The organism is Streptomyces sp. NPDC088812 (assembly GCF_044750285.1).
Lineage (GTDB): Bacteria > Actinomycetota > Actinomycetes > Streptomycetales > Streptomycetaceae > Streptomyces.
Genome location: NZ_JBIVJP010000001.1, coordinates 341,183 through 456,525 on the forward strand (window position 1 = coordinate 341,183; position 115,343 = coordinate 456,525).

Sequence of the window (115,343 nt, forward strand, 5' to 3'; positions counted from 1 at the left end):
GGCCACCGGCGAGTTCGTCGTGAACCTCGCCCCCGAACCGCTCCTCGAGCAGATCAACGCCAGTGCCGTCAACTTCCCCGCCGAGACGGACGAGTTCGACGCCGTCGGTATCGAGCGGGAGCCCTCGGTGTGCGTCGAACCGCCCCGCGTGGCCGCCTCACCGGTGGCCCTGGAGTGCCGGCTCCACTCCACCCTCGGCATCGGCAACTCCACCCTCGTCCTCGGGCAGGTCGTGCACGCCGCCGTCGACGAGGACGTCGTCGTCGACGGACACCCCGACATCCGCAGGCTCCGGCCGCTGGCCCGGCTCGGCGGCGACGAGTGGAGCACCGTCGGCGACCTCCGGGAACGGGCCCGCATCGCCTACCGGGACTGGCCGCGGACCTGACCGGGCCGGCGGGTGCGCGGGCACCGGCGGGGGGTGCGCCGTCCACTCCGTAGAGTGATCACGTGACGCCACACGACGCTACCGACGCCCACTTGCCCGCTCTCACCGTCGCCCAAGCGGACCGCCTGCGCGGCCTGGTGGCCGACCACTTCGCCGCCCGGCACGGCATACGCCCGGACGTCGCGGGGGACACCGCCGAGCACGACGGACACCGGTACCCGCTCGCCGACCTCGCCCGGCGGTGCCGGGACACCGCCGAGGAGGGCTGGCCCGGCCTCGTCCGGGAGCACTTCACGCGGCTGGAGTCCGTCCCCCGCGGCGACGAGGACCCGCAGGAGCTGTTGCGCCGCACCCACCTGCGCCTGCTGCCGTCCGACGCCCTCCCCGCCGACGCCGCGCGGAACTTCCGCTACGTGCGCCCGGTGGCCGAGGACCTCGTCGCCGCCCTCGCCCTGGACACCCCGGACTTCGTGCGGATCCTCGACGACGCCGATGTGGTGCGGGCCGGTGGCAACGCCCTGTGGGCCGCCGGACGCGCCAACCTGCTGGCCGACCCGGTGGAGTACACGCAGGTGCCGTGCCCGTCGGGGGCACTGCTGCACTCCGTGTACGGGGACTCCCACTCCGTGGCGAGCAGGGCGCTGGTCCTGGAGGAGCTGGTCCGCGACCTCACCGGACGGGAGCTGCCGGCGGCCGGCGCCCTCGTCGCCGTACCGACCCGGCACCTGCTGGCCTTCCACCCGATCGAGGACGGCACCGCCGTGGACGCGGTCAACGACCTGGGCGCCTACGCCCTCGGCGCCCACCAGGACGGTCCCGGCGCGCTCAGCCCGCGTCTGTACTGGTGGCACCAGGGTCGGCTGACCTGCCTCACGGTCTTCGACCACGACAGCCGGATCCTGTCCGTGGCGCCGCCGCCGGAGCTGCTGGACGTGCTGAGGAACCTCAGCGGCGCCGCCGCCCCGCCCCCGGAGGAGCCCGACGTGGACCGGCTCGCGCGGACCGTCGCCGAACTGACCGGGCGGCTCGCCCAGGACCCGGCCGCCTTCACGCCCGCCCTCGAGGCCGCGCTCACCCACGCGCACGTCCGCTGCGCCGACGACCCCGACGCGGCGAAGCCGGAGACCTGGGAGGCCTGGGTCACCGCGATGCAGATCGGCAGCGCCCTGTTCGCCACCACCCTCGCCCACGAGGGCACGGTCGACTGCCGCATCGGCGACCGGGTGCACACCCTGCCCGCCACCGGGCCGGCCCCGCACGCCGGCGCCCGCGCCTGGATCGACGCCCTCTGGCTCGTCCTCGTCTGCCGTGAGACCGAACGGCTGAGGATGCTGTGCCGGGTCCCGGTGGAGGAGCTGCGCCGCGTGAGTCCGCAGACCGACGACTACGTCTTCCACTGGATCGACACGCTGCAGAGCTACTTCGGGAACGTTCCCGCGAACGACATCGTGCCCAAGCTCATCACCACCATGGACACCTCCGCCCCGCACGTGGCGACCCGTACCGAGAAGGAGTGGCTCGAACTCGTCGACTACCAGCCCGTCGCCCTCTTCCACCGTGTCTTCAGGCGCCAGGAGGACCACTTCACGGAGGAGCTCGCCGACGCCCTCCGGTACCACACCACCTACTACCACGGCCTCACCGACCCGCGCGGCCACGTCGCCCTGGGCCCCCTGGCCCTGGCCTGCCTCGCCCACGACTCGGGGTTCACCGTCGACACGAGCTCCCGCTACCTGCCCGAGCACCTCGTCGCACGCTCGTGGTGCGGGGAGTTCGCGACCTGACGGAGGACCCCGGGCGGAGCGGCGGAGGACTCTGGGAGGAGCGGTGGGGCGAGACCGTCGGCGGCGGTGAGACCTGTGGCGGTGGCTGTGGTGGTCGCCGTGGCGGCGGCCTCGGGCGCGGTCGCGGTGGCATGGGCGTCGCCGTCGCCGTCCTGGCCGTTCCATGCGACGGCCCGGTGGGGGTGCGCCCCCACCGGGCCGTCGTGTCAATGGGGGGCGCTCACCGGCGCCGCCGTGCCGGGGACGCTCAGTCCGCGCCGTCGGCCGCCTTCCCGTGACGGCCGGTCAGGACGAACGCCGCGACCGCCGCTACCAGCATGCCGACGCCTCCGACGAGGGCGCAGGTGTGCAGCGCGTCCGTGAAGCCCGCGCCGTAGGCGGTGTGCGCCTTCAGGGTGGTCTCCGCTGAGTCCAGGCGCAGGAAGGCGCCGGCCTGGATGCCGGCGTGGGACACCACGCCGAGGACCTCGCCCTGATCGGCCGGGCTCAGACCGGAGCCGGCCAGGTGGGCGGGGAGCGTGTCCAGGGTGCGGTGGGTGAGCACCACACCGAAGATCGCCGGACCCAGCGCGCTGCCGATCTGCCGGAGGGCGCTGTTGGCCGCGCCCGCCGTGCCCGCCAGCCGATGCGGCAGGCTGTCCATGGCGATCGTCGTGATCGGGGCCATGGCCAGGGCGATGCCGACCCCCAGGACCGCGATGACCAGGGCCGCCGTACCGGTGCCGGTGGACGCCTGGAAGGACGTCACGCACAGCGCCCCGATGCCGCCCAGCACGAGACCGGTGACCAGCAGCAGCCGGGGCGAGAACCGGTTCATCAGCCGGCCGACCAGCGGCCCGAGGACGACGGTGAAGCCGTTGAGGGCGATGAGCCGTACCGCGATGTCCCACGTCGACGCGTGGTGGACCAGACCGAAGTACTCGCTCAGCGCGAACACCAGACCGACCTGCGCGAACAGGGTGACCGCCATGACCAGCGCGGTACCGGAGAACGCGGGGGAGCGGAACAGCCGCATGTCGAGCATCGGGCACGGCGAGCGCAGCTCCACCACGACGAACGCCGGGAGCGCGGCCGCCGTCACCAGGAAGGCGATCACCGCCTCCGGCGAGGACCAGCCGACGCTGCCGCCCTCGATCACGCCGTAGACCAGGCCCGTGACCGCGACGATCGCCAGGATCTGGCCGGGGATGTCCAGGTGCCGTTCGCGGGTCGCCCGCGAGTCCTGGAGCAGGAGCGTTCCGACGACGGCCGTGACCGCGCCGACGACCAGCGACGGCAGGAAGATCCAGCGCCAGCTCGCCTGCTCCACGATCGCCCCGTTGAACAGCGGACCGAGCGTGAGGCCGAGGCCCAGGGACGCCGTCCACAGCGCGATCGCCCGTGCCCGCCTGCGCGGGTCCGGACAGACATGGCCGATCAGCGCGAGGGTCGACGGCAGCAGTGCGGCCGTGCCCACACCGGTCAGCGCCTGCCCCACGCAGACCTGGGCGACGCCGTCGGCGGTGAGACAGACCAGGGAACCGAGGGCGACCAGGGACACGCCGGCCACATAGGTCTTCTTGCGCCCGTACAGGTCACCGATCATTCCGCAGGTCAGCAGGAGGGCGGCGGTCGGCAGGATGAAGGCGTCGGTGATCCACTGCAGGCCGACCGTGGAGGCGTCCAGCGCCTGCTGCATCACCGGCAGCGCGACCGAGACGCCGACGACCGGCAGATAGGAGACGAACACCCCGAGGCAGGCCAGCACGATCGTGGCCGGCACATGACGGGAGGACGTCGGGGACGGGAACGGGGACGGGGTTGCGGAAAGGGTGGTCGACATGGCACCTCACGACGTCGTGCGGGCGCCTATCGGGCACAGGGCGCGCTCGGCTCGAATCTTCATTGACGTAAGCCATTTCTGATCAGGGAATTCGCGCTTCGGACCGTATACCGGCCGACCCGCCGCCGAGATGCCGCCGGACCTGCAAACTTAGGTGAACCGAACCGGTCGCCCGCCCCGTCGGCCGGCCGGCGGCCCGCGACGGGCCCCCGGCCCCCGCCTCCACGGGCACGGGGCCGGGGGCGTCCGCAGCGGTGGGCGAGGGGCGTTGTCAGTGGTCGCCGCTAGTTTCGTTCTTGTCGCGCCGCTCCGGCGGGACAGTCCCCCTGTGCTGCGCCGACACGGCGTGACACTCCCTTGTGCTGCGAAGGAGATGGTGCGTTGTCGGACTGGGAGAAGTCGAGCACGGCCCGGGTGGTGCCGCCCGCCCGGCCCCGCAAGCTCGCCAAGGTGCCCTTCGTCGAACTGGCCGACGGACGCCTGCAGGGCGTGGTGTCCAGCGGATCGGACATCGAGCGCGTCTACGTCTCGTCCGTGGCCTGCACCACCTACGCGTTCGCGTGCAGCACCAACAACAACCGCCCCTGCGGCGGGGCCCGAGGCTCCTTCTGCAACCACATCCGCGCCCTCGTCACCGAGGCCGTCCTCCAGTACGGCGCCGAGCGGGTCGCCCGCTACCTGCGCGTCGACGCCGAGGGCGGCGCGGCGGACGCCGCGGGCCTCACCGCCGCCATGACCGCCACCCGTCCCGCGCAGGCGGACGGCAAGGCCGCGGCGGCCCCCGTCTTCAGCAGGTTCCTGCGCCACCTCGCCTACCTCGAACTCGCCCCCAGCACCGCCCCCCTGCCGGAGATGCAGTGGTTCCCGCCCACCCGGGCGGCGGCGACCGGGGCGCCCCCGAGCGGGCCCGGCCCCGGCGCGGCCCGGCACACCGACGCCCTCGCCCCGGCCGCCGAGGAGCCCACCGGCACACCCGTCGCGGAGGGCGGCGGGCACACCGACGATCTCACCGCGGCCGTCGACGGGCTCGACGAGGCACTGGCCGCGGTCGACGCCTTCGACCGCGCCCTCGTCGCGGGTCTGCTGCGCGTACAGCCCGCCCGCGCCGCCGACCTGACCGTCCTCGCCCGGGCCGTCGCCGGCTCGCCACTGGCCGCCCGGGTCGCCGAGGCGGCCGAGAAGGCGGCGGCCGGAGCGGCGAGCGAGGAGCACTTCACCGCCCTCGCCGCCGCCCGCACCGCCCTCCTGAGCGCCGCCCACGACGCGCTGACCGTCCGCCTCGACGAGACGAGCGGCCGCACCCGCGGCGAACCGACGGCGGCGGCACCCGCCGACGGCCGGGCGCCCAACCTGCTGCAAGCCGCCCGGACCTGGCTCGCCGACCTCGCCCGCACCGGCTGGCAGGGAATCGACCACGAACTCGTCGGCGCGGCCGCCCCCATCGTCTCCGCGATGCTCCCCGACCCCGCGCTGCGCCGCCTGGCCACCCTGCTCGACGGCTTCGCCGCCGAACTCGCCGCCTCCTGCCCCGGCACCGCCGTGGAGCGGTTCCCGGCCCGCCGCTGGGCCGATCTGTGGGCGCGCGCCCTGCTCCTGACCCGGTCCGGGGCCACCGGACCCGCCGCGACCGGCACCGCCACCGGCCGGCTCCTGCCCCTGGGCGTCGACCTCCACGAGCACGCGACCGCGGTCCAGGCCCAGGTCCACGCGGTGTACGAACCCGCCGACGGCGCCACACCCCGCCTGGTCCGCGCGAGCGTCTCCGTGCCGAAGCCGGACACCGTCGTCGCGGCGGGCGTCTGGCAGCTCCTGCGGCCCCGTCTGTCGCTGCTGGCGGCGCTCGGCGAAGGCCGGGCCATGGACCTCACCGACATGCCCCTCACCGAGGAGGGCGACCTCCTCTGGGACGACGAACGGGCCCGCACGGGCGAGCCGGCCGACCCCTTCGCCACCGCCCGCGTCGCCCTGCCCACGGCGACCGCCGCGACCACCGCACCCCTGGACCGGCACCCCGCCCGCCTCGCCGAACCCGTCTTCCTGGAGGGCTACGGCACCCGGCGGGACGGCGACACCCTCACCTTCGCCCTCCCCGGACACTCCCTCGCCGTCGACACCGACCGCGTACCGGCCGCCGGGCCGCTCACCCCCGACGCCGTCGCGGCCTCCAGCGCCTGCATCGGCCTGCTCCGCTGGGACGACGGACGGTTCCGCCTCCAGCCGCTCGCCGTCGAGACGACCGTGCGCAGGAAGACCGTCGCCGTCCAGGCCGGGGCCTGGGCCGGCGGCACCACCGACAAGGCCGGCGCCAAGGCGGAGAAGGCCGCCACGGACGCCGTGACCGTACTGCGGGAGCGGGCGGGAAGGCTGCTGCGCAAATGAGCGACCACGCCACGGATCACACCACGGATCACACCACGGGCCACGCCACGGGCCACACCGGCGTGACGGACCGCCACGACAACCGCCGCCAGGTCCTCTACTGGCGGCTGCTCGCCCGGCTCTTCGACCCCGAGGAGCAGCCCGCGCTGGAGTCCGCGAGCCTCGCCGTCGTCGAGGACGTCGGCCTGCCGCCCGCACTGCTGGACCCGCAGACCTCCGTCGACTCCCTCGTCCAGCGCCACCCCGAACTGGCCGCCGAGTTCGCCGGTCTGATGGTGCCCGAGCCCGCCGGGGACGACCCGGACGGCACCGCCGACGAGGAACCCGGTGACGGACGCGACCGGGCCGCCGAGGTGCGGCGCGCCGCCCTGGTCGCCAAGGTGCTGCTCAACGTCTTCACCACGGGGAGCGGAGCCGTCACCGCCGGACAGCTGTCGCGGTGGCAGTCCGACGCCGGCTGGCTGGAGCGCGCCCTCGGCTGCTCGCCCGGCGACCTGCGCGGCGGCCGCGGACCGGGCGGCCCCCAGGGAGCCTCCCCGGCCGGCTCCGGCGGCAACGGCAGGACACCCGACCTCGGCACCCCGATCCCGGCCATCGGACCGGAACTCGGCGCGCTGGAGGCCGACCTCGTCCGACGCATGCGCCTGCGGGAGGTGCTCGCCGACCCGCAGCTCGCCGCCCGGCTCACCCCGAGCATGTCGCTCATCGAGCAGCTCCTGCGCGACAAGGACAACCTCTCCGGCGTCGCCCTCGCCAACGCCAAGGCCCTCATCCGCCGCTTCGTCGACGAGGTCGCCGACGTCCTGCGCACCCAGGTCGAGAAGGCCACGGTCGGCGCGATCGACCGCTCCGTCCCGCCCAAGCGCGTGTTCCGCAACCTCGATCTCGACCGCACCATCTGGAAGAACCTCACCAACTACAGCCCCGAGGAGGAACGCCTCTACGTCGACCGCCTCTACTACCGCCACACCGCCCGCCGGACGACTCCCCAGCGGCTCATCGTGGTCGTGGACCAGTCGGGCTCGATGGTCGACTCCATGGTCAACTGCACCATCCTGGCGTCGATCTTCGCCGGCCTGCCCAAGGTGGACGTGCACCTGATCGCCTACGACACCCAGGCGCTCGACCTCACCCCCTGGGTCCACGACCCGTTCGAGACGCTGCTGCGCACCAACCTCGGCGGCGGCACCGACGGCACCGTCGCCATGGCCCTGGCCCAGCCGAAGGTCGCCGAGCCGCGCAACACCGTCGTGGTGTGGATCTCCGACTTCTACGAATGGCAGTCCCAGCCGCTGTTCGACAGCATGGCCGCGCTGCACCGCTCAGGGGTCAAGTTCATCCCCGTCGGATCGGTCACCAGCTCCGGACGCGGCAGCGTCAACCCCTGGTTCCGCGAGCGCTTCAAGGACCAGGGCACCCCGGTGATCTCCGGCCACATCCGCAAGCTCGTCCAGGAACTGAAGACGTTCCTCGCCTAGTTCCTCCGGGTTCCGACGGGCTCTGCCTCCCGGCCGGCCTTGCTTCGACAGCCCCTGCTTCCCGGCAGCCCCTGCCTTCTGCCTTCCCTTTTCCCTGATTCCCCGGACGTTCCTCCGACTCCCCGCCATTGCGAGAAAGGCACCGTGATGTCCGACCTGTTGCGCGCCCCCGCCGAGACCAAGTACGCCGAGGAACTGGACTGGCTCGAGTCGATCGACGACCACCCCAAGCCGTTCTCCTGGCGCCTGTCGCCGAAGATGGTCCGCCTGTTCGTCCTCGGCTCCGAGCGCGCCGACGGTGTCGACCGGGACATCGCGCAGAAGTGGTTCGGCGACGCCGCTTTCGTCGAACGCTCCATCGTCACCCTCGCCTCGGACCGCGGCCTGCTGCTCATCGGCGATCCCGGAACCGGCAAGAGCTGGCTGGCCGAGCTGCTCTCCGCGGCGATCTGCCGCAACTCCACCCAGGTGGTGCAGGGCACGGCCGGCACCACCGAGGACCACATCAAGTACTCGTGGAACGTCTCCATGGTCATCGCCAAGGGCCAGTCACGGGAGTCGATGATCCCCTCGCCGATCATGACCGCCATGGAGACCGGCACGATCGGCCGCTTCGAGGAACTCACCCGATCCACCAGCGACGTCCAGGACGCGCTGATCTCGATCCTGTCGGAGAAGTACATCTCCGTCCCCGAACTCGACAGCGACAACATCGTCTTCGCCAAGCCCGGCTTCTCCGTGATCGCCACCGCCAACAGCCGCGACCGGGGCGTCAACGACCTCTCCTCCGCGCTCAAGCGCCGCTTCAACTTCGTCCGCATCCCGGTGGTCACCGACAAGAAGAGCGAGGCGGAGATCGTCCGCTTCCGCACCGAGGAACTGCTGCGCCGCCACCGGATCGACCTGGACGTCCCGCCCACCCTGCTGGACGTGCTGCTGCGGAGCTTCGCCGACCTGCGCGCCTCCGCGGCCGCCGCCGGCAGCGACGACGAGAAACTGGAGTCCGCGCTGTCCACCGCGGAGCAGATCGGCGTCCTGGAGGACGCGATCCTGCACAGCAACTTCTTCGGCGAACGCGCCCTGACCGCGCACACCCTCGCCTCCTCCCTGGTCGGCTCCCTGGCCCGCCGCGAACCCGAGGACCTCGCCATCCTCAACAAGTACCTGCACGGCGTCGTCGAGCCGCGCGGCAAGGAAGAGGGCGGCTCCTGGCCGGAGTTCCTCGAGGGCGGCCGCGACGCCATCGCGACCCTGTCGTGAGCGCCCCGGCCGAGGGCGCGTTCACCGCCCTGCGCACCCAGCTCCAGGAGGCGGCCACCGCCTTCGCCGACGGGCCCGGAGCACTGGAGGGCATCCTGCGGGGCATCGTCGACGACGTCGAGCGTGCGGTGCGCGAGCCGCTGGAGATCTTCCCCGTCTGCCACCACTCACCGGCCTCCGCCCTCGCCATGGCCCGCCGGCTGCGCGAGAGACAGCCGAAGGTGATCTACCTCGAACTGTGCGAGGACATGGCGCCCCTCCTCACCGAGCTGCGCAACTGCCGCCTGCCGGTGGCCGTCCAGGCGTTCGCCAGCGAGATCGACGGCTTCCCCGCCGACTGGTCGCCGCTCTCCGTCGTCGCCCCGGTCACCGAGGCCTCGGCCGAGTACCAGGCGATCGCCTACGCCCTCGACACCCCCGGCGTCGAGCTGGTCCTCGTCGACCGCTCCTCCGACCACGTCTTCCAGTGGGAGACGCCGGCCGCCCAGGAGACCGGCCCCGACGCACCGGCCGCCGACGACGGCAGTGCCCTGCACGGCGACGCCGTCGGCGTGGAGATCGGCGACCTGCGGCCCCGCTTCGCCGAACTGGAGGAGCACCTGCTGCGCCACGGCCGCGTACGGCACTGGTCGGAGTGGTGGCACCAGTACGTCGAAGTGCCGCTCGGCGACAGCGACCACGACACCTACCGGCAGGTCATGCTGCTGATCGGCAGCCTCTTCCGGCGGCTCGCCCCCGGCGACGCACGCCGCGTGCGGGTCGACGAGGACCGCGAGCGGTACATGTGGACGCGGATGCGCGAACACCTCGCCGCCACCGGCGCCGACCCCGCCGACTGCCTCTACGTGTGCGGCGCCTTCCACGCCGCCAGCCGTGTCGAGGAGTTCGGCGTGCACGGCAGCGACACCTTCACCATCACCCCGCGCACCGCCACCACCTGGCGGCACGGCCTGATCCCGTCCAGCCACGCGGCCGTCGAGGCCCAGTTCGGCCTCGTCGCCGGGTCGGTGTCCATCGCCGCGACGGAATGGGCGAAGAACCTCCGGCGCACCGGCGTCCGGCCCTACCGCCTGGAGGGCCAGGCGGGCACGCGGAAGAGCGGCAGGGCCGGGAAGAGCGCCCTGCCCGCCCCGGCGCCCGCGGCGCCGGCCGCCGACCGGCTCACCGGCTTCCTCCAGCGGCCGCCCGCCCTCGACGCCCTCGACGAGGCCGAACTCCTCGGCTGGTCCGTGCAGATCGTGCGGGCGGCACGACGCAACGGCTACCTCGCCTCCACCGCCGACGCGATCGCCGTGTTCGAGACGTCCATCCTCCTGGCCGGGATGCGCGACCGCGTCAAGCCGACGCCGTACGACTTCCAGGACGCGGCCGTCACCTGCATCGAGAAGGACGCCGTGCCGGGGCGGCGGGACGTGCGCCGGCTGGTCGAGATCATGATGGGCGGCGACCGCGTCGGACAGGTCGGCTACGACGCGCTGCCGCCGCTCGCCCGGGACGTGCACGACCGGCTCGCGCCGCTGAACCTCAAGCTCCAGCAGCGCGGTGTGCGACGAGCCCTGCTGGACATCGCCGCCCGGCCCGAACTGGAACGCTACTCCGACGTGCTGTGGATGCTGCACCGTCTGCTGCCGCAGGGCGCCGCACGGCCGATCATGGGCGACCGGAGCCTCGGCGAGCGCCCCATCCAGGAGTCCTGGGACCTGGCCCTCGGCAGCCACCAGCGCGCCCTCGTCGAACTCGGCTACGAGGGCGTCAGCATCGAGCAGGTCCTGGAGCAGCGGCTGCGCCGCACCGCGTACGCGCCGCAGGCCACCGCCGCCCAGGTGTTGGAGACCGTCGAGGACGCCGTCCGCTACCTGCGCAGCCGCCGCCTCGCCGACGAGCTCGGCACCCGCGCCCTCGAGGTCCTGGCGGGCGAACGCACCGTCGACGGCGCGCCGGAGGTCCTGCGCCGCATACGCCGCCTGCTGGCCCACTACCGCACCGCCGAACCGGTGCTGCCGCCCTGGATCGAGTCCTTCGTCAAGACCGGCTACGCGCACTACTGCACCCTGCTGCCGACGGCGTTCACCGACGAGGACGCGACGGTCCGCCAGGTCGCGGCCATGCTGGGCTTCCTCTTCAGCATGGAGGGCCTGGCCCTCTCCCTCGGCTGCGACCGGACCCAGCTCGAACTGGCCCTCGCCCAGTCCCACCCCGCGGAGCCCTCGCGGACGGCCCTGCTGTGGGCGGCGCAGACCCAGCTGGGCACGCTCTCCCGCGCCGCCCTGCGGGAACGCTGCGACGACCTGCTGGCCAACCCGCTGGTGGTGCCCGCCTACCCGCGCTACCTCAGCGGTTTCCTGCACGCCCTGGAGCCGGTGCCGGCTCTCGCCGACTTCGTCGTCGCGGCGGTGTCGAACGCCTTCGCCCGCCTCCCCGACCCGGTGCTGCTGCCCTGGCTGCCGACCCTGATCACCACCCTGCGCTCCGGCGGCGCCGAACTGGCCCCCCTGCTGATCCGGGAGGCGGGCCGCGTCTTCCCGCCCCGGCTGGCGGAACTGGACGCCTGGACACCGCCGTGGCGTCTCGCACAGGAGCGGCCGCCGAGTGCGGCCCCGGCAGGGCGGGCCGCCGCCCGGGGCGTCGCGCTCCTCGCCGCCCGTCCGGCGACCTGCGACGCCCTCGCGGACCTGCTCGGCTGCGACGGCGCCTGGGAGAACGTCGCCCCCGGCCCGCAGGGCACCGTCCTCCTCACCCACCACCCGCACACCGCGACCGCGCTGGAGGCACTGCTGGCAGGAGCCTGAGCCGCACCGAGGGAAACCGCATGGAGGGGCGTCCGTCAATGGTGATCAGGGCGAATCACGCGAACGGGGGATGTGTGCGCGTAGGTCACGTCACACGTCCGGGTGGTCTTGACGGCGCGCCGTCCCCGCTGCCGCATGTCCGCCACGGTGACGGGGATGCCTCGGACAGCGCACAGCGTGCGAGGACGAGGAGGACGCCAGTGACCGACGTCTGCTTCAGAGCCGATTTCGCTTCGTCCAGTCAGTGGGTCGCGGGCCGTTCATGGGCCTATCCCGACGGCGGGCCGACCAACCGCAACGACAACAAACTCGACCACCTGGTGTCCGACCCCGCGTACTCGCGGGGCGGCACCTTCCGCGCCACCCGTCGGGACGACGGACTGTGGGACGCCGGGCTGCTCACCACGGAGGGCAGCGAGGACGGCTTCATGGTCCGCACGGGAGACCGCCTCGACGCCCGGGTCCGGCTGCCCGTCGAGATCGGGGCCTGGCCCGCCATCTGGACCTGGCGGGACGGCGACCAGGAGATCGACGTGTTCGAGTACCACCCGGACAACCCCGACCTGCTGGAACTCTCCAACCATGTGCGCGACGCGCACCGGTACCACCGCGACGAGGCCGTGCGTCCCGGCGGCTGGATCAACCTCAGGGTGGAGTTCGGCTCCCGTACCGTCGTGTGGAGCCTCAACGGCAGACGCGTCTTCGCCGACCACCGGGGCGTGGGGCGCGACTGGCACGCCTATCTGATCGTGAACCTGTCCGTGTGCGCCGGCCGCTACCACCCGGCGCCCGACCCGGAGGCGACGGAGATGTCCTTCGAGGTGTCCGCCCTCACCGTGCGCCGTCCGGCCCGCACCTGAGCGGGCGACGGGCCCGCACCTGGCACGGCGCGGGCGTCCCCGCCACACGGACTGGGCCGTTCGGTGGCGGATCGCCCGCGGAGTCCCCCGAACGGCCCAACCCGACGGGACGCGGGGCGGCGTACGCGGTCTGCTGGAGACATGCCCGGCAGAAGGGAAAAGCCGTGTACGAGATGAAGGTGGGTCTGGCGTCGGGCGGCGGTGAACTGGTGTGGCACGTGGTGTCCCGGCACCACGACAGCAGCCTGTGCGGAACCGCTCTCCTGGCCGCAGGAGCGACGGCCGCACAGGAAACCGACCGCCACTGCGCCCCCTGCATGGTCCGGTTGCAGCAACTGATGGACGCTGCGCGGGACTGACGACCACCGCCGCCTGACCAGTACCCACGGAGACCACAACCACCGACACCGACCACAGACACCGACCACCGACCGGACGTGGCCGTCGTCGGTCGGCCGTGCTGAACGCGGTCGGCCGGCGACGGCCACGTCCGGTCGTGGCACATCGGTCGTCGGACAGCGGCCGTCGGACAGCGGCCGTCGGCCGACCGGCCGGCGCCGGGCGTCAGCCGTCGGCCGGCATCACCTTGGTCACCCGGCCCTTGGTGTCGGCCTCCAGATAACCGCTGTCGTTGTAGGCGTCGCTGAGATAGACGGCCATGCCCGCGGGGGTGTCGAAGATCGTGTTCGGCTGTGTCACCAGCAGGTAGCGGCTCTCCGGGTCGGCCACGTTCAGCTTCTTCTCCGCCTCGGCGAGCAGCGCGGGCACCCGGTCCCAGGCGAAGCCGTCCAGGCTGACGGGCTGCTGGCTGCTGGGCAGCGTGCCCTTGATGATGCCCTTCTGCACGCCCTCGCCGGGACGGTAGGTGTACGAGTCGTACTTGGTGTCACTGCCCTCGACCATGAGATGTGCCGAGATGTACTCGGGATACACGGAGAAGGAGCCGTAGCGGTCGCGACCGGTCTCCTCCTCGAAAGCCTTGATCGCGGTACGGATGCCGTCGGGGGTCAGCAGGTCGGTCGTGCCGGTCCCGGCCGTGGCACCGGTGGTCGACTCCGTGGTCGCCGTGGCCGACGCGGTCGCCCGGCTCCCCGAGCCGGAGCCGTTCCCGCTCCCGGAACCGGCGTCCTGCCCGGACAGCGCCCACACGAGGACACCGGCGAGCAGCAGTCCCGTCCCCGGCAGACCGAGGAGCAGCAGGCGCGGTCGCCGCCCGGGGCGTCGTACGGGCACGCCCACGGGCGGCGTCGAACCGGTCCAGGCAGCCGCCGCCCCGGACGGGGCGGGCCCGTTCCACGCCGCCGGGGTCGCCTGCGCAGGCCCGGACGCGCCTGCCGCCGTCACCGGTTCCCCGACCGGCACTCCCTGCGGCGGGGCCAGAGGATAGGAGGTCCGGGTCTGCGGCCCCGGCTCCTGTCGCGGCCGCCCCTGCGCCTCCGCCCGGTCCCGTCCCTCCGCCCGGTCCCGTCCCTCCGCCCCGGCGCCCTCCGGCATCCGCCCCCGCGCCACGTCCGCCAGCATCCGCTCGAACGCGGCCGCGTCCGGCCGAGCCGAGGGATCCCGGACGAGGACCCGCATCAGCGGGTCCGTCAGCGGTCCGGCCCGCTCCGGGGGCGGCACGTCCTCGCTGAGGACGGCCGCGAGCGTCGCCAGTGTCGTGCCGCGGCGCAGGGGGTGGCGGCCCTCCACGGCCGCGTACAGCATCATCGCCAGCGACCACAGGTCGGAGGCAGGCCCGCCCTCCTGGCCGGACACCCGCTCCGGCGCCATGTAGTCCGGCGTGCCGATGACCGAACCGGTCGCGGTCAGGGCGGTCGCCTCGCGGATCGCGGCGATGCCGAAGTCGGTGAGGACGGGCCGCCCGTCGGGGCGCAGCAGCACGTTGGCGGGTTTGACGTCGCGGTGCTGGATCCCGGCGTCGTGCGCGGCGCGCAGCGCGGCGAGCACGTCCAGGCCGATGCGCGCCGCCTCGACGGGGTCCATCGGCCCACGGGCGAGACGGTCGGCCAGCGAACCGCCGTCGACGAGCTCCATCACGATCCACGGGTAGCTTCCCTCACCGCCGTCGACCACGTGATGGATCGTCACGACGTTGGGGTGGTCGATCCGGGCCAGCGCCCTGGCCTCCCGCAGCACCCGTTCCCGCAGCATCCGGGCCGCCTCCGGGTCGTACTCGGCCAGCCCCGGGTCGGGCGGCCGGACCTCCTTGACGGCCACGCTCCGGTGCAGCACCAGATCCGTGGCCCGCCACACCGTCCCCATGCCGCCGCCACCGAGCCGCGCCCGGAGCTCGAACCGTCCGTCGACGACCCGTCTGTCGCTGTCCGCCTCACTCATGCGCGGGAGCATAGTTGCTCGCACCGACACCCCGATCCGGCCGGCCGGGGCGCCCGTACCCCCGTGGCGGGAGCGTCCTGCGCGGCTCCGTCCGGGCGGAGAACGACCATGGAGTGGCCCGACTCACATGGCACTCCCGGGACGGCATGGACACCATGGTCCCGTCACCGGGCCGGCTGAAGGGATCCAGGATGTTCCGCAAGGTGCTGGTCGCCAACCGTGGTGAGATCGCGATCCGGGCGTTCCGCGCCGGCTACGAGCTGGGCGCGCGCACCGTCGCCGTCTTCCCGCACGAGGACCGCAACTCGCTGCACCGGCTGAAGGCCGACGAAGCCTACGAGATCGGCGAGCCGGGGCATCCCGTGCGGGCGTACCTCTCGGTCGAGGAGATCGTGCGGGCGGCGCGCCGGGCCGGCGCCGACGCCGTCTACCCGGGGTACGGGTTCCTCTCGGAGAACCCCGAACTGGCCCGCGCCTGCGAGGAGGCGGGCATCACCTTCGTCGGCCCCGACGCCCGTACCCTCGAACTGACCGGGAACAAGGCCCGCGCGGTCGCCGCCGCCCGTGAGGCGGGCGTACCCGTGCTGGGCTCGTCGGAGCCGTCCACCGACGTCGACGAGCTGGTCCGCGCGGCCGACGGGATCGGTTTCCCCGTGTTCGTCAAGGCCGTCGCGGGTGGCGGCGGACGCGGCATGCGGCGGGTGGAGGACCCGGCGCACCTGCGGGAGGCGATCGAGGCGGCGTCCCGGGAGGCGGCGTCCGCGTTCGGTGACCCCACGGTCTTCCTGGAGAAGGCCGTCGTCGACCCCCGCCACATCGAGGTGCAGATCCTCGCCGACGGCCAGGGCGAGGTCATCCACCTGTTCGAGCGGGACTGCTCGCTCCAGCGCCGCCACCAGAAGGTCATCGAGCTGGCACCCGCGCCCGGCCTCGACCCGGAGCTGCGCGACCGGATCTGCGCCGACGCCGTCGCCTTCGCCCGCCGGATCGGCTACCGCAACGCGGGCACGGTGGAGTTCCTCCTCGACCGCGACGGCCGGCACGTCTTCATCGAGATGAACCCGCGCATCCAGGTCGAGCACACGGTCACCGAGGAGGTCACCGACGTCGACCTGGTCCAGGCCCAGCTGCGCATCGCCGCCGGCGAGACCCTCGCCGACCTCGGCCTGGCGCAGGACACCGTCACCCTGCGCGGCGCGGCCCTCCAGTGCCGGATCACCACCGAGGACCCCGCCAACGGCTTCCGCCCCGACACCGGACGGATCAGCGCCTACCGTTCCCCCGGCGGCTCCGGCATCCGCCTGGACGGCGGCACCACCCACGCGGGTACGGAGATCAGCGCGCACTTCGACTCGATGCTGGTCAAACTCACCTGCCGGGGCCGGGACTTCCAGGCCGCGATCGGCCGGGCCCGGCGTGCCGTGGCCGAGTTCCGCATCCGCGGCGTCGCCACCAACATCCCGTTCCTCCAGGCCGTCCTGGACGACCCCGACTTCCAGGCCGGGCGCGTCACCACGTCGTTCATCGAGCAGCGCCCGTACCTGCTCACCGCCCGCCACTCCGCCGACCGCGGCACCAAGCTGCTCACCTACCTCGCCGACGTCACGGTGAACAAGCCGCACGGCGAGCGGCCCGAGCTCGTCGACCCCGTCACCAAGCTGCCCCCGCTGCCCGGCACCGAGCCGCCCGCGGGCTCCCGGCAGCGGCTGGTCGGCCTCGGTCCCGAGGGCTTCGCCCGGTGGCTGCGCGAGTCGCCCACCACCGGCGTCACCGACACCACCTTCCGCGACGCCCACCAGTCGCTGCTCGCCACCCGGGTGCGCACCAAGGACCTGCTGGCCGCCGCCCCCGTCGTCGCCCGCACCCTGCCCGGGCTGCTCTCCCTGGAGTGCTGGGGCGGCGCCACCTACGACGTCGCCCTGCGCTTCCTCGCCGAGGACCCGTGGGAGCGGCTGGCCGCCCTGCGCGAGGCCGTCCCCAACATCTGCCTCCAGATGCTGCTGCGCGGCCGCAACACCGTCGGCTACACCCCGTACCCGACCGAGGTCACCGACGCCTTCGTCCAGGAGGCCGCCGCCACCGGCATCGACATCTTCCGCATCTTCGACGCGCTCAACGACGTCGGCCAGATGCGGCCCGCCATCGACGCCGTGCGCGAGACCGGCACGGCGGTCGCCGAGGTGGCCCTCTGCTACACCTCCGACCTGTCCAACCCCGACGAACGCCTCTACACCCTCGACTACTACCTCCGCCTGGCCGAGCAGATCGTCGAGGCGGGCGCCCACGTCCTGGCCGTCAAGGACATGGCCGGCCTGCTGCGCGCCCCGGCCGCCGCCACGCTGGTCTCCGCCCTGCGCCGCGAGTTCGGCCTGCCGGTGCACCTGCACACCCACGACACCGCGGGCGGCCAGCTCGCCACCTACCTCGCCGCGATCCAGGCCGGCGCGGACGCGGTCGACGGCGCCGTGGCGTCGATGGCCGGGACGACCTCGCAGCCGTCGCTGTCGGCGCTGGTCGCCGCCACCGACCACTCCGAGCACCCCACCGGCCTCGACCTCCAGGCCGTCGGCGACCTCGAGCCGTACTGGGAGGGCGTCCGGCGGATCTACGCCCCGTTCGAGGCGGGCCTCGCCTCGCCCACCGGCCGCGTCTACCACCACGAGATCCCCGGCGGCCAGCTGTCCAACCTGCGCACCCAGGCCGTCGCACTCGGCCTCGGCGACCGCTTCGAGGACATCGAGGCGATGTACGCCGCCGCCGACCGCATCCTCGGCCGTCTGGTCAAGGTCACCCCGTCCTCCAAGGTGGTCGGCGACCTCGCCCTGCACCTCGTGGGCGCCGGGGTGAGCCCCGAGGACTTCGAGACGGCACCGGACCGCTACGACATCCCGGACTCCGTCATCGGGTTCCTGCGCGGCGAACTCGGCACCCCGCCCGGCGGCTGGCCCGAGCCGTTCCGCACCAAGGCCCTCCAGGGCCGCGCCGGGCCCAAGCCCGTGACGGAGCTGTCCACGGAGGACCGCGAGGGACTGGAGAAGACCCCCCGCGCCACCCTCAACCGGCTGCTGTTCCCCGGTCCGACCCGCGACTTCGACACCCACCGCCAGGCGTTCGGCGACACCAGCGTCCTGGACAGCAAGGACTTCTTCTACGGACTGCGCCCGGGGAAGGAGTACGCCGTCGACCTCGAGCCCGGTGTACGGCTGCTGATCGAGCTCCAGGCGGTCGGCGAGGCCGACGAGCGCGGCATGCGCACCGTGATGTCGTCGCTCAACGGCCAGCTGCGGCCCATCCAGGTCCGTGACCAAGCGGCCGCCTCGGACGTCCCGGTGACCGAGAAGGCCGACCGGTCCGACCCCGGGCACGTGGCCGCCCCGTTCGCGGGCGTGGTGACGCTGGCGGTCGCCGAGGGCGACCGGGTGGAGGCCGGTGCCACGGTCGCCACCATCGAGGCCATGAAGATGGAGGCCACCATCACCGCCCCGCGGGCCGGCCGGGTCAGCCGGCTGGCCATCAACCGGATCCAGCAGGTGGAGGGCGGTGACCTGCTCGTCGAGGTGGGCTGAGCCGGCGGGGGACGGGGCTCACTCCCCGGCGGCGACGAACCGCATGTCCTCGTCCTCCTCCTCTTCCCGTCCGTCGAGGTTCACCCGCACGCCGTACGGCTCGAGGGACTCCCGCAGACGCAGCGTCATCGCCTCCGACAGGTAGTGGTGGTGCAGGTCCAGCTCCTGGAGGTGGGTGAGGGGCTGCCCGCCCAGCAGGGCCTCGGCACCGGTGTCGGAGAGGGTGCCGCGGCACAGGCGCAGGGTCTCCAGCCGGGCGACGACGGGAGCGGTGGCGACGGCGGCGGCGATCTCGTCCTGGATGTCGGCGTTCTGGAGCCCCAGGTGACGCAGCGCGGGCAGCCGGCCGCCGTCGAGGACGGGCGCGAGGTCGGCCACGGTGGTGTCGCGGCCGTAGTCCTCGACCCCCAGCCACAGGTCCAGGTGCTCCAGCCGGGGCAGGTCCGAGGCGGTGAGGCCGCGGACCGCCGCGGCGGGCAGACCGCCGTTCTCCAGCCGCAGCACGCGCAGGTGCTCATGGCGCAGCGGCGTGAACGTGAGCCCCGGCTCGCCGGCGTACCCGCCGTTGGAGCCGCGCACCGCGAGTTCCTCCAGCCGCGGGTAGGCGGTCAGGAACGGGGTCACGTCGTCCTGGACGATCCAGGAGAGCTCGGACTCCTCGAAGGTGAGGTCGGCGAGGTAGAGGGCCTTCAGCCCGGTGAGGCGGTCGGCGGCGGCCGTGAGCAGGGCCGCCGTCGCCTCCGAGTCGGCGGCGTCCAGTTCGCTGCCGTAGGCGCCGACCCCCAGCACCAGGGCCCGCACCCGTGCCGGATCGACGGTGTCCAGGAAGCGCCGCAGGCCGTCCTCGAAGGTCTCCCCGCCCCGGTCCTCGTCCATGGACAGCCGCCAGGCGACCGTCTCGGCCGCCGGCAACGCGCTCGTCTCCTCGCCGAGCAGCGGGAAGTCGTGCACCGGCAGGCCGTGCAGTTCCGATATGTGGTCCAAGGCCGTGAGCCTTCCGGGTCGGTACGGCGGCCGACCCCGGACGCCCCGGCGTCGGCCCGTGGGCGGCCTTTCTACCAAGGGCCACCGACAGTCACCGCCGCCGCCCTCGCGCCGCGGGGGCGGGCGCGACCCGCCCGGCCCGCCCCCGTACAGCGGCGTCCGGCGCCGCGCCCGCGCCCCCCGCCCCGGCACACGGCTCTCCGTACCCGCCAGGTCTGCCCCCGGGGACAACTTCCTCTGCCCGTCCGTCCGATGACGGGCCGTGGGTTCCGCGCTACCGTCCGCCCGTGAACAACAGCATCTCCCCGCGACGGTCGGCGACGTGAACGACGAGGACACCGTCGGGACACGACCGCACGGGACGCGACTCCACCAGGTGGACACCGTGGAGGCACCGTCCGACGCGCCGGACCCGGCGCCGGACCCGGCCGCCCCGACCCCCGCAGACCCGACGCCCGCGGACGCGCATCCCGCGGACCCGGCGCCCGCGGACCCGCATCCCGCGGACCCGGCGCCCGCAGATCCGGCCCCCGGCCCGGCCCCCGCGTCCGGCCCCGCAGATCCGGAGCCGGCCGCGGCCCGCACCGCCCGACGGGGCCCGGGGCCCTTCACCCTGCTGGTGCTGCCGGGCCTGCTGACCCTGTCGGCGATCGCCGGCTTCCTCGCCCTGACGGGCGGTCTCCCCTCGGACTGGACCGAGGGGGACGAGCCGGGGACGACCACCGTGAACGGCGTCGACGAGAGCTACCTGCCCTGGCTGCGCAAGGCCGCCGCGAGCTGCACGGTCGTCACCCCGTCCGTGCTCGCCGCCCAGATCGACCAGCTCTCCGGCTGGCACAACGACACCGGCGGAGCCTCCGGGGAGCAGGGCATCGCCGGTTTCACGGACGCCGAGTGGCGGACCTGGGGGAAGGACGACGACGGCAACGGCCGCTCCTCGCCCCGCGATCCCGCCGACGCCGTCATGGCCCTGGGCCGGCAGGACTGCTCCCTCGCGGGGAAGGTCACCGACCTGCGCACCGAGGGCACCGTCACCGGCGACCTCGTCGACCTGACCCTCGCGGCGTACGCGGTGGGCACCGATGCCGTGGCCGAGGCCGCGGGCGTGCCCGCCGGAGCGAAGACCTACCTCGCCGAGGTGAAGGAACTCCTGCCGCGCTACGAGGCGTTCGACCAGGAGACCTCGAGCGGCGGCGGCACGGCGGACGCCATCCTGGCCGCCCCCCTCGGCACCACCCTCACCGTCACCTCTCCGTACGGCTCCCGCGAGCACCCCCTCACCGGCGTCACCAAGCTCCACACCGGAGTCGACTTCGCCGCCGCCCAGGGGGCCGCGGTCCTCGCCGCACGCGAGGGCCAGGTCGTCTTCGCGGCCATGACCAAGGCGTACGGCAACCGCGTCGTCGTCGACCACGGCAGCATCGACGGCAAACGCCTGGAGACGACGTACAGCCACCTCTCCGCCCTCGACGTCAGCGTCGGGCAGAGCGTGCAGACCGGGACCCTCCTCGGCCGGGCGGGCTCCACCGGCCTGTCCACCGGCCCGCACCTGCACTTCGAGGTGATCTACGACGGCTACTACACCGATCCGCAGCCCTGGCTGGCCTCGGACGGCTGACCCGACGGACCGGCCGGGCGGCTGACGCGGGGGGCCGGCGATCCGCCCGCGTCCCCGGCGTCAGCGCAGCACCGCCTCCCAGGTGTCGACGGCGTAGTGGACGCTCATCCCGCTCCGCGCGTACAGCCCGGGGGCCCCGGTGGCGTTGGAGGTGTCCACGCCCAGCCCGACCGTGTCCCGCCCGCGCGCGGCGAACGCGGCGAACGCCTGCCGCAGCAGCAGCCCGGCCAGGCCGCGCCCCCGGGCCTCGCGCAGGACGCCGATGCCGCGGATCCAGCCCATGGCCTCGCGGTCGTCCCGCGCGAGCAGGAACCCGGCGTCGCCGAGGCCGTCGGTGCCGGCGATCCACACCAGCGACCGGTCGAGCCCGCCGGCGTCGATGTCGTACAGCCACTGCTCGTAGGCGCGGGGCCGGAAGTCGAAGTGCTCGGCGAAGCTCGACCGGTACAGCGCGTGCACGCGCAGCCGGTCGGCCTCGGTGGTGCAGGGCCGCACCCGGACGCCCGGGGGGAGGGCCGGCGCCGCGTCGGCCGCCGGGTCGAGAGGCCGGCGCAGGACGTGGTGGCGCCGTACGACGGACCAGCCCCGGTCGAGGATCAGGCCGGTGTCGAGCGTGGGCCTCGTGTTGAGGTGCAGGTGCACCACGGCCTGCGCGACGCCGTTCTTGCGCGCCTTGCGCAGCGCGCGTGCCTCCATCGGCTCCAGGACGAGCCGTCCGGCCTGCTGGTGGTCGGGCAGGACGTAGTGGTCGACGTCGATGCGCTCGCCGCCCGACTCGTCCCACAGCAGCCCGTAGGCGACCAGCCGGTCCCCGTCGAAGGCGAGCCAGGAGTCCTGCGCCAGGTCGGTCTCGGGTGTTTCAGGTCGGCCTCGACGGTGTGCGGATCCGTCTCGGGTTGGCCGATTTCGATCACGTCTATCGCCTTGAGCAGGTCGGTGACGGCGGGCGCGTCGGCGAGCATGGCGGGACGCAGGACGTAGGACATGGCGTCAGGTTCCGGGGCGGTGAGCCTACCCGCAACGGAAATTTCCGGGCGGCTCCGGCGCTCGGGGGAACCGCCCTCGACATGAGGGGCGCAGAGATGGCCGTCGTGTGCCCTATACGCGCCCCCTTGAGTATGGGCACAATCCGGTCTGCCAGTGATCACTTGGCGGAGGAATCGGTTCCGTTCCGCCACCTTCCCGGGAAGGCAGGTCGGTTGTCGTGTTGGTGCGTCTTCCCACCTCCATATCCGAAGCGCAGGAGTGCCTCGCGGAAGGGGCCGTCCCGGTGGGCGGTGCCACTCTGGTCTGGGCGACCTGGCAACGGGACGGCTTCCCCGAACTGGCCATGTCCCTGCGCCATCTGCCCGAAGCCACCACCGTCGCCCGCGGGACCCTGGGCTCGGCCGTCCTGCTGAGCCGCGTCGACGACACAGTGCCGGAGGTGCTGCGGCGGGCGGCCGGCACGATCGGCACGGGTGCCGTACGCCGTGCGGCCACGGTCGGCGGCAACATCGTCGGCAGCACCCTGCGCTGTCTGCTGCCCCCCGCTCTCGTCCTCGAAGCCCGCGCCACGGTCCTGGAGGCCGACCGGGTCCACGAGACGGACCTCGCCGAAGTCGTGGCCAAGCGTCAGCTGCTGCTCTCGATCAGCTGGGACGAGCCCCTGGTCACCGGTTACCGCAAGCTGGCCGCCGACCCGGGCGGGGAGCCGCCCTTCGTCGTGGCCGCCGCGGTCCACGCCGACGCCGACGGGCACAGGCGTCTGCGGGTGGCCGCCCGCGACGGCTACGAGGTGCTCAGCGCGACCGTCCCCTGCGACGCCGGCGGCGACGAGGCCCTCGACGCTCTGGAGGCCACGGACCTCGGCGCGCTGGACCCCACCGCCCGGGCGACGGTGCGCGACCAGGCCAAGGAGGTCCTGGACCGCCTAGCCGAGTGACCCTCTCCTCCTCGCCGAGTGACCCCTCCGCCTCGCCGAGTGACCCCCTCCTCCCAGCCGACCGATCCCCTCCTCCCCGCCGCCGGACGAAGGCCTCCCTTCCGGGACGCGCGCCACAGGGCTCTGAGTCGCCGGGGACGCGCCGGGTATACGTACGCCGCCGGCGGGTCGGGGACCCGCCGTGACCCTCATGGACGCATGACGAGGAGGCGGACGTGCTGCACGGACCGGTGGCGGACGGCAAGGTGACCGAGGACGGGGGGACCGGCGGCGGGGTGACCGGCGGCGGGACGGGCGCCGCCGAGGCCCGCAAGCAGCGGCTGCGAAGACGCCTGGAGCGGCTCCTGGGCATCGCGGCGACGGAGGGCAACGAACTCGTCCCGCTGCGCAACGGCGACGCCATCTTCCCCGCGATGCTGTCGGCCATCCGGTCCGCGCGCCACACCGTCGACATGATGACCTTCGTGTACTGGCGCGGCGACATAGCCCGCGAGTTCGCGGACGCGCTGGCCGAACGCGCCCGCGCCGGCGTGCGGGTGCGCCTGCTGCTGGACGGCTTCGGCGCCAAGGAGATCGAACGGCGGCTCCTCGACGCCATGCAGGACGCCGGGGTCCAGGTCGCCTGGTTCCGCCGTCCGGCGCGGCTGTCCCCGCTGAAGCAGAACCACCGCTGCCACCGCAAGGCGCTCGTCGTGGACGAGGACACCGCCTTCACGGGCGGTGTCGGCATCGCCGAGGAGTGGTGCGGGGACGCCCGCACCCCCGCCGAGTGGCGGGACACCCATGTGCGGGTGCGCGGACCGGCCGTCGACGGCATCGCCGCCGCCTTCGCCCAGAACTGGGCCGAGTGCCACGACACGCTCTACGACGAGCGCGACCTGTTCACCGAGCACGAACAGCCGGGCCGCGCCACGGTCCAGGTGGTCCGCGGCTCGGCGAGCTTCGGCTGGCAGGACATGCAGACGCTCGTCCGCGTCGTGCTCACCTCCGTCGAGGAACGCTTCCGGCTGTCCACGGCCTACTTCGCTCCCGACGCCTACTTCGTCGACCTGCTCGCCGCGACCGCACGGCGCGGGGTCGCCGTGCAGATCCTGATCCCCGGCCCGCACACCGACCAGCGGGCCTGCCGGCTCGCCGGACAGCGCCACTACCAGACCCTGCTGGACGCGGGGGTGGAGATCAGGGAGTACCAGCCGACCATGCTGCACACCAAGATCATGACGGTGGACGGCGTCGCCTCGCTGATCGGTTCGACGAACTTCAACCGGCGGTCGATGGAGCACGACGAGGAGGTGATGCTCGCCGTGCTCGACGAGCACTTCACCGCGGAGCTGGACGACGACTTCGACCGGGACTGGGCGCGGGGGGAGGCCGTGGACCCCGTGCGCTGGCGTCGGCGCCCGCTGGCCCAGCGGGTACGGGAGGCCGCGGTGGCGCCCGTCCGGCGGTTCCTGTGACGTCCCGCCCGCCGTAGGGCGTGTCGACAGGCCCGGCGACACCCGCCTCGGCCCGCGCCCGGTCGGCGGGCCCCGTCGCCGCGGCACACGCCCGCCAGAACCCCACACCGTCGGCGGCGGTCCCCGCGTCCGGTCCGGCCGGCACGTCCGTCATGGTCATCGGTTCCTCCGTCACCCTCTGTCCCGTCCCGCTCGGTCCGCCACGATCCGCACGGAACCGGGCACGTACTCCCGCTGCCGGACCACCCGGTACCAGCCCCGGGGGAGGGGGATCGCCGCGTGCTCCTCGTGGACCACCCGGCCGCCCTGCGGCAGATGCAGCGGCAGCGGCCCGAACGGACCCGGCTCCCGCACCAGTTCCCCCGGCCCGACCACCGCGTGGGCATGGCCGGTGACCTCGCCCAGCGCCGGCACCAGCCGCCTTCGCCCGTCGCGCGGCTCCCGGGGAGCGGTGCCCACGTGCGGCGGCACCGCCTCCTCGGCCACGGGCACGATCAGCACGTCTCCCTGCCGGCACACGACGTCCTCCCCTCCGCCGGCACACCGTGCGCCGGACCATGACGACGACCGTAGGGGCCGCCTCTGACAACGCCCCGAACGGCGGCCCCGGCCCGCCCCGTTGTCAGTGCCTGTTGGTAGAACTGCCGTCGTCGCACGAGGCACCCGCATCTCTCCACCGGAGCAGCCGCATGACCATCAATGTCCACCTGCACGAGCTGTACCGGCTGCCCGCGTACACCTTCCCCGGCCCCGACGAGCCGACGGACGACCTGCCCGATCCGGACGCCGTCGCCTGGCGCATCACCAGCGACGTGTACGACGCCGACGAGGAGTGGACGCGGGCCTTCGCCCGGTTCCGCGCCGCCGTCGACACCACCCGCGTGCGCGCCCTGATCGTCGGCGCCTGGCAGGGGGCGTACGAATCCGCCCCCCTCACCGTCATCGAGGCGCTGGTGGCCGCCCGGGACCGCTTCCCCGCCCTGCGGGCGCTGTTCCTCGGCGACATCGTCATGGAGGAGGCCGAGATCTCCTGGATCAGGCAGACCGACGTCACCCCCCTGCTGACCGGCTTCCCCGACCTGGCGGAGTTCGGCGTCCGCGGCGGATGCGATCTGCGCTTCCCCGCCCTGCGCCACACCGGCCTGCGCCGGCTGACCGTGGAGACGGGAGGTCTCCCCGCGGAGGCCGTCCGCGGCATCGCCGCCAGCGACCTGCCCGCGCTGGAGCACCTCGACCTGTGGCTCGGCACCCCCGACTACGGCGGGGACGCCGAGGCCGCCGACCTGGAGCCGATCCTGACGGGCGAACGTCTGCCGCGCCTGCGCCACCTCGCCCTGCGCAACAGCGAGATCCAGGACGCCGTCGCGACCGCCGTGGCCTCGGCCCCCGTGGTCGCCCGCCTGGAGGTGCTGGACCTGTCCATGGGCGTCCTGACCGACGAGGGCGCCGCCGCGCTCCTGGCCGGACAGCCGCTCACCCACCTGAAGAAGCTCGACCTCCACCACCACTACCTCAGCGAGGCCGTCCAGGACCGCCTCCGCCAGTGCCTGGAGCCCGCCGGCGTCGACGTGGACCTCGACCGCGACGACGCCGACGAGGACGAGGACGAGGACGACGACGGCACGGTGTGGCGGTACGTGGCCGTGGGGGAGTGACCACACCGCCCATGCGCCGACCCGCCCCCACCCCGCGCCCCCGCGGCGCCCGCCCGCCGAGGAGACGCCATGCCCCGACCGGTCCCTGACCCCGGGCCGCGTTTCGCGGTCGTGGGCAACCCCGAGAACCGCCGGGTCGCCCTCTTCACGGACGCGGTGCGCGCCGCCGGGCTGCCCGGCCCGCGCGTCGTCCCCTGGACGGACGTGCTGCGCGCCGGCGGCGCCGGGTTCGACGCGGACGAACTCGTCCGTGTCGACTCCCCCGGGGAGAACGCGGACGTCGACCGGCTGCTGCGCGGCGTCCACGACCCCACCCGGGTCGAGGGCTCGGCCCGCTGGTACGCCGGATTCACCGCCGCGCTGCGCGGCCTGCGCGGCGGCATCCGCCTCGCCGACCCCGACGACATCGCCGTGCTGTTCGACAAACGGCGCTGCCACGCCGTCCTCGACACGGCCGGCGTCCCGGTCCCGGCCTCGCCCACCTCGGGCCCGGCGGCCGCACCGGTGCGCGGCTGGGACGACGTACGCGCGCTGATGCGGGAGCACCGGATGCCGAGGCTGTTCGTCAAGCCCGCGCACGGCTCGTCCGGATCGGGCGTGCTCGCCGTGGAAGCGGGCGGGCCCGGGCGGATCCGGGCCACCACCTCCGTCGAACTCACCCCGGACGGACGCCTGTTCAACTCCCTCAAGGTGCGCCGCTACGAGGACGAACGCGACATCGCGGCCGTCGTCGACGCGCTCGCCCCGGACGGGCTGCACCTGGAGCGCTGGCTGCCCAAGGCCTCCCAGCAGGGCCGCGCCGCCGACCTGAGGGTCGTCGTCGTGGCCGGCCGGGCCACCCACGCCGTCGTCCGCACCAGCCGCACCCCGCTGACCAACCTCCACCTCGGCGGCCGCCGCGGCGACCTCGACACGGCCCGGCAGGCCGTCGGGGCGGCGGGCGCGCGCTGGGCCGACCTGCTCGGGGTGTGCGAACAGGCCGCGGCCTGCTTCCCCCGCACCCTGTGCGTCGGCGTCGACCTGCTGCCGGCCGTCGGCTGGCGCAGCGGCGCCGTCGGCGAGGTCAACGCCTTCGGCGACCTGCTGCCCCGTCTCACCGGCCTGCCCGGCAGCGGCGCCGAGGGCCTCGACACCTACGCCGCCCAGGTCGCCGCCGCCCTGCGCGCCCACGCCCCCGCGCACCACCGGCACGGACACAGAACAGGAAGCCCGCATGCCCTCGCCCGCCCCCACACCTGAGCCCTCGCCACCCGCTGCCGCCCGCCGCACGCCCGGCTCCCCCCGGCCCGGTGCCGTCCCCGTGCCCGACACCCCGCCGTCCGCCGCCGTGCCCGAGTGGCCGCCACCCGCTACCGGCCGCACACCCGGCTCCCCCCGGCCCGGTGCCGTCCCCGTGCCCGACTTCCCGCCGTCCGCCGCCGTGCCCGAGTGGCCGCCACCCGCTACCGGCCGCACGCCCGGCTCCCCCCGGCCCGGTGCCGTCCCCGTCCCCGTGCCCGACACCCCGCCGTCCGCCGCCACCCACCCCGTGACGGCACCGGGCGAGCCGGACATGAACGAGATCGTCGGCAGCCACGACCTCCTCCTCGTCACCCTCGACACCCTGCGCCACGACGTCGCCGCCGAACTGGCGGAGGCGGGCCGCATCCCCCACCTCGCCCGCCACCTGCCGGGCGGCCGCTGGGAGGAGCGACACGCCCCCGGCAGCTTCACCTACGCCTCCCACCAGGCGATCTTCGCGGGCTTCCTGCCGACGCCGGCCACCCCCGGCCCCCACCCGCGCCTGTTCGCGGCGAGCTTCGCGGGCAGCGAGACCACCGCCGACCGCACCTTCGTCTACGACACCCCCGACCTCGTCTCCGGCCTCGCGCGGGCCGGCTACCGCACGGTGTGCGTCGGGGGAGTCGGCTTCTTCAACCGGCAGGGCCCCCTCGGCTCGGTGCTGCCCGGCCTCTTCCAGGAGTCCCACTGGGCACCGGAGTTCGGCGTCACCTCGCCGCACTCCTTCGAGAACCAGGTGGCCTGCGCCGAATGGTGCGGGTGGGCCCGGGGGCGGTGGTCATCGGGCGGCCTCGGCGGGGTCGAGGGCTGGCTGACGGACGACGACCCCGGCACCCTCCGGCTCACCCCCGAAGGCCTCGCCCACTCCGACGCCGTCGGCCCCGAGCTGTTCTCCCCGGCCGTCCGGGCCGCCATGGCCGCCTACGAGAGGAAGTGACCGGCCCGCATGGACCTGACCCTCCTCTACCGCGGCCCCCTCGCCTCCTGCGACTACGACTGCCCCTACTGCCCGTTCGCCAAGCGGCGCGACAGCGGTGCTCGGCTCCGCGCCGACCGCGCCGCCCTCGAACGGTTCACCGCCTGGGCCGCCGACCGCACCGACGACCGCCTGTCGATCCTCTTCACCCCCTGGGGCGAGGGCCTGGTCCGCTCCTGGTACCGGCGCGCCCTCACCGAGCTGTCCCACCTGCCGCACGTCCGCCGGGTGGCGATCCAGACCAACCTCAGCTGCCGCACCGACTGGCTCGCGGGCGCCGACCCCGGCACCGTCGCCCTGTGGTGCACCTACCACCCCGGCCAGACCCCCTACGAGCGCTTCCTCACCAAGTGCCGCGACCTCACCGCACGCGGCATCCGCTTCAGCGTCGGCGTCGTCGGCCTCCCCGAGCACCTGGAAGCCGCCCGCCGGCTGCGCGCCGACCTCCCCGACCACGTCTACCTGTGGGTGAACGCCGCCGAGGGCCACACCTACCCGGACGCCGACGCCGCCGAGTGGACGGCCCTGGACCCGCTGTTCCCCTACAGCCGCCACCCGCACCGCAGCGCCGGCCTGCCCTGCCGCACCGGCGAGTCCGTGATCTCCGTCGACGGCGACGGCACCGTACGCCGCTGCCACTTCGTCCCCGCCGCCCTCGGCAACCTCTACGACGGCTCCTACCGCGCCGCCCTGCGCCCCCGCGCCTGCCCCCAGGCCGTCTGCGACTGCCACATCGGCTACGTCCACCTCCGGACGCTGCCCCTGTACGACGTCTTCGCGGGCGGCGTCCTGGAGCGCGTCCCCGCGGCCGGCCCCCGCGGCGGGCGCGTCGACCTGCCGTTCCCCGTGCGGGCGGGCGCCGGGGAGGTTTGATTCCGCGCAGTCGGTCAACCGGGAGAACATGACCCGGTCGACGCAGGAGACGGAACACAAGTACGACGTGCCGGCGTCGGGCGGCTTCCCCCGGCTGTCCGCGCTGACCGGGGCGGGCAACGGCACCTCACTCGTCGACGCGGGCACCCACGACCTGGACGCGGTCTACTACGACACCGCCGACCTGCGGCTCACCCGCGGCTCCGCCACCCTGCGCCGCCGCACGGGCGGCCCGGACGCCGGCTGGCACCTCAAGCTGCCGCTCGGGGACGACACCCGCGACGAGATCCGCGCGCCCCTCCAGGAGGACGTCCCCGGCCGGCTGCGGGACCTGACGCTCTCCCGGACCCGCGGCGCCCCCCTCGCGCCGGTGGTCCGCATCCGCTCCCACCGCACCGCCCGCGACCTCCTGGACGCCGACGGCACCCGCGTCGCCGAGATCGTCCTCGACCGGGTCGAGGCCGACTCGCTGCGCCCCGACGGCGGGCACACGGCGTGGACGGAACTGGAGGTGGAACTCGCCGAGAACACCGACCCGGCCGTCCTGAAGCGCGTCGACAAGGCGCTCGGCAAGGAGGGCTTCACCCTGCTGAAGACCCCGTCCAAGCTGAGCCGCGCCCTCGCGGAGACGGCTCCGCGCGGCGGCGCGGACCCGCGGACGCCGGCGGACGGCGAGCCGGCACCCGACCGGCCCGCCGAGCTGCCCCCGGGGTCGGCCGGCGCACAGGTGCTCACCTATGTCCGCGAGCAGGTCCGCACCCTCGTGGACCTCGATCCGGCGGTCCGGCGCGGACTGCCGGACTCGGTGCACCGGATGCGGGTCGCCTGCCGCCGCCTGCGCAGCTGCCTGCGCTCGTACCGCTCCCTGTTCGACCGCGGGGTCACCGATCCGCTCCGGGAGGAGCTGAAGTGGCTGGGCGGCGAACTCGGCGCCGAACGCGACCAGGAAGTGCTGGTGGAGCGGTTGCGCGCACACGTGGGCGACCTGCCCCTCGAACTGGTCCTCGGCCCGGTCTCCGCCAGCCTCCAGGCCTGGGACGCCCACCGGTCGGCCGAGGCCCGCGCACGCACCCTCGCGGCGCTCTCCTCCGCCCGCCACCTGGCGCTCCTGGAGTCACTGGACCGGCTGGCCACCCACCCGCCCCTGCACGCCGAGGCCTCCCGCAAGGCGGCGAAGGTCCTGCCCGGGGCGATCGGGAAGGAGCACGACCGGCTCGCCCGCCGTGTCGAACGCGCCGGCCGGACGTCCCCGGGCCCGGACCGGGACGCCGCCCTCCACCACGCCCGCAAGGGCGCCAAACGCCTCCGCTACGCGGCCGAGGCGGCCCGTCCCGCCCTCGGCAAGCCCGCACGGCGCATGGCCAAGCACGCCAAGGTGGTGCAGAAGGCGCTCGGCGACCACCACGACAGCGTCGTCGCCCGCGACACCCTGCGCCGGCAGGCGGTGGCCGCCCACGCCGCCGGCGAACCCGGCTTCACCTGGGGCCTGTTGCACGGCCGCGAACAGGCCGTCGCCACCGAGCGCGAACAGCAGCTGCCGGATCTCTGGCGACGCGCCTCCCGGCCCCGTCTGCGCAAAGCACTGCGCTCCTGACGGGCCGCACGCGTGCCTCCGCCCGCACCGGGACGACCCGGCGCGGGCGGAGGCACGCGGGGACTGCCGGACGGGTCAGGCGGTGTCCTGGACGGCCGCCGCGGCGGTCACGTCCGTCACCTTCCAGCGCTGGTTGGAGCCGGAGTTGGGCGGCCACGTCGTGACGGCTGCACCCTCGTTCGTCGCCTGGCCGCCGACCTCGAGGAGCCGGCCGGTGGCGGCGTTCACCAGGGTCCAGGTGCCGTCGCCGGTGGTCGACAGGATCCACTCGGTGGCCGGGTCCCGTTCGCCGGTGTCGGGCTCGACCACGGGCACGTCGTCCCGTACGGCCAGCCGCTTGCCCTCCGCCGGATTGGCGAACACGTACCGCTGACGGGCGCCGGTCTTCCCGTACCGGGCGTCCAGCCGCCACTGCTGCGCGGTGGTGCCGGCGCCCGTGCCGATGACCAGGTGCGTGCCGTCGGCGGCGACGGTGACGGCCTTGCCGCTCTGGACGCCGGTCAGCGTGTACGAGTGCCCCTTGCTGAACAGCCCGGCGTCCTTCGCGACGCCGGAGACACCCTTGACGGAGAAGGACGTCACGGACTGGGCCGGCACGGTGAAGGTGGCCCGGCCGTCGACGACCTTGACGGGCGCCTGCTCCTGGAGCTTGCCGTCGGCGCTGGTCACGGTCGGGGTGACGGTCGCGTTGCCCTTGACCGTGCGGAACTTGGCGAGGTCGATGGTGACGGTACGGGCCGCGGTGGTGCTGTTGACGTGGACGAGCGAGGCGCCCTTGCCGTCCTCGGTCACGGCGGCGGCGCTGGAGGTGTCGTCCACCTTGATCAGCTTGTCGCCGGGCTTGATGAAGTGCGTGAAGTTGCGTGCCGTGTCGAACTTGGTGTTCGTGTAGATCGGGCACGACCGGAGCGTGTCCGTGGAGGTGCAGCTGAACGGTATCTGGATGGAGCCCCAGTTGCCGCCCTCGGCGGATTCGCCGCCGGGCTTCATGTTGTCGTAGTCCTCGACCGGCTGCCAGAACACCCAGGCCGTGGGCTCCAGTTCGCGCAGGTCGTTGACGATCTGCTGGGCCAGTCCGAGCCCGGGGCGCATGTCGGTGAAGCTCTGTCCGTCACCCCAGTCGCCCTCGACCTCGCTCATCCACAGCGGCTTGTCCGCGGCCTTCGCCAGGTCGCGTACGGTGGTGCGCTGCCCGGTGCCGTAGGTGTGGACGTTCATCTGGTCGACGAGGTCCTTGGAGGCCTGCGAGTAGGCGTTCCAGTTGGTGGCGAAGATGCCCGGGTTGGTCTCGTCCATCGCGGAGATCCCCGCCTTGACCTTCGCCTCCTTCAGCGCGGGCGCCAGCGCGGCGAGCACCTTCTGCTGGAGCTCGGGCCCGATGTGGGCGCCCTCCTGGCGGCCGCCGACCGGCTCGCCGTCGCTGCCCAGGCGGGTGCTCCAGTAGCCGGTGTTGGGCTCGTTGAACGGGTCGACCGTGTCGACCTCGATCCCCTCGGCCTTCTCCAGGCGCTTGGTCGCGCCCGCGAGGTAGGCGGCGAAGTCGTCGACCGAGTCGGCCTTCAGCTGGTCGGCGCCCGCGTCGAACCCGCCGGAGACGTATCCGCTCTCGGTCATGAACCACGGCGGGGAGTTGCTGAACGTCTCCCAGTGGTCGATGTCGTTCTTGATGCGCTCCACCCACCACCGCTGGGTGGCGTCGGCGTCCTTGTTCCAGTCGACCGGGTCGTCGGCGCTCCACCAGTCGGTGTCGGTGCGGGTGGTGCCCTCGGGCGCCTTCCACCAGCCTTCGACCGCGCCGCCGGCCCGCAGGTAGTCCGTGACGTCCGGGGCGTTGCCCCCGCCGATGTTGTACCGGGCGATGTTCAGCGCCAGTCCGTCGTCGTCGAAGAGGAGCTGCGCGAGCTTCTCCCGGATCGCGGGCGGATAGTCGCCGGTGGCGTTGGCGAACCAGACCAGACTGGTGCCCCAGCCCTCGAACTCCTGCTGCTGGTACGACGGGTCCGGCGTCACGGTGACGGCGGTCTCGGCGTGTGCCTGGACGGGGACGCCCAGCAGGGCGGCCCCGGTGGCCAGAGCGGTCAGCGCGGCGGCGGTGAGTCTCCGTCTGCTGCGGGTACGGCGTGCCATCGATGCTCCCAACTGCGGTGCGGTCGCTGTGGTGGGCCCCTCCCGCCGCGCGGGCGGGAGGGGATGGCCCCCGGCGCGGGCGCGGGCGCGTGCCGTGCCGTGCCGAGGAGTCGTGGGGGTGTTCTTCTCAGCCGGCCGGCTGCCGGAGCACGGCGACCTCCCGCGGCCCGAGGACGACGCCGCCGGCCTCGGTGCCGGTGCCGGCCAGGACGTCTCCGGCCGGGCCGGACACCTCCACCGTGTCGTCGGTCCGGTTGACCAGGAACAGGAAGCGGGCGCCGGCGTCGCGCCGGACGGTCAGCTCGACCTTGCCGCGCACGTCGGCGGGGAGTTCGCCGCGCACCCCGGCCGGCTCCAGCAGCCGAGGCAGCAGCGCGGCGAGCCCGTCCACGCCGAGCCGCGTGGAGACGTAGGAGGCCGACCCGCCGCCCGTGGGCCGCCGGGTGACCGCCGGACGGCCGGCGTGGACACCCGTGCGGTAGTGGGACAGAACCTCGGTGTCGGGGTCGGCGAGGGTGATCCGGTCGGTCCACAGGGTGCCCGTGGCCGTGCCGTCCAGCTCCACGCTCTCCCCGGGCAGGAGCGGCCCGAACTCCTCGATGCGGATGCCGAGCAGCTCGCGCAGCGCGCCCGGGTAGCCGCCGAGCCAGACGTGGTCGTTCTCGTCGACGATCCCGGAGAAGTAGGTGGTGACGAGGTGGCCGCCCTGCTCGGCGTAGCGGGTCAGCTCCTTGGCGAGCTCGGCGGGGACGACGTGCAGCACCGGCGCGATCAGCACCCGGTGGCGGGAGAGGTCGGCCCGGGAGGTGACGAGGTCGGCCCGGACGCCGAGGGCCAGCAGCGCGGAGTACCAGTCGAGCGCCTCCTGCCGGTAGTCCAGCAGGGAGGTGGGGTGGGAGTCCTGCTCACTGGCCCACCACGACTCCCAGTCGTAGAGGATGCCGACCGGGGCGGGCTCCCGCTCGCTGCCGGCGACCGGCGCGAGCGCCTTCAGGGTGGCGCCGAGGGCGGCCACCGCGCGGAAGAGGTCGCTGTCGGGGCCCGCGTGCGGCACCATCGCCGAGTGGTACTTCTCGGCGCCGGCCGCCGACTGCCGCCACTGGAAGAAGCAGACCGCGTCGGCGCCGTGCGCGACGTGCAGCAGCGCGTCGCGGGCCAGGTCGCCGGGCCGCTTGGCCACGTTGACGGGCTGCCAGTTGACGGCGCTGGTGGAGTGCTCCATCAGGAACCAGGGCCGCCCGCCCGCGATGCCGCTGGTGAGGTTGGCGGAGAAGGACAGCTCGTCGCGGTCCTGCGGGCCGGGGTGGACGTAGTGGTCGTTGGAGACGAAGTCGATCTCGTCGGCCCAGTCCGGATAGTTCATGCCCCTGGTGCCGCCCATCACCATGAAGTTGGTGGTGACGGGCACGTCGGGCGTGATCTCCCGCAGGATCTCCCGCTCCGCGCGCAGATGGTCCTTCAGGGCGTCCGAGGAGAAGCGCTTGAAGTCCAGCTGCTGCGTCGGGTTGGGGTGCGAGGCGGCGAGCCGCGGCGGCAGGATCTGCTTCCAGTCGGTGTAGCGCTGCGACCAGAACGCCGTCCCCCAGGCGTGGTTGAGCGCGTCGAGCGAGCCGTGGCGGGCGCGCAGCCAGCCGCGGAAGGCGCGGGCCGCGTCGTCGGAGTGGTCGTACACGTTGTGGCAGCCCAGCTCGTTGTTGACGTGCCAGGCGACGAGCGCCGGGTGGTCCCGGTAGCGGGTGGCGATCTCCCGGACCAGCCGCAGGGCGTGCGCACGGAACACGGGCGAGGTGGGGCGCCAGTGCTGCCGGGCTCCCGGCCAGAGCGTCTCGCCGTTCGCGGTCACCGGGAGGATCTCCGGGTGGGCGGTGGTCAGCCAGGGCGGCGGGGAGGCGGTCGCGGTGGCCAGGTCGACGCCGATGCCGCCCGCGTGCAGCAGGTCCATGACCTCGTCGAGCCAGCCGAAGTCCCAGGTGTCGGGGCCGGGCTGGAGCCGCGCCCAGGAGAAGATCCCCACGGAGACGACGGTGACGCCGGCCTCCCGCATCAGCCGGACGTCCTCCTCCCACACGTCCCGGGGCCACTGCTCGGGGTTGTAGTCGGCGCCGTAGGCGAGGCGCGGGGCGGGGTCACCGTCCGCCCCGCCGCGGCGGGAGTGGAGGGTGGAGATCATGGCGGTCCTTCCGGTGTGGTGCACGAGGGCGGCGCGGAGTCGTCCGCGCCGCCCGGGGTGTGTCGCGTGATCAGTTCTCGACCGTGAAGCCCTGCTCCTCGCCGTACTTCACGGAGGCGTCCTGCCAGGCCTTCAGACCGTCCGCGAGCTTCGTGCCGGAGACGTAGGCCTTGCCGACGGTGTCGTTGAAGATCGAGTTGGCGTACTGCTGGAAGGGCAGGTACGACCAGTCGTCCGAGACGTTGGCGGCGGACTCGGCGAAGATCTTGTTCGCCTCCTGCCCGCCGAAGTAGTCGAACTTGGTGCTCTGGAACTCGGTGGACTGGAGCTCCGCGGTGGTCGCGGGGAAGGCACCCTCCTTGACGCGGGACTGCACACCGGCCCCGGCGTTCGCGTACTCGACGAAGGCGTAGGCGAGTTCCTTGTTCTTGCCCAGGGTGGGCAGGGTCAGGGAGCTGCCGCCGTTCTCCGCGCTCGCCTTGTCGCCCGCGGTCCAGGCCGGCAGGGGTGCGGCACGCCAGTCACCGGCGGCGTTCGGCACGCCCGTGACGAAGTTGGCGGGCATCCAGGCGCCGATCGCCAGGGTGGCGATGCTGCCGTCGCCGAGGCCCTTGTACCAGTCGTCGGTCCAGCCGTTGATGGGCGCGAGGAGCTTCTCGTCGATCAGCTTCTGCCAGGTCTCGGTGAACTTCGTGGCGCCCGCGTCCGAGAAGTCGATCTTCACATTGGTGCCGTCGACCGTGTAGGGACGCGAACCGGCCTGCCACAGCAGGCTGGTGGTGAAGCCCGCGTCGCCGGCGTCGTTGGCGATGTACACCTTCGGGTCGGCCTTGTGCAGCTTGCGCGCCGCCTCGAGGTACTCGTCCCAGGTGGTGGGGACGGCGATCTTGTACTTGTCGAAGACCGACTTGTTGTAGAACAGCGCCATCGGGCCGGAGTCCATCGGCAGGCCGTAGACGGCGTCACCCTCGCTCACCGCGTTCCACGGACCCGGGGTGTACTTGTCGGCGAGCTTGTCCGCGCCGAACGGCTTCAGGTCGGTGAGGCCCTTGGTCAGGGCGTACTGGCTCACCGCGAAGTACTCCACCTGGGCGACGTCGGGCACGCCCTTCTCGGCCGATATCGCGTTCGACAGGGCGGTGTAGTGCTTGTCGCCGGACCGCTCGCTGACCAGGTTGATCTTGACCTTGGGGTACTTCTTCTCGAAGTCGGCGGCGACCGTCTTCAGCGTGGGTTCCCAGGCCCACACCGTGACCTCGCCGCCCTTCTTCAGGGCCGCCTGGATGTCCGCGGCGGAGACCGCCTTCTGGGCGGAGTCGTCGTCCGAGCCGCCGCAGGCGGTGGCGCCCAGGGCGAGGGCCGAGAGGAGGGCGAGGCCGCGCAGCAGGCGGCCGGTCTTTCTGCGCATGGAGGTGCTTCCACTTCTTCGTGGGCGGGACAGGGTGAGGGTGGTCGTGCGCGGTGTGGGGGTGAGGGGGCGGCCGGAGGGCCGCGGGGTCACTCCTTGACGCTTCCGGCGGCGAGGCCGGACTGCCAGTACTTCTGGAGCAGCAGGAACGCGGCGATCAGCGGCAGGATGGTGAGCAGCGAACCGGTGATCACCAGGTTGAAGATGACATCGCCGCCGACCGTCTCCGCCTGCGAGTTCCACGCGCTCAGGCCCAGCGTCAGGGGATACCAGTCCGGATCCTTCAGCATGATCAGCGGCAGGAAGTAGTTGTTCCAGGTGGCGACCGTGGTGAACAGCAGCACCGTCACGAGGCCGGGGGCGAGCAGGGGCAGCGCGACCCGGAAGAAGGTGCGCGCCTCGCCGGCCCCGTCGATGCGGGCGGCCTCGAGGAGTTCGGTGGGGATGGCTTCGCTGGCGAACACCCACATCAGGTAGAGGCCGAACGGCGACACCAGCGAGGGGATGATCACCGCCCACGGGGTGTCGGTGAGACCCATCTTGCTGAACATCAGGAAGGTGGGCACCGCGAGGGCCGTACCGGGAACGGCCACGGCGCCGATGACGACGGCGAAGACGCCGCGCCGGCCGGGGAAGTCGAACTTCGCCAACGCGTACCCGCCCAGGACCGCGAGGAGGGTGGCGCCGCCGGCGCCGAGCACCACGTACAGCAGGGTGTTCAGCAGCCAGCGCGTGAACACGCCGTCGTCGTAGGTGAACGTGTCACGGAGGTTGTCCCAGAGGGCGAAGTCGTCGCTGAACCACAGCCCGCTCGAATCGGCGAGCCCGGCCTGGGTCTTGGTGGCGTTGATGGCCAGCCAGATCAGCGGCACCACGGTGTAGAGGACGACCAGGGAGGTCAGCACCGTCAGCAGCACGCTGCGCCGGGGCTTGCCGGGGGTGTGCCGGCGCGGGCCGCGCAGCCGGGGCGTGCTCCCGGCGGCACCGGAGACCTTGGCGGGCGCGGCGGGGGAGTCGGTGGTCAGGGGGCTGCTCATCGGGTCACGCTCCCTTGCGCATGCCGCGCAGCTGCACGACGTAGGCGATCACCATCGTGATCAGGCCCATGATGATGGCCACCGTCGCGGAGTAGTTGTGCTGCTGGCCGTTGAAGGACAGCGAGTACGTGTAGAAGTTCGGGGTGTAGTCGGTCGTGAGGGCGTTGCGCGCCAGCGGCCGCAGGATGTTCGGCTCGTTGAAGAGCTGGAAGCTGCCGATGATGGAGAAGATCGTCGCGATGACGAGGGCGCCGCGGATCGCGGGCAGCTTGATGGCGGTGATCACGCGGATCTGTCCGGCGCCGTCGATCTCGGCCGCCTCGTACAGCGAGTGCGGGACGACCCGCAGCGCCGAGTAGAAGATCAGCATGTTGTAACCGATGAACTCCCAGGTGACGATGTTGCCGATCGACGCCAGCACCAGGTCGGGGGAGAGCGGGTCGGGCAGGGAGACGCCGAACGCCTCGTCGATGTCGCCCACCAGCCCGTACTTCGTGCCGTACATGAAGCCCCACATCAGGGTGGCGACCACGGCGGGCACGGCGTACGGCAGGAAGATCGTGATGCGGAAGAAGCTCTTGCCGTAGAGCCGTCCGCTGTCCAGGACCAGGGCGATCAGCAGGGCGAGGCCCAGCATGACCGGTACCTGGACGGCGAGGAACAGCGACACCCGGCCGAGCGAGGCCCAGAACCGGTCGTCCTGCAGCGCCTCGGTGTAGTTGTCGAGGCCGACGAAGGTGGTGCCGCCGATGAGCTGGTCGCGGAAGAGGCTGAGGTAGATCGAATACACGATCGGCGCCAGGAACACCAGGGTGAACACGGCCACGAACGGGCCGATGAAACCCCACCCCGTCCAGGAGCGGCGGTCCCTCCTCGACGGAGGGGGCGCCGGCCGCGGTTCGGCGGCCGCCGGCGATTGCAGCGTCGTCATGTCGTTCCTCGCTCGTCCAGTCCCGGAACCGGGCGGGGCGGGGCCGGCGTACCGGGCCGCACCGCCATGATGTTTACGTAAACATCGGCCATCGCGGCAGGTTGGCGAGCTGTTATGTTTACGTAAACATCTGATGGCGGCATGTCTACACTGCCCCGATGACCACGGTCAAGGGTCCTCGGGGCACCCGTGGAACCCGCGGTGACGGAGAGGTGGGGGCTGCGCGTGGAGATGGCTGAAAGAGCCCCGGTGACGGGCACCGGGACCGCCGGGGAGCACGCCGGGGACGCCTCCGGGACCGGCGGCGCGGCCCGGCGCGCCCGGACCCGCGGCCGGGCCACCGCCTCCATGGCGGACGTGGCCCGGCTGGCGGGCGTCTCGTCGCAGACGGTCTCCCGGGTGTCCAACGGGTACGCCGGGGTGAACGAGGAGACCCGGCAGCAGGTGCTGGCCGCCATGAAGGAGCTCGGCTACCGCCCCAACAGCGCCGCCCGCGCGCTGAAACGCGGCGAGTTCCGCACCATCGGCGTCATCACCTTCACGCTCTCCACGACCGGCAACGTGCGCACGCTGGAGGCGATCGCCACCTCCGCCGCCGAGGAGGGGTACGCGGTGACACTGCTGCCGGTCGCCGTCCCCACCCAGGACGAGGTGCGCGGGGCGTTCTCCCGGCTGGAGGAGCTCGCCGTCGACGCGGTGATCGTCATCATGGAGGTCCACCTGCTGGACGCGGCGACCGTCACCCTCCCGCCGCACGTGCAGGTCGTGGTGGTCGACTCCGACGCCGGCGACCACTACACGGTCGTCGACACCGACCAGTCCGGCGGCACCCGCACCGCCGTCCGGCACCTCCTCGACCTCGGCCACCGTACGGTCTGGCACCTGGGCGGCCCGGAGGACTCCTTCGCCGCCCAACGGCGCGCGGACGCCTGGCGCGGTGCCCTCGTCGAGGCCGGCCGCACCCCGCCGCCCCCGGTCCGCGGCGACTGGTCGGCGGAGTCCGGCTACCACGCGGGCCTCGAACTCGCCGCCCGCGAGGAGTGCACCGCCGTCTTCGCGGCCAACGACCAGATGGCCCTGGGCCTGCTGCGCGCCCTGCACGAACGCGGCCGGCGCGTCCCCGAGGACGTCAGCGTCATCGGCTTCGACGACATCCCCGAGGCGAGCTCCTTCCTGCCGCCGCTGACCACCCTGCACCAGGACTTCGCGGAGGTCGGCCGCCTCTGCGTCCAGGCCGTCCTGCGCAAGATGCGCCGCGAGGGCCCGGAGCGCGGCACCACCCTCGTGCCGACCCGGCTCGTCCTGCGCCGGAGCACGGCGCCGCCGCCCGCGGGCGGATGAGCGGGGCGGATGCGCGCGGCGGATGAGCGGGGCGCAAGAACGGGGCGGAAGAACGGGTCCGTCCCGGTCCGTCACACCGGGTGCCGCTCCGCGCCCCGTTCGCCCACGGCACGTACCGCCGTCCGCCAGGCCACCCAGACGGCGCGGCGGGCGGCCGCGGTACCGGTCGCCGTCTCCGCGGGCAGACGCAGCGGTGCGCCGACGTGGACGTGGCAGCGCGGGCGGCGCACGGGTGCCGTCAGGGCGCCCGCCAGTTGCTTGGTCGTGGACCCGGAGGTGATGCGCCGGGCGCCGGCGTGGCCCACCGGGACGACCATGGCGCCGGACGCGTGGGCGAGGCGGGCGAGTCCGGTACGGAACGTCTCGGGCGGACCGGGGGTCGCGTCCGTGCGGTCCGGCAGCCCGCCCTCCCCGTAGAGCAGGACGTGCCGGCCGCCGGCGAGGACCTCGGCGGCGGCGTCGAGCGCCTGCGCGGCGCGCGCCGAGCGGCGGTGGACCGCGATGTGCCCCTCGCGGGCCAGCGCCCGACCGAGCAGCGGGACGCGCCAGAGCCCGGCGGTCGCCATGACCACCGGCTCCACGCCCAGCCCCCGCAGGGCGGCCAGGACGACGGCGGGGTCGGCGAGGGAGTCGTGGTTGGCCGCGAAGATGGTGCCCCCGGGCAGGCGCATCCGCAGCTCGCTGGTGACGGTGAGGCGTCCGAGGACGGGCATCAGGGCGGCGGCGGCACGGCTCAGCACGAGGGGGCCTTTCTCCGGGAGGGACGGTGTGCACCACAGTGTCGCGGCGGCACGGGCGCCGCGCCTGAGTACGGCTACTCAGACCTCGGCGCCGTTCTCGACGTTCCGTGCGGCCCGCCGTGTTCGGGGCGCCGTAGGGGGCATCCGGAGGAGAGCGAACCCGACGACCCGACACACCGAAGGGACGGACCTCGTGCTGGCCATCATCGCGGCGGTGGCGTTCTTCATCGCCTTCCTGATCAACGCGGCGGAGATCTCCACCAACGACACCTTCACGTCCACGAACATCATGCTCCTGGGCCTGACCCTGCTCGCCCTCCATGTGGCGGGCATCGGCAGCGGCTGGGCGGTGCGCGGCCGCAGACGCTGATTCTCCGGGCACACGGGCGACGAGCAGAGCAGGGAGGACTTCGTGAGCGAGTCCCGAGGACAGCAAGGACACCACGGACACCACGGACACCACGGACACCACGTGCCGACCGCCGGTCACACCCCGGACGACGACCTGACGGGGTATCAGGTGGACGCCACGGACGGCCACGCCGGGAAGGTCACCAAGTACTCCAGGGACCTGGGCCCGCGGTTCCTCGTGGTGCACACCGGGTTCTGGGTCCTGGGAAGGAAGGTGGTCCTGCCGTCGGAGGTGGTCATGGGCGTCGACCACGACGCGCGGACCGTGCAGGTGGCGCGGACGAAGGACGAGATCAGGTCGGCTCCGCCGTTCGACGCGGAGACCTACCTGGGCGATCCGCGCCACCGCGACCAGCTCGGCGGCCGGCACGGCTCGGGCCACTGAGCGGTCCCGGCGGCGACGCCCCGGCTGCCCGTACCGTCCGGTGCGGGCAGCCGTCGTGTGCGTTCTCCGGAGTCGAACTCGTCGCCGCACGCGGGCAGCAGCGCACCGGGCCGTGGGTCCGCGCCCCGCTGGGTGACCGGCGTGTACAGCTTCACGGCGCCCACGTCGTCGGCCGCGGCTCCGGCGCCCCGGGCGGCCACGCCCACCTTCCCGGCCGGGTTCCGGGTGCCGTAGGCGTACCAGGAGCCGTCCTCGCGGATTACCGCCGGGTCGGGGAAGGTGTCGACGGTACCGGCGGTCACCGGGTTGGTGTACGTCGGTGTCCGCCCGGGCGCGGCCGTGGCCTGTCCGGCGGGCGGGAGCACGGCGAGGGCGGTGACGACGTGGGCGGCGCGTTCTTCGGTGCACGGTCGGCGGACCTCTCTACTCGAAGGAGCTCAGGGTCGGGTCGTAGTCGGAGGTGCCGATGTCGAACATGGGCGTCATCCAGTGGTAGAAGTTGTCGCCGCGCTCCCGGAGCAGGTCGTAGAGGCGGCGCATCAGCCGGCGCCGTACGGGTGCCAGTTCGGGGTGTGCGTAGCGGTTGGTGAGCTCGTGCGGGTCCGCCTCGAGGTCGTAGAGCTCGTTCACCGACTCCGGGTTCACGATCAGCTTGTAGCGGTCGTCGCGGAGCATGCGCTGCGGGTAGGGGAAGTGGTGGCCGTGGAACTCGGCGAGCAACTCGTCGGGCCAGTCGGGGTGTTCGCCGCGCACCAGCGGCAGCAGGCTGCGGCTGTCGGTCGCGGGCGCGGGGTCGCAGCCCGCCAGGTCCAGGATCGTCGCCGTGCAGTCGGTGAGGCTGACGAACTCCTTCCGGACCTGCGGGGGTTGCCCGGGAACGCGGACGATCCCGGGGATGCGGTAGATGTCCTCGTACATGGCCGGGCCCTTGTCGTGCAGCCGGTGGGCGCCGGTGAACTCGCCGTGGTCGGCGGTGAAGAAGACGGAGGTGTCGTCGGTGAGCCCTAGTTCGTCGAGCCGGGTGAGGATGCGGCCGATCTGTTCGTCGACGAGGGTGACGTAGCCCCAGTAGACGGCGATGAGTTTGCGGGTGACCTCCAGCGGCATGGTGTCGAAGGTCCAGTGCGCGCTGTAGTTGCGCTGCACCGGCGGCTTGCCCTCGAAGGTCTCGGCGATCGAGGGCGGCAGTTCGACGAGTTCGGGGTCGTACAGGTCGTAGTAGGCGTCCGGCAGCAGGTACGGCAGGTGCGGGCCGAAGAAGTGGGTGGCGAGGAAGAAGGGCCGGCCGTCGGCGGCGTACGTGTCCAGCAGCTCGATGGCGCGGGTGGCGAGGTAGTGCTCGAACGTCGCCTCCACCGGCTGCTGGAGACGTGCGGCGAGCAGGTTGCCCGGATTGCCGTTGGGTGTGGTGCCGCGCACCGGATCGGTGATGCGGTACGGCGGCAGCCCGCGTTCCTCCAGGTAGGAGAGGTAGTCGGGGTGGTCGACCGGGTTGTGCCAGCCGGGCAGGTCCGGGCCGTCGAAGCCGTGGGAGGCGGCGTTGCGGCGGGTGCCGACGTGCCACTTGCCCACCAGCCCCAGCTGGTAGTCGCGTTCGGCCAGCGCGGCGGGGAAGGTGAAGGCGTCCTCGCGCAGGTCTTCCAGGTAGCCGACGTTGCGCTCGTAGTTGGCGAGCAGCCGGTGGCGGAAGGGCGCCTGGCCGGTGAGCAGGCTGGCGCGGGCCGGGGTGCAGATGGCGGTGGGGGTGTAGAAGCGGTCGAAGCGGGTGCCGGTGGCCGCGAGCCGGTCCAGGTTCGGGGTGGCGACGTGCGGATTGCCGTAACAGCCGAGCGAGTCCACCCGGTGCTGGTCGGTCATGAGGAAGAGGAGGTTCACGAGGCCGCCTTCGTGTAGACGTCGCCCGTGTAGAAGGTGTCGGCGGAGGGCGCCTTCTTCAACTGGCCGGTGCTGACGAAGAACTCCGTCATGCCGTCCAGCCATTCGGCGACGGTGCCGTCCTCGGTCCGGGCGACCAGTTCGGCGGTCGTGAGCGTCTTGACGTGGCTCGCGTCCGCCTCGACCTTGTCCTCGGAGACCTTCAGGAGCTTCGCGGTGAGCTTCACGGACGCGGCCGGGTTCGCCGCCCGCCAGTCGTTGGCCTCCTGGAGCACCTTGACCACCTTCGCCCGGGCGGTCGCGTCCGTCTTCTCGCCCGAGACGAACGCGGTGGGGAAGGAACCGCCGATGTCCTCGGCGCTCGCCAGCTCCACCAGGTCGGGCACCTTCTGCTTGATGGTGTCGATCAGGGGGTAGTTGATGCCGGCGCCGTCGATCTGTCCGGCGGAGAAGGCCGAGACGACGGTGGGCGCGTCCATCGCGACCTTCTCGATGTCGTCCATGGTCATCCCGGCCTCGCGCAGCGCGAGGTTGAGGATCATCTCGCCGGACGTGCCCTCGGGAACGCCGACCTTCTTGCCCTTGAGACCGGCCATGGAGGTGATCCCCGGCTTGGCGATGACCCGGTCGGCGTAGGTCAGGGTGTCGATCGCGACGATCTTCGCCTTGCCGGAGGCGGGCAGCCAGATGGCGCCCGGACCGATGTAGCCGTAGTCGAGGTCGCCGCTGCCCAGTGCCTGGATCTGGATGGGGCCGTTGACGAAGGTCTTGTAGGAGGCGGACAGGCCGTGCTTCTTCCACAGGCCCTGGTCGTCGGCGATGGCCAGCAGGCTGGCTCCGTTGTAGTCGGCTATGTAGCCGAAGCGGATCGTCGTCGTGCCGCTGCCGCCGCTGCCACCGTCCTCGTCCGAGGAGCAGGCGGACACGGAGAGCGCCAGCGCGGTGGCGGAGAGTGATGCCAGGAAGGTGCGTCGGGGCATGCTCATGACATGGTGCCTTTCGGGTGTGCGCGCAGTGCGGGACCGCGAGGTGGGATGAGGGGCTGTCAGGCCGGGGGACGGGGTGTCACCGCGAGGCGGGGCGGGGGCCGTCCGGCCGCGGGGACGGGGTGTCGGGCCGAGGGGCGGGGTGCCTCAGGCCGAGGGACGGGTTGTCGGGACGCGGGGCTGGGTGCCTCAGGCCGACGGGGCGGGCTGTCGGGTCGAAGGGGCGGGCTGTCGGGTCGGAGGGCTGGGCTGTCTCTCCAGCGGAGGGGCGGGGGGTGTCAGGCCGAGGGGCGGGGGGTGTCAGGCCGAGGGGCGGGGGGTGTCAGGCCGAGGGGTCTGCGGACGGCTGGTGGTACACGGAGTGCCACACTTCGTTGCGGATCTGCGCGAACTCGGCGGACAGCCGCAGTTCCTCGGTCCGCGGGTAGGGCAGGTCCACGTCGACGACGCGGTGGACGCGGCCCGGCCGGGCGGCCATCACGACGACGCGGCGCGCCAGGTAGACGGCCTCGTCGACATCGTGCGTGACGAACATGACCGTACGGCGCTCCCGGGTCCAGGTGTGCAGCAACTGGTCCTGCAACTGCACCCGGGTGAGGGCGTCCAGCGCGCCGAACGGCTCGTCCATCAGCAGCACTTCGGGATCGACGGCGTACGCCCGGGCGATCGCGCACCGCTGCTTCATACCGCCGGACAGCGTCTTGGGCAGGGCGTCGGCGAAGTCGGTGAGCCCGACCAGCTCGATCGCCCGGTCGGCCCGGCTGCGGCGTTCGGCGGCGGACAGGGACCTGAGCTTCAGCCCGAACTCGACGTTCCCGCGCACGGTGAGCCAGGGGAAGAGCGCGTACTGCTGGAAGATGACCCCGCGCTCGGGACCGGGCCCCCGCACGGCGTCCCCGTCCACCAGGACCCGGCCCGTGGTCGGCTCGACCAGGCCGGCCGCCATGTTGAGCAGGGTCGACTTGCCGCAGCCCGAAGGGCCGACGACGGTGACGAACTCACGGTCGGCCACGTCCAGCGACACGCGGTCGAGCGCGGTGAACTCGCCGCCCTTCACGGGGAAGCTCTTCCCGGCCTCCCGGAAGGAGATCTTGGCCTCGGTGAGGGTGGGTACGTCGGTCATCGCCGCTCCTGCCAGGCCGTCAGATGCCGTTCCGCCCGAAGCAGCAGGCGGTCCATCACGAGCCCGATCACCCCGATGGTGATCAGCCCGACGAAGATCGTCGGCAGGTCGTAGTAGGTCTGCGCGTGCATCATCTCGTAGCCGAGGCCCTTGTCGGCGGCGATGAGTTCGGCGGCGACCACGGTCGCCCAGGACGCCCCGAGCCCGATGCGCATGCCGACGAGCAGGAACGGCGTGGCGGCCGGGACCACCACCTTCAGGAAGATCACGCGGTCCGGGGCACCCAGCACGCGGGCCGCGTTCACGAGCGTGCCGTCCACGCCCACCACGCCCTGGAACGCGGCGACCACACCGGACAGGAACGCGGCCAGGAAGATGACGAAGACCTTCGGGGTCTCGCCGATGCCCATGAGCACGATCGCCAGCGGGATGATCGCCAGCGGCGGCACGGTCCGGAAGAACTGCACGTACGGTTCGAGCAGGCCGCGGGCGAGCGGGTACCAGCCCATCAGGAAGCCGACGGGAACGGCGAGGAGCGTGCCGAGCGCGAAGCCCAGGAAGACCCGGCGCAGGCTCGCCAGCGTGTCGTCGGCCAGGGTGCCGTCGCCCAGCATCTCCCAGGCCCGCGCGGCCACCGCCGGCGGGCCCGGGACGTCGGCCAGGTGGGTCGCGGCGGCGATCCCCCACACGGCGACCCCCGCGATCAGCGCGACCAGGTTCAGCAGGAGCGTGGGAACGGTACGGCGCCGCCGTCGCGCGGTGGACGCGGCGGGCGTCTTCTCGGGTGCGGTGATCACGGCCATGGTGGCCTCGACGGGACGGGGGCGGTCACGTTCCCTCCACGGGATCGGGTGCTGGATAGCGGGTGAGCAGGGGCGATTCGTGCAGGACGAGTGCGATGGCGCCGAGTGCGCCGCCCGCCTCGCCCAGGGAGGCGGGCCGCAGGTCGATCCGCGGCCGGGAGACCGGCATCAGGTGCGCCGACAGGGCGCGTTCGACGGGCGCGAACAACGCCGGTCCGGCGTCGGCGAGTTCACCGCCCAGCACCGTGACGTCGGGGCCGATCGCGTTGCACACGGCCGCGAGCACGGTGCCCACCCGGGCGCCGGCCTCGGCCAGCACGCGGCGTGCGCCGGGATCGCCGGGAAGCGCGGCGAGGAAGGCCCCCAGATCGTCGGAGCCGGGGTGGGCGTCGAGTACCGCGCCGATGGAGGCGACGGTCTCCAGACAGCCGTCCTTGCCGCAGGAACATCGCCGGCCGCCGGGCTCTGCCGTGATGTGGCCGAACTCCCCGGACAGCCCGTGCGCACCCCGGTGCAGGGCGCCGCCGACCACCAGACCGCCGCCCACGCCGTGCGACAGCCGCAGGTACAGGACGTCCTGCACGCCGGCCGCGGCCCCCCACGTCGCCTCGGCCAGCGCCGCCAGCCGGGTGTTGTTGTCGAGCAGGACGGGAACCCCGAAGCGCTTGCGCAGCAGCACCGACAGGTCGCCGTGGCGCAGCGGTGCCCCGTCGTCGCGGGCCGGTGAGCCCCCCGGCGGGGTGGCCGCCGCGCCGTTCACCGGTCCGACGACCCCGACTCCGACGCCGCTGAGCGCCCCCAGCCGGAGCGTGCCGCCGGCCAGCCCGCCGACCAGCCGCCCGGCGAGGTCGACGCGCTCCTGCCAGCCGAGGCCTTCGGTGTGCGGCGCGCTCGCGGAACCGATCACCTCGTGGGCGACGTTGACCGCGGCGACGTGCACCGCGCGCCGGGCGAAGTCGATGCCGATGGCCTGCCCGGCGCCGGGGTGCAGGCTCAGCGTCTCCACCGGACGGCCCCGGCGCCGCTCGGTGCCGGCGGGCGGCGCGGCCACGACGGCGCCGCTGTCCACGAGGACGGCGACGATGTCGTACAGGGTCGTGCGGGACAGGCCGGTCAGCCTGCCCAGCTCTCCCCTGCTGAGTGGACCGTGGGTGCGCAGGAGCCCGAGGACGAGTTCCTCGTGACCCCGGCGCAGCCGTGCCAGCGGGCTTTCCTGATCGTGCGGCATGGGGCTCAGGATGCGGAGCCGGAGTAATTACGTCAACAGCCCGGAAAAAACCGGTGAAGTGCCCAGCGGCTCCCGAGGGGGAGGGAAGGTGCAGGCCAGGCGGGGTGGGGTGGCTGTCGGTGGAGCCGGTGACCTTTCATGAGGCTGCAATGTTCCCGTGACGGACGGGGCGCGGCGGAGCGGTGCGGGGAGGTGGGGACGGTGCGGGGTGGTGGGGGACGGTGCGGGGTCGTGCCGGGACGGGGTGCTGCGGTGGGCCTCAGGCGTCCCACGCGCACCGGAACCCGAGGTTGCCGGTGCTGCTGTCCGGGGTGTTCGCCGTGCGGGCCGCGACGCGGTAGCGGTTGCAGTACGAGTGGTGGCACAGGTAGGAGCCGCCGCGCATGACACGCGACGAGCCGTGCGCCGGGCCCTTCGGATCGGTCCGCGGACGGTCCGGGTGCCGGGTGCCCCACCGGTCCGCGCACCACTCCCACACGTTGCCGGACACGTTGTACAGCCCGTAGCCGTTGGGCTTGTACGCGGTCACCGGTGCCGTGCCCCGGTGGCCGTCCTCGGCGGTGTTCTTGGTGGGGAACCGGCCCTGCCAGATGTTGCAGCGGTGCTCGCCGTCCGGCGTGAGCTCGTCCCCCCACGGATAGCGGCGCTGCACCAGGCCGCCCCGCGCGGCGTACTCCCACTCCGCCTCGGTGGGCAGCCGGGCGCCGGCCCACCGGCAGTAGGCGGCGGCGTCGTTCCAGGAGACGTGGATCACGGGGTGGTCGCCGCGCGGGCCGACCGAACTGCCCGGACCCTCGGGGGCGTGCCAGGAGGCCCCTTCGACCCCGCACCACCACGGTGTCCCCGGCGGCCGCGGTGCCCCGCGGCGCAGCGCGGCGGGCAGGAAACCGGCGAACACGAAGGACCAGCCGAATCGTTCCGCCTCGGTGACGTACCCGGTCGCGTCGACGAACCGCGCGAACCGGTCGTTGGTCACCGCGCAGGCGTCGATCCGGAACGGCGACAGGGTGACCTCCCGGACCGGTCCCTCACCGTCCTCCGGGAAGCCGTCGGCGTCCCGCGTCCCCATCAGGAACGAGCCGCCTTCCAGCAGGACGCTGTGATCAGGGAGGCTGTGATCAGGGAGGCTGTGATCAGGGCCGGGGGCCAGGCCCTTTCCTCGGCTTCCGTCCGGGAGGCGGTGCCGGTCCTGGTCCTGGTCCTGGTCATGGTTCCGGTCTCGGTCCTGGTTCCGGTCCTGGTTCCGGTCCCGGTCCTGATCCCGGTCCTTCGGCCGTCCCGTCGCGGTGGGCCCCTGGGCGGGGACGGTCGGCCCCAAGGTGAGGTCCGCCCCGCCCCGGCCGGCGGAGGGCGCACAACAACCCCCGGACTCGGCCTCGTTCATCCGGCCTCCTCTCGACAAGTGATCTTCGCTTCGAGGCTACGGCACCCGCGGACCGTGGACGGCGGCGTTCGCTTCGCCGGGCCCTACCAGACCGGGACACCGGCTCCCTCACAGACCAGCTCCGCCCAGACGGTGTGCCCGTGGAAGCTGCCGAGATCACCCCACCCGCAGGTGAGGGCGTCGACCATGAGCAGACCGCGGCCCGATTCGCCGGCCGTGAAGGACGGATGCCGCCAGCGGGCGCGGACGAGGCGCACGTCGAAAGCGGCGCCCGCGTCCGTGACCTCGATCCGCACCGTGTTCCGCACCCCCGGCTGGTGCCGCAGGCTCAGGGAGACCCGCACCGGCGGCCTCCCGTGCCGCAGGGCGTTGGTGACGAGCTCGCCGACCACGATCTCGGCGTCATCGGCGAGAGCCTCCTGCCGCCAGGCCCGCAGTTGTGCGCGCACATGGCCGCGCAGCCCTCGGAGGGAACCGTCCGTCCGGACGACAGGGCAGGTGGACGACCTTCTCATCGCTGTTCACCTTCTCACTCCTCTTCACTGGCTATTCGGACGCTGGGGCCCCTACGGATGGGCTCGGAGCCGACATATGGGAACGGAGGCATACTTCGGCGCCCGGGGCGGTCCCGGATCCGCTTTCCCCGGGCCCCGGCGGCGTGCCCCCGCATGTCCCCCTTACGGCATCTGACCAGCGACGATGTTGATGGTGCCGGCGAGGAGGTCCACGCCTTCGCGGGCCCGCGTTCGCCGTGGGGCGCCCGCCTCGCGCGTGCCGTCCACCGCGCGGTTCTCGCCGCCGTGCCGGGGCCCTCGCCGTGCCCTCGCCCGCGCCGTGCGACGGGCCTCACGTGCCGTCACGGTGGAGTCCCCTCGCGTACCGGCGCCTCGAAGAGGAAAGATGAGACGGCGAGTGACGGATCAACCCATGCGGAGGAACGGACCATGACGCACGAACGAGCGGGCCGGCCGGCCGGCCCCGAGGACCTCGTCGACGTCGCCAGGCTGGTCACCGCGTACTACGCGCTGCACCCCGACCCTGCCGACCCGGCACAGCGCGTCGCGTTCGGCACGTCAGGCCATCGCGGGTCGTCCCTGAACACGGCGTTCAATGAGGACCACATCGCCGCCACCAGCCAGGCGATCTGCGAGTACCGCACCGCCCAGGGCACCGACGGCCCCCTCTTCCTCGGGGCCGACACCCACGCCCTGTCCGAGCCCGCCCGGGTCACGGCGCTGGAGGTGTTCGCCGCCAACGACGTCACCGTGCTCATCGACAGCGCCGACGGCTACACGCCCACCCCGGCCGTCTCGCACGCCATCCTCACCCACAATCGGGGCCGTACCACCGGCCGCGCGGACGGCGTGGTCGTCACCCCGTCCCACAACCCGCCCGCCGACGGCGGCTTCAAGTACAACCCGCCCAGCGGCGGCCCCGCAGGCTCCGACGCCACCTCCTGGATCCAGGACCGCGCCAACGAGATCATCGCGGGCGGCCTCAAGGACGTACGCCGCATTCCGTACGCCCAGGCGCTCACCGCCCCGGGCACCAGCCGCCACGACTTCCTCGGCACCTACGTCGCCGACCTGCCGAGCGTCCTCGACCTGGACGCGATCCGCGCCGCCGGCGTCCGGATCGGCGCCGATCCGCTCGGCGGGGCGTCCGTCGCCTACTGGGGCCGGATCGCCGAGGAGCACCGCCTCGACCTGACCGTCGTCAATCCGCGCACCGACCCCACCTGGCGGTTCATGACGCTGGACTGGGACGGCAAGATCCGGATGGACTGCTCCTCGCCCTACGCGATGGCCTCGCTGATCGAGCAGCGCGACCGGTTCCGGATCGCCACGGGCAACGACGCCGACGCCGACCGGCACGGCATCGTCACCCCCGACGCGGGCCTGATGAACCCCAACCACTACCTGGCCGCCGCCATCGCCTACCTCTTCGCCCACCGCGAGCGGTGGCCCGACGGCACGGGCATCGGCAAGACCCTGGTGTCGTCCTCGATGATCGACCGCGTCGCCGCCGACCTCGGCCGACGGCTCGTCGAAGTGCCCGTCGGCTTCAAGTGGTTCGTGGACGGGCTGGTCGACGGCTCGCTCGGCTTCGGCGGGGAGGAGTCGGCCGGCGCGTCCTTCCTGCGCCGCGACGGCTCGGTGTGGACCACGGACAAGGACGGCATCATCCTGGCACTGCTCGCCTCCGAGATCACCGCGGTGACCGGGAAGACCCCGTCGGAGCACTACGCCGCCCTGACGGCCCGCTTCGGTGAACCCGCCTACGCCCGCATCGACGCGCCCGCGACCCGCGAGGAGAAGGCGCTGCTCGCCAGGCTCTCGCCCGCCCAGGTCACCGCGGACACCCTCGCCGGGGAAGCGGTCACCGGCGTGCTCACCGAGGCGCCCGGCAACGGGGCGGGCATCGGCGGCATCAAGGTGACCACGGCCAACGCCTGGTTCGCCGCCCGCCCCTCGGGCACCGAGGACGTCTACAAGATCTACGCCGAGTCCTTCCAGGGGCCCGACCACCTGCGCCGGGTCCAGGACGAGGCCAGGGCGGTGGTGAGCGCGGCGCTCGGCGGCTGAGCGCCTGCGGCTGTCGCGCACGGGCGGCCTCGGACGGCGGCGGGGCTATGGGTGACGGCCGGGCTACGGACGGCGGCGGGGGTGACGGCCGGGGGCTTCGGTGAAGGCCGGGGGCTGTGGGTGACGGCGGGGGCAGGCCCCCGCCGTCACCCACGCCCACCCACGCCCACCCACGCCCACCCACGCCCACCCACGCCCGCCCCCGCCGCCCCCGCCGCCCCCACCGGGCCACCGGCCGTCTCGCCCGCCTGTCAGACCCCACCCCAGGTCGATATCATCCTCTAAACGCGGTATGCGACATTCGCCCCGAAGGGGCTACCGTCCTCTCCGGAGTGATCCATGTCCCGCAAGCGCCCCACGGACGACGGCGACGAGCTGCTGGCCAGACTCGGTTCGCTCACCGCCCAGGCGCGCGAACGCGCGGAGGTGCAGCGCTCCCACGTCGAGCTGGCCATCGCCCTGCAGCGCGGCATGCTGCCCCGTGACCTCCCGGCGGCCCGCGGCTTCCGGGTGGCCGTCCAGTACGCGCCCGCCTGCCACGGACTCAACGTGGGCGGCGACTGGTACGACGCCTTCACCCTGCCCGACGGCCGTATCGGGCTGTCCATCGGCGACGTCCAGGGACACAACATGGAGGCGACCGCGTTCATGGGGCAGGTCCGGGTCGGACTGCGCGCCCTGGCCTCCGTCACCGGCGAACCGGGCGAGCTCCTCGCCCGCACCAACGACCTGCTGCTCTCCCTCGGCGGCGACCTCTTCGCCACCTGCACCTTCATGCGCCTCGACCCGGCCAACGGCGTCCTGGAGAGCGCCCGGGCCGGCCACATCCCCTGCGTGTGGGCCACCGCCGACGGCAGATCGGGCATCGCCCAGGACCAGGGCGGACCGCCCCTCGGCGTCCAGGAGGGCATGGACTACCCCGTCACCCGCTACCGGCTCACCCAGGGCGGTGTGTTCGTCCTGCTCACGGACGGTGTGGTGGAGGGGCCGTCGATGAGCGTCGAGGAGGGCCTCGACCAGGTGGTCCGGCTGGCGGGCATCGCCGCCGTCGCGGGCCTGGAGGCCGGCGCGCTCGCCGCCGCCGTGCTCAAGGGCGCCGAGCGCGTGGGACACGACGACGACGCGGCCGTCCTCGTCGTCGGACACGACGGGACTCCGGGCGGACCCGAGCCCCAGGTCCCGCCGTAGGACCGGACGGCGTTCAGTCGAAGGATCGGGCGGCGCTTGGGCCGTAGGACCGGACGGCGTTCAGCCATAGGGCCGGACCACGCGTCTCTCACCTCGCCGACGGCGCCGCACCGGTGTCTGATGGCTGCTGTGGTGCGTACCAGCGAGCTGCGCAGGCCGGCGGCCGTTTTCGCCGTCGAGACGGCGGCGGTCGCCGCCTGCTACTACGCCGCCGGACAGCTCGGCCTGCTGCGGCAGCTCGTCGTCGAGGGCGCGGTGTTCACCCCCGTCTGGCCACCCTCCGGCCTCGCGGTGGCGTGTCTGCTGCTCCTGGGGATGCGGGCGTCGGCGGGCATCGCCCTGGGTGCGCTGTTCGTCATCATGTCGATCACCACCGAGCTCGGGCCCTTCGTGATCGTCAATCTGGCGGGAAACACGGCCGCTCCCGTCTGTGCCTACCTCATGCTGCGCACGGTGGGCTTCCGCACCGACCTGACCCGTATGCGCGACACCCTCGCCCTGGTGTTCCTGGGCGCCCTGACCGCCATGCTGATCAGCTCCACGGTCGGCGTCGGCGTCCTCGTCCTGGCCGGCCGGCTGGACGCGGACGGCTTCTGGCCCGTCTGGCTGGGCTGGTGGGTCGGCGACGCGATGGGGGTCCTGCTCGTCACGCCGCTCCTGCTGCTCCTGTTCACCCAGCGCAGCCCGCCGCCCGTGCGCCGCTGGAAGGAGGCCGCGGGCCTGGCGCTGGTCACCGTCACCTTCGTCACCGTGGCCACCCGAAGCAACATAAGCCTCCTCTTCCTCGTCTACCCCCTGCTGATCTGGGCAGCTCTCCGCTTCCGTCTCGCGGGCGGCATGCTGTGCGCCCTGTTCACCTCGGTCATGGCCACCGTCGCGGCCACCGAAGGGCTCGGCCCGTTCGCCGGGCGCACGCGCGTCGAAGTCATGATCAACCTCCAGGCCTTCAACGGCACGATGGCCCTGACCGCCCTGCTGCTCTCGGCCGTCATCACCGAACAGCGCAACACCCGGCGCTCGGTGGAACGCGCCTGCCAGGAACTGGTGGAGGTCCTCGAACACCTCACGGCCGGCGACGCCCCCCAAGGCCGGCCGCCGCCCGAGGACCGGAACGGCCTGCCCGGCGCGGGTGGCTTCCCCGACGACACGGACGGCTCTCCTCCGGCGAAGCGGGGAGGGACGTGAGTGAATGAGGGGTGCCGGGTACCCGGACGGTCCCTCAGCGGTCCGGCGGCGGCTGCCGTGCGGCCCCGCACCCTCGCAAGCGTGGGGGGACGATCCCCAAGGAGCTCAAGGACATGACGGACGTATCGAGCAGCGGATCCGGCCCGGGAGACGGCCGGAAGGTGCTCACCAACCGGCAGGGCCACCCCGTCCACGACAACCAGAACCAGCGCACCGTCGGCGCCCGCGGCCCGGCCACGCTGGAGAACTACCAGTTCCTCGAGAAGATCAGCCACTTCGACCGGGAGCGCATCCCCGAGCGCGTCGTCCACGCCCGGGGCGTCACGGCGTACGGCTACTTCGAGGCGTACGGCAGCTGGGGCGACGAGCCGATCAGCCGCTACACCCGCGCCGCCCTGTTCCAGGAGCGCGGCAAGCGCACCGACCTGGCCGTCCGCTTCTCCACGGTCATCGGCGGGCGCGACTCCTCCGAGGCCGCCCGCGACCCGCGCGGGTTCGCCGTGAAGTTCTACACCGAGGACGGCAACTGGGACCTCGTCGGCAACAATCTGGGCGTCTTCTTCATCCGGGACGCGATCAAGTTCCCGGACGTCATCCACGCCCTGAAGCCGGACCCGGTCACCTTCCAGCAGCAGCCGCGCCGCATCTTCGACTTCATGTCGCAGACGCCCGAGGCCATGCACATGCTCGTCAACCTCTTCAGCCCCCGCGGCATCCCCGCCGACTACCGCCACATGCAGGGCTTCGGCGTCAACACCTACAAGTGGGTGACCGAGCAGGGTGAGACCAAGCTGGTCAAGTACCACTGGATGCCCAAGGCGGGCGTGCGCAGCATGACCGAGGAGGACGCCGCGAACGTCCAGGCGGACTCCCTCGGCCATGCCACCAAGGACCTGTACGAGGCGGTGGCGCGCGGTGACCACCCCGAATGGGAACTCCTGGTCCAGATGATGGACGACCACGAGCACCCGGAGCTGGACTTCGACCCGCTGGACGACACCAAGACCTGGCCGGAGCAGGAGTTCCCGCCCAAGCCGGTCGGCAAGATGGTGCTCAACCGCATGCCGGAGGACTTCTTCGCCGAGAACGAGCAGATCTCCTTCGGCACCGGGGTCCTCGTCGACGGGCTGGACTTCTCCGACGACAAGATGCTGGTCGGCCGGACGTTCTCCTACAGCGACACCCAGCGCCACCGGGTCGGCGCGAACTACCTCCAGCTGCCGGTCAACCAGGCCAAGAACGCCGAGGTCCGCACCAACCAGCGCGACGGGCAGATGGCCTATCACGTGGACGGCGGCGGGGTGAACCCGATCGTCAACTACGAGCCCTCCATCATGGGCGGACTGCACGAGGACGAGTACCCCGCCCACGACGAGCAGGGCCCGGAGATCACCGGCCGGCTCACGCGCAAGCGCATCCCCCGCACCAACGACTACCTCCAGGCGGGCCAGCGCTACGCGCTGATGGAGCAGTGGGAGCGCGACGACCTGGTGAAGAACCTCACCGCCGCGCTCGCCCAGTGTGACCGGCCGGTGCAGGAGCGCATGGTCTGGCACTTCCTCCTGGTCGACAACGATCTCGGCCTCAGGGTCGGTGAGGGCATCGGTGTCAGCTCGGAGGACGTCGCCGGGCTGGAGCCCCTGGCCGGGCAGTCGCTGACCGACGAGGACCGTGAGCGGCTCGCCCACCTGGGCAAGAACCCGCCGCGCGACGTGCAGGGCCTCACGATGACGCACTGCGTCCCGAACGAACGGCACGTCGTCACCCGCTGACCCCGCGGCTTCCCGTCGACCCGCGGCTCCCCGTCGACCCGCGGCTCCCCGTCTACCCGCGGGTCAGCGGGGCCCTGACCGCTCTCCGGCCCCGATCGCTCCGGCAGTGCGCCGGGGAGGCCGGGGCCGTGGCGCCGGGCGGCTCGGCGGCCTGCGCGGGGCCGTGGCGCCCGGGCGGGTCGGCGGGCGGGTCGGCGGTCAGCGGTCTGTGATCTGCCCGCGGGACGGCTGACGGTCTGCGCGCCGGGCGGCGGTCCGCGTACGGCGGTCTGTGCGCAATGACTTGACGTGTACTTGGCATAGTGGCTTCATGGGAGCGCTCCCACTCCCTTCCGATGCCGGAGTTCCTTCCTGGCGCTCACTCCCTGGAGCCGCAGTGAGAAGAGCACGCAGCACGACACGAAAGAGGTTCCTGCCCACCCTGGCCGCCCTGCTCGGTCTGGGCGTGGCCGTCGGCCTCCTGGCCCCGGCCGCCGCGCAGGCGGCGGAACCGGCCTCCGTCCGGGCGGCCGAGGCCCCCTCCGCCCAGGCCGTCGGCCTCCACATCGACGACGGCCGCCTGCTGGAGGCCAACGGCAACGATTTCGTCATGCGGGGCGTCAACCACGCCCACACCTGGTACCCGGGCGAGCTCCAGTCGCTGGCCGACATCAAGGCGCTCGGCGCCAACTCCGTCCGCGTGGTCCTCTCCGACGGCTACCGCTGGAGCGAGAACAGCGCGGCCGACGTGGCGAACGTTGTCACCCAGTGCAAGGCCAACCGCCTGATCTGCGTCCTGGAGGTGCACGACACCACCGGCTACGGCGAGGACGCCGCGGCCGGCACCCTCGACCACGCCGCCGACTACTGGATCGGCCTCAAGGACGTGCTCGCCGGCGAGGAGAACCACGTCGTCATCAACATCGGCAACGAGCCCTGGGGCAACACCGACCCCGCGGGCTGGACCGCGCCGACCATCGCCGCGATCCAGAAGCTGCGCGCCGCCGGGTTCGAACACACGATCATGGTGGACGCCCCCAACTGGGGTCAGGACTGGCAGGGCGTCATGCGTGCCAACGCCCAGAGCGTCTACGACGCCGACACCACCGGCAACCTGATCTTCTCGATCCACATGTACAGCGTCTTCGACACGGCGGCGGAGATCACGGACTACCTCAACGCCTTCGTCGCCGCCGGACTGCCCATCCTGATCGGTGAGTTCGGGGGGCCCGCCGACCAGTGGGGCGACCCGGACGAGGACACCATGATGGCCACCGCCGAGGAACTCGACCTCGGCTACCTGGCCTGGTCCTGGAGCGGCAACACCGACCCGATCCTCGACCTGGCGATCGGCTTCGACCCGACGCAGCTCAGCTCCTGGGGCCAGCGCATCTTCAACGGGGCCGACGGCATCGCCCAGACCGCCGAGGAGGCCACCGTCTACAGCGGTACTCCCGGCGACACCCAGGCACCGACGGCGCCCGGTACCCCGGCGGCCTCGGCCGTGACGTCCACCTCCGCCACCCTGACCTGGACCGCGTCCACCGACGACGTCGGCGTGGCCGGCTACGACGTCGTCCGCGTCGACGGCGGCACCGAGACCAGGGTCGCCGTCTCCACGACGAACACCGCCACCGTGACCGGCCTCACCGCCGACACCGCGTACACGTTCGCCGTCTACGCCCGGGACGCGGCCGGCAACCGTTCACCGCGCTCGGCCACGGTCGGCGTCACCACCGCGGAGGACGGCGGAACGCCGGGCGCGTCCTGCTCCGTCGGCTACCGCGTCGTCGGCGAGTGGCCGGGCGGCTTCCAGGGCGAGATCGCGCTCCGCAACACCGGTACCGCCGCCGTCAACGGCTGGACGCTGGTCTTCGCCTTCGCGGACGGCCAGACGGTCACCAACATGTGGGGCGGCACCGCCACCCAGAGCGGCGGCACGGTCAGCGTCACCCCGGCCTCGTACACCACGGCCATCCCCGCCGGCGGCTCGGTCACCGTCGGATTCATCGGAGCCAAGGGCACCACCAACACCGCTCCGACCGCGTTCACCCTCAACGGCACCGCCTGCACCACTGCCTGACCTGCCGTCACCGACGGCTCACGGCAGGCGCGGTCGGCTCGCACCCGGCCGCCGTCCGGAGGCACCCGGTCCGCCCCGGCCGGGTGCCTCATGCGGGTCCGGGCGCCTCAACCACCGTGCGTCAGGAGCCCGATCGCGCCGCTTTTCGCCATCCGAACGCCCATCGAACGAAATTCATGGGTGTGAGCGCCGAGAGTGCGGGCAGGCGGGCGGTGTGCAGATATCGGTCCACCTGGGAGGGAACATGATGACGGAGACGGCGCTGCGGACCGCAACGCACACCGCCGGACTGCCGGAGGTCGCGGATCCGTCGAAGGTGGCTCCGAAGGACGCGCGGCAGCTGACCCGCTTGTTCTTCGCGCAGTTGGCGGTTCTGGAAGAGGGGACGGAGGAATTCCAGTACGCGCGCAACACGCTGATCGAGATGAACATCTCCCTGGTGCGCTACGCGGCCTCGCGGTTCCGCAGCCGTGACCCGGAGGAGATGGAGGACATCGTCCAGGTCGGCGTGATCGGTCTGATCAAGGCGATCGACCGGTTCGAGCTGTCGCGCGAGGTGGAGTTCACCTCCTTCTCGATCCCCTACATCGTGGGCGAGATCAAGCGGTTCTTCCGGGACACCACCTGGGCCGTGCACGTTCCGCGCCGCCTTCAGGAGGCCCGGGTGCAGCTGGCGCGGGCGACGGAGGAACTGAGCAGCCGGCTGGGCCGGACGCCGACGGTGAGCGAGCTGGCGCAGCTCATGAACCTCCCGGAGGAGGAGGTCATCGAGGCGCGCCTGGCGTCCAACGGCTACCGGTCGTCGTCCCTGGACGCCGCCATCGGCGGCAGCGAGGACGGCGAGACCGCCCTGGCCGACTTCATCGGCGACGAGGACGGCGCGCTGGAGCTCGTGGAGGACTTCCACGCCCTCGCCCCGATGATCGCCGAGCTCGACGAACGCTCCCGCCGCATCCTGCACTGGCGGTTCGTGGAGGAAATGACGCAGGCTCAGATAGGCGAGCGTCTCGGGGTGTCGCAGATGCACGTCTCGCGGCTGCTGTCGCGCACGCTGGCCCGACTGCGTGAGGGCATGCTCACCACCGAGTGACCCGCCCCGCCGGGACAACAGGTCTGATACGGCGGCCCGCGCACCGTTCACAGGTGCGCGGGCCGTGGTGCTGTGTCACGGTCGCGGGCCGTCGTGCCGTGTCACGCGCGTGCGGGCCGTCGTGCCGTGTGATGCGTGGGTGCGGCCGTGCTGTGTGACGCGCGTGCGGGCCGTCGTGCCGTGTGACGCGGCGTGTGCTGCCGTGCTGTGTGACGCGCGTGGGGGGCGCCCGTGCTGTGTCAGGCGCGTGCGGCCGTAGTGCCGTGTCACACGCGTGTCACACGTGCGTGGGCCGCAGCGCCGAGTCGTCCCGGACGGCCGGCAGCCCCAGGGGCCCGAGCGGGGGCGTCCCCGGGGCGTCCCGTGAGGTGAGCGCCCGCACCGCATCGCGCAGGCCGGGCGGGCGCAGCAGCCCGGGTCCCCCGGAGCGCCGGCTCCAGCCGGGGCCGCACAACAGCACCAGGCTCTGCGTCCGGGCGCCGCGCACCCCCCACCGGCTGGCGGCGACGTGCTGGGCGAGCGGCAGGCTCGCCGTGGACCGCGACTGCGACCACAGTGCCACCGCCGCGGGACCGACCCGCCGCACCGTCGCGATCACCGCCTCGGCCGGGACCGCGCCGCCGAGCATGAGCGCGGGCACGCCCAGCTCCGCCAGCGCGGCGCCGAGCGCCTCCAGGGGCAGTGTGTGCTGTTCGCCCGGGAGACAGGCCAGCAGCACCGGTGAGGTGCCCGGCCGGTGGTTCTGCCGCGCCCATGACACGTACAGGTGGCGCAGGGTGGCGGAGATGTGCCAGGACAGCAGGTGCTCCACCTCCACGTACCGGTCGCCCGACGACTCCCACTTCCGGCCGACCGCGCGGAGCGTGGGCACCATCACCTCCTCCCAGGCCGTGACCAGCCCGTGGGTGCGGACCGCGGCCGCCAGCTGCTCCTGGACCGCCGACGCGTCGAGCCGGACGGCCGCGCGCGCCAGGCCCCGGCACTCCTGGCGCACGCCCCCCAGCGGCAGACCGCTGGGGGAGCCCGCGTCCAGCTCCGGATCCGGCCCCCGGCCCGCGTCCGGCGCCGGCGGCGGTGCCGGACGCGCCCCGGGACCCCGGGCCGCCTGCCCGTCCACCGTCGCGAGGGCTGCCGTGCCACGGCCGCGGGCGCGTTCCTTCGCGGCGCGCGCTGCCTCGGCGGGACGCACGCCCGAGGCCGTCAGCCGGCACATCTCCTGCACCATGGCCACGTCCTCCGGCGACCAGCGGCGGTGCCTGCCGTCGACCCGTACGGCGGGCCCCAGCCCGTAGCGGCGGTCCCAGGAACGCAGGGTCGTGGGTGACACGCCCACCCTCCGGGCGAGGAAACCGGTCGTCACCCCCACCTCGGCCGTCCCCGGCGTCGGCACGCCGGGGCTCACCTTCACCGGGCACCTCCGCGCCGTACGGCATCTGGAGCGGCGCCGCTTCCCCCGAGGGGGCGGGGCGCCGGGAATCCGCGGCTCACCACAGGTCCTCGCCTCGTCTCGCACGCCGAACGGGCTCCTGGCGGCCCGCGTGGCTCTTACGGTGTTCTCCCGGACGCCGCCGAACGGATGCGGAGCGTTGATCAGGCCGGTGGCGAACTCTCCTCACGCCGGTCGCGCCACGCGTCCGTACCTTCGCCCGTCCTGCCGGACAAACCTGGTGCAAACGGTGGAAGAGTGCCTATATTTCTCCGTACCTCTGCCGGGTCGGCGGTGCTCCGGGCACCGCGGTACCGGGCTGCCCGACGGCACGTCCGGCCGACTGCGGAGGTTGTGATGAAGTCTTCTCCCCGTGACGGCCCTCGCGCGCCGCTCCTCGGCGACGCCCCGGGCCCCGGACGGGACGGGAGGTGGCGCGTGAACTGGCGTGAGGCCGCGGCCTGCCGCTCCGAGGACCCCGAGCTCTTCTTCCCGGTCGGTGAGGACGGCCCGGCACGCCGGCAGATCGAGCAGGCACGCGCGGTCTGCCGACGCTGTCCCGTCCTCGTGCCCTGCGCCTCCTGGGCGCTGCGCAACGCCGAGCGGGACGGTGTGTGGGGCGCGATGACGGCCGGCGAACGCCGGGACGTGCTCTTCCGGCGCAGAACCGGCAGCGGTCCCTGAGCCGGGGTGGCCCTGAGCCGGGGTGGCCTTGAGCCGGGGTGGCCCTGAGCCGGGGCGGCCCGCGCCGCCTTGTCCGGCGGCCCTGTCCGGGCTGTACCCTCCGGCCGTCCCCGCGATCGCCCTGCCCAGCCGCCGTCCCCGCCGCCGGCCCGAGGCCATTCGCCGAACCAGGCCGGCTGCCCCTGCCCGACCCGTCCCTGCCCGACCCGTCCCTGCCCACTCCGGCCGCCCCCGGTTTGGCCCGACCTCGGCCCGGCTTCGGTCCCGGCCGGGCCCCCGGCGTGCCCGTGGGGTGCGGATGGCGCCCGGACCGCGGTGGCTCAGCCGGGGAACCGGCCCGTGGACCGCAGGTGCCAGCGTCGTTCGGCGTAGGCCAGGTCGTCCCGCCACAGGCGGCCGGCGGCGGCCCGTACGAGGGGCCGCAGCAGCGGGGCCATCGCGCGGGCCGCGGCGAAGCCGGGACGGTCCGAGGCGGCCACGACCGCCTCGACGACCGCCGTCCGCGGCCGGCCCAGGGCGTCCGGGCCCAGCGGGGTGGCGTGTGTCTCGACCACCGACCCCTGCCCCTCGCCCTCCGTGATGTGCATGACGACCGTGCGCGGCTCGGGCGCGGTGAACACCGCCCGGACCGGTACGACGAGCCGTCCGGCCAGCTTGAAGGAGACGTCGACGGCGAAGCCGTCCCCGTCCGCCACCCCGTCCCCGGCCTCCTGCCCGCCCGCGCCGGCCGGGGAGGTCCCGGGAGCGTCGACGACGGTCAGGTCGACGAAGGAGTACGGGTGGAACCAGGCGCCGTGCCAGGGATCCAGCCGGTTGGCGACGACGTCCTCCGGTTCGCAGGTGCCGACGCCCACGTAGACGGCCGACACCGCGTCCGACAGGGCGGGCCTGACCGGTACGACCGGCTCGTCCAGGGGCGGCTCGCCGCCCACGGCGTCCAGCCGTACCCACACCAGCACGCCGTCGTCGTGCACCGGCAGCGGCTCCCAGCCCGCGAACGGGCCGCCGCGCAGGGCGAGCCCGTGCCAGTGGCAGACCAGGGTTCCGCAGCGCACCGGGCTGTCCCGGAGCGGCGCGCCGAGGTGGGGGCAGACGCCGGGCCCGGCGACCAGCCGGCGGGCCCCGTCGCGCCAGACGACGACCTCCCGGCCGGCGACCGTCCGGCCGAGGGGCCGGTCGTCGCGCACGTCGCGGGTGGCCCCGACGACGTACCAGTTGCCCGAGGGGCGTGCCTGGGCGCGCTTGAGCGCCCGGGCGATCACGGCCGGGCGCGCCTCGCGCCAGGTCGGGCGCTGCCGTTCCCAGCCCACCGGGTTCCTGCGCAGCGACAGCGGGAACCGTCCGCGCCGGACGGGACGGTCGGGGCTCACGCGGCCTCCTCGGGCAGCCGTTCGGACGAGGCCGGGAAGCCGGACGACGGCCCCCGGGACGGCCCGGTCACACCGACGGGCGGCCGCCCCGGCTCGGGCGGCGGTGTCCGGCGTGCCCCGGTACGCGCCACCGTGCGGGCGGCGGCCAGGCGCAGCAGTCCGTCGGCGGCCACCGCGGCCCGCCGTCGGCGGGACACCACGGCACGGCGGTGCAGCACCGCGTACCCGCCGTCGGCGACCGCGTCCAGGATGCCCCCGTACAGCACGAAGGCCGTGCGGATGCACGGGCGGGACACCGGGTCGAGCAGGGCCAGCCCGGGCGCCGCCTCGCGGTAGACGCCGCGGGTCAGTTCCTCGAAGGCCCTGAGCGCCTCGGTGATCCGCCGGTCGGGCCGGCCGGTGGCGCGGCTCCAGGCCAGCAGCCCGCGGTCCACGCCGTGCGCGCCCAGCAGGTCGGCGGGCAGGTAGACACGGCCGCGGTCGAGGTCCTCGCCCACGTCCCGCAGGAAGTTGGTCAGCTGGAAGGCGACGCCCAGGGCCGCCGCGTGGGGGGCGGCCTCCTCGCGCGGGACGACGGTTCCGAGGACCGGCAGCATCTGCAACCCGATCACCGCGGCGGAGCCGTGCATGTACGCGCGCAGGTCGTCGTAGGTCGGATAGTCGGTGACCTCCAGGTCGCTGCGCATGGCGGCCATGAAGTCGGTGAAGTGCCGGTGGTCGATGGCGTACCGGCGGGCCGTGTCGGCGAGCGCCAGGACCACCGGTTCGGTGCTGCCGCCGTCGCGCAGCCCCCGCTCCAGGCCCGCCTGGAGACGCCCGAGGTCCTTCGCGCGGCGCTGGCGCGGCACGCCGTCGTCCAGGGAGTCGACGATGTCGTCCGCCCAGCGGGCGAAGCCGTAGAGGGCGTGGACGGCGGGCCGCCGTTCGACGGGCAGCAGCCGGGTGGCGAGGAAGTACGTCCTGCCGTGGCGGGCGTTGAGCGCGCGGCAGCGCGTGTAGGCGTCGCGCAGCGCCGGATCCGTGATGCCCGCCGCGTCGAGTTCACGGCCGGTCATGAGTGCGTTCCTTCCGGTGTGGCCCGCGCGCCGGGGCGGCGGCCGGGGGCGGGGGAGGGGCGCCCGGTGATGCGGGCCGCGGCGAGCTTGCCGGACAGCAGGACGGTCGGCACGCCGACGCCCGGGGTGGTGCCGCACCCGGCGAGCACGGCGTTCTCGGTGCCGCGGACCAGGTTGCGCGGGCGGAACGGGCCGGTCTGGGCGAAGGTGTGGGCCGCCGAGAAGGGCGTGCCCGCCGTGTGCCCCCTGGCCTGCCAGTCGGCGGGGGTGACGAGGGTCTGGTCCTCGACGGACGCGGCGAGGCCGTCGAGCCCGCGCCGCTCCAGCTCCCCCAGGAGGCTGTCGCGGTACCGCGGTGCCAGCTCGCCCCAGGCGGCCGCGTCCGGCCCGATGTCGGTGTTCGGGCAGGGGGCGAGGATGTAGTGCAGGTGGTGGCCGGGCGGCGCGAGCGTAGGGTCGGTGGCCGTGGGGCGGGTGACGAGCAGCGACGGGTCGCTCATCAGGCGGCCGGTGCGGGTGAGTTCGTCGAAGGTGCCGTGCCACCGTGCGCCGAACGACAGCGTGTGGTGCGCGAGGCGGGGCCACGTCCGGTCCGTCCCCGCGTGCAGGACGACGGCCGACGGCGCGTGCCGGAGGCGCAGGGGGCGGCGCGGCGTTCGGCCGAGGAGGCGGTAGGCGACCGGCAGGTCCGGGGTGAGGACGACCGCGTCGCACGGGATGCGCTCGTGGGCGGTGACGACGGCGGTGATCCGGTCGCCGTCGCCAGAGCGCTCCAGCCGGGTGACGTCCCGTCCGAACCGCAGGTCGGCGCCCGCGTCCGCGGCGGCGTCCGCCATGGCCCGCGGCAGCGCGTGCATGCCGCCGCGCGGGAAGTACACGCCGGCGACGGTGTCCATGTAGGCGATGACGGCGTACGCGGCGAGGGCGCGGGCGGGCGGGACACCCGCGTACAGCGACTGGAAGGAGAAGACGCGGCGCAGGCGTTCGTCGCGCAGGTGGCGGCCGATCCGCGCGTCCAGCCGGCCGAACCCGCCGAGCGCGGCCAGCCGGGCCAGGTCGGGGGTGAGCAGGTGCAGGGGCGAGTCGAAGTTGGTGTCGATGAAGCGCCGCATCTGGACCCGGTACAGCTGCTCCAGCCAGTGCCGCAGCCGCCGGTAGCCGGCGGCCTCCGCGCCGCCCGCGAACCGCTCGACCTCCGCCTCCATCGCGTCCGCGTCGGTGTGCACGTCGACGCTGCTGCCGTCGGCGAAGAGGGCCCGGTAGGCCGGGTGCAGGGGGACGAGGTCGACGCGGGCGCGCAGGCTGTCGCCGACCGCGGCGAACGCCTCGTCGGCGAGGTCCGGCATGGTGAGCACGGTGGGACCGGTGTCGATGCGGTAGCCGCCGCGCACCAGGCGCCCGGCGCGGCCGCCGGGCAGCGGGTCGCGCTCGACGACGGTGACCCGTCGTCCGGCGCCGAGCAGGTGCAGCGCCGCGGCCAGGCCGGAGAGCCCGGCGCCCACCACCACGACGTGGTCCGTGCGCCCGGGGACGGTCCGCGTCATCGCGCGGCTCCCTCGGCGCCGATGCGCAGCAGGAGGGCGTAGGACGCGTCGTCCTCGGGCCGCACGGGGGAGCACGTGGGCCGGGCGGCGCCGGGCGGTGACGCCGGGGGCTGGGTGGAGGCGGGGGGCGGTGGGGCGGCGGAGGGTCCTGAGGACTGCGGGGAGGGGGCCGCGGTGGTGGCGGGCCGTGGGGCCGGCGAGGGCGGGGAAGCGTCCTGGGGGCCCGCCCCCGCCGGGGGAGTGTCCTGGGGGCCCGCCCCCGCCGGGGGAGTGTCCTGGGGGCCCGATGCCGCCGGGGGAGCGTCCCGGGGGCCCGATGCCGCCGGGGGAGCGTCCCGGGGGCCCGATGCCGCCGGGGTGGCTCCGGCGGTCGCCGGAGGGGCGCCGGCGGTTTCGGGGGTGGCGCCCGCCGTTTCCGCGATGGTGCCGGCCGTTTCCGGGGTGGTGCCGGCCGTTTCCGGGGTGGCGCCGGCCGTGGCGTGGAGCAGCTCCCGCAGGCGCGCGCGGCCCTCCGGCTCCAGTGCCGCGGAGTCGAGGTGACGCATGCCCCGGGCGACCAGCCGGTCGATCCTCGCCTCGACGGCGTCGCGCGCGCCGGTCGTGACGAGGACGTCGCGCACCTCGGCGAGCCGGCTGTCGGACAGGTCGGCACGGCCGAGGGAGTGCCGCAGCAGCGCGAGCGCGCGCCGGTCGCCGGCCGCCTCGGCCCGGGCCCGCGCCACGGCGGTCAGGTAGGTGGGCTTGCCGGTCCGGATGTCGCCGCCGGAGGGCTTGCCGGTGTGCCGAGGGTCGCCGAAGACGTCGCGGAGGTCGTCACGGAGCTGGAAGGCGATCCCGACGCACCGGCCCGCCGCGCACAGGGCCCCGGCCCGCGCGGGATCGGCGCCCGCCAGGGCGGCTCCGAGGGCCAGCGGACGCTCCACCGAGTACAGGGCGCTCTTGAGGCAGGCGGCGCGGATCGCGCGGGCCGCGGAGCGGGCGCCCGTGGCCTGCCCCTGGACGTCCAGGTACTGGCCGGCCACCATCTCGGTGCGCATGGCGCTCCACAGCTCGCGCACCGCGCGGGCCGTGACCGGCGCCAGCTCGGTGGCCGCGACGACGTCGTCGGCCCATGCCAGCGCCAGGTCCCCGGCGAGCACGGCCGCGGCCTCGCCGAAGCGCGGGCCGTGCTCCGGCGGGACGGTGCCGGCGTACTGGGCGGCGACGTCGGCGTGCAGGGCGAGCCGGCCGCGCCGCAGCCGCGAGCCGTCCATCACGTCGTCATGGACCAGTGCGCACGTCTGGATCAGTTCGAGGGCGGCGCCGACGCGCAGCGCGGCCTCCGCGGCGCCGGGCCCGCCGCCGCAGGCGCGCAGCGCCCACCACACGAAGCGCGGCCGCATGCGCTTGCCGCCCTCCAGGGTGCAGCGGACGACGCGTTCGGCCAGGTCGCGGGCGAACACCGGGTCCAGGGCGGCGGCGTGCTCGGAGCGTTCGGCCAGGAGGTGGTCGAGGACGCGTCCCACGGCTCCGGGCACGTCGCCGTCGATGGCGGGCAGGTCGTTCACGTCCAGGGGGAAGAGGGCGGGCATGGCGCCTTCCGGTCGGCTGTCGGGGGAGGGGCCGCGCTCACCCGCGCGGGACGAGGGGGCGCCCATCAGGGGCGAGGGGTCGCCCGCGCGGGACGAGGGGTTGCCCATCAGGGGCGAGGGGTCGCCCGCGCGGGACGAGGCCACCAGGGACGGGCGGTGGCCCGCGCGGTGTCGCGGGGGCACGAGCGGAGCGCCGGGCGGCGGCCCGGCCAGGGGGTGTTCCTTCGCCTTGCTCGGGCGCATCCCGGTTCCTCTCGTCGTGATCGGAGTCGGCCCACACTGAACGCATTCCGCGTCGGAGACGGGCACGGATGCGCCAACCGGGGGACAGCCGTGCTTCGTTCCCGCCCGGCGACGGGCGGCCGGGACGGCGAGAGCGGGGCGACGCGGCGTACCGGACCAGCCGACGCGCGCGATAACGATGCACAGTCGACGCAAGTTGATGCATCGATTGCCCGCTTCGCAGGGTGGAGGAGCCGCGGTCGCTCCGTGCGACCGGCACCCCGGAACCGGCGAGGTGGACGGCCCCGGCTAGGGGCCGCGCCTCAGGGACGGGCCGGACACCGCCCGCACGAGGAGCAGACACCATGACCGCACAGCAGGCCGCCCGGCCCACCATCGACACCGTTCCGCTGTGGGCCCCGACCGAGGACGCCCTCGCCGACGACGAACTCGCCGCGGGCTTCGCCGCCGGTGACGAGGCCTGCCTGGCCGCCGCCTACCACCGGTACGGGTCCCTGGTCCTCACCCTGGCGCGACGCTCACTCGGGGACGCCCGGGAGGCGGAGGACGTGACGCAGACCGTGTTCCTGGCCGCCTGGCGGGGACGCGCCGGGTTCCTGCCGGACCGAGGCGCCCTCTCCGCCTGGCTCGTCGGCATCACCCGCCGCAAGGTCGCCGACGCGCTGTCGGCCCGGACGCGCCGCGCCGAACTCGTCGCGGCGGCCGGCGCGCGGATGTCCGTCACCACAGGTGACCGCCACATCCCCGACGCCGTGCTCGACCGCGTCCTGCTCGGACACGAACTCGCCAAGCTGCCCGCCCCGCAACGCCGTGTCCTCACCCTCGCCTTCTACGACGACCTGACGCAGACCCAGATCGCCGAACTCACCGGCTGGCCCCTGGGCACGGTCAAGAGCCACGCCCGGCGCGGACTGCACCGGCTCGGCCGCTGCCTGGAGCACGACGGCCTGTACGCGAACGCCGGGTGACCCGCGTGGGCGGTGACCCACGTGGGCGGGGACGATGCGACGCGGAAACGATGCGGTAACGATGCGACAGGGGCAGCTGTTCGGCCGGGCACCCGCACGGCGGCGGGCCGACGCGCCTCGGCCCGAGCCGCGAGACGACCGCCGGACGGCACGACACCTCGGCCACCGGCGACCAGAGCCGCCACGACGACCTGCCGTGGCGACCTGAGCCGCCACGACGACCTGGCGTGGCGACCCGAGCCGCCACGACGACCTGGCGTGGCGACCCGAGCCGCCACGACGACCTGGCGTGGCGACCCGAGCCGCCACGACGACGGCGAGCCTTCACGGCGACGGCGGCCTTCACGGCGACGGCGGGCCTTCACGGCGACTTGCCATGGCGACGGCGAGCCGGCCACCGGCAACACGGGCGTACGGCCGGAAGCGACACCCCGGCCACCGGCAGCACAGCCCCGGGCACCGGCAGCGCAACCCCGACGGCCCAGCGTGGCCCGCATCCGGACGGGGTGCCGAGCAGGAATGCTTCCCACGGGAGCACACCGGACGACGCGCGCAGGGAGGGAGCGGCTCGTGCTGGAGGCGGAGGTCGCCATCGTGGGCGCGGGAGCCGCGGGGCTGTCCCTCGCCCACCGGCTGTCGCGCCCCGCCCCCGGGGCAGGCCGCCCGTCGGTGGTCCTGGTGGACGCCCCGCCGGGACCGCTGCGCCCGCCGCGACGGACCTGGTGCTTCTGGGAGGCGGGCCCGGGACCGTACGACGCCGCGCTGACCACGCAGTGGGAGCGGCTGCGGATCCACACCCCCGAGGGCCGGACCGTCGAGGACGGCATCGCACCGCTGCGCTACAAGATGCTCCGCTCCGACGACTTCGAGGCGCTCGTCGCCCGCGATCTCGCGGGCAGCGACGACGTCCGCCGCCTGGAGGCGACCGTCGAGACGGTGCGCGCGGCGGCCGACGGAGCCGAGGTCCGTGCCCGCGCCGACGACGGCCGCCCGCTGACCGTACGCGCCCGCTGGGTCTTCGACTCCCGGCCTCCCGGCAGCCTCCCGGCGGCCCGCACCACCCTGTTGCAGCACTTCCACGGCTGGTTCGTGCGCACCGCCCGGCCCGTCTTCGACCCCGGCACGGTCGGGCTCATGGACTTCCGGGTCCCGCAGCCGTCCCACGGACTGGCCTTCGGCTACGTCCTGCCGACCGGCCGCCGTGACGCGCTCGTGGAGTACACCGAGTTCTCCCGCGCCGTCCTGCCCCGTCAGGACTACGAGGCCGCGCTGCGCCACTACACCGAGGACGTGCTCCGCCTCGGCCCGGTCCACGTCGCCTCGACGGAGACCGGGGTGATCCCCATGACCGACGCGCGGTTCCCCCGCCGCGCCGCACCGTCGGTCTTCCGCATCGGCGCCGCCGGCGGGGCCACCCGGCCGTCGACGGGCTACACCTTCTCCGCCGTCCAGCGGCAGACGAGGGCCGTCGCGGAAGCCCTCCGGGCGGGCCGCCACCCGCTGCCGCCCGCACCCCACTCGGCCCGCTCCCGCGCGATGGACGCCGTGATGCTGCGCGCCCTGGACAGCGGCCGGGTCGACGGCGCCGCGTTCTTCGCGAGGCTCTTCTCGCACGTCCCGATGGAGCGGCTGCTGCGCTTCCTCGACGGCCGCACCCGCCTCCACGAGGACCTCGCCGTCGGCGCCCGCACCCCCGTTCTGCCGATGCTCCGCTCCGCCGCCGAGCTGCCCTTCCTGCCCCGCAGGCCCTTTCCCGGCCCCGGCCCCGGCCCCGGCCCGTGACCGCCGCCGGGGAAGCGCTCGTGCACCGGCTGGGCCCCGGCCCGGCCGGGTTCCCGCTCCGGTGGGGCCCCGGCCCCGGCCGGGTTCCCGCACCGGCGGCGGGCCCCTGCCCCCGCCGGGCCCCTGCCCCGCCCGCCCCCGCCGCCCCCGCCCCCGACCGAGGAGACCGCATGACCCTGCTGCGCGACGCGGAGCTGGCCGCCGCGTTCGACCATGCCGCTCGCAGCTACGACACCCTGGTCGCCGTCAACCCCGGCTACCACGCCCATCTGCGCCGCTCCGCACGCCGTCTCGGTCTGCCCCACGGCGGCAGAGGGCTGCGCGTCCTGGACCTCGGCTGCGGTACCGGCGCCTCGACGGCCGCGCTCGCCGCCGTCCTGCCCGGCGCCCGGATCACCGGCGTGGACGCCTCCGCCGGCATGCTGCACCGGGCGGCCGGCAAACGGTGGCGGGCGGGGGTGACCTTCGTGCACGCCCCTGTGGAACGCCTGGCGGAGGCGGGCCTGGCGGGGCCGTTCGACGCCGTGTTCGCGGCCTACCTCTTCCGCAACGCAGCCGACCCCGACGCGGTGCTGGCGGCGGTGCGCGACGTGCTGGCGCCGAACGGACGGCTGGCCGTGCACGAGTACACCCTCAGCGGTCGGCCCGCGCACCGCGCGGTGTGGACGGCGGTGTGCCGCGGGCTGGTCCTGCCCGTCGCGACCCTCCTGGACGACGGCGCCCTGTACCGCCACCTGTGGCACAGCGTGCTGCGGTTCGACACGGCGGCCGGCTTCGCCGACCGGGTCCGCTCGGCCGGGTTCGGGCACGTACGGGTGCTCCCCCTGCCGGGATGGCAGACCGGCATCACCCATACGGTCGTCGCCCGCCGCCCCGGCCTCCGCTCGGCGGGCGAGCGATGACCGGGCCCCGGCGTCCGGACGCGACGCGCCACGGCAGGGACCGGCGGGCACGGAGGCTGTCCCCTGCCGGGGGCATGCCGCGCGTCACCGGTGACCGCCGCCCGACGACCGCCGTCGTGGGCGGCGGCATCGCCGGCCTGGCGGCCGCGACCGCCCTGGCCGAACGGGGCGTGCACGTCACGCTCCACGAACGCGAACCCGCCCTCGGGGGACGGCTGGCGGGCCGGCCGACCACCCTCGCCGACGGCTCCACCGTCACCATGAGCCGCGGCTTCCACGCGTTCTTCCGTCAGTACTACAACCTGCGCGGCCTGTTGCGGCGCACCGATCCCGGACTCGCCCGCCTGAGGGCGCTGCCCGACTACCCGCTGCGGCACAGCGACGGGCTGCACGACAGCTTCCGGCACGTCCCGCGCACCCCGCCGTGGAGCGCGCTCGGATTCGTCGCCCTGAGCCCCACCTTCCGGCCGCGCGACCTCGCCCGGATGGACCCGGTCGCGGCGCTGCCCCTCCTCGACGTCCGCGTGCCCGACGTGTACGAGCGGTTCGACGGCGTCAGCGCCCACGACTTCCTCCGGTCGATCCGCTTCCCCGAGGCCGCGCACCACCTCGCCTTCGAGGTGTTCTCCCGCAGCTTCTTCGCCGATCCCCGGGAACTGTCGGCGGCGGAGATGGTGCTGATGTTCCACATCTACTTCCTCGGCTCCGCCGAGGGCCTGCTCTTCGACGTACCCGGCGACCCCTTCCCCGCCGCCCTGTGGGACCCCCTCGCCGGCTATCTGCGCGGCCACGGCGCCGACCTGCGCACCGCCACCCCCGTCGAGAGCGTCGAACCCACCCCGGACGGCGGTTTCGTCGTGGCCACGGACGAGGAGGAGCGGCGGTACGACACCGTGGTGCTGGCCCTGGACACGGGCGGCCTGCGCGCCCTCGTCGGCCGCTCCCCGCGCCTGGCCGACGCCGCGTGGCGGGAACGCGTCGCCCGGCTGCGCACCGCGCCGCCGTTCCTCGTGAGCCGCCTGTGGCTGGACCGTCGCGTCGCCGCCGACCGGCCCGGCTTCCTGGGCACCAGCGGCTACGGCACCCTCGACAACGTCAGTGTGCTGGAGCGCTGGGAGTCGGAGGCGGCCCGCTGGAGCGCCCGCCGCGGCGGATCCGTCGTGGAACTGCACGCGTACGCCCTGCCGGACGGCGCGGTCCGCGACGTCGAGCAGAAGCGGCTGCTCGCGCAACTGCACCGGGTGTACCCGGAGACCCACGCGGCGACGGTCGTCGACGAACGCCACGAGTGGCGGGCCGACTGCCCGCTGTTCCCGGTCGGCGGCCACGGCGACCGGCCGACCGTACGCACCGGCGACCCGGGCCTGGTGGTGGCCGGCGACCTGGTCCGCACGGATCTGCCGGTGGCCCTCATGGAACGCGCGGCCACCAGCGGCTTCCTCGCCGCCAACGCCCTGCTGGAGCGCTGGGGCGTCCGGGGCCAGACCCTGTGGACCGTTCCCGACCGCGGACGCGGAGCGGCACTGCGGCTGCTCGCGCGGTGGGGCGCCGACCGGTCCAGGCCGGTCGGCGGCGACACACAGGGAACACCGTGACCGGCCACCCCACACCCCCGGACGCGCTTCCTGGCACGCCGTCACACCGGAGCCGCCGCATAGGAGCCGACGCACTGGAGCCGACGCACTGGAGTCGACGCACTGGAGTCGTCGTACCGGAGTCGTCACGCCGGAGGGGCGTCGGCGCCCGCAGGGATGAGGTGACGGGACCGGGGTAGACGCGTCGGTACACAGGCCTTGCCGAACCGGCCTCGCCGTCGACCGTTCCAGGAGGCAGCCGTGCCAGGGATGTTGGAGAAGATCAAGCAGTTCAGCAGGAGCCCGCAGGGGCGTCGTGCGGTGGAGCAGGTGCGCCGCGCCTCCGCCGACCCGCGCCGCCGGGCCCAGGCCCAGCGGCTGCTGGGCAGGCTGCGGGGCCGGCGCTGACCCGCGGACCGGACACGCCACCGGGATGACGCCGTATCAGGGGCCGGTGGCCGCCCGCACGAGCCGGGCGGCCACCGGCCCCTGACACGCGGGACGCGGACACACGTGCACCAGGTTGCACGTGCACCCGGTCACCCACGCGCCCGGACAGCCGTGCGCCCGGTCACCCATGCGCTCGGACAGCCGTGCGCCCGGTCATCCATGTGCCCGGGTAGGCAGCGCCCGGCCCGACGTCCGCAACCCCGGGCAGCCCCGGCCCGAGCCCCGGCCGACCGGGCGTGATGGCCGGGGAGGCGGGTACCCGAGGCCTCATGGCGGGCGGGCGCGGCCCGACGACGCCCCGCACCGCACGAGCGGTGGGCGTCACCGCTCCCGGACCCGCCCGCCGCCTCGCCGAATCCGCCGATCCGCCGCATCCATCCGCGGCCGTTCACGCCCGCGCACACCCGTCCCTTTGGGGGAACACATGCCGGTACGCCCATGGCCTTCAGTGCCGGACTCCCTAGGCGGACGCGTCCTGGCGGGCCGTTACCGGTTGGACGCCCCGCTCGGCCGGGGCGGTGCCGCCGACGTCCACGAGGCGTTCGACCTGCGGCTCGGGCGCCCGGTGGCGGTGAAGCTGCTGAGGGGCGGCGAGGAACAGGCAGAGGAACGATTCAGCGATGAGGCTCTGCTGCTGGCCCGGCTCCACCACCCCGGACTCGTCACCGTCTACGACGTCGGGCGCGACGAGAACCTGCCCTTCCTCGTCATGCAGCTCGTCCGGGGCTCCACCCTGCGCGCCCGCATCGCCGCCGGACCGCTGACCCCCGCCGCCGTGTGCGCCCTCGGCGCGGACCTGGCGACGGCGCTCGCGCACGTACACGCCGCCGGAGTGGTGCACCGCGACGTCAAGCCGTCCAACATCCTTCTCGACGAGCAGGAAGCCCCGCACCTGACGGACTTCGGCATCTCCCGGCGGATCGACGACAGCGCCCGCACCGCGACCGGAGTGCTGGTGGGCACGGCGGCGTACCTGGCCCCCGAACAGGTCACCGGCGACGGGACGGGCCCCGCCGTGGACGTGTACGCCCTCGGACTGACGCTGCTGGAGTGCCTCAAGGGCGAACTGGAGTACCCCGGTGTCCCCTTGGAGGCGGCGATGGCCCGGCTCCACCGACGGCCGGCCGTCCCCGCCGGCCTCGACGGGGAACTGGCCGGTCTGGCCGGTCTGCTGGAGGCCATGACCGCCTTCGACACCTGCGGCCGCCCCGACGCCCTCACGTGCGCCCGGGCGTTGACGGCCCTGGAGGCGGCCGCGACACCCGCCGGGCGCCCGACGGGGCAGCACCGGGGCGGCCGGCGGGTGGGGGAGCGTGCCGCCACCGCGTTCCGCTCCCGCTTCGGCCGGACCGCGCGGGCGACCGGTGCCGGTCGCCGGGGCCCCGCCGCCCGGCGGCCGGGCCGGCGCAGGCCGGCGACCGCCGGCGCCGCGCTGCTCGCCGCCCTGCTGGGCGTCTCCCTCTCCGGTTCCGCCGCCGTCGGTGACCTGCCCGACCGCGACGCCGACGCCGGCGCCGGTACCGACAGCGCCGCGGCGGCCCGCGAGCCCGTTCCGGCTGCCCAGACCGTTCCGGCCGGGCCCGCCGTTCCGGCGAGCCGTACCTCCGCTCCGTCGGGCGGCGAACGGGCCGACGACGGCGCGTCGGAACCGGCCCCGGGAACCCGCCGGGCCGCCGGTGACCGGGCGCCGGACCCTTGGACGCCGGACACCCGCACGTCGGACACCCGCACGTCGGGTCCCCGGCCGTCGGGCCATCGCACACCCGCTCCCCGGGCGTCGGGCCCCCGGACGTCGGGTCCCGCCCCCGCTCACGCCGCCCGGACACGGACCGAGGCCGAGAGGGGCCGGCCCGCCGACGGGGCGGAGCGGTCCCGCGGACAGGTCCCTCGGCAAGGGCGCGGTCAGGGCCGGTGAGCAGGCCCTGCCGTCGGGACGCCCCGCCCGTGCACGACCGCCGCCGGGGGAGGAGCGTGGCGCACCGGGAAGCGTGGCGGATTCGTGTACAACCCGTCACGAGGTTGCGCGGGCCGCACCGAGTGCGAGACGGTTGTCGAACGTCAACAGTTTCGAGCTGTAGAGAGGGGGTGGGGTGCGCACCATGCGTTCCCCTGCTTGTGATTCCTTCGCCTGGCCCCCCTGCCCGTCCGCACGGCGGCGCCGCGAGCGTCGGCGCGTCGTGGAATAGCGCTCCCTACCCGGTCCTCGTCGTGGGCCGCGACGGGGGCGTCGTCGAGATCAACGAAGCCGCACGCACCCTCTTCCCCGACGCGTCCGGGGGTGACTGGTTCGAGCGGACCGCCCCGCGCTGGCTGTCCGACGCGCACCACCGACTGGGCCGGTCCGGCACGGACGGCCGGTCCCCGCGCCCCGCGTCGGGCGCGATCACCGGGCGCACCTTCCAGGCCCATCCCACCCGCGGCCCCGGCGTACACGGCGACGTGGTGTGGTGGCTGGTGGAGGACACCGAGCTCCGGCACACCGAGCAGGCCCTCAAGGACTCCCAGGAACGGGCCGCCGTCCTCGCCGAGGTCTCCAGCGCCCTCCTGTCGTCCCTGAACGTCGACCACTGTCTCGAGGTGACCGCCCGCATGGCCGCCCGTCACATCGCGGACGCCGCCGTCATCGTCGCCCCGGCCCAGGGACGTCACCACCCGCTGACGTACGCCCAGAGCGGCGGCCCCGTCATCCAGACGATGCGGCTGATCGACACCGGGGAGGTGCCGGGACTGACCGAGGCGATCCAGGGATTCCCGCCCGTACCGGCCCGCTGGATCAGCCCCGACGACATCCCCGACTGGGCGATCCCGCCCGGCTTCACCGGTCCCATCGGCTCCGTCATCGTCACCCCGCTGCCCGGGCACGGAGTCCCGGCCGGCGCCCTCGTCCTGCTGCGGTCCAGCAGCCAACGGGCGTTCGACGAGGGCGAGGAGATCTTCGCGCGCCTGTTCGCAGCCCGCGCGGGAGCCGCCCTCTCCGCGGCCCGCCTCTACGCCGAACAGTCCACCATCACCGCGGTGCTGATGCGCGAACTGCTCCCGCCGACGCTGCGGCACGTCAACGGAGTGGGCTACGCCGGCCGCTACCGCGCCGCAGGCGACCACGAACGCGTCGGCGGCGACTTCTACGACGTCCACCCCGGCACGGACCCCTCGCAGGAGACGTTCGTCGTCCTGGGCGACGTCGCCGGCAAGGGCCTGGAGGCCGCCGTGCTCACCGGCAAGATCCGCAGCGTCCTCCAGGCCCTGCTGCCGCTCTCCGGCGACCACCAGCAGGTCCTCACCCTGCTCAACGACGCCCTGCTGAACTCCCACCACACCCGGTTCGCCACCCTGGTCCTCGCCTCCGCCCGGCGCCGTGCCGGACAGGTCCACCTGCGGCTGACCAGCGCCGGCCACCTGCCGCCGCTGATCGTGCGACGGCACGGACAGGTGGAGGAGGCCGACACCTCCGGCCAGCTGATCGGCGCCATCCCCCAGGCACGCGCCCGCACCGCACGCGCCGTACTGGCCCCCGGCGAGACGTGCCTGCTCTACACCGACGGCATCACCGAGGCCCGTGGCGGCCCCCTCGGCGACCAGCTCTACGGCGAACGCCGCCTGCGCGAGGCGCTCGCCGCCTGCGCGCGGATGCCCGCGGAGGCCGTGGTCGAACGCGTCCAGCTGCTCGTCGCCCAGTGGCTCGGCCCGGGCCGGCACGACGACATGGCCACCCTCGCCATCACCAACCCGACGAGCGGCCGGGGCCCGCTCCACCTCGTCGACGGACGCACCCGGACAGCCGCCGCACACGGCGGGAGCGGAAAGGACGGCGCATGACAGGTGGCCGAACGGCCGACCACCAGGTGTCCCGGCTGCGGGACCGGCTGTGGGCGGCGGCTCTGGACGCCGACGAGACAGGCGCGATCGACGTGGTGAGCGCGGCCGCGCGGGACGGGTGGCCCGCCGAGAGCCTGCTCCTCGACGTCATCGCGGCCGTACAACGGCGGGTGGGCGAGGAATGGGCGGCCGGCCGGATCACCGTGGCCGACGAACACGTGGCCACCGCCATCAACGACCGCGCCGTGGCGGCGCTCGCCCGGCGCGCGTCGCCGCCGTCGGGGAAGAGACCCCGGGTGACGGTGGCGTGCGTGGACGGGGAGTGGCACGCCCTGCCGGCCCGTCTGGTGGCGGAGACCCTCAGGGGCCGCGGCTGGCACGTGGACTTCCTCGGCGCGCACGTACCGACGCCCCACCTGATCGCCCATCTGCACGCCACCGGACCCGAGGCCGTCCTGCTGTCGGCGTCGATCCCCACCCACCTGCCCACCGCCCACGCGGCGCTGACCGCCTGTCAGTCGACAGGGCGACCCGTCCTGGTGGGCGGTGCCGCGTTCGGCCCCGACGGCCGTCAGGCCCGCGCCGTGCGCGCCGACGCCTGGGCACGGGACGCCAGGGACGCCGCCGACCTGCTCGACGCCGGCATCGAGGCACGGCAGGCCTCCGTGCCACGGCACCAGATCGACGACCTGCCCCATCTGGCCGACCAGGAGTACACGTTCGTCACCCGCAACCGGCCGTCCCTGGTCAAACAAGTGCTGCACGACCTGGAGGAGCAGTACCCGGCCATGCGGTCGTACACCCCCGCCCAGCACGAGCGCACCGCCGAGGACCTCTGCCACATCCTCGACTTCCTGGCCACCGCGCTGTACTTCGACGATCCGGACATCTTCGGCAGGTTCGTCGCCTGGACGGCCGGCATCCTCACCGTCCGCCGGGTGCCCGCCGACGCGCTGCGTCTCGGACTGACCGTGCTCGCCGGACACCTGCACGACTTCCCGCGCGCCCAGAGTTCCCTGAAGGAGACGGCCGCCACCCTCGACGACCCTTCCTCTCCCTCGGTCCCCGGCACAGGAACACCCGCATGAGCACGCACCCCTCCTTCCACGTCACCACGCGGACCTCCCGCCCGGGCGCCCTCACCGTGGCGATCGGCGGTGAACTCGACTACGACACCAGCGACTTCTTCCTCGCCCTGGTGACGAGCGCCCTCGACGAGCACGCCCGGGAGCACGGAGCCGCACCGCGTGACCTGCACCTGGACTGCGCGGCGCTGACCGTGCTCGACTCCATGGGGCTGTCCGCGCTGCTCATGCTCCGCCGGCGCACCCAGCCGGCGGGGATCGCCCTGCACCTCGACAACCGGCCCGCCCACCTCGTGCGCATGCTGGACGTCACCGGTACCGCCGACCACCTCACCGGCCGGTCCCGCGACTCCTCACCGCCGCTCACCGGGCGGCACGCAGACGAGCCGGGCACCGCCCCCGCGACCTGACCCGGCGGCTGCGGACCCCCGGGTCAGGACGCGGCGGACGACGGCCGGAAGCACGCGGTGACCGTCTTGCCGTGCGGGCAGGGACGGGTCTCCCAGCTGTCGGCCAGCGCGTCGACGAGCAGCATGCCGCGCCCGCCGATGCTCTCCGTGCTGGGCGCACGCGGGGTCGGCAGGTCGGCCGACGCGTCGTGGACGGAGATGTGCAGGCAGCGGCTGTCCCAGGCCAGGACCAGCTGAGCGCTGCTGCGCGCGTGCCGGTGAGCGTTGGTGACCAGCTCGGAGACGGTGAGCAGAACGGCGTCCACCGTCTCCGGGTCGCTGCTGCTCCAGCCCAGGGTGTCGAGATGCCGGCGGGCCCAGTCGCGAGCCTCCTTGACGGTACTGTTCATCGGCAGTGTGCGGGCCCAGCCCACGGCCCGTACCGCTGATCCGTCCACGGTGTTCCCCTTCCCGATCGATGCCGCCGAGGCAGCGTCTACCCCCCGGAAGCGGGGTGAAGCCGTACGACCCGGCCGGAAAGGGGCGGGCGGCAGCGCCCGGGGGAGCGCACGCACGGCCCACGCACGCACCCCGCACCCCTGCGGGCTCCGGCCGGGCGGCGGACCACGTGTCCCCTCAGCCGAGCTCGGCGCCCCGCGCGGCCGCCTCCTTCTCGGTGTCGGCGTCGGCCGTCACCAGGGTGCCGCTGCTGCTCTCGAGGTGGGCCCGGACGAACCACTGGAACTGCTCCAGGTCCCTGAGCTGCTCGATCAGCAGGTCCTCGGTCGCGGGGTCGATCTCCCCGACCTCCTTGATCGCGTCCCGGACGCCCTCGATGAGGCCCGTGTAGACGAGGTCCAGGGCGCCGAGGTGCGCGATCGCGCCGTCCCGGCCGATGGAGTAGTCCTGCCAGGTCCGCTCCTCCACCAGGGCGCCGGGCGTGCCCTGGGCGACCCCGCCCAGCGCGGCGATGCGCTCCGCCACGTCGTCCGCCATGTCGCGGACGCGGTCCACCTGGGGGTCGACCATCTCGTGCACGGCGATGAAGTGGGGGCCCACCACGTTCCAGTGCACGTGCTTCAGCGTGAGGTGCAGGTCGTTCAGGGCGTGCAGGCGCAGCCGCAGCACGCCGATGAGCCGGCCGGCCGCCTCCCGCTCGATGCCCGGGACGGTGTACTTGGGGGTCAGGTTCTTCGTCATCGGCGCAGCTCCTTCACGGTCGGATGCGGTCGGTGCCCGGATGCCCCGTCCGCGCGCCGGCAGACCTGTGACGCGCGTCCCGTGCCGGCCCGGACGACATGCGGTCCCCACGGCAGGTCGCGCGTCCCGTGCCGGCCCGGACGACATGCCGTCCCCACGGCAGGCCCGCACCGGGGTGGGAGGGCGCGCCGCCGCCGACTCGCTGTCGTGACCGCGCGTCAGGGCCGCCGGGCCGTCGCGCCGTCCTGGTCAAGAGCGACGTGACCGAGACCGGAACCCGCACCGGTCGAGTGGTTCGCGGACCTCCCCGAACGCGTCGCCGCCGTCCGGGCCGCCCCCGCCGGCCACCTGCGCGTCGACCCCGGTGACCTCGCCCTCGTCCCGAACGCCCGAGCCGGGGCCGGCGTCGTACGTCCTCACCGGCGGGGCGTGACGGGCGGGCCCCGCCGGCGCATCCGCCGGACCGGGCGGGCGAGGAGCGCACGCGGTCCCGTGAGGACCGAGCGGGTCCGGCGGGATCGAGCGAGTACAGCGGGATCAAGCGAGTACGGACAACTGGCAAGTCGGGATCGAGCGAGTACGGACAACTGGCAAGTTGGGCATAGCCATTGTCACCGGTGTGCACAAGAATGGCAGGAGAGAGATCAACACCGGCCCGAACGGGTAAGCGGTGTCGAGTCCCCGTTCCCGGAAAGGCCAACCGATGCCGCTCACCCTCGATCAGGTCCAGCCCCTCCACTCCGGCACCGTCGACGCCCAGCGCGCCGCCTGCTCGCTTCAGCGCCGCCGCGAACCCGCCCGCCCCGCGGGGCGGTTCCTCGCTCCCCGCACACCACCGGACCGTCAGCCCGGAGGTGTCGCGGGCCGGCCGGCCGTGACCCGGACCTTCACGGCGGACGCCCCCGCTCCGTACCCGGCGCGTTCCTCGGCCTCCCTCCGCACGCCCGAGGCGGAGGTCATGCGGGTGCTCTCCGACACCCGCACCGCCGTGTTCGCGACCGAGTACGCGAGCGGACGCCGGCGGTACAGCTACTGGCGGCCGGTCGACTCCGACACCGGCCGCGGCGGCTGTTACGTCGCCCTGCCGACCGACGCGTGCGAGCAGTTGCGCGCCACCGGCCGCATCACGCTCAGCGAGCCCGTCCACGACCCGTCGAAGACCACCTACCGGGTCAGGTCCACCCGTGCGTCCACGACGTCGGCGCGGGCGGCGCGCCCCCGGGACCGCGCCCCCCGGGACCGCGCCGCGTGACCGGGGCGTCCGTCCTTCGGCCACCGCATCCGTCCGGATTCGTGCGGATGCGGTGACCGGCTGTTTTACAGTGCTGCCGTCCGTCAGTTCCGGACGTCGCCAAGGGACGGAGAGGTAGTCGCGAACATGCCGACCGAAACGTTTGAGTTCCAGGTGGAGGCCCGTCAGCTCCTGCAGCTGATGATCCACTCGATCTACTCGAACAAGGATGTCTTCCTGCGTGAGCTCGTCTCCAACGCGTCCGACGCGTTGGACAAGCTGCGCCTCGAGTCCCTGCGGGACGACACGCTGGACGCCGACGTGTCCGACCTGCACATCGAGATCGAGGCCGACGGCGACGCCCGCACGCTCACCGTGCGGGACAACGGCATCGGGATGTCGTACGACGAGGTCTCCCGTCTCATCGGCACGATCGCCAACTCGGGCACGGCCGCGTTCCTGGAGGAGCTGCGGCAGGCCGAGGACGCCGGTGCCGCGGAGGGGCTCATCGGACAGTTCGGCGTCGGCTTCTACTCCGGGTTCATGGTGGCCGACGAGATCGTCCTGGTGACCCGGCGGGCCGGTGAGAGCCGGGGCACGCGCTGGTCGTCGCGCGGTGAGGGCACGTACACCCTGGAGACGGTCGACGAGGCCCCCCAGGGCACCGCCATCACCCTGCACCTCAAGCCGGCCGACCCCGACAACCAGCTCCACGACTACACCTCCCCGTGGAAGATCCGGGAGATCGTCAAGCGGTACTCCGACTTCATCACCTGGCCCGTCCGGATGGTCCCCCGGCAGCGCACCGCGGCGGCCGGCGGCGACGGGGACGGCGGGGACGAGCACGGCGGCGCACCGGCCGAGCCCGAGACGCTGAACTCCATGAAGGCCCTGTGGGCCCGGTCCCGCGACGAGGTGAGGGACGAGGAGTACCACGAGCTCTACAAGCACATCAGCCACGACTGGACGGACCCGCTGGACACCGTCCGGCTCCAGGCGGAGGGCACCTTCGAGTACCAGGCCCTGCTGTTCCTCCCCGCGCACGCCCCGCACGACCTGTTCACCCAGGGCCACAAGCGGGGACTCCAGCTGTACGTCCGGCGTGTCTTCATCATGGACGACTGCGAGGCGCTGCTGCCGCCGTACCTGCGGTTCGTCAAGGGTGTCGTGGACGCCCAGGACCTCTCGCTCAACGTCTCCCGCGAGATCCTCCAGCAGGACCGGCACATCCAGCTGATGCACCGCCGGCTGGCGAAGAAGGTCCTGTCCTCGGTCAAGGACATGATGACCGCGGCTCCCGACCGGTACGCGACGTTCTGGCGGGAGTTCGGTGCCGTCCTGAAGGAGGGACTGGTCACCGACACGGAGAACCGCGACACGCTCCTCGCCGTCTCGTCGTTCGCCACCACGCACCACGACACCGAGCCGACGACGCTCCGGCAGTACGTGGAGCGGATGGCGGACGGCCAGGACACCATCTACTACATGACCGGCGAGTCCCGCACGGGCATCGAGAACTCGCCGCACATGGAGGCCTTCCGGGCCAGGGGCATCGAGGTCCTGCTGCTCACCGACCCGGTCGACGAGGTGTGGACCGACGCGGTGGGCGAGTACGAGGGCAAGCAGCTGCGGTCCGTGGTCAAGGGAGAGATCGACCTCGACCCCGACGGGGAGACGGCGTCCGAGGAGGACCGTGAGAAGCGGGGCGAGGAGTACGCCGGTCTGCTCGACTGGATGAGGGAACGGCTCGGCGAGGAGATCAAGGAGGTACGCCTGTCCTCCCGCCTCACCGTCTCCCCGGCCTGCCTGGTCTCCGACACGCACGACCTGACTCCGGCGCTGGAGAACCTGTACCGCGCGATGGGCCAGGAGGTCCCCCGCACCCGGCGCATCCTGGAGCTGAACCCCGGCCACACCCTCGTCAAGGGGCTCAACGAGGCGTTCAGGGACGGCAAGGACCGCACCGCCCTCGCGGAGAGCGTGGAGCTCCTGCACGGCCTCGCGCTGCTGGCCGAGGGAGGCCGGCCGGCCGAGCCCGCGAGGTTCGTGCAGCTGCTGGCGGACCGCTTGGAGCGGGCGCTGTAGGCCCACCCCGGCGGTGCGGACGGTGTCCCGGTGGTACGCGGCCGTCCGCACCGCCGGCGTGCGTACGGGCGAGGGTGCGGGCGAGCGGCGGGCGGGCGAGCGGCGGGGCCGCCGTCGCGCCCGTTCCGCCAGGCCCGTTTCGCCAGGCCAGTCCCGCCAGGCCCGTTCCGTCGTGCCGGTCCCGACGTGCCCTTCCCACCGACGTGCCCGTCCCGACGTGCGGGCCGCAGGGGCAGGCCGCAGGGTGGTGCGCAGGGGGCGCCGCACCGGAGCCCGTGAGGAGTTCGACCATGGCGAAGGACAGTTCCCGGAAGAAGGATCCGAAGAAGGAGCCGGCCAAGGGCGACGAGGTCGCCTGGAGCAGTCACGGCAGCGAGACCACGGGCACCGTGGAGAAGAAGATCACCAAGCGGACGAAGGCCGCCGGCCGCACGGTGGACGCGTCCCCGGAGGAGCCCCAGTACGAGGTCCGCAGCGACAAGTCCGGCCGCTCGGCCGTGCACAAGCCGTCCGCGCTCAAGAAGAAGAAGTGAGGCCCGGTGCCGTCCGACGACGACCGGCGTGAGACCTGGGACGACTTCCGGGAGCTGGTCAACATGACGCCGTCCGAGCTGGAGAAGTGGCTGGCCTCCGACGCGTCGCAGGAGGCGGGGCAGCACAAGGACGGCGGCGAGTCCACCGGGCACGCCTCGGGCCGCAGGATCGTCTCCATCCTCCGCAAGAAGAAGGGCGACCTGTCCGACGAGGACTACGCCCATATGCGCAAGGTGATCGGTTACATCCGGCGGCACTCGGCACAGCGGCCGTCGGGGGACGTCGAGGACTCGCGCTGGCGGCACTCGCTGATGAACTGGGGGCACGACCCGCTGGCCAAGGGGGCGTGACGGGGCCGGCCGATGCCTTGCAGCGTCCGTCCCCACGCCTCTCGGGCCGTGGGGACGGACGCGACCGGGCCGGACCGTGACCCGCCCGCCGCGAGGGCGGGCGGGGCGACGCGACGCCCGCCGCCCTGCTCAGGGCAGCGGTGTACCGCCGGTGGCGTTGAGGATCTCCGCGGTGACGAAGCTCGCGTCCTGGGAGGCGAGGTAGACGTAGGCGGGCGCCAGCTCGGCCGGCTGCGCGGGCCGGCCCAGCGGGCTCTGCTTGCCGAACTCGGTGGTGTCGGGCATGGTCGCGGGGATCAGCGGTGTCCACACCGGTCCCGGCGCGACCGCGTTCACGCGGATGCCCCGGTCGGCGACCATCTGGGCGAGTCCCTGGGTGAACGTGACGATCGCGCCCTTCGTCGTCGCGTAGTCCAGCAGGTGGGGGCTGGGCTTGTAGGCCTGCACGGACGTGGTGTTGATGATGCTCCCGCCCTCCGGAATGTGCGGCAGGGCGAACTTCGTCAGCCAGAACATGCCGTAGAGGTTCGTCCTCATCACCCGGTCGAACTGCTCGGTCGTGATGGCCTCGATGCCGTCCGGCTGTGCCATCTGGTACGCCGCGTTGTTCACCAGGACGTCGACGGTGCCGAATTCGGCGACGGCCCGGTCGATCAGCGCCCGGCAGGCGCTCTCCTCACGGATGTCGCACGACACGGCGACCGCCTGGCGCCCGGCCTCCTCCACCAGGCGTGACGTCTCGCGTGCGTCGTCCTCCTCCGCGCCGAGGTGGGTGAAGAGCACATCGGCTCCCTCGCGGGCGAAGGCCAGCGCCACCGCCCGGCCGATTCCCGAGTCCCCGCCGGTGATCACCGTCTTGCGGGCCTCCAGGCGGCCGGAACCCCGGTAGGACTCCTCGCCGTGGTCCGGCGGCGGGTCCATGGGGCCGGTCCAGCCGGGATGCGGCTGGTCCTGCTGCGGGAAGTCGGGACGCGGGTGCTGCGTGGTCGGGTCCTGCCGGGGGTTCGGCTCGTCCCGGGTGTTCGGCTCGTCCCGGGTGTTCCGCTCGTCCCGGGTGTTCCGCTCGTCCCGGGTGTTCGGCTCGTCCGTCACGTCGGCCTCCTGCCGGTCGGTGGTGCGCGCGAAAGACCGGGTTCCCCGGCCGGGACCGGCCGAACGAAGCGCGTCGGGACCGTCCCCGTCCGACGCCGTGGCCGCCGCCGGGCCGCCGCTCCGGCGGCGGCCCCCGTGCGGGCGGACCCGCACCCGAGGCGGACACGACACGGGGCCGTACCGGGCGCGACGCGCCCGGTACGGCCCCGCGATCGTCCGTGCGGCGCCCGGCGTCAGCCGCCCACGTACCAGCCGACCCCGCCGTTGCCGGCGGCGACGGCGAGGAAGATCACCCAGAGGACCACGTCGACGACGCCCAGGGCGATGCCGGCCTTCGCCATTCCGGCGCCGTTCTTCGCCGCCTGCCGGAGCGCGACGGCGCCGAAGACGATCGCCAGCGGGCCGAGGACGATGCTCAGGAGGAAGAGTCCGACGATGCCGCAGCAGAGGCTCGCGATCGCCAGGCCGTTCGTGCGCGAGGTGGAAGAGGCAGAGGGGCTGCCGTAACTCGTCATGGGGAACTCCCGGTCGACGTCTGTGCCGTCCGAACGGTCCGGACGGTCCGCTCTTCTTCGTGCCTTTCACCTGACCGTCCGGATGCCCCTTAGTGGCGCACTCATGTCAACGGGCCGTCACCTTCCGGCCGGCGGTGCCCGCGGCCCGGGGCGGGTGCTCGGCGTGCGCGGGCGGCTGCCCGACGTGCGCGGCGGGTCGTACGGGCGGACCGTGGTGGCAGGGCGTCGGTGCGCGGGCAGGCGCCGAGGCCCCCGGTCCGCGCGAGGGAGAGGGGAGAGGGGCCGTGTCCGATGTCGAGGCCGAGCTGGCCCGTTCGATGCTCGAACTGCTGTCCCGGCGCGCGCCTGGGGCGTCCATCTGTCCGTCGGAGGCGGCCCGGGCCGTCCGTCCGGGCGGCGGCGAGGACTGGCGCGCACTCATGGAGCCCACCCGCAGGGCGGCCCGCCGCCTCGCGGCCGAGGGACTCGTCGAGATCACGCGGGGCGGACGCGTCGTCGACCCGTCGGAGGAGGGCGGAGGGCCGGTGCGCATACGGCGCGTCCCCTGACGGGACGGGGTGCCCGCACCCTCCGTCTTCCGTCCCCGGCCTCGGGCGTCAGGCGGTCCCCGCGGACGGCAGGTGGGGGAGCGTGCCGCGGCCGGAGGACCGCTGGAGTTCCCGAACCGCGACGGTCGCCTCCGCCAGGGTCTCCGTCGTGACGAGGAACTGCTCGATCCCGAGGATCTGCAGCATCCGCCGCACATGCCCCGGCGGTCCCGCCAGGACGAGCGCGCCGCCCTCGGCGTCGAGACGACGCCAGAAGCCGAGCAGTGTGCTCACACCGCTGGAGTCCAGGGTCTCGGTGGAGGACGCGTTCAGGATCAGATAGCGGCAGCCGGCCGACAGCAGACGGTGCCCGGCCGAGGAGATCGCCGGACTGGTGTCGAAGTCGACCTCCGCGGGCAGATCGGCGATCACTACCGGCCCCTGGTCGTGGACGACCTGCAGCATCCGACCCCCTCCGCGTCGACTGACAACTCCTGCGCCCGTGCGGACGGGTCCGGTCAGGACCGACCACCCGCCCGCATCATGCGCCTACCCGGAGTGCTCCGGAGGACGCTTGCGGCTTTCGACCCGGTTCCCCCGGGTAACGCGCCGCGACCCCGGTGGACGACCCGGGAGACGCCTCACTTGCTCCATCTATCGACAATCGATAGATTCCCATCGTTGCTCGATTATGGGAGGGGCTATGGGAAAGCTCACGGTGCTCGCGCTGCGCGCCGTGCTCGGCGTACTGCTCGCCGGCTCGGTGTTCGTGCAAGCGGTGATGGTGCTGTTGCTGGCCGTCGATCTGGACGGGCTCGCGGCGGACGTGGCGTACCTGCGCACTCCGCTCCTCGTCATCGTGGTGCTGGGTGTCCTCGCCCTGGAGGTCGTCCTGGTCTGCGTGTGGCGGCTGGTGACGATGGTGCGGCGCGGCACGGTGTTCTCCGACGCCGCGTTCCGCTACGTCGACGTCGTGACCGGCGCGTTCGTCGCGGCAGCGCTGCTCGTGTTCGCGCTGGCGGTCGTCCTGGCGCCGGGGGAGGCCGTCGCCCCGGGCGTGGTGCTCCTCGTGTGCGGGGCGTCCCTCGCGGTCCTGGGGGTCGCGCTCATCGTGCTCGTGCTGCGGATGCTGCTCGCGCAGGCCGTCGCCCGCGACGTCGAGGCGTCCCGGATGCAGGCCGAGCTCGCCGAGGTGATCTGATGCCGATCGCCGTCGACATCGACGTGATGCTGGCCAAGCGCAAGATGTCCGTGGGCGAGCTGGCGGAGCGCGTCGGGATCACCCCGGCCAACCTCGCGGTGCTCAAGAACGGCCGGGCCAAGGCGGTGCGCTTCACCACGCTCGCCGCGCTCTGCGAAGTGCTCGAATGCCAGCCGGGCGACCTGCTGCGCTGGGAGGCTGAGGGCGGCGCGGGCGGATGACGCCGGGCGCGCCGCCCCGCCCGTGCCCGGCGTCCGGGCGTCGCGACCGCCGGGCGCAGGCGGGGCGGCGTCCGGGCGTCGCGGCTGCCGGGTCTAGGAGGGCCGGACCTCCTCGTACGCGGCGCGGGTGAAGGGTGCCGGCACGGTCGGGGAGGGCGGCGGACCGCCGCCGGCCGCGCCGGTGTCCGTGCACGCGCGGCCGCCCCCGCGCTCGTCCTCCGCCCTGTGCCACAGCTGCCACGTCGTCCACAGCAGCAAGCTCAGCAGCGCCGCCAGGATCAGCAGCTGGAACACCGTCTGCCGGGCCGATCCGCTGCCCTGGACCACCGTCAGCAGCAGTGAGGCGCCCCACAGCGCCGTACCCGTCGCGTAGGCGGTCCTGAGCCGCCGGAGTTGACTTGCCCCACCCATCGTCGTCCTCTCACGGAGTGCCGGTGAACCACCCCGGTACCCGCATCGAGCGGTCTCACCGCCCCGGCACGGTACGGCCGGTACGGAAAGAGAACGCGCGAGGCAGGTGTGAAGTGCCCCGGCCGGGGCAGACGGGACGACGTCGGAGAGAAGCGGGGCGGCGCTGCCTGGGGAGGTCTGCGCCGCCCCGTCGCCGTCCGTCCGTGACGTCGGACACCTTCGGGCGTGAAATCACCCGCTCCGGGAAGCGGCGTCGCAGTGCGCCAGTGTGTCGATACGGGGCAAAATCCGCGCGCACATCGAACAGGGCGCGTCGCACGCGGCGCGCCGCACGGACGAGGAAAGGCGCTTGGCTACCGTGGCCGACGTACTGCCCGAAGGCTCCCCGAGGCCGCACAGCCCGCGAGATCAGCACACCCCGGCGGATCTCCCCGACCACGTACGCAAGGACCTGCTCCGCAGACTGAGGCGGAACAGGCGCGCCTTCCGCGAGGACGACGTCCAGGTCGTGGAGCGCCCGTTGCTGCGCCGCGCGGTCGGCGCCTCGGCGCTCGGCAACTGCATGGAGTGGTTCGACTTCGGCGTCTACAGCTACATGGCCGCCACCATCGGCAAGGTGTTCTTCCCCGGAGCGTCCCCGACCGCCCAGCTGATCTCCTCGTTCGCCACCTTCGCCGCGGCCTTCGTGGTGCGCCCGCTCGGCGGTCTCGTCTTCGGACCGCTCGGCGACCGGCTCGGCCGCCAGAAGGTGCTCGCCACCACCATGATCATGATGGCTGTCGGCACCTTCGCCATCGGCCTCATCCCCAGCTACGCGACGATCGGGATCGCCGCCCCCGTCCTGCTCCTGCTCGCCCGCATGGTGCAGGGCTTCTCCACCGGCGGCGAGTACGGCGGGGCGACGACCTTCGTCGCCGAGTACTCACCCGACCGCCGCCGCGGTTTCCTCTCCAGCTGGCTCGACTTCGGCACCTTCGTGGGCTACGCCCTCGGCTCGGCCCTCGTCACCGTGCTGAACGTCGCCCTCACCGACGACCAGATGCTGGCCTGGGGCTGGCGTCTCCCGTTCCTGATCGCCGGCCCGCTGGGCGTGATCGGTCTGTACATGCGGCTGAAGCTGAAGGAGTCCCCCGCCTTCCAGCAGCAGCTCGACGCACACGAGCGGGGCCTGGCGCAGGCGTCGGCGGGCAGCGAGCTGCGCACCATCGTCAAGAACCACTGGCGCGCCCTGCTGGTGTGCGCGGGACTGGTGCTCCTCTACAACGTCACCAACTACATGGTCACCGGGTTCCTGCCGACCTATCAGACGGAGACGCTGCACCGTTCGAGCGGCTCCGCCGACACACTGGTGCTGGTGGGCATGGTGTGGATCGTGCTGCTGATCACCTTCATCGGCCGGCTCAGCGACCGTGTCGGCCGCCGCCCGGTGTACGGTGCCGCGGCCGCCGCGATGATCGTCCTCGCCGTGCCGTCCTTCCACCTGATCAAGGCGGACGGCACCTGGCCGCCCGTCCTCGGCGTCCTGATCCTGTCCACCCTGCTGGCCTGCTTCGCCGCGCCGAGCGCCGCCACGCTGCCGGCCCTCTTCCCGACGGCCGTCCGCTACGCCGCCATGGGCATCGGCTTCAACTTCGCCGTCGCCGCGTTCGGCGGCACCACCCCGCTGGTCACCGAGGCGCTGGTCCACGTCACCGGCGACGACATGATGCCCGCCTACTACCTGATGGCCGCCGGCGTCATCGGTCTGGTGACGGTCCGGTTCCTCCCCGAGAGCGCCCAGGTGCCGTTGCACGGCTCGCCGCCGATGGTCGGTTCGGCGGCGGAGCGCAAGGAGCTGATCGTCACCTCCGGCCGGCTCTACGCGGCGACCCGCGCGGCCTCCGGCAGCGGCTGACCGCCCGCCGGCGGGTGCCTCTCCGGGCGCCGGCCGGCGAGCGTCACGCCGTCAGCCGGTGCTGCCCCAGGAGTGGGCGACGTCGATGACGAGGTGGTCCGCCAGGCGCAGCACCCGGAACGGCAGCCGGGCGCGCACCCCCAGTCCGAGCTGTGTGTCCCCTTCGAAGCTGCCGACGAACCTGGCGTCGCGGAAGGTGTCGTAGCCGGTGAGGTCCACGCCCGGCAGCGGCTGACCCGACGTGGCGGGGTACGTCGCCTCGCCGGTCTGCGGGTCGTAGGCGGGCGCGTGCACCCGGACCTCCAGGATCGCTCCGCCGCCGACCGGGACGGGGTGGCCCGAACCGTCCTGGTAGATCTGGTCGACGTAGCCGACGGAGAAGCCCAGGGCGTCGGCGTTCGCGCCGGGGACGTCGACGACCAGCCGGTCGTAACAGTCGTGGCGGCCGGTCCGTACGTCCCGCACCGACTCCGCCGAGGAGGCGGTGAACGCCTTGTCGAGGCTGCCCCAGCCGGTGGGGCAGGCGGCGACCTGCGAAGCGGCGGCCGGCGCGGCCTGCGCCGGTACGGCGGCCACACCCAGTGCGGCGGTCATGAGGGCGGCGATCGCCCCGACGGTTCTGCTGCGCACCATGATCTCCCCCGAAGAGTCCAAGTGACTGATGTCAGGTGAGACAGTCCGGCGCGCCCGATGGTTGCACGGGGCCGGGCCGAAACGGCGGCACGGCGGACGGTGAACGCGGGCCGGGCCGCCACGGGGATGTGTCGTGGCGGCCCGGGCTGCTATCGCGTCGGGCATGGTCAGGCCGGTCCGCCGGCGGTCTTGCGGCGGCGGGCGGCGTAGAGCCCGGTGCCGGCGAGGGCGAGGGCGGCGAGGCCGCCCGCGGTCACGTCGGTGCCGGCGAGGGCGCCGCCGCCGGTGTGCACTCCGCCGTTGGGCTTGTCGTATCCGCCGCCGTAGGAGTCCTTGTCCTTGTCCTCGTCCTTGCTCCAGGAGTCCTTGTCCTCGTCCTCGTCCTTGCTCCAGGAGCCCTTCTCCTTGTCCTCGTCCTTGGACCAGGAGTCCTTGCTCTCGCCGTCCTTGTCCTTGTAGGACTCGGGGTCGTGCTTGGGGTCGGGGGTGGAGTAGTCGTCGTTCAGGAGGGCGAGGGCGCCGCCGCCGGTGTGGACGCCGCCGTCGGGCTTGTCGCCGTGGTCCTTCTTGCCGTATCCGCCGTGGTCCTTCTTGCCGTAGCCGTGGTCGTCCTTGTCGCCGTAGCCGTTGTCGTCCTTCTTGTCGGAGTCCTCGTCCTTCGATCCGGAGGTGTCGTCCTTGGAGCCGGAGGTGTCCTCGTCCTTCTTCTCGGACGAGGTGTCGTCCTGGTTCTGGCTGTAGGACGATCCGTCGGGCTCGGCCTCGTCGCCGGTGGCGTGGGCGCCGGTGGCGGCGAGGGCGAGGGTGGCCGAGGCGGCCGCGGTTGCCAGGAGCAAGCGAGCAGAGCGCATGGGAGAGTCCTTCCGCCAGGGCCGAGCAGCTGGCGTCTCGTCAGCTGAACCGACTCGGGCCCCGACGTGATCCACCGTCAGCCAGCACCCGGACCGCCACCACTCCAGGCGCTCAGGTGGGTGAACACCGTTCCGCTGCACGGCGGAGAGCTGCTCCGCGCCGGGACTCCGCCGCCGGCCGCTCCCGCCGACGGTCCATCAGAACGGGCGCCGCCGGACCGGCCGGAGCCGCCCGCCCGGTGCCGCGCCGGCCGCAGCGCGGACGCCGACGCGCGCCGGGACGCCGACGCTCCCGCCGCCCGGCGGTCGCCCCGCCATCCGCGCGCGGTCGCCCCGCCATCCCGCGCGCGGTCGCCTCGCCCCCGGTGCAGGTAGGTGACGTGATTGGCCCCGGCCCGCGTGGTTACTCCGTTCCCATGAACGACCACAGGCCGCTCGCCCCGGTGACCGCGGCATCGAGCGGAACGCCGCCCCACAGCGCGAAGGCCGCCCTGCACGGCAGGCCGGCCCGGCCGGGGACGGCGCCCGGCGATGAGGACCGGTAGTCCCCGGCGGGCGTCCCCGGGCGGTCGCGAAAGACCGGGCGCTCCCGGAGGACAGAGCGCTCGTGACGGGCAGAGCACTCGTGGACGACCGAGGACTCGTGGACGACCGAGGACTCGTGGACGACCGTGTGCCGGAAACGGCCGGTGTCCACGGCGGCCGGCGCCGGTGCCGACGGCCCGGTCGGTTAACCCTCCCGTCACGCGTGGCGTGCGCGGTCCGCCCGGCCGACGGAGGGTGGGGGAGAGCTGTGCTCCGCGAGGACGGTCCGACCGTTCGACGCGTCGTGCGAACGCCTGTTGCAAAGCGGGCTGTGCGGGAAGTCGGCAGGTTACGTACGCGTCCGCGGCCGAGCGGCCCAGGACGCCGAGGAGGACATAGATGAGCGAGCCTAACCCGGTGAAGAAGGCGGTGCGGAAGGTGGCGGAGAGCGTGCTGGGAGACGAGCAGGGGCCGGAAGAGGGGGTCCCCGGCAAGCCGGCGCCCGAGTCGCCGTCCGTCGCGGAGCCGACGCACCCCCGCGAGCCGCTGCCGCCGAAGCCGGACCAGACCGGCCCCGACACCGTGTCGCCGACGGGGCAGCCGACGGGCGCCGAGCAGGCGCGGATGGCGCAGTCCGGCAGCTACCTGACCAACGCCCAGGGCACCCGGCTGTACGACACCGACCACTCGCTCAAGGCCGGGCCGCGCGGTCCCGTGCTGCTGCAGGACCACCACCTGCGCGAGAAGATCATGCACTTCGACCACGAGCGCATCCCGGAGCGCGTGGTCCACGCCCGCGGCGCGGCGGCGCACGGCGTCTTCCGCAGCTACGGCACGGCCGCTGCCGTGACGAAGGCGGCGTTCCTCGCGGAGGACGAGGAGACGCCGGTGTTCGTGCGTTTCTCCACGGTGCTGGGGTCGCGGGGCTCGTCCGACACCGTGCGCGACACCCGCGGATTCGCGACGAAGTTCTACACCAGCGAGGGCGTCTTCGACCTGGTCGGCAACAACATCCCCGTCTTCTTCATCCAGGACGCGATCAAGTTCCCCGACGTCATCCACGCCGGCAAACCGCACCCGGACCGGGAGATCCCGCAGGCGCAGAGCGCCCACGACACGTTCTGGGACTTCGTCACCCTCCACACCGAGGCCACCCACCACACCCTGTGGAACATGTCCGACCGGGGCATCCCCCGCTCGTTCCGGACGATGGAGGGCTTCGGCGTCCACACGTTCCGCCTGGTCAACGCCGAGGGCGCCACGACACTGGTGAAGTTCCACTGGAAGCCCAAGCTGGGCGTGCACTCCCTGGTGTGGGAGGAGGCGCAGATCATCAACGGCGTCGACCCCGACTTCCACCGCCGGGACCTCGCCGACGCCATCGAGGCGGGCGCCCACCCCCAGTGGGAGCTGGGCATCCAGACGTTCCCCGACACCCCGGAGCAGACCTTCGAGGGCATCGACCTGCTGGACCCGACCAACATCGTGCCCGAGGAGCTCGCCCCGGTGCAGCCGATCGGTCTGCTCACCCTCGACCGCAACCCCTCGAACTTCTTCGCCGAGACGGAACAGGTCGCCTTCCACGTCGGCCACCTCGTCCCCGGCATCGACGTCACCGACGACCCGCTGCTGGCGGGGCGTCTCTTCTCCTACCTGGACACCCAGATCACGCGGCTGGGCGGCCCCAACTTCCCGCAGCTCCCCATCAACCGGCCCCACGCGCCGGTCAACGACATGCTCCGTGACGGCATGCACCAGACCGCCGTCCACCGGGGCGTCGCCCCGTACCGCCCCAACTCGCTGGACGGCGGCTGCCCCTTCACCGCCGGCGCGGACACGGGCGCCTTCATCGAGACGCCCGTGCGGGTCCCGGAGGCCACCAAGGTGCGCGAGGCACCCGAGTCGTTCGACGACCACTTCAGCCAGCCCCGGCGCTTCTGGTTGAGCATGAGCCCCGTGGAGCGCGAGCACATCATCGGCGCCTACACCTTCGAGCTCGGCAAGTGCTACGAGCAGGCGATCAAGGAGCGGGCCCTGGAGGTCCTCGCCAACATCGATCCGCAGCTGTGCGAGCAGGTCGCGAACGGCCTCGGCCTGCCGGCGCCGAAGCCCACCGTGCCCCTCGCGGACGTCGAGCCCAGCCCGGCACTGTCCCAGGTCGGCCGCACCTGGCCCACCGACGGCCGCGTCATCGGCATCGTCACCGGCGCGGACGGCGACCTCGACGGCGTGAGCGCCGTGCGCGAGGCCGTGCTGGGAGCGGGGATGGTCCCCCTCGTCGTCGCGCCGACCGGAGGCAAGCTCGGAGCGGACGGCGGTGCGCTGACGGTCCAGCGCACGTACGCCACCGCCCGGTCGGTCGAGTTCGACGGCCTGCTGGTCGTCGGCACCCCCGCCGCGGGCAGCGACGCGTTCGGCGCCCGTGACGCCAAGGCCGCCCCGGCCCCCGGCGGACCGGACACCACCGATCCCCGGGTCGCCCTGCTCCTGGCGGAGGCCTTCCGGCACGGCAAGGCCATCGGCGCCTGGGCGGGCGGCGAGGCCGCCCTCGAAGCGGCCGGCGTGCCCACCGGCGCGCCCGGTGTCGTCGTCGCCGACAGCGGCACCGGAGCGCTCGAGCAGCTGACCGGCCTGCTCGGTTCGCACCGGGTCTGGGAACGGTTCCCCACCACCGTCTGAGACCGGGTCTGGGAACGGTTCCCCACCACCGTCTGAGACCGGGTCTGGGAACGGTTCCCCACCACCGTCTGAGACCGGGCCTGGGAACGGTTCCCCACCACCGTCCGAGACCGGGTCTGGGAACGGTTCCCCACCACCGTCCGAGACGGACGGCCGCCGCTTCCCCCGGTGCCCCGGCCGCGGGAGGAGCGCTGTGATCACCGGGCCCCGGCGGGCACAGCCCGCCGGGGCCCGACGCGGCACCGGGGTACCCGGAGTGCAGGCCAGAATGGAAGTACGCCGGCACGACGGGTGCGGCGAACGCGGGTCGAGGAGGCAAGGACGTGACGGAGCCCGAGACCACTGAGGCCGGCCGGAAGGGCTTCCCGCGCGAGGTCGCCGACCGGCTCGCCGACGCGCTGGCGGCCCTGGGCACCGGCGCCTATCTGGTGGACGAGAAGGGCCACATCGTCGCCGTCAACCCGCCTGCCGAACGCCTGCTGGACCGCCCCTCCGCCGATCTCCTGGGTCATGACGCGCACGACCGGCTCCACCGCACCTCCCGAGGGGAGCCGATGGCCAGGTCCCAGTGCGGCATGCGGCAGACGTTCCACGCGGGCGAGACGTCCCAGGGCGAACAGGAGTGGTTCGAGCGGGGAGACGGCTCCCTGCTCTCCATATCCTGGTTGATCACCCCCTACGACATCGGCGACGGGCATCGGGGCACCCTCGTGCTCTTCCGTCCGTCCGACAGCGCCCCCACCGCACGGGACCGGGCCGACGACTCACTCTCGCCGTTCGAACGCCTGGCCCTGCTGGCCGAGACCACCACCCGGCTCACCTCCACCCTCGACGTCGACGAGGCGCTGGACCGCCTGGTCGCGCTGGTGGTGCCCCGGCTCGCGGACTGGGCCGTCGTCGACCTGATCACCGAGCGCGACGAGGTGCGGCGGGCCGTCGTCGTCCACCACGAGGAGGGAGCCCTGGTGACCCACGAGGAACTCCAGGGCCCCATGCCGCCCGTGCCCGAAGAGTCCCCGATGCCGCTCTCCCGGGCCCTGCGGGGCGTCGCCTCCACCCTGGCCGGCCCCCGCACCTACCAGGGGCCGCCCGACTCCGGCATCGCCGTCGAACAGCGCCGCCTCTTCGAGGCCACCGGCATCCACTCGGCGGCCATCGCCCCCCTCCGCAGCACCCGGGAGGTGCTGGGGGCGCTCACCCTGGGCCGCTCCGAGAGACCGGCGGAGTTCACCACCGCCGACCTGGCGCTGCTGGAGGACATCGCGCGCCGCGCCGGTCTCGCCGTGGACAACGCACGCCTCTACCAGCGGCAGCGCGCGGTCGCCGAGACGATGCAGCGGCATCTGCTGCCCCAGATGCCGGGCGTACCGGGCGTGGAGATGGCCGTCCGCTACCTGCCCGCGCCCGACGCGTCCCACGTCGGGGGCGACTGGTACGACGCCTTCACCCTGGCCGACGGCGCCACCGCCCTGGCCGTCGGCGACGTCGTCGGACACGACCTGGACGCCGCCGCCGGAATGGCCCAGGTGCGCAACATGCTCCGCGCCTACGCCTGGTCCCAGGAGGAACCGCCCAGCCGTATCGTCGAACGGCTGGACGACGCGGTCCTGCACATCACCGAGGTCCCCATGGCCACCATGATCTTCGCCCGGATGGCCGAAGGGAGCGGCGGGCGGTACGAACTGTCGTGGACCAACGCCGGCCATCCGCCCCCGCTCCTGGTCACCCGCTCCGGCCTGGCCCGGTACCTCACCGACGGACACGACATCCTCCTGGGCACCGGTGCCCGCCGCAGCCGCCCGGACGCGACGCTCACGCTGCCGCCCGGCTCCACCCTCGTGCTGTACACCGACGGGCTGATCGAGTCCCCCCGCCGCTCCCTCGACGAGGGGCTCGACCGGCTCCGCCGGCACGCCGCCTCCCTGGCGCACCGGCCCCTGGAGTCCTTCACCGACCGCCTGCTGGAGCGGAGCCGGCCGGCCGACAACGACGACGACGTCGCCGTCCTCGCCCTGCGCACGCCGGGTGAGGTCCGGGAGGGCGCGGCGGGCGGCCGCTGACGTCGCCCCGGCCGCCCGGCAGGCCCCGCCGGACGGCCGCGCTCTGCTCAGGCCTGCCCGGGGGGCCGGCCGGGGGCGTCCGGATGGATGCCGGGGCCCCTGCGGTGTCCGGCCAGGGGTGTGGGGGAGAGGTCGGTGGGCTCCTCGCCCGCCTCCAGCAGGGTGTCCGCGACGCCCACGATCAGGGGGTCGGGCTTGCCCATGGCCTCGTGGTCCTTCGCCGGGTAGTCGCAGCGGTCGAGCAGGCTGCGCATCGCCTCCAGCCGGCCCCGCCGCTTGTCGTTGTTCTTGACCACCGTCCACGGGGCGTGCGGCGTGTCGGTGGCACGGAACATGTCGACCTTGGCGGCCGTGTAGTCGTCCCACCGGTCGAGCGAGGCCACGTCGGTGGGGGAGAGCTTCCAGCGGCGCACGGGGTCGACCTGGCGGATGGCGAACCGGGTGCGCTGCTCCGCCTGGGACACGGAGAACCAGAACTTCACCAGCACGATGCCGTCGTCGGTGAGGAGCCGCTCGAACAGCGGGGCCTGGGCGAGGAAGGTGCGGTACTCGTCCTCCGAGCAGAACCCCATCACGCGTTCGACGCCGGCCCGGTTGTACCAGGAGCGGTCGAAGAAGACGATCTCACCGCAGGCCGGCAGATGCGCCACGTAGCGCTGGAAGTACCACTGGCTCGCCTCCCGCTCGGTCGGCTTCTCCAACGCCACGACGCGGGCGCCGCGCGGGTTGAGCCGTTCGGTGAAGCGCTGGATGGTGCCGCCCTTGCCGGCCGCGTCGCGGCCCTCGCAGAGCACGACGATCCGCTGACCGGTCTCCTTCACCCAGCGCTGCATCTTGAGCAGCTCGATCTGGAGGATGCGCTTGGTCCGCTCGTACTCGGGCCGGCGCATCTTCCGGTCGTAGGGGTAGTTCTCCCGCCACGTCCGCACGGGGCTTCCGTCGGCGTCCAGGAGGATCGGCTTCTCGGGCCGGCGCTCGTCCACGCTCAGGCCGTCGAGCAGCCCGTCGGGCTCCCCGACGTCGTCGTGCGGGCCGGCGTTCTCCGGGCCCCGTGGTGTCTCGGCCATCTCCCCATCGTCTCCTCGGCCAGTGCTGACGGTCGCCGGCGACGCGCGCCGGAGTGCGGCTAGAACGGCATGCGGCCGCGCGCCCGCCGTCCCGCGGAGCCGCTGCGTCCGACCGCTCGGGAGCTGGAGCTGAACGGCTTGCTGAACAGCCGCCCCAGCGGGCCGGGCGCCTTCGCTCCGGCCCGCGACCCGGCGCCCAGGGTGCGCTGCGCGCCGTTCTGCGGACGGCGCGAGAGGCGGGGCAGGAAGAAGGCCAGCACGGCGAGGACGACGCAGGCGGCGATGACGATTCCGATGATCATCGGGATCTCCCGGAGGGTCGGCGGAGGGGCACGTTCTCGGTTCCTGTTGACCGCGTGCCCCCTCCCTCCGTCCGGACACACGCGGTCGCTTCCGACGTGACACGGGGGTGCCGTCTTCGGGGTGACTTTCCTGCCTCGGCCGGGTCGAGATCCGCACCGGGCGGCTCCGCCCCGCTCCCGCCCGGGGACCTGTCGGGGCATGAACCATCACGACGACGGCCCCGACCCCGCCCACCGCCGTCCCCCGGGGGTCAGCGGGACCACGGTGGAGGCGCTCGGTTCCCTGTCGAAGGCCCTGGAGACCACCGAGCGGGCCCGCGGCCACCTGTACGCCTTCCACCAGCTGACGGGCGGCGCGGACCTGGAGCTGGACCGGACGGTGGCCCTGCTGCGCGAGGCCGGTCACACCGAGTGGGCCGACCGGGTGCAGCGCGAGATCCTGGGCCGCAACGTCATCCCTGGGCACTGGACGTTCCAGATCGTCGAGGCCTACAACGGCACCTACTACGAACCGTTCCGGGACCTGGAACGGCAGGCCCTCGCCGCCCTGGCGGAGGGCCGCGACCACCTGTACGAGGCCGAGATGAAGGAGGCCCGCCGGACCGCGGGCCACCCCGACCACACCGCCGGCCCGGACTGACCGGGGCCCGTGACACGGGGGCGCCGGGCCGCGCCGGCGGGCGGGGTGCTCAGTCCACCGTGTAGCAGCGGATCACGATGTGCCCGTCCTCCTCGCGGGCCAGGCCGACGAAGACCGTGCGGGCCAGCCACAGGTGGGCGGCGGCGTCGGTGCGGAAGACCGGAGCGGTGCGGAAGTACCGGCCGGCCTCGGCGACCCGGAGCGAGCCGTCGTACTGGTCGGAGCCCGGCGCGCCTTCGTGGTAGTAGCCGCGGTTGACGATGTCGATCACGGCGCCGTCGTCGGCCCGGAGGAGGTAGCGGGCCTCCAGTGCGCAGACGGCGCCCCGGGTGCTGGACCAGTCGCCGCCCCCTGGCAGGACGGTGCCGTTCAGCCGGGGGCCGCTCACGGTGCCGCCGGTGATCGGCGTGAACTCGGTGCGCTCGCCGGCTCCGTGGCCGACGTGCAGGCTCGGGGCGACGGCGGCGCGGATCTCGAAGGCGTGGGTGAGGGACGGGGAGAAGGTCATCGGGACGGTCCGTTCGGTGTCGTACGTCGGGTCGGCTTCCACCCGTGGCGGGGGACGCTGTCGAGCAGTTCACGGGTGTACGGGTGGCGCGGCGCCCGCAGGACGGCCTCGGCCGGACCGCGTTCGACGACGACGCCGTGCCGCATGACCAGCACGTCGTCGCAGACGTGCCGCACCACGCCGAGGTCGTGGGTGATGAACAGGTAGGCCACGCCGGTGCGTTCGCGGATGCGGGCCAGCAGGGTGATGATCTGGGCCTGCACGGAGACGTCCAGGGCGGCCACCGCCTCGTCGAGGACCAGGACCCGTGGGCGGACCGCCAGGGCGCGGGCGAGCGCGGCGCGCTGGCGCTGGCCCCCGGACAGCGCCCGGGGCAGCGCGACCGCCTGCCGCTCGTCCAGGCCGACCTGGTCGAGCAGCGCGGCCACCCGCTCGCGCAGCGCCGGGCCGCGCAGCGCGGTGTGCAGGGCGAGGGCCTCGGCCACGCAGTCGCCGATGCGCTGGCGCCCGTCGAGGGAGGAGTAGGGGTCCTGGAAGACCATCTGCACTTCCTTCGCCCACCTGAGGCGTGCACCGCCGCGGACGCGTCGGGCGGGGCGGCTGTGCCCGCCCAGGCGGATCGTCCCGGCGGTGGGCCGCTCCAGGCCGGCGATCAGGCGTGCCGTCGTGGTCTTGCCCGAGCCGGACTCGCCGACGACGGCGAGGGAGCCGCCGGCGGCGAGGGTCAGGTCGACGCCGTCGACGGCGGTGAAGCCGCCGAACTCCTTGCGCAGACCGCTCACGTCGAGCGCGGGCGGGGCGGTCGGGTCAGCCATGGGCGGAGCTCCTGTCGGGGGCGGGCGGACCGCTGCGGGCGGCGGCCGGGAAGTGGCAGGCGGCGCGGCCCTCGCCGGCCGGGCGCGGCACCGGCCGCTCGGTGCGGCAGACGTCCTCGGCGCACGGGCAGCGCGGCGCGAAGGCGCAGCCCGGGCCCGCCTCGAACGCCGACAGCGGGCGGCCCGCGACGGCGCGGAGCGTTCCGCGCTCGGCGTCCGGACCGGGACGGGAGGCCAGCAGCGCCCGGGTGTAGGGGTGACGGGCGGCCATGTGCAGGCGCTCGGCGGGGAGTTCCTCGACCACGGCGCCGGCGTACATGACGGCGATGCGGTCGCAGACGGCCGCCGCGAGCGCCAGGTCGTGGGTGATGAACAGCAGGGCCAGGCCGCGGGAGGTCCGTGCCTCGTCGATGACGGCCATGACCTCGGCCTGGGTGGTGACGTCCAGCGCGGTGGTGGGCTCGTCGGCCAGCAGCAGCCGGGGCTCGCCGGCCAGCGCGGCGGCGATCATCACCCGTTGCAGCAGGCCGCCGGAGAGCTCGGCCGGCCGCTGCCGCAGCCGCCGCGGCGCGTCGGGCACCCCGACGTCGCCCAGCAGGGCGGTGACCTTGGCCTCGGCGGCCCGCGGGCGCATCCCGCGGGTGTGGACGAGCCCTTCGGTCAGGAAGTCGCCGATGGTGCGGACCGGGTTGATGTGGGCGCGCGGGTCCTGGAACACCATCGCCACGTCGTGGGTGCGCAGCCGGCGCAGGGCCGCGGGGTCGCGGTCGCCGAGGGGGACGCCGTCGAAGCGGATCTCCCCCTCCGTGCGGGCGCCGGCGGGCAGCAGGTCCAGGACGGCGCGGGCGGTCATCGACTTGCCCGATCCGGACTCGCCGACCAGCCCCACCGCCGACCCGGCCGGCACCCCCAGGCCGACCTGGTGCAGGACGGTGCGCCGGCGGCCGTCCACGGGCAGCGTCAGGCGCAGGTCCCGCAGTTCCAGCAGGGGGGTCGCCTCGGTCATCGGTCCTCTCCCAGGAGCCGTCGGGACAGGCCGGCGCCGAGCAGGTTGCAGGCGACCACGAAGACGACGATCACCAGGCCGGCGTACAGGGACTGCTCGGGGCGGCCGGCGAGGATGCCGGTCGAGCCGTTGGCGACCATCAGGCCCCACTCGGCGGTCGGCGGCTGGGCGCCCAGGCCGATGAACGAGAACGCGGCCACGTCGAGCAGCGTGTAGCCGAACGACGTCGCGACCTGCACCAGCACCAGCGGCAGCAGATGGGGCGTCAGATGCCGCAGGCAGATCCGCGGTCCGGACATGCCCAGCATGCGCAGCGCGGCGATGTAGGGCAGGTTGCGCTCGCGCAGGGCCGCGCCGCGCACCACGCGTCCGACGTAGGGCAGGTAGGCGAGGGACAGCGTCACCACCGCGACCCGGAGGCCGGCCCCGAAGACGGCCGCCGCGACCACCGCGAGCACCAGGCCCGGGAAGCCGAACACGACGTCCAGCAGACCGGAGACGAACCGGTCGTACCAGCCGCCGGTCCAGGCCGCGCTGATGCCCAGGGCGGTGCCGACGAGACCGGCGGTGACGGTGACCAGCGCGGGCGCCACAAGGCTCGGCCGGGCGCCGTACAGCAGCCGGGAGAGGATGTCCCGGCCGGTGTCGTCGGTGCCGAGCCAGTGCGCGGGCGAACCGCCCTGCGAGACCGCCGCCGGGTCGACGGCGTTCGGGTCGTACGGGGCGACGAGCGGGGCGAGGACGGCGGCCAGGACCGCCACCGCCACGACCGCCGCGGCGGCGATCAGCGTGCCCCGGCCCCGGGCGAGCGCCCGCAGCCGGCCGAAGCGGACGCCGCCGCCGAGCGCGGCCGCGATCTGATGGCTGCTCATGCGCTGCCCTCCAGGGAGACGCGGTGGTCGAGCGCGGCGGTGACCACGTCCACGAGCGTGTTGACGGTGACGAAGACGACGACGGTGACCAGGGCCAGCGCCTGTACCACCGCGAGGTCCTGTTGCGCGGCGCTCTGGACGAGCAGGGCGCCGACGCCGTTGACGCCGAAGGCCTGCTCGACCACCGAGCAGCCGGCGATCAGGCCGGCGACGGCCACGCCGGACACGGAGAAGATCGGACCCGAGGCGTTGCGCAGCACGTGCTTGCGCACCACGACCCGGCGCGGGATGCCGCGGGCGTGCGCCGTCTGCACGTGCTCCGAGCCGAGCTCGGCGCGCACCGCGGACCGGGTGACCTGGGCGACGTAGGCGAGCCAGGCCGCGGCCAGCGCGAGCGCGGGCAGCGTCAGGTGCGCCGCCCGCCCGGCGAGGCCGTCGCCCGCCCCGTAGGCCGGGAACCAGCCCCACTGCACCGACAGCCACCAGATCAGCAGCACCGACGTGACGAAGGTCGGCACCGCCATCAGGGCGGTCGTCGCCACGGTCACCAGGGTGTCCGCGAGACCGCCGCGCAGCGCGGCGAGGGTGCCCAGGGCGACGCCGGGGACGATGACGAGGACGGCGGCGTAGGCGACGAGGAACAGGGTGTTGCCGGCGCGGGCCGCCAGCAGGTGGGCGACGGAGTCCCGGTAGGTGAGGGACCGGCCCGCGTCACCGTGCAGCATGCCGGTCAGCCAGCGCCAGTAGCTCTGCAGGAACGGGTCGTCGAGGTGGTACTCGCGGTGGATCTCCGCCAGCAGGCGGGGGCTCGGCGGTTTGCCGCCGCCGACCAGCAGGGTGGCGGGGTCGCCGGGGGCGACGAACAGGGCGCCGTGGACGGCGATGCTCGCGACGAGCGCCGTCACCACCAGCATGGCCGCGCGCCGGGCGGCGAACCGGGCGATCACGACGCCGCCCCGCCGGTGCCGCCGAGGCGTGCCGCCCACGGCATGTTGATGTAGGCGAAGGACGCCGGGGCCCCGCTCAGACGCTTGTTCAGGAACATCCGCTCGTACGGGCAGACGATCGGGACGATCGGCAGGTCCTCGGTGTACAGGGCCTGGGCCTGGGTGAAGGAGGAGGCCGACGCCCGCGGGTCGAGCGATGCCTGGGACTGCGCCAGCAGCTTCGTCACCCGGGGGTTGTCGTACCCGCTCCAGTTGAGCGGTGAGGTGGGTGAGGTGAACATCTGGGCGTACGACAGCGGGTCGGGGATCTCGACGTAGCCGAGGGCCATCGTCGCGTCGAGGCCCTCGCGCAGGGACGGGTCGTAGAAGAGGCCGGACATCTGGGTGGGCTGGAGCTGTCGGATGACGAGGGTCAGGCCGATCTTCTTCGCGGCGGCCTGGAGGAAGGTGAGGGTCTGGAGCGACTGCTGGTCCCCGGCGGCCATGGCCACGGTGACGGTGCGCCGTGCGGGCGCGGCCTCGTCGACGAGTTTCCCGGCCCGCGCCACGTCGACCTCGGGGACGGCGGGCAATCGGTCGTAGCCCTCGGCGTAGACGTCGGCGGCCTCGGACTTCTGCCACACCAGGGACGGGATGAACGTCTTCTGCTGCTGCGCGGCGCCGTCGTACACGTTCTTCACCAGGGCGTCGCGGTCGAGGACCAGGGACAGGGCCCGGGTGACGCGCGGGTCGGCGAGCGGGGAGTCGGGGCCGGTGGGCGAGATGAAGACGGTCTGGGTGGAGGGGCCGTGGTAGAGGGTGCCGGCGCCGGAGGAGCGCAGGGCCCTGGCGACGGTGGAGGGGATCTCGTAACTGCCGTCGATCTGACCGGACAGCAGGGCGCTGGTGAGGGTGCTGGGGTCGGTGACGAAGGTGAAGGTCAGCTTCTTCACCTTCGGCCGCAGGGAGGCGTCCCAGTAGGCGGTGTTGCGGACGGCGGTGACCGATTCCCCCGGCTTCCAGCTCGTCAGCCGGAAGGGGCCGGTGCACATCAGGCCGCCCTCGGCGGTGCCGTAGGAGGTGCCGGCCTTCTTCAGGTACGACGCCTGGCTGACCGCGCCGAAGCCGCCCGCCAGGTATTTCAGGAACAGCTCGTCGGGGGTGTCGAAGCGGACCGTCACCTGGTGGTCGCCGGTCGCGGTGACGGCTGCGACGCTCGCCATGACCTGGGTGTTGACGCTCTGGGTGGCGGGGTCGCCCTGCCGGGTCAGGCTGGCGACGACGTCCCGGGCGGTCATCGGGGTGCCGTCCCAGAAGGTGACGTCCGTGCGCAGGTCGAGGACGAGGGTCCGGTCGTCCGGGTGGCGCCAGGCGGTGGCCAGGCCGGGGGCGAGGGAGTAGTCGGGCTGGAGCCGCAGCAGCGGGTCGCAGAGGTTGGCCTCCACGGTGTTGGGCGAGTAGTCGCCGACCTTCGCCGGGTCCAGGGTGGTGGGTTCGCCCGTCGGAAGGTTCCAGGTGACCTCGTCGAGGGTGCCGGTGGCGGCCGGTGTGGTGGCCGTGAGCTTCAGGGGCTCGGCCGGGGAGGTACCGGTGCCGCCGCCCGCCGTACAGGCGGACAGGGCCAGCAACGCCGTGACGGCGAGGGCGGTTCGGGGAGCGTGCATGGTGGTGCTCCTGAGGGAGGGATGCGGTGGGGCGGTGAGGGTTCCTTCGGGTGGGGGGAAGGCGCGGGGTGCGGGTGCGCGGGTACAGAGGGGGCACGGCGCAGGACGGGGCCGTGGGGTCGTGACGGTCAGGCGGGCGGGGCGGGGCAGACCGTCACGGTCAGGCGGGAGGGGCGGGGCAGACCGTCACGGTCAGGCGGGAGGGGCGGGGCAGACCGTCACGGTCAGGCGGGAGGGGTGGGCGGGGCCGGTGTGGACCGTCTGTGTGCTCGGCTTCGGCGCGAGGGTCGTCCACGGGTTGTCGTCACTGCCGGAGGACGGCAGGAACATCGGGTAGTCACTGCTCGCGAGGAGCAGCGCCAGCCGGTGCCCCGCGCGCAACCGGTATCCCGTGTGGCCGCACGCCACATGAACGGTGCGCGGGGTGTGTCCGTCCCGGACCGCGGCCTCGCCGCGCACGATCAGGCGGGCGCCTCCCTCCGGGTCCACGTCGAGCACCTTGACGAAGACGTCGAACACCGGCGCGGTCGTGCTCACATGGAGGTCCACGCCCACCGGCCCGGCCAGGTCGAGGGGCTCGGGGAGGGGCGGGGTGGCGAAGGAGAGGACGTCGCCGCGGGCCGCGAGGCCGCTGACGTCGGGGTGGACGCTGAGGTAGGAGAAGGAGTCGGGGACGAGGGAGGGCACCAGGTCGTCGGGGTCGTAGGCCCACTGCGCGCCGCCGTCGCGCGGGCCGGGCGCGTCGGCGAGGAGGCCACCGGGCAGGGGCCCCGAAGCGTCTTCCGGCGCGGCGAGCCACCAGGTGCGCTCCGCGCTGCCGGGCGGCGGCCAGGCGGGGGCGGTGCGCCGCCCGGCGTGGCCCAGTTCCCAGGACACCTTGGGCAGGCTCGCCACCGGCCGTACGCCCTTGAGGAACACGTCGAAGAACTCCAGCGCCGGTCCCGCGTAGCCGGGCAGCATCCGCTCCAGGGCGGCCTCGCTGGTCGCGTGGTCGGTGGCGTCGGTGACCGGAGCCAGGTCCAGGTGGTAGTTCTCGTGGTCCACGGCGCCGGCCCACAGGTACTGGACCGCGTCCCAGCCGGGCCGGGAGGCGAGCTCCAGATAGTCGCGCATGTGCGGCAGGCCGATGTTGTCGTACCAGCCGACGCAGTGCAGCACCGGTACCGGGCGGGCGTCGAACGGGTGCCGGCCCAGGGCGTGCAGGACGTCGGTGAAGCGGGGAGCGAGCAGGTCGAACCAGGCGGAGCGCGCGCCGATGGCGCGGAAGGCCCTCTCGTACTGCTCGATGACCGGGCGCAGGGAGCGGTCGGGCGTGAAGTCGTAGGCGCCGTTGTCGATCCAGTGGTGGGCGTAGTACTCGATGCCCTCCAGCCAGACCGGACGGCCGACGCCGGTGCGCTCCTCGTCCGGGTCGCGCAGGGTCGCGTTGAAGTCGACCGTGGTCACCCGGGGCACGATCGCGCGCAGCGCCGGGTGCTGGGCGGCGACGGCGGCCCACTGGGTGAAGCCGTAGTAGGAGTCGCCGAACATGCCGACCGCGCCGTCGGACCAGGGCTGGTGGGTGATCCAGTCGAGGGTGTCGTACCCGTCCTCGGGCTCGCGCAGGAACGGCAGGGTGCGTCCGCCCGACCGGTACTTGCCGCGCACGTCCTGCACGACGAGGGCGTAGCCGCGGTCGGTGAACAGCCGGGCGGCCCGGTCGAAGAAGACGTATCGGCTGTTCTTGTCGTAGGGCAGCCGCACCAGGACCGCGGGCAGCGGTGCGTCGGCGCGGGCGGGCAGGTAGACGTCGGTGGCCAGGCGGGTTCCGTCGCGCATGCGCACCCGGTGCTGCCGGGCGTGGTCGGGAACGGGGCCGGCACCGGTTCGTTCGAAACGAACGCTCATCAGGTGTTCTCCGGGGAGCATGAGATGTAACGCCGTCATGTAACAGCGTTGTATGACAACATTGCAGCTCCATGTGAACGGGGTCAACCCATTGCGTTAAGGTCACCGACATGCCGATCGAGGTAGACGAGGCGCGGCGGCTCGACGAGATCGCGGCCGCCACCATCGAGGTCGCCCGCCGGCGGGGGGTGCGCGCGGTGACCATCCGCGCCGTCGCCGCCGAGCTCGGCGGCTCCACCGCCATGGTCACCAACTACGTCGCCAGCCGTTCCGCCCTCATGGTCAACGCCCTGCGCCGGGCCGAGGAGGAGTGGGGCCGGGAGATGGACGGCGCGCTGGAGGGACTCGCGGGCGAGGAGCGGCTGGAGGCGGCGGTCCGCTGGATGTGCACCACGCAGGACGACGACGAGGTGCTGCGGCGCCTGCTGATGGAGATCGCCAGTGAGGGGCCCGGTGCCGGGCCGGCGGTCGAGGAGGTCCGGCGCGCCACCTCGCGGCGCTATCGCGAGGAACTGCGGACGCTGGCCGCCCGGGCCGGGCTGCCCGACCCGGAACTCGGGGCGGACGTGCTCCACCTGCTGATGCGGGGGTACTGGCTGACCACCCTGGAGGACCCCGAGTCCTGGCCCGACGAGCGGGGCGTGCGCGCCGCACTGGCCGTCGTCGACGTCCTGCGCGGTGGTCGTGGCGGTCGTGGCGGTCGCGGCGGTCGCGGCGGGGATGGCGGTGGTGGCGGAGGCGGTGCGGCGGCCGGTTGAGCCCACTCCCGCACCGGAAGGGCCGGGAGGACCCGAGGGCCGGAGGGCCGGAAGGGTGGGCGGGTGGTGCGGCGGAAGGGGGTTGACAGCCGGCCTGTCGGGGGCGGAGGCTGACCGCGAAATAAAACACTGTTGTACGACAGTGATGTGTCCGGCTCCGCCACGGCCGTCCGCCGGCGGACCCGCGCCGCAGCCCCCTCTCGCCCCGCCCCCCGCGTTCTCCCCCGGCGGTCCCGCCGTCCACCGCGGGCGCGTCGGGGTCCCGCCGTCAGAACGCGCTCACGAAGAGGTGACCCATGGCGTCCTCCGCCCGTCCCGCCGAACCGTGGCAGCACAGCGCCACCCAGCTCGCCGCCGCCATCAGGGCCGGTGAGATCTCCTCCACCGAGGCGGTCCGGTCCTGCCTGGACCGGATCGAGGAGACCAACCCCACCCTCAACGCCCTGGTCGACGTGCGTCCGGACGAGGCGCTCGCCGCGGCACGGGAGGCCGACGCCGCCCTCGCCGCCGGCGCCGACGTCGGACCCCTGCACGGCGTCCCGGTCTCCATCAAGATCAATACCGAGCAGCGGGGCTACGCCACCAGCAACGGTCTGCCCGCCCTGGCCCACCGCGCTGCCGAACAGGACGCCGCCTGCGTCACCGCCCTGCGCGCGGCCGGTGCCCTGCCCCTGGGGCGCAACAACGCGCCCGCGTTCTCCCTGCGCTGGTTCACCGCGAACGCGCTGCACGGACGCACACTGAACCCCTGGGACCACGGACGGACCCCCGGCGGCTCCAGCGGCGGCGCGGCCAGCGCCCTCGCCGCCGGGATGACCCCGCTGGCCCAGGGCAACGACATCGGCGGCTCCATCCGCTTCCCGGCCGCCTGCTGCGGCGTCGTCGGCGTGCGCCCCACCGTCGGCCGGATCTCCGACTGGGCGCCGCCCGCCCACGCCGACACCCCCGCCGGACGGGTGGAGCTGGACTTCCCGCCCACCGTCCACGCCTGCGCGGTGCAGGGCCCGCTCGCCCGGACCGTGAGCGACGCGCGGCTGGCGCTGCGGGTGATGACCACGCCCGACCTCCGCGACCCCAGCGGCGTTCCGGCGGTCCCGGACCGGGGCACACCCGCGGGGCCCGTCACCGTGACGCTGGTGCGCACCCTCGGGGACGTCAAGAACCACCCGTCCGTGGACCGGGCCCTCGACGCGGCCGCCGCGCACCTCGTGGACGCCGGCCACCGGGTCGAGGAGGTGCCGGACATGCCGCTGCTCGCCGAGGCCGCCCGCCTGTGGGCGCTGCTGATCACCGAGGACCTGCGCTCGCTCCTGCCCACGGTGCGCCACCTGGGCGACGATGCCATCCGCACCGCCCTCGGCCACCACTTCGAGGCCGCCGCCGAGCTGTGGGGCGAGGCCCCCGCGCTCCAGACCTACATCGACGGCTGGGCCCGCCGCGCCACCCTCGTCACCCGTCTCCAGGAACTCCTCGGCCGTGACGGGCTCCTCCTCACGCCCGTGTGCGCCGAGCCGCCGTTCGAACAGGACGCCGACATCAGCGGTCGGGACCGGGCCCTGGAGCTGTTCGCCGCCATGTGGCCCATGACCTCGGTGCCGATCCTCGGCTTCCCCGCGGTGACGGTCCCCGCCCTCGTCGACGAGGGCCTGCCGCTGAGCGTGCAGCTGATCGGCGGCCGCTTCGAGGAGGAACTCGTCCTCGACGCGGCCCAGGCCGTCGAGGACCGTGCGGGATTCCCCGGGCTGCGGCTGTGAGGGACCGCGGCCGGTGCCCTTGACGTGCCTGCATGCGCGCGTGGCCGTGACGCATCACGCAGGCACGCGTGCCGACGACGCCTCCGCACGCGCGCGTGGCGGCGAGGTTCGCAGCGTCGGCGTGCCCGCGGCGTCGGCGTGCTGGGGTGCCCGCGGTGCCCGCGCGCCCGCCACGTCCGCGCCCCCCCGCACCGACCACACCCCCGCGCCTCCCCTCGCCCCCGCGCCCGTCACCCCGCCCAGTCCGACGCCTCGCCCAGAAGGCGGCGCACCGCCTCCAGGGCCGGAGCGCGGTCGTCCGGTACCAGTCCGATGCGGGTGCGCCGGTCGAGCAGGTCCGCCTCGTCGAGTGCCCCTTCGTGGCGGACCGCCCAGAGGAGCTCGGCCCCGGTGACGGGGTGGCCCGGCAGGACGGGCGCGGCGAGGCGCGGGTCCCGGGCGCCGAGCGCCTGGACGGCGCCGGCCTCGGTGCCGTAGCGCCGGACGAGACGGCGCGGCGCGGGGACCGTGCGCAGCAGCCGGGCGGGAGCCGCGCCGACCAGCGGCAGGGCGCCCGTGCGGCAGGGGGCCGCGGCGAGGCGGCCCGCCGTGACCGCCGCGTCGACGGCGTCCTCGGCCATCCGCCGGTACGTGGTGAGCTTGCCGCCGACCACCGTGACCACACCGTCGCCCCCGGCGACGACCGCGTGCCGCCGGGAGAGGTCGGCGGTCCCGCCGCCGCCCCCGCCGGGGGCGGTGTCCAGCAGGGGGCGCAGCCCGGCGAAGGCGCCGGCCACGTCCGACCGGTGGACCGGGACGTCCAGCACGGAGCCGAGGACGTCGAGGAGGAAGCCGATGTCCGTCTCGGGAGCGGCCGGGACGTCGGGGAGGTCGCCGTCGACGGGCTCGTCGGTGAGACCGACGTAGACGCGGCCGTCGCCCTGGGGGAGGACGAGGACGAAGCGGTTGGTCTCGCCGGGGACCGGGATGTGCAGGCCGGCGGGGAGCGCGCCGAGGCGCTCGGAGCGCAGGACGAGGTGGGTGCCCCGTGACGGCCGGACCCGGATGCCGTCGACCAGCCGGCCCGCCCAGACGCCGGAGGCGTTGATCACCGTACGGGCGCGGATCTCGCCCTCCTCGCCGGTGAGTTCGTCGCGGACCAGGGCGCCGGAGCCGGTCAGCCGCAGGGCCCTGACCCGGGTGAGGATCCGTGCGCCGTGGCCGGCGGCGGTGCGGGCCAGGGCGGTCACCAGGCGGGCGTCGTCGGTGACCTTGCCGTCCCAGGACAGCAGCCCGCCGCGCAGCCCCCCGGCGCGTACGGCCGGTGCCAGGACGCGGGTCTCCGCCGCGGCGAGCCGGCGGGGCGCGGGCAGCGTGGCCCGGGAGGTGCGGGCCGCCAGGCGCAGTGCGTCCCCGGCCCGGAAACCGGCCCAGGCCAGGGCGGCCTGGCCGCGGGAGACCAGCGGGGTGAGGGGCAGGACGAAGGGCTCGGCGCTCACCAGGTGCGGGGCGGTGCGCTCCATGAGCAGTCCGCGCTCCACCGCGCTCTCGTGGGCGACGTCGAACTGCGCGGACGCGAGGTAGCGCAGGCCGCCGTGGATCAGCTTGGAGCTCCAGCGGGAGGTGCCGAAGGCGAGGTCGTGGGCGTCGACGGCGGCGACGGTCAGTCCCCGGGCGGCCGCGTCGAGGGCGGCTCCGGCGCCGGTCGCGCCCAGTCCGACGACCAGGACGTCGACCGCCGGACCGCCCACGGCGGCGGCCAGTTCGCGCGAGCGGCGGGCGGCCGACAGCGACGAGGCGGCGGCCGGCGGGACGGGTGCGGCGGGGCTGCCGGTCGGGCTCATGGTGTCAGGGTCCTCTCACTCATGCCGTCAGGGTCCTCTCCAGGACGGTCCGCAGCTCCGTGAGGAAGGCGGCGGAGTCGAGTTCCGGGTCGTCCTCGTCGGTCATGGTCCGCAGCGACAGGGTGAACGACTGGACCACCAGGAGCAGGGAGCGGGCCTGCCGCTCCGGGTGGCCCGGCCGTACCGAGCCGTCGGCGTGGCCCTCCCGCAGGCCGTCGGCGAGCAGCTCCAGCAGCGCCTCCTGGCTGGCCCCGCGCCGGTCGAGGACGTAGGGGAGGAGCAGCTCGGGATCGACGTCGACGATCTTGCGGAAGAGCGGATGGGCGCGGAAGGCGGCCACGCCCGCCACCAGGCCGTCGACCAGCAGCGCCCGGGCCCGCGTGCCCGGGCGGCGCTCCGGCAGGGCGGCCGTGGCCACGCCGACCCACTCACGGGTCATCAGATCGCCGACCAGGGAACGGACATCGGGCCAGCGCCGGTAGAGGGTCATCCGTGAGACCCCCGCCCGGCGGGCCACGTCGGTGAGGGTCGTACGGCGGACCCCGACGGCCAGGACGCAGTCGCGGACCGCGTCGAGCACCGCGTCGCCGTCCGACTGGTTGTGACGAATAGGCGTCATGTGTCACAGTGTAACGCCCGGTGGGGCCGTGCCGAGACGGCGTCCCGCACACCGACCTGGAGGACGACACCGATGGACATGCTGTGGAGCGGCTGGGGCGACCCCGCCGCGGCGACGCCGCTGCCCGCCCCGGTGACCGGGCTGCTGCGCGACCTGCTCGGCGTCACACCGCGCGGCACCGGACCGGTCGCCCTGGAGGAGATCGCCGTCCCCGCCTCCCCGCTCGGCACCGAGGCGCGCCGCGCCCTGCTGTCCGCCGTCGGCGGACAGGCGGAGCACGTGCGCACCGACGCCGAGTCCCGCATCCGGCACACGCGCGGCAAGTCCACCTCCGACCTGCTGCGGATCCGGGGCGGCGAGGTCGACGACGTCCCGGCGGCCGTGGTGCTCCCGGCCGGGCACGACGAGGTCCTCGCCGTCCTGCGGGCGTGTGCCGCGCACGGGCTGACGGCCGTGCCGTTCGGCGGCGGCACCTCCGTCGTCGGCGGCCTCACCCCCGCCCGGCGCGGCGCCGCCGTCGCCCTCGACCTGCGCCGTCTGAACGGCCTGCTCGCCGTCGACCAGGTCTCGCGGACCGCCACCCTCCAGGCCGGACTGCGCGCCCCGCACGCCGAGGCGCTGCTGGCCGGACACGGCTTCACGCTCGGCCACTTCCCCCAGTCCTACGAGTGGGCCACCCTCGGCGGGTTCGCCGCCACCCGCTCCAGCGGGCAGGCCTCCGCCGGCTACGGCCGGTTCGACGACATGGTGCTGGGCCTGACCCTCGCCACCCCCGAGGGCACCGTCGAGACGGGCCGCGCCCCGCGCTCGGCCGCCGGCCCGGACCTGCGCCAGCTGCTGCTCGGCTCGGAGGGCGCGTTCGGCGTGATCACCTCCGTCACCGTGCGCGTCCGCCCCGTCCCCCCGGCCCGCGTCTACGAGGGCTGGCGCTTCCCGTCCTTCCGGGAGGGCGCCGACGCGCTGCGCCGGCTGGCCCAGGACGGGCCCCGACCGACGGTGCTGCGCCTGTCCGACGAGACCGAGACCCTCGTCGGCCTGGCCCGTCCCGAGGCCATCGGCTCCGCCTCCGCGCGGGAGAACGCCGGATGCCTGGCCGTGGTGGGCTTCGAGGGCGGCGCCGAGGACACCGCCCACCGCCGCGACCGGGCGGCGGCGGTGCTGCGCGGGGCCGGCGGAGCGCCGCTGGGGGAGGAGCCGGGCCGGCACTGGGCGCGCGGCCGCTACTCCGCCCCGTACCTGAGGGACGCGCTGCTCGACGCCGGCGCCCTCGCCGAGACCCTCGAGACCGCCGCCTTCTGGTCCCGCCTGCCGGAGCTGTACGCCGCCGTACGGAACGCCCTGACCTCTACCCTGACCGACGCGGGCACCCCGCCCCTGGTCATGTGCCACATCTCGCACGTCTACGAGAACGGCGCCTCCCTGTACTTCACCGTCGTCAGCGCCCAGGGCGACGACCCCCTCGCCCACTGGACCCGCGCCAAGCACGCCGCCAACGACGCGATCCTCGCCGCGGGCGGCACCATCAGCCACCACCACGGCGTGGGTGCCGACCACCGCGACTGGTACGCGCGGGAGGCCGGCCCCCTCGCGGTCGACGCCCTGCGCGCCGTCAAACGACGGCTGGACCCGGCCGGAGTGCTCAACCCCGGAGTCCTGCTGCCCACGGACTGACAGCTGCTCCCACCACACGCACCTTTTTGCTGCCCGCCCGCCATCCCGCCATCCCGCCCGCCATCCCGCCCGTCCAGCCCGTCCAGCCGCCCGTCCGCCGACAGCCCGGAGGCCCCCGATGCGACAGTTCACCGCCGTCGTCAACCCCACCGCAGGCGGAGCCACGGGCGCGGCGGCGCTCCTCGCCGTGGCCCGGCTGCTGCGCGGGGCGGGCGCCGAACTCGACACCGTCTACAGCCACAGCCTCGCGCACGCCCGGGACCTCGCGCGGGAGGCCGGTGACCGTGGCCGGGTGGTGCTGGCGGTCGGCGGGGACGGTATCGCGGGCGCGATCGGCGGTGCCCTCAGCGGGACCGGCGCGGTCCTCGGACTCGTACCGGCAGGGCGCGGTAACGACTTCGCCCGGGCCCTGCGCCTGCCCACCGGGGCGGACGCCCTGGCCCGCGTGCTGCTCGACGCCGAGCCGCGGCCCGTCGACACCATCGAGGTGCGCTCCGCGGCGCACGACCGCACCGTCGTCCTCGGCAGCGTCTACGCGGGCGTCGACGCGCTCGCCAACCGCCACGCCAACCACGCCCGACTCCTGCGGGGCGCCGCCGCCTACTACGCCGGCGGGCTCCGCGCGGTCGGCACCTGGCGCCCGGCCCGGTACCGGGTGACGGTCGACGGCGTGGAGCACGCGCACCGCGGATACACGGTCGTGGCCGCCAATTCCGGCTTCTACGGCTCGGGCCGCGTCATCGCCCCCGACGCCAGGATCGACGACGGCCTGCTGGAGGTCGTCATGATCCGGCACGCCCCGCGGCGCCTGTTCTTCGCCCTGATGAACGAACTCAAGTCGGGCGCCCACGTCCGCCGCCCCGAGGTGAGCGTCCTGCGCGGGGCGCAGGTCCGCATCGAGGCCGACCGGCGCGTGCCCTACGGCGCCGACGGCGAGGTCGAGGCCGACCTGCCCGTCACCGCCACCGTGCTGCCCGGCGCCCTGCGCACGCTGTGCTGAGCGCACCGCCGGGCCCCGACGCCCCGGACGCGGCCCGGCGGTGCGCTCAGCGGCGCGACGGGGGCTGCCACTCCAGCAGCAGGATCGTGGCGTCGTCGCGGAGATCGCTGCCCTGGGAGTCGAGGATGGAGTGGATGAGCCGGCGCAGGGTCTCCGGGCCCGGCTCGCCGGTGGCCGCGGCGCGGATGACGTAGTCGGCGAAGCGCTCCAGGCCCATCAGGGAGCCGTCGTGCATCCGGGCCTCCGTCACCCCGTCCGTGTACAGCAGCACCCGGTCGCCGGGGTCGAGCTGGATGTCCTGGGTGAGGCGGGGCCGCGTCAGCAGGTTCACCAGCCCCATCGGCGGGTCCGCCTCGCCCGTCATGGCGTCGGCGAGGAGCTGCTGGTCGCGGATCAACAGAGGTGGGGGATGACCGCAGTTGGCCCACCGCAGCACGCCGGTGCGCAGGTCGAGCTGGGTGAGGACGGCCGTGCAGAACTGGTCCGGCAGCCACTGCGCCAGCGCGTCGTCCACGTTCTCCACCAGCCCCGGCAGGTCCACCCCGGTACGGCGGGCGTTGCGGCAGGCGGCCAGTGCCACCGCGGTGGTCAGCCCCGACGCCAGGTTGTGGCCCATCGAGTCGAAGACGGAGGCGTGCAGCGTGGTGTCGGTGAGCGAGTGGTCGAAGGCGTCGCCGCCCAGCGCGTAGGCGGGTTCCAGGACTGCCGTCGACACGGCGCCGGCGTTGCCGATGGTGCGCGGCGGGAGGAAGGCCCGCAGCATCTCCGACGGCAGTTCCATGCGCTCGGTGCGGGTCCGCCGGACGAAGGTGTCCTTGTACGTCCGCCGCGAGGTGATCATCATGGCGAGGAGCCCGGCCAGCGCCTTGCCGCGGACCAGCGTTGCGGCGGTGAGCGCCGGGGTGTGGACGGCCAGTACGCCCAGCCGCTCCGCCCCGTCCAGCAGGGGGATCCAGGCGGTGACGGAGTCCTCGTCCTCGGACTCCTGCACGCGCAGGGACTCGGTGCGGTAGGCCCACCCGGCCAGTGAGCCGTCGACGGGCAGCGTGGACGCCACGTCGGTGAGCGGCACGAGGTGACGCTGCTGGAGATCGGTGAGGTAGACCACGCAGTGGTGCAGTCCCAGCGCCTTGGAGCACCGTGCGACCGCCGTGGACAGGTCGACGGTCAGATTCCGCCGGTCGGCGAGGAAGTCCTCCAGTGGTTCCTCCCGGGGCTGAGCCGACACGCCGTCACCACCTCGCCTCCGGGTCATCCCGACAGCAGTCTCACACCGCTCCCGTCCGCGCGCACGCTCGGCGGGACGTCCGGGGCGCCGCCGCGGGGCGGCGCCCGCCGCCGGCGCGGACCTGGGGGAACACCACGTCGTCGGGGACGCGCGCGCTGTCGCGACGGGGCCCGCCCGCGCGATCGGCGCGGGCGGGCCCCGTCGGGGTGAGGGCGCTACTTCATGGGCGCTACTTCATGGGTGGTATTTCACGGGTGCTGTTCCATGGGCGCTACTTCACGGAGCGGACGAGCTGGACGGCGCCCGCGCCCAGTGCGGCGGCGATCCCGCCGAAGAGGAACAGCGCGCCGTAGTTGCCGCCTCCGCCGATCGCCAGGAAGGCGGGAGCGACGATCGGGACGAGGGACTGGGGGAGCGCGTTGCCGATGTTGAGCACGCCCATGTCCTTCGCGGACTCCTCGGGGTTGGGCAGCACCGCGGCGGCGAGTGCCATGTCGACGGCGAGGTAGAGCCCCTGGCCGAACCCGAAGACGGCCAGGGAGACGGCGTACAGGGTGAAGGACTGCGCGGTGGCGAGCAGGGCCAGGCTGATGCCCATGACGAGGGACGAGCCCAGCACGTAGGGCTTGCGCCGGCCGGAGCGGTCGGAGAGCTGGCCGCCGAGGAGGGAGCCCACGATGGTGGCGGCGACCATGACGACGGTGCCGACGAGCACCTTGTCGGTGACGGCGTCCGCGTCGTAGCCGAGGCGGTCCATCAGGAAGTACACCTGGTAGCTGGTGACGCAGGAGGCGCCGGTGAAGACCAGGAAGCGGCCGGCGAAGTTCCAGGCGAAGTCGGGGTGCCGGCGCGGGTTGACCCAGAAGCTGCGCAGGAAGGTCCGGACCGTGTACGGCGCGAAGGCGCCGGGGCGGGCGGGCCGGTCCTTGATCGTCACGGCGAGCAGGACGACGGTGACGAGGCCGATGGCGCCGGGGACCAGGAAGGCCAGGGCGAGCGAGTCGCTGAAGACCTGCGCGAGGACCGTGCCCGCCACCATGGCCAGGGAGATGGTGAGGCCGATGACGCCCGAGACGCGG

The 115,343-nt window shown here is 73.8% G+C and carries 94 protein-coding genes and 4 pseudogenes (2 of these 98 running past the window's edge); 53 read left to right on the forward strand and 45 right to left on the reverse strand.

Going from position 1 to position 115,343, the window contains the following annotated elements; all coding sequences use genetic code 11:
• Together ACIP67_RS01480 and ACIP67_RS01485 are read left to right on the forward strand one after the other, a co-directional pair.
• On the forward strand, window positions 1–388 hold the 3' portion of the coding sequence (locus ACIP67_RS01480) for a flavin reductase family protein (protein ID WP_401685652.1). Its footprint begins 221 nt before the window's first position; only the last 388 of its 609 coding nucleotides appear in the window; its start codon lies beyond the left edge, outside the window; the stop codon is at window positions 386–388.
• A 62-nt stretch (window positions 389–450) separates the two neighbouring features.
• A complete protein-coding gene (locus ACIP67_RS01485; protein WP_401685655.1) occupies window positions 451–2,172 on the forward strand; it encodes an immunity 49 family protein in 1,722 nt (573 codons plus the stop codon).
• Window positions 2,173–2,419: 247 nt separating this feature from the next.
• Here the strand turns inward: ACIP67_RS01485 and ACIP67_RS01490 are convergent, their stop codons facing one another.
• Entirely contained in the window at window positions 2,420–3,994 is a 1,575-nt protein-coding gene (locus ACIP67_RS01490) for an MFS transporter (protein ID WP_401685657.1), read from the reverse strand.
• Window positions 3,995–4,375: 381 nt separating this feature from the next.
• On the opposite strand from ACIP67_RS01490, the pseudogene ACIP67_RS01495 reads away from it, so the two are divergent.
• The 7 genes and pseudogenes from ACIP67_RS01495 to ACIP67_RS01525 form a co-directional block, all read left to right on the forward strand.
• Window positions 4,376–4,879: pseudogene (locus ACIP67_RS01495) on the forward strand (hypothetical protein); the annotation flags it as partial.
• A gap of 153 nt (window positions 4,880–5,032) precedes the next feature.
• The gene (locus ACIP67_RS01500; RefSeq protein ID WP_401686759.1) at window positions 5,033–6,373 is read left to right on the forward strand and encodes a hypothetical protein; all 1,341 of its coding nucleotides are present in this window, start codon (window positions 5,033–5,035) and stop codon (window positions 6,371–6,373) included.
• Window positions 6,370–7,851: a VWA domain-containing protein gene (locus ACIP67_RS01505; RefSeq protein ID WP_401685660.1), complete on the forward strand. Its 1,482-nt coding sequence runs from the start codon at window positions 6,370–6,372 to the stop codon at window positions 7,849–7,851. The genes ACIP67_RS01500 and ACIP67_RS01505 overlap by 4 nt, the downstream gene beginning before the upstream one ends.
• Window positions 7,852–7,998: 147 nt before the next feature.
• Window positions 7,999–9,111 (forward strand): AAA family ATPase, encoded by a 1,113-nt coding sequence (locus ACIP67_RS01510; RefSeq protein WP_401685663.1) that lies wholly within the window; start codon window positions 7,999–8,001, stop codon window positions 9,109–9,111.
• A complete protein-coding gene (locus ACIP67_RS01515; RefSeq protein WP_401685666.1) occupies window positions 9,108–11,900 on the forward strand; it encodes a hypothetical protein in 2,793 nt (930 codons plus the stop codon). Before ACIP67_RS01510 ends, ACIP67_RS01515 begins: the two co-directional genes overlap by 4 nt.
• Window positions 11,901–12,100: 200 nt before the next feature.
• Window positions 12,101–12,760, forward strand: a complete 660-nt coding sequence (locus ACIP67_RS01520; RefSeq protein WP_401685668.1) for a beta-glucanase — start codon at window positions 12,101–12,103, stop codon at window positions 12,758–12,760.
• Window positions 12,761–12,924: 164 nt separating this feature from the next.
• On the forward strand, window positions 12,925–13,119 hold the full coding sequence (locus ACIP67_RS01525) for a hypothetical protein (protein WP_401685670.1): 195 nt from the start codon (window positions 12,925–12,927) through the stop codon (window positions 13,117–13,119).
• Window positions 13,120–13,324: 205 nt separating this feature from the next.
• On the opposite strand, the gene ACIP67_RS01530 is transcribed toward ACIP67_RS01525, so the two are convergent.
• Entirely contained in the window at window positions 13,325–15,097 is a 1,773-nt protein-coding gene (locus ACIP67_RS01530; protein ID WP_401685673.1) for a protein kinase, read from the reverse strand.
• Window positions 15,098–15,288: 191 nt separating this feature from the next.
• Here ACIP67_RS01530 and ACIP67_RS01535 point away from each other — a divergent pair, with 191 nt between their 5' ends.
• Entirely contained in the window at window positions 15,289–18,663 is a 3,375-nt protein-coding gene (locus tag ACIP67_RS01535) for a pyruvate carboxylase (protein WP_401685676.1), read from the forward strand.
• Window positions 18,664–18,681: 18 nt separating this feature from the next.
• Here ACIP67_RS01535 and ACIP67_RS01540 read toward each other — a convergent pair whose 3' ends face one another.
• Window positions 18,682–19,647, reverse strand: a complete 966-nt coding sequence (locus ACIP67_RS01540; protein ID WP_401685679.1) for an STM4015 family protein — start codon at window positions 19,645–19,647, stop codon at window positions 18,682–18,684.
• A 322-nt stretch (window positions 19,648–19,969) separates the two neighbouring features.
• Between ACIP67_RS01540 and ACIP67_RS01545 the strand changes: the two genes are divergently transcribed.
• The gene (locus tag ACIP67_RS01545) at window positions 19,970–21,265 is read left to right on the forward strand and encodes a M23 family metallopeptidase (protein ID WP_401685682.1); all 1,296 of its coding nucleotides are present in this window, start codon (window positions 19,970–19,972) and stop codon (window positions 21,263–21,265) included.
• A gap of 60 nt (window positions 21,266–21,325) precedes the next feature.
• Here the strand turns inward: ACIP67_RS01545 and ACIP67_RS01550 are convergent.
• Window positions 21,326–22,251 (reverse strand): annotated as a pseudogene (locus ACIP67_RS01550) (GNAT family N-acetyltransferase).
• 218 nt (window positions 22,252–22,469) lie between these two features.
• Between ACIP67_RS01550 and ACIP67_RS01555 the strand changes: the two are divergent.
• Both ACIP67_RS01555 and ACIP67_RS01560 read left to right on the forward strand, forming a co-directional pair.
• Window positions 22,470–23,189, forward strand: coding sequence for an FAD binding domain-containing protein (locus tag ACIP67_RS01555; protein ID WP_401685685.1), 720 nt, complete (start codon window positions 22,470–22,472; stop codon window positions 23,187–23,189).
• 275 nt (window positions 23,190–23,464) lie between these two features.
• Window positions 23,465–24,646, forward strand: a complete 1,182-nt coding sequence (locus tag ACIP67_RS01560; RefSeq protein ID WP_401686762.1) for a phosphatidylserine/phosphatidylglycerophosphate/cardiolipin synthase family protein — start codon at window positions 23,465–23,467, stop codon at window positions 24,644–24,646.
• A 171-nt stretch (window positions 24,647–24,817) separates the two neighbouring features.
• On the opposite strand, the gene ACIP67_RS01565 is transcribed toward ACIP67_RS01560, so the two are convergent.
• Window positions 24,818–25,165 carry a hypothetical protein gene (locus tag ACIP67_RS01565; protein WP_401685687.1) on the reverse strand — a complete coding sequence of 116 codons (348 nt, stop codon included), beginning with the start codon at window positions 25,163–25,165 and terminating at the stop codon, window positions 24,818–24,820.
• A 170-nt stretch (window positions 25,166–25,335) separates the two neighbouring features.
• On the opposite strand from ACIP67_RS01565, the gene ACIP67_RS01570 reads away from it, so the two are divergent.
• The 5 genes and pseudogenes from ACIP67_RS01570 to ACIP67_RS01590 all read left to right on the forward strand — a co-directional run bounded on the left by ACIP67_RS01570 (window position 25,336) and on the right by ACIP67_RS01590 (window position 31,025).
• On the forward strand, window positions 25,336–26,301 hold the full coding sequence (locus ACIP67_RS01570) for an STM4015 family protein (protein WP_401685689.1): 966 nt from the start codon (window positions 25,336–25,338) through the stop codon (window positions 26,299–26,301).
• Between the two features lie 69 nt (window positions 26,302–26,370).
• Window positions 26,371–27,540, forward strand: coding sequence for an STM4014 family protein (locus ACIP67_RS01575; protein ID WP_401685692.1), 1,170 nt, complete (start codon window positions 26,371–26,373; stop codon window positions 27,538–27,540).
• A 313-nt stretch (window positions 27,541–27,853) separates the two neighbouring features.
• A pseudogene (locus ACIP67_RS01580) lies at window positions 27,854–28,333 on the forward strand (STM4013/SEN3800 family hydrolase); the annotation flags it as partial.
• Window positions 28,334–28,528: 195 nt separating this feature from the next.
• Window positions 28,529–29,431, forward strand: coding sequence for an STM4011 family radical SAM protein (locus tag ACIP67_RS01585; RefSeq protein ID WP_401685695.1), 903 nt, complete (start codon window positions 28,529–28,531; stop codon window positions 29,429–29,431).
• 28 nt (window positions 29,432–29,459) lie between these two features.
• Window positions 29,460–31,025 (forward strand): CHAD domain-containing protein, encoded by a 1,566-nt coding sequence (locus ACIP67_RS01590; RefSeq protein WP_401685698.1) that lies wholly within the window; start codon window positions 29,460–29,462, stop codon window positions 31,023–31,025.
• A gap of 75 nt (window positions 31,026–31,100) precedes the next feature.
• Here the strand turns inward: ACIP67_RS01590 and ACIP67_RS01595 are convergent, their stop codons facing one another.
• The 5 genes from ACIP67_RS01595 to ACIP67_RS01615 form a co-directional block, all read right to left on the reverse strand.
• On the reverse strand, window positions 31,101–33,152 hold the full coding sequence (locus ACIP67_RS01595) for an RICIN domain-containing protein (protein ID WP_401685701.1): 2,052 nt from the start codon (window positions 33,150–33,152) through the stop codon (window positions 31,101–31,103).
• 127 nt (window positions 33,153–33,279) lie between these two features.
• Window positions 33,280–35,322 (reverse strand): beta-galactosidase, encoded by a 2,043-nt coding sequence (locus tag ACIP67_RS01600; RefSeq protein ID WP_401685704.1) that lies wholly within the window; start codon window positions 35,320–35,322, stop codon window positions 33,280–33,282.
• A 70-nt stretch (window positions 35,323–35,392) separates the two neighbouring features.
• The gene (locus ACIP67_RS01605; RefSeq protein ID WP_401685707.1) at window positions 35,393–36,730 is read right to left on the reverse strand and encodes an ABC transporter substrate-binding protein; all 1,338 of its coding nucleotides are present in this window, start codon (window positions 36,728–36,730) and stop codon (window positions 35,393–35,395) included.
• Between the two features lie 89 nt (window positions 36,731–36,819).
• Entirely contained in the window at window positions 36,820–37,767 is a 948-nt protein-coding gene (locus ACIP67_RS01610; protein WP_401685710.1) for a carbohydrate ABC transporter permease, read from the reverse strand.
• 4 nt (window positions 37,768–37,771) lie between these two features.
• Window positions 37,772–38,698: a carbohydrate ABC transporter permease gene (locus ACIP67_RS01615; RefSeq protein ID WP_401685713.1), complete on the reverse strand. Its 927-nt coding sequence runs from the start codon at window positions 38,696–38,698 to the stop codon at window positions 37,772–37,774.
• A 348-nt stretch (window positions 38,699–39,046) separates the two neighbouring features.
• Here ACIP67_RS01615 and ACIP67_RS01620 point away from each other — a divergent pair, with 348 nt between their 5' ends.
• Window positions 39,047–40,039, forward strand: coding sequence for a LacI family DNA-binding transcriptional regulator (locus tag ACIP67_RS01620; protein ID WP_401686765.1), 993 nt, complete (start codon window positions 39,047–39,049; stop codon window positions 40,037–40,039).
• 71 nt (window positions 40,040–40,110) lie between these two features.
• Here the strand turns inward: ACIP67_RS01620 and ACIP67_RS01625 are convergent, their stop codons facing one another.
• Window positions 40,111–40,779: a lysophospholipid acyltransferase family protein gene (locus ACIP67_RS01625; protein WP_401685717.1), complete on the reverse strand. Its 669-nt coding sequence runs from the start codon at window positions 40,777–40,779 to the stop codon at window positions 40,111–40,113.
• Between the two features lie 193 nt (window positions 40,780–40,972).
• Here ACIP67_RS01625 and ACIP67_RS01630 point away from each other — a divergent pair, with 193 nt between their 5' ends.
• Complete coding sequence (locus ACIP67_RS01630; protein WP_389523029.1) at window positions 40,973–41,149, forward strand: hypothetical protein; 177 nt, start codon at window positions 40,973–40,975, stop codon at window positions 41,147–41,149.
• Between the two features lie 42 nt (window positions 41,150–41,191).
• Window positions 41,192–41,575, forward strand: a complete 384-nt coding sequence (locus ACIP67_RS01635) for a PRC-barrel domain containing protein (RefSeq protein WP_401685720.1) — start codon at window positions 41,192–41,194, stop codon at window positions 41,573–41,575.
• Here the strand turns inward: ACIP67_RS01635 and ACIP67_RS01640 are convergent.
• From ACIP67_RS01640 to ACIP67_RS01675, 8 genes are all read right to left on the reverse strand, one after another.
• A complete protein-coding gene (locus ACIP67_RS01640; protein WP_401685723.1) occupies window positions 41,515–41,877 on the reverse strand; it encodes a hypothetical protein in 363 nt (120 codons plus the stop codon). The genes ACIP67_RS01635 and ACIP67_RS01640 overlap by 61 nt on opposite strands.
• Before the next feature lie 121 nt (window positions 41,878–41,998).
• Window positions 41,999–43,450, reverse strand: coding sequence for a sulfatase-like hydrolase/transferase (locus ACIP67_RS01645; RefSeq protein ID WP_401685725.1), 1,452 nt, complete (start codon window positions 43,448–43,450; stop codon window positions 41,999–42,001).
• Window positions 43,447–44,436, reverse strand: coding sequence for an aliphatic sulfonate ABC transporter substrate-binding protein (locus ACIP67_RS01650; RefSeq protein ID WP_401685728.1), 990 nt, complete (start codon window positions 44,434–44,436; stop codon window positions 43,447–43,449). Before ACIP67_RS01650 ends, ACIP67_RS01645 begins: the two co-directional genes overlap by 4 nt.
• A gap of 322 nt (window positions 44,437–44,758) precedes the next feature.
• Window positions 44,759–45,559 carry an ABC transporter ATP-binding protein gene (locus tag ACIP67_RS01655; protein WP_401685731.1) on the reverse strand — a complete coding sequence of 267 codons (801 nt, stop codon included), beginning with the start codon at window positions 45,557–45,559 and terminating at the stop codon, window positions 44,759–44,761.
• Complete coding sequence (locus ACIP67_RS01660; protein ID WP_401685734.1) at window positions 45,556–46,362, reverse strand: ABC transporter permease; 807 nt, start codon at window positions 46,360–46,362, stop codon at window positions 45,556–45,558. The genes ACIP67_RS01655 and ACIP67_RS01660 overlap by 4 nt, the downstream gene beginning before the upstream one ends.
• A 25-nt stretch (window positions 46,363–46,387) precedes the next feature.
• Entirely contained in the window at window positions 46,388–47,590 is a 1,203-nt protein-coding gene (locus ACIP67_RS01665; protein ID WP_401685737.1) for an ROK family transcriptional regulator, read from the reverse strand.
• Between the two features lie 259 nt (window positions 47,591–47,849).
• Window positions 47,850–48,740, reverse strand: coding sequence for a formylglycine-generating enzyme family protein (locus ACIP67_RS01670; protein ID WP_401686768.1), 891 nt, complete (start codon window positions 48,738–48,740; stop codon window positions 47,850–47,852).
• Between the two features lie 317 nt (window positions 48,741–49,057).
• Window positions 49,058–49,489, reverse strand: coding sequence for an ATP-binding protein (locus ACIP67_RS01675; protein WP_401685740.1), 432 nt, complete (start codon window positions 49,487–49,489; stop codon window positions 49,058–49,060).
• 429 nt (window positions 49,490–49,918) lie between these two features.
• Between ACIP67_RS01675 and pgm the strand changes: the two genes are divergently transcribed.
• From pgm to ACIP67_RS01705, 6 genes are all read left to right on the forward strand, one after another.
• A complete protein-coding gene (gene pgm, locus ACIP67_RS01680) occupies window positions 49,919–51,559 on the forward strand; it encodes a phosphoglucomutase (alpha-D-glucose-1,6-bisphosphate-dependent) (protein WP_401685743.1) in 1,641 nt (546 codons plus the stop codon).
• A 339-nt stretch (window positions 51,560–51,898) separates the two neighbouring features.
• Window positions 51,899–52,747, forward strand: coding sequence for a PP2C family protein-serine/threonine phosphatase (locus tag ACIP67_RS01685; RefSeq protein ID WP_401685746.1), 849 nt, complete (start codon window positions 51,899–51,901; stop codon window positions 52,745–52,747).
• Between the two features lie 120 nt (window positions 52,748–52,867).
• Entirely contained in the window at window positions 52,868–53,932 is a 1,065-nt protein-coding gene (locus ACIP67_RS01690) for an MASE1 domain-containing protein (RefSeq protein ID WP_401685749.1), read from the forward strand.
• A gap of 113 nt (window positions 53,933–54,045) precedes the next feature.
• Window positions 54,046–55,704 carry a catalase gene (locus ACIP67_RS01695; RefSeq protein ID WP_401685752.1) on the forward strand — a complete coding sequence of 553 codons (1,659 nt, stop codon included), beginning with the start codon at window positions 54,046–54,048 and terminating at the stop codon, window positions 55,702–55,704.
• Window positions 55,705–56,080: 376 nt separating this feature from the next.
• Window positions 56,081–57,766: a cellulase family glycosylhydrolase gene (locus ACIP67_RS01700; protein ID WP_401685754.1), complete on the forward strand. Its 1,686-nt coding sequence runs from the start codon at window positions 56,081–56,083 to the stop codon at window positions 57,764–57,766.
• A gap of 244 nt (window positions 57,767–58,010) precedes the next feature.
• Window positions 58,011–58,856, forward strand: coding sequence for an RNA polymerase sigma factor SigF (locus ACIP67_RS01705; RefSeq protein WP_401685757.1), 846 nt, complete (start codon window positions 58,011–58,013; stop codon window positions 58,854–58,856).
• 277 nt (window positions 58,857–59,133) lie between these two features.
• On the opposite strand, the gene ACIP67_RS01710 is transcribed toward ACIP67_RS01705, so the two are convergent.
• On the reverse strand, window positions 59,134–60,246 hold the full coding sequence (locus ACIP67_RS01710) for a MerR family transcriptional regulator (RefSeq protein WP_401685760.1): 1,113 nt from the start codon (window positions 60,244–60,246) through the stop codon (window positions 59,134–59,136).
• A 474-nt stretch (window positions 60,247–60,720) separates the two neighbouring features.
• Here ACIP67_RS01710 and ACIP67_RS01715 point away from each other — a divergent pair, with 474 nt between their 5' ends.
• Window positions 60,721–60,966 (forward strand): WhiB family transcriptional regulator, encoded by a 246-nt coding sequence (locus tag ACIP67_RS01715; RefSeq protein ID WP_401685763.1) that lies wholly within the window; start codon window positions 60,721–60,723, stop codon window positions 60,964–60,966.
• Window positions 60,967–61,286: 320 nt separating this feature from the next.
• Here ACIP67_RS01715 and ACIP67_RS01720 read toward each other — a convergent pair whose 3' ends face one another.
• The 4 genes and pseudogenes from ACIP67_RS01720 to ACIP67_RS01735 form a co-directional block, all read right to left on the reverse strand.
• Window positions 61,287–62,336 (reverse strand): DUF5914 domain-containing protein, encoded by a 1,050-nt coding sequence (locus tag ACIP67_RS01720; protein WP_401685766.1) that lies wholly within the window; start codon window positions 62,334–62,336, stop codon window positions 61,287–61,289.
• Window positions 62,333–63,391: a phytoene/squalene synthase family protein gene (locus tag ACIP67_RS01725; RefSeq protein ID WP_401685769.1), complete on the reverse strand. Its 1,059-nt coding sequence runs from the start codon at window positions 63,389–63,391 to the stop codon at window positions 62,333–62,335. The genes ACIP67_RS01720 and ACIP67_RS01725 overlap by 4 nt, the downstream gene beginning before the upstream one ends.
• Window positions 63,388–64,935, reverse strand: coding sequence for a phytoene desaturase family protein (crtI, locus tag ACIP67_RS01730; RefSeq protein WP_401685771.1), 1,548 nt, complete (start codon window positions 64,933–64,935; stop codon window positions 63,388–63,390). The genes ACIP67_RS01725 and crtI overlap by 4 nt, the downstream gene beginning before the upstream one ends.
• A 449-nt stretch (window positions 64,936–65,384) precedes the next feature.
• Window positions 65,385–66,572: pseudogene (locus ACIP67_RS01735) on the reverse strand (polyprenyl synthetase family protein); the annotation flags it as partial.
• A gap of 521 nt (window positions 66,573–67,093) precedes the next feature.
• Here ACIP67_RS01735 and ACIP67_RS01740 point away from each other — a divergent pair.
• The 9 genes from ACIP67_RS01740 to ACIP67_RS01780 all read left to right on the forward strand — a co-directional run bounded on the left by ACIP67_RS01740 (window position 67,094) and on the right by ACIP67_RS01780 (window position 77,736).
• Window positions 67,094–67,717 carry a sigma-70 family RNA polymerase sigma factor gene (locus ACIP67_RS01740; protein WP_401685773.1) on the forward strand — a complete coding sequence of 208 codons (624 nt, stop codon included), beginning with the start codon at window positions 67,094–67,096 and terminating at the stop codon, window positions 67,715–67,717.
• Between the two features lie 570 nt (window positions 67,718–68,287).
• Entirely contained in the window at window positions 68,288–69,499 is a 1,212-nt protein-coding gene (locus ACIP67_RS01745; protein WP_401685776.1) for a lycopene cyclase family protein, read from the forward strand.
• Between the two features lie 170 nt (window positions 69,500–69,669).
• Window positions 69,670–70,401, forward strand: coding sequence for a methyltransferase (locus ACIP67_RS01750; RefSeq protein WP_401685779.1), 732 nt, complete (start codon window positions 69,670–69,672; stop codon window positions 70,399–70,401).
• A complete protein-coding gene (locus ACIP67_RS01755; protein ID WP_401685782.1) occupies window positions 70,398–71,996 on the forward strand; it encodes an FAD-dependent oxidoreductase in 1,599 nt (532 codons plus the stop codon). The genes ACIP67_RS01750 and ACIP67_RS01755 overlap by 4 nt, the downstream gene beginning before the upstream one ends.
• Before the next feature lie 240 nt (window positions 71,997–72,236).
• Entirely contained in the window at window positions 72,237–72,383 is a 147-nt protein-coding gene (locus ACIP67_RS01760; protein WP_389523183.1) for a hypothetical protein, read from the forward strand.
• Window positions 72,384–72,873: 490 nt separating this feature from the next.
• Window positions 72,874–74,340, forward strand: coding sequence for a protein kinase (locus tag ACIP67_RS01765; RefSeq protein ID WP_401685785.1), 1,467 nt, complete (start codon window positions 72,874–72,876; stop codon window positions 74,338–74,340).
• Window positions 74,341–74,633: 293 nt separating this feature from the next.
• Window positions 74,634–76,241 (forward strand): PP2C family protein-serine/threonine phosphatase, encoded by a 1,608-nt coding sequence (locus tag ACIP67_RS01770; RefSeq protein WP_401685788.1) that lies wholly within the window; start codon window positions 74,634–74,636, stop codon window positions 76,239–76,241.
• Window positions 76,238–77,329, forward strand: a complete 1,092-nt coding sequence (locus ACIP67_RS01775; RefSeq protein ID WP_401685791.1) for a B12-binding domain-containing protein — start codon at window positions 76,238–76,240, stop codon at window positions 77,327–77,329. Before ACIP67_RS01770 ends, ACIP67_RS01775 begins: the two co-directional genes overlap by 4 nt.
• Entirely contained in the window at window positions 77,326–77,736 is a 411-nt protein-coding gene (locus ACIP67_RS01780; RefSeq protein WP_401685794.1) for an STAS domain-containing protein, read from the forward strand. Before ACIP67_RS01775 ends, ACIP67_RS01780 begins: the two co-directional genes overlap by 4 nt.
• 23 nt (window positions 77,737–77,759) lie before the next feature.
• Here ACIP67_RS01780 and ACIP67_RS01785 read toward each other — a convergent pair whose 3' ends face one another.
• Together ACIP67_RS01785 and ACIP67_RS01790 are read right to left on the reverse strand one after the other, a co-directional pair.
• A complete protein-coding gene (locus ACIP67_RS01785; protein WP_401685796.1) occupies window positions 77,760–78,125 on the reverse strand; it encodes an ATP-binding protein in 366 nt (121 codons plus the stop codon).
• Between the two features lie 226 nt (window positions 78,126–78,351).
• Window positions 78,352–78,915 (reverse strand): Dps family protein, encoded by a 564-nt coding sequence (locus ACIP67_RS01790; protein WP_401685799.1) that lies wholly within the window; start codon window positions 78,913–78,915, stop codon window positions 78,352–78,354.
• Window positions 78,916–79,618: 703 nt separating this feature from the next.
• Here ACIP67_RS01790 and ACIP67_RS01795 point away from each other — a divergent pair.
• The 4 genes from ACIP67_RS01795 (at window position 79,619) to ACIP67_RS01810 (ending at window position 83,115) form a co-directional block, all read left to right on the forward strand.
• Window positions 79,619–80,167 (forward strand): hypothetical protein, encoded by a 549-nt coding sequence (locus ACIP67_RS01795; protein WP_401685801.1) that lies wholly within the window; start codon window positions 79,619–79,621, stop codon window positions 80,165–80,167.
• Window positions 80,168–80,293: 126 nt separating this feature from the next.
• Window positions 80,294–82,231 (forward strand): molecular chaperone HtpG, encoded by a 1,938-nt coding sequence (gene htpG, locus ACIP67_RS01800; RefSeq protein WP_401685804.1) that lies wholly within the window; start codon window positions 80,294–80,296, stop codon window positions 82,229–82,231.
• 290 nt (window positions 82,232–82,521) lie between these two features.
• A complete protein-coding gene (locus ACIP67_RS01805; protein ID WP_401685807.1) occupies window positions 82,522–82,764 on the forward strand; it encodes a DUF2945 domain-containing protein in 243 nt (80 codons plus the stop codon).
• A 6-nt stretch (window positions 82,765–82,770) separates the two neighbouring features.
• Window positions 82,771–83,115 (forward strand): DUF3140 domain-containing protein, encoded by a 345-nt coding sequence (locus ACIP67_RS01810; protein WP_401685809.1) that lies wholly within the window; start codon window positions 82,771–82,773, stop codon window positions 83,113–83,115.
• Between the two features lie 129 nt (window positions 83,116–83,244).
• On the opposite strand, the gene ACIP67_RS01815 is transcribed toward ACIP67_RS01810, so the two are convergent.
• Both ACIP67_RS01815 and ACIP67_RS01820 read right to left on the reverse strand, forming a co-directional pair.
• A complete protein-coding gene (locus ACIP67_RS01815; RefSeq protein ID WP_401685812.1) occupies window positions 83,245–84,207 on the reverse strand; it encodes an SDR family oxidoreductase in 963 nt (320 codons plus the stop codon).
• A gap of 233 nt (window positions 84,208–84,440) precedes the next feature.
• The gene (locus tag ACIP67_RS01820; RefSeq protein WP_401685815.1) at window positions 84,441–84,722 is read right to left on the reverse strand and encodes a DUF4190 domain-containing protein; all 282 of its coding nucleotides are present in this window, start codon (window positions 84,720–84,722) and stop codon (window positions 84,441–84,443) included.
• A 284-nt stretch (window positions 84,723–85,006) separates the two neighbouring features.
• On the opposite strand from ACIP67_RS01820, the gene ACIP67_RS01825 reads away from it, so the two are divergent.
• Window positions 85,007–85,270 (forward strand): DUF3253 domain-containing protein, encoded by a 264-nt coding sequence (locus tag ACIP67_RS01825; protein ID WP_401685818.1) that lies wholly within the window; start codon window positions 85,007–85,009, stop codon window positions 85,268–85,270.
• 48 nt (window positions 85,271–85,318) lie between these two features.
• On the opposite strand, the gene ACIP67_RS01830 is transcribed toward ACIP67_RS01825, so the two are convergent.
• Window positions 85,319–85,714 carry an STAS domain-containing protein gene (locus tag ACIP67_RS01830; protein ID WP_401685821.1) on the reverse strand — a complete coding sequence of 132 codons (396 nt, stop codon included), beginning with the start codon at window positions 85,712–85,714 and terminating at the stop codon, window positions 85,319–85,321.
• Window positions 85,715–85,952: 238 nt separating this feature from the next.
• Here ACIP67_RS01830 and ACIP67_RS01835 point away from each other — a divergent pair, with 238 nt between their 5' ends.
• Window positions 85,953–86,450 carry a DUF2975 domain-containing protein gene (locus tag ACIP67_RS01835; RefSeq protein ID WP_401685824.1) on the forward strand — a complete coding sequence of 166 codons (498 nt, stop codon included), beginning with the start codon at window positions 85,953–85,955 and terminating at the stop codon, window positions 86,448–86,450.
• The gene (locus ACIP67_RS01840) at window positions 86,450–86,671 is read left to right on the forward strand and encodes a helix-turn-helix domain-containing protein (protein ID WP_401685827.1); all 222 of its coding nucleotides are present in this window, start codon (window positions 86,450–86,452) and stop codon (window positions 86,669–86,671) included. The genes ACIP67_RS01835 and ACIP67_RS01840 overlap by 1 nt, the downstream gene beginning before the upstream one ends.
• A 93-nt stretch (window positions 86,672–86,764) precedes the next feature.
• On the opposite strand, the gene ACIP67_RS01845 is transcribed toward ACIP67_RS01840, so the two are convergent.
• A complete protein-coding gene (locus tag ACIP67_RS01845) occupies window positions 86,765–87,082 on the reverse strand; it encodes a hypothetical protein (protein ID WP_401685830.1) in 318 nt (105 codons plus the stop codon).
• Window positions 87,083–87,440: 358 nt separating this feature from the next.
• Here ACIP67_RS01845 and ACIP67_RS01850 point away from each other — a divergent pair, with 358 nt between their 5' ends.
• Complete coding sequence (locus ACIP67_RS01850) at window positions 87,441–88,976, forward strand: MFS transporter (protein ID WP_401686770.1); 1,536 nt, start codon at window positions 87,441–87,443, stop codon at window positions 88,974–88,976.
• Between the two features lie 51 nt (window positions 88,977–89,027).
• Here the strand turns inward: ACIP67_RS01850 and ACIP67_RS01855 are convergent, their stop codons facing one another.
• Together ACIP67_RS01855 and ACIP67_RS01860 are read right to left on the reverse strand one after the other, a co-directional pair.
• Window positions 89,028–89,609: a hypothetical protein gene (locus ACIP67_RS01855; RefSeq protein WP_401685833.1), complete on the reverse strand. Its 582-nt coding sequence runs from the start codon at window positions 89,607–89,609 to the stop codon at window positions 89,028–89,030.
• Window positions 89,610–89,776: 167 nt separating this feature from the next.
• A complete protein-coding gene (locus tag ACIP67_RS01860) occupies window positions 89,777–90,460 on the reverse strand; it encodes a hypothetical protein (RefSeq protein ID WP_401685836.1) in 684 nt (227 codons plus the stop codon).
• Window positions 90,461–90,876: 416 nt separating this feature from the next.
• On the opposite strand from ACIP67_RS01860, the gene ACIP67_RS01865 reads away from it, so the two are divergent.
• The 3 genes from ACIP67_RS01865 to ACIP67_RS01875 all read left to right on the forward strand — a co-directional run bounded on the left by ACIP67_RS01865 (window position 90,877) and on the right by ACIP67_RS01875 (window position 95,724).
• Window positions 90,877–91,005: a hypothetical protein gene (locus tag ACIP67_RS01865; RefSeq protein WP_401685839.1), complete on the forward strand. Its 129-nt coding sequence runs from the start codon at window positions 90,877–90,879 to the stop codon at window positions 91,003–91,005.
• A gap of 379 nt (window positions 91,006–91,384) precedes the next feature.
• A complete protein-coding gene (locus tag ACIP67_RS01870; protein ID WP_401685842.1) occupies window positions 91,385–93,664 on the forward strand; it encodes a catalase in 2,280 nt (759 codons plus the stop codon).
• 323 nt (window positions 93,665–93,987) lie between these two features.
• The gene (locus ACIP67_RS01875) at window positions 93,988–95,724 is read left to right on the forward strand and encodes a SpoIIE family protein phosphatase (protein WP_401685845.1); all 1,737 of its coding nucleotides are present in this window, start codon (window positions 93,988–93,990) and stop codon (window positions 95,722–95,724) included.
• Window positions 95,725–95,771: 47 nt separating this feature from the next.
• Here ACIP67_RS01875 and ppk2 read toward each other — a convergent pair whose 3' ends face one another.
• Together ppk2 and ACIP67_RS01885 are read right to left on the reverse strand one after the other, a co-directional pair.
• Entirely contained in the window at window positions 95,772–96,791 is a 1,020-nt protein-coding gene (gene ppk2, locus ACIP67_RS01880) for a polyphosphate kinase 2 (protein ID WP_401685848.1), read from the reverse strand.
• Between the two features lie 59 nt (window positions 96,792–96,850).
• On the reverse strand, window positions 96,851–97,093 hold the full coding sequence (locus ACIP67_RS01885) for a DUF6411 family protein (protein ID WP_401685850.1): 243 nt from the start codon (window positions 97,091–97,093) through the stop codon (window positions 96,851–96,853).
• Between the two features lie 199 nt (window positions 97,094–97,292).
• Here ACIP67_RS01885 and ACIP67_RS01890 point away from each other — a divergent pair, with 199 nt between their 5' ends.
• Window positions 97,293–97,733, forward strand: coding sequence for a hypothetical protein (locus ACIP67_RS01890; RefSeq protein WP_401685853.1), 441 nt, complete (start codon window positions 97,293–97,295; stop codon window positions 97,731–97,733).
• A 49-nt stretch (window positions 97,734–97,782) separates the two neighbouring features.
• On the opposite strand, the gene ACIP67_RS01895 is transcribed toward ACIP67_RS01890, so the two are convergent.
• The 7 genes from ACIP67_RS01895 to ACIP67_RS01925 form a co-directional block, all read right to left on the reverse strand.
• Window positions 97,783–98,241, reverse strand: a complete 459-nt coding sequence (locus ACIP67_RS01895) for a DUF3237 domain-containing protein (protein ID WP_401685856.1) — start codon at window positions 98,239–98,241, stop codon at window positions 97,783–97,785.
• A complete protein-coding gene (locus ACIP67_RS01900; protein WP_401685858.1) occupies window positions 98,238–99,056 on the reverse strand; it encodes an ABC transporter ATP-binding protein in 819 nt (272 codons plus the stop codon). Before ACIP67_RS01900 ends, ACIP67_RS01895 begins: the two co-directional genes overlap by 4 nt.
• The gene (locus ACIP67_RS01905; RefSeq protein ID WP_401685861.1) at window positions 99,049–100,062 is read right to left on the reverse strand and encodes an ABC transporter ATP-binding protein; all 1,014 of its coding nucleotides are present in this window, start codon (window positions 100,060–100,062) and stop codon (window positions 99,049–99,051) included. The genes ACIP67_RS01900 and ACIP67_RS01905 overlap by 8 nt, the downstream gene beginning before the upstream one ends.
• Entirely contained in the window at window positions 100,059–100,934 is an 876-nt protein-coding gene (locus ACIP67_RS01910; protein WP_401685864.1) for an ABC transporter permease, read from the reverse strand. The genes ACIP67_RS01905 and ACIP67_RS01910 overlap by 4 nt, the downstream gene beginning before the upstream one ends.
• Window positions 100,931–101,920: an ABC transporter permease gene (locus ACIP67_RS01915; protein WP_401685867.1), complete on the reverse strand. Its 990-nt coding sequence runs from the start codon at window positions 101,918–101,920 to the stop codon at window positions 100,931–100,933. Before ACIP67_RS01915 ends, ACIP67_RS01910 begins: the two co-directional genes overlap by 4 nt.
• Window positions 101,878–103,524, reverse strand: coding sequence for an ABC transporter substrate-binding protein (locus ACIP67_RS01920; protein WP_401685870.1), 1,647 nt, complete (start codon window positions 103,522–103,524; stop codon window positions 101,878–101,880). Before ACIP67_RS01920 ends, ACIP67_RS01915 begins: the two co-directional genes overlap by 43 nt.
• Before the next feature lie 192 nt (window positions 103,525–103,716).
• Window positions 103,717–105,411 carry a CocE/NonD family hydrolase gene (locus ACIP67_RS01925; RefSeq protein ID WP_401685872.1) on the reverse strand — a complete coding sequence of 565 codons (1,695 nt, stop codon included), beginning with the start codon at window positions 105,409–105,411 and terminating at the stop codon, window positions 103,717–103,719.
• A 110-nt stretch (window positions 105,412–105,521) separates the two neighbouring features.
• Between ACIP67_RS01925 and ACIP67_RS01930 the strand changes: the two genes are divergently transcribed.
• Together ACIP67_RS01930 and ACIP67_RS01935 are read left to right on the forward strand one after the other, a co-directional pair.
• On the forward strand, window positions 105,522–106,169 hold the full coding sequence (locus ACIP67_RS01930; RefSeq protein WP_401685874.1) for a TetR/AcrR family transcriptional regulator: 648 nt from the start codon (window positions 105,522–105,524) through the stop codon (window positions 106,167–106,169).
• Between the two features lie 296 nt (window positions 106,170–106,465).
• Entirely contained in the window at window positions 106,466–107,923 is a 1,458-nt protein-coding gene (locus ACIP67_RS01935; protein ID WP_401685877.1) for an amidase, read from the forward strand.
• Window positions 107,924–108,153: 230 nt separating this feature from the next.
• Here the strand turns inward: ACIP67_RS01935 and ACIP67_RS01940 are convergent, their stop codons facing one another.
• Window positions 108,154–109,746 (reverse strand): glycerol-3-phosphate dehydrogenase/oxidase, encoded by a 1,593-nt coding sequence (locus ACIP67_RS01940; protein WP_401685879.1) that lies wholly within the window; start codon window positions 109,744–109,746, stop codon window positions 108,154–108,156.
• 19 nt (window positions 109,747–109,765) lie between these two features.
• Window positions 109,766–110,365 (reverse strand): TetR/AcrR family transcriptional regulator, encoded by a 600-nt coding sequence (locus ACIP67_RS01945; RefSeq protein WP_401685882.1) that lies wholly within the window; start codon window positions 110,363–110,365, stop codon window positions 109,766–109,768.
• A 72-nt stretch (window positions 110,366–110,437) separates the two neighbouring features.
• Between ACIP67_RS01945 and ACIP67_RS01950 the strand changes: the two genes are divergently transcribed.
• Entirely contained in the window at window positions 110,438–112,036 is a 1,599-nt protein-coding gene (locus tag ACIP67_RS01950) for an FAD-binding oxidoreductase (RefSeq protein ID WP_401685885.1), read from the forward strand.
• A gap of 118 nt (window positions 112,037–112,154) precedes the next feature.
• Window positions 112,155–113,036 (forward strand): diacylglycerol kinase family protein, encoded by an 882-nt coding sequence (locus ACIP67_RS01955; RefSeq protein WP_401685888.1) that lies wholly within the window; start codon window positions 112,155–112,157, stop codon window positions 113,034–113,036.
• A gap of 46 nt (window positions 113,037–113,082) precedes the next feature.
• Here the strand turns inward: ACIP67_RS01955 and ACIP67_RS01960 are convergent, their stop codons facing one another.
• On the reverse strand, window positions 113,083–114,291 hold the full coding sequence (locus tag ACIP67_RS01960; RefSeq protein WP_401685891.1) for a PP2C family protein-serine/threonine phosphatase: 1,209 nt from the start codon (window positions 114,289–114,291) through the stop codon (window positions 113,083–113,085).
• A 244-nt stretch (window positions 114,292–114,535) separates the two neighbouring features.
• On the reverse strand, window positions 114,536–115,343 hold the 3' portion of the coding sequence (locus ACIP67_RS01965; protein ID WP_401685894.1) for an MFS transporter. The gene runs 518 nt beyond the window's last position; the window shows 808 of its 1,326 coding nt (coding positions 519–1,326); its start codon lies beyond the right edge, outside the window; it ends in the stop codon at window positions 114,536–114,538.

What these genes read in the sequence shown, in the direction of transcription:
- ACIP67_RS01510 (WP_401685663.1), top strand. Translation starts at nt 7,999, where the DNA reads ATGTCCGACCTGTTGCGCGCCCCCGCCGAGACCAAGTACGCCGAGGAA.
- ACIP67_RS01780 (WP_401685794.1), top strand. Translation starts at nt 77,326, where the DNA reads ATGAGCACGCACCCCTCCTTCCACGTCACCACGCGGACCTCCCGCCCG.
- ACIP67_RS01845 (WP_401685830.1), bottom strand. Translation starts at nt 87,082, where the DNA reads ATGGGTGGGGCAAGTCAACTCCGGCGGCTCAGGACCGCCTACGCGACG.
- ACIP67_RS01945 (WP_401685882.1), bottom strand. Translation starts at nt 110,365, where the DNA reads ATGACGCCTATTCGTCACAACCAGTCGGACGGCGACGCGGTGCTCGAC.
- ACIP67_RS01610 (WP_401685710.1), bottom strand. Translation starts at nt 37,767, where the DNA reads ATGAGCAGCCCCCTGACCACCGACTCCCCCGCCGCGCCCGCCAAGGTC.
- ACIP67_RS01695 (WP_401685752.1), top strand. Translation starts at nt 54,046, where the DNA reads ATGACGGACGTATCGAGCAGCGGATCCGGCCCGGGAGACGGCCGGAAG.
- ACIP67_RS01900 (WP_401685858.1), bottom strand. Translation starts at nt 99,056, where the DNA reads ATGGCTGACCCGACCGCCCCGCCCGCGCTCGACGTGAGCGGTCTGCGC.
- ACIP67_RS01795 (WP_401685801.1), top strand. Translation starts at nt 79,619, where the DNA reads ATGCCGCTCACCCTCGATCAGGTCCAGCCCCTCCACTCCGGCACCGTC.
- ACIP67_RS01895 (WP_401685856.1), bottom strand. Translation starts at nt 98,241, where the DNA reads ATGACCTTCTCCCCGTCCCTCACCCACGCCTTCGAGATCCGCGCCGCC.
- ACIP67_RS01830 (WP_401685821.1), bottom strand. Translation starts at nt 85,714, where the DNA reads ATGCTGCAGGTCGTCCACGACCAGGGGCCGGTAGTGATCGCCGATCTG.
- pgm (WP_401685743.1), top strand. Translation starts at nt 49,919, where the DNA reads ATGACGCACGAACGAGCGGGCCGGCCGGCCGGCCCCGAGGACCTCGTC.
- ACIP67_RS01650 (WP_401685728.1), bottom strand. Translation starts at nt 44,436, where the DNA reads ATGAGCATGCCCCGACGCACCTTCCTGGCATCACTCTCCGCCACCGCG.
- ACIP67_RS01655 (WP_401685731.1), bottom strand. Translation starts at nt 45,559, where the DNA reads ATGACCGACGTACCCACCCTCACCGAGGCCAAGATCTCCTTCCGGGAG.
- ACIP67_RS01905 (WP_401685861.1), bottom strand. Translation starts at nt 100,062, where the DNA reads ATGACCGAGGCGACCCCCCTGCTGGAACTGCGGGACCTGCGCCTGACG.
- ACIP67_RS01595 (WP_401685701.1), bottom strand. Translation starts at nt 33,152, where the DNA reads ATGGCACGCCGTACCCGCAGCAGACGGAGACTCACCGCCGCCGCGCTG.
- ACIP67_RS01590 (WP_401685698.1), top strand. Translation starts at nt 29,460, where the DNA reads ATGACCCGGTCGACGCAGGAGACGGAACACAAGTACGACGTGCCGGCG.
- ACIP67_RS01955 (WP_401685888.1), top strand. Translation starts at nt 112,155, where the DNA reads ATGCGACAGTTCACCGCCGTCGTCAACCCCACCGCAGGCGGAGCCACG.
- ACIP67_RS01675 (WP_401685740.1), bottom strand. Translation starts at nt 49,489, where the DNA reads ATGAGAAGGTCGTCCACCTGCCCTGTCGTCCGGACGGACGGTTCCCTC.
- ACIP67_RS01935 (WP_401685877.1), top strand. Translation starts at nt 106,466, where the DNA reads ATGGCGTCCTCCGCCCGTCCCGCCGAACCGTGGCAGCACAGCGCCACC.
- ACIP67_RS01940 (WP_401685879.1), bottom strand. Translation starts at nt 109,746, where the DNA reads ATGAGCCCGACCGGCAGCCCCGCCGCACCCGTCCCGCCGGCCGCCGCC.
- ACIP67_RS01835 (WP_401685824.1), top strand. Translation starts at nt 85,953, where the DNA reads ATGGGAAAGCTCACGGTGCTCGCGCTGCGCGCCGTGCTCGGCGTACTG.
- ACIP67_RS01750 (WP_401685779.1), top strand. Translation starts at nt 69,670, where the DNA reads ATGACCCTGCTGCGCGACGCGGAGCTGGCCGCCGCGTTCGACCATGCC.
- ACIP67_RS01950 (WP_401685885.1), top strand. Translation starts at nt 110,438, where the DNA reads ATGGACATGCTGTGGAGCGGCTGGGGCGACCCCGCCGCGGCGACGCCG.
- ACIP67_RS01925 (WP_401685872.1), bottom strand. Translation starts at nt 105,411, where the DNA reads ATGAGCGTTCGTTTCGAACGAACCGGTGCCGGCCCCGTTCCCGACCAC.
- htpG (WP_401685804.1), top strand. Translation starts at nt 80,294, where the DNA reads ATGCCGACCGAAACGTTTGAGTTCCAGGTGGAGGCCCGTCAGCTCCTG.
- ACIP67_RS01600 (WP_401685704.1), bottom strand. Translation starts at nt 35,322, where the DNA reads ATGATCTCCACCCTCCACTCCCGCCGCGGCGGGGCGGACGGTGACCCC.
- ACIP67_RS01860 (WP_401685836.1), bottom strand. Translation starts at nt 90,460, where the DNA reads ATGCGCTCTGCTCGCTTGCTCCTGGCAACCGCGGCCGCCTCGGCCACC.
- ACIP67_RS01865 (WP_401685839.1), top strand. Translation starts at nt 90,877, where the DNA reads ATGAACGACCACAGGCCGCTCGCCCCGGTGACCGCGGCATCGAGCGGA.
- ACIP67_RS01960 (WP_401685891.1), bottom strand. Translation starts at nt 114,291, where the DNA reads ATGACCCGGAGGCGAGGTGGTGACGGCGTGTCGGCTCAGCCCCGGGAG.
- ACIP67_RS01660 (WP_401685734.1), bottom strand. Translation starts at nt 46,362, where the DNA reads ATGGCCGTGATCACCGCACCCGAGAAGACGCCCGCCGCGTCCACCGCG.
- ACIP67_RS01585 (WP_401685695.1), top strand. Translation starts at nt 28,529, where the DNA reads ATGGACCTGACCCTCCTCTACCGCGGCCCCCTCGCCTCCTGCGACTAC.
- ACIP67_RS01615 (WP_401685713.1), bottom strand. Translation starts at nt 38,698, where the DNA reads ATGACGACGCTGCAATCGCCGGCGGCCGCCGAACCGCGGCCGGCGCCC.
- ACIP67_RS01490 (WP_401685657.1), bottom strand. Translation starts at nt 3,994, where the DNA reads ATGTCGACCACCCTTTCCGCAACCCCGTCCCCGTTCCCGTCCCCGACG.
- ACIP67_RS01620 (WP_401686765.1), top strand. Translation starts at nt 39,047, where the DNA reads ATGGCGGACGTGGCCCGGCTGGCGGGCGTCTCGTCGCAGACGGTCTCC.
- ACIP67_RS01530 (WP_401685673.1), bottom strand. Translation starts at nt 15,097, where the DNA reads ATGAGTGAGGCGGACAGCGACAGACGGGTCGTCGACGGACGGTTCGAG.
- ACIP67_RS01505 (WP_401685660.1), top strand. Translation starts at nt 6,370, where the DNA reads ATGAGCGACCACGCCACGGATCACACCACGGATCACACCACGGGCCAC.
- ACIP67_RS01805 (WP_401685807.1), top strand. Translation starts at nt 82,522, where the DNA reads ATGGCGAAGGACAGTTCCCGGAAGAAGGATCCGAAGAAGGAGCCGGCC.
- ACIP67_RS01885 (WP_401685850.1), bottom strand. Translation starts at nt 97,093, where the DNA reads ATGATCATCGGAATCGTCATCGCCGCCTGCGTCGTCCTCGCCGTGCTG.
- ACIP67_RS01685 (WP_401685746.1), top strand. Translation starts at nt 51,899, where the DNA reads ATGTCCCGCAAGCGCCCCACGGACGACGGCGACGAGCTGCTGGCCAGA.
- ACIP67_RS01575 (WP_401685692.1), top strand. Translation starts at nt 26,371, where the DNA reads ATGCCCCGACCGGTCCCTGACCCCGGGCCGCGTTTCGCGGTCGTGGGC.
- ACIP67_RS01870 (WP_401685842.1), top strand. Translation starts at nt 91,385, where the DNA reads ATGAGCGAGCCTAACCCGGTGAAGAAGGCGGTGCGGAAGGTGGCGGAG.
- ACIP67_RS01820 (WP_401685815.1), bottom strand. Translation starts at nt 84,722, where the DNA reads ATGACGAGTTACGGCAGCCCCTCTGCCTCTTCCACCTCGCGCACGAAC.
- ACIP67_RS01740 (WP_401685773.1), top strand. Translation starts at nt 67,094, where the DNA reads ATGACCGCACAGCAGGCCGCCCGGCCCACCATCGACACCGTTCCGCTG.
- ACIP67_RS01790 (WP_401685799.1), bottom strand. Translation starts at nt 78,915, where the DNA reads ATGACGAAGAACCTGACCCCCAAGTACACCGTCCCGGGCATCGAGCGG.
- crtI (WP_401685771.1), bottom strand. Translation starts at nt 64,935, where the DNA reads ATGACGCGGACCGTCCCCGGGCGCACGGACCACGTCGTGGTGGTGGGC.
- ACIP67_RS01755 (WP_401685782.1), top strand. Translation starts at nt 70,398, where the DNA reads ATGACCGGGCCCCGGCGTCCGGACGCGACGCGCCACGGCAGGGACCGG.
- ACIP67_RS01890 (WP_401685853.1), top strand. Translation starts at nt 97,293, where the DNA reads ATGAACCATCACGACGACGGCCCCGACCCCGCCCACCGCCGTCCCCCG.
- ACIP67_RS01785 (WP_401685796.1), bottom strand. Translation starts at nt 78,125, where the DNA reads ATGAACAGTACCGTCAAGGAGGCTCGCGACTGGGCCCGCCGGCATCTC.
- ACIP67_RS01930 (WP_401685874.1), top strand. Translation starts at nt 105,522, where the DNA reads ATGCCGATCGAGGTAGACGAGGCGCGGCGGCTCGACGAGATCGCGGCC.
- ACIP67_RS01665 (WP_401685737.1), bottom strand. Translation starts at nt 47,590, where the DNA reads ATGCCGCACGATCAGGAAAGCCCGCTGGCACGGCTGCGCCGGGGTCAC.
- ACIP67_RS01725 (WP_401685769.1), bottom strand. Translation starts at nt 63,391, where the DNA reads ATGACCGGCCGTGAACTCGACGCGGCGGGCATCACGGATCCGGCGCTG.
- ACIP67_RS01920 (WP_401685870.1), bottom strand. Translation starts at nt 103,524, where the DNA reads ATGCACGCTCCCCGAACCGCCCTCGCCGTCACGGCGTTGCTGGCCCTG.
- ACIP67_RS01855 (WP_401685833.1), bottom strand. Translation starts at nt 89,609, where the DNA reads ATGGTGCGCAGCAGAACCGTCGGGGCGATCGCCGCCCTCATGACCGCC.
- ACIP67_RS01840 (WP_401685827.1), top strand. Translation starts at nt 86,450, where the DNA reads ATGCCGATCGCCGTCGACATCGACGTGATGCTGGCCAAGCGCAAGATG.
- ACIP67_RS01690 (WP_401685749.1), top strand. Translation starts at nt 52,868, where the DNA reads ATGGCTGCTGTGGTGCGTACCAGCGAGCTGCGCAGGCCGGCGGCCGTT.
- ACIP67_RS01705 (WP_401685757.1), top strand. Translation starts at nt 58,011, where the DNA reads ATGATGACGGAGACGGCGCTGCGGACCGCAACGCACACCGCCGGACTG.
- ACIP67_RS01910 (WP_401685864.1), bottom strand. Translation starts at nt 100,934, where the DNA reads ATGAGCAGCCATCAGATCGCGGCCGCGCTCGGCGGCGGCGTCCGCTTC.
- ACIP67_RS01775 (WP_401685791.1), top strand. Translation starts at nt 76,238, where the DNA reads ATGACAGGTGGCCGAACGGCCGACCACCAGGTGTCCCGGCTGCGGGAC.
- ppk2 (WP_401685848.1), bottom strand. Translation starts at nt 96,791, where the DNA reads ATGGCCGAGACACCACGGGGCCCGGAGAACGCCGGCCCGCACGACGAC.
- ACIP67_RS01570 (WP_401685689.1), top strand. Translation starts at nt 25,336, where the DNA reads ATGACCATCAATGTCCACCTGCACGAGCTGTACCGGCTGCCCGCGTAC.
- ACIP67_RS01535 (WP_401685676.1), top strand. Translation starts at nt 15,289, where the DNA reads ATGTTCCGCAAGGTGCTGGTCGCCAACCGTGGTGAGATCGCGATCCGG.
- ACIP67_RS01605 (WP_401685707.1), bottom strand. Translation starts at nt 36,730, where the DNA reads ATGCGCAGAAAGACCGGCCGCCTGCTGCGCGGCCTCGCCCTCCTCTCG.